This is a genomic window from Rhizobium sp. NPDC090279 (assembly GCF_044769665.1).
Classification (GTDB): Bacteria; Pseudomonadota; Alphaproteobacteria; order Rhizobiales; family Rhizobiaceae; genus Rhizobium.
In genome coordinates, this window is the sequence record NZ_JBIVYI010000007.1 from 341,796 (window position 1) to 439,634 (window position 97,839).

At 60.3% G+C, this 97,839-nt stretch carries 76 protein-coding genes, 1 pseudogene and 1 riboswitch (1 of these 78 cut by a window edge); of the genes and pseudogenes, 34 read left to right on the forward strand and 43 right to left on the reverse strand.

The genetic code is table 11. The annotated features are described in order from the left end of the window. From ACIQWP_RS19690 to ACIQWP_RS19705, 4 genes are all read left to right on the forward strand, one after another. On the forward strand, positions 1–38 hold the 3' end of the coding sequence (locus ACIQWP_RS19690; protein WP_402790767.1) for a GntR family transcriptional regulator. 736 nt of this gene lie to the left of the window's left edge; the window shows 38 of its 774 coding nt (coding positions 737–774); its start codon lies off the left edge, out of view; the stop codon is at positions 36–38. Further along, positions 35–1,066: an SIS domain-containing protein gene (locus ACIQWP_RS19695; protein WP_402790770.1), complete on the forward strand. Its 1,032-nt coding sequence runs from the start codon at positions 35–37 to the stop codon at positions 1,064–1,066. The genes ACIQWP_RS19690 and ACIQWP_RS19695 overlap by 4 nt, the downstream gene beginning before the upstream one ends. Next, positions 1,066–2,223 (forward strand): N-acetylglucosamine-6-phosphate deacetylase, encoded by a 1,158-nt coding sequence (gene nagA, locus ACIQWP_RS19700; protein ID WP_402790773.1) that lies wholly within the window; start codon positions 1,066–1,068, stop codon positions 2,221–2,223. The genes ACIQWP_RS19695 and nagA overlap by 1 nt, the downstream gene beginning before the upstream one ends. Before the next feature lie 124 nt (positions 2,224–2,347). Next, positions 2,348–3,076, forward strand: coding sequence for an SIS domain-containing protein (locus ACIQWP_RS19705; RefSeq protein ID WP_402790776.1), 729 nt, complete (start codon positions 2,348–2,350; stop codon positions 3,074–3,076). Between the two features lie 95 nt (positions 3,077–3,171). Here ACIQWP_RS19705 and ACIQWP_RS19710 read toward each other — a convergent pair whose 3' ends face one another. From ACIQWP_RS19710 to ACIQWP_RS19730, 5 genes are all read right to left on the reverse strand, one after another. Then, on the reverse strand, positions 3,172–6,351 hold the full coding sequence (locus ACIQWP_RS19710) for an efflux RND transporter permease subunit (RefSeq protein WP_402790779.1): 3,180 nt from the start codon (positions 6,349–6,351) through the stop codon (positions 3,172–3,174). Next, positions 6,348–7,529: an efflux RND transporter periplasmic adaptor subunit gene (locus ACIQWP_RS19715; protein WP_402790782.1), complete on the reverse strand. Its 1,182-nt coding sequence runs from the start codon at positions 7,527–7,529 to the stop codon at positions 6,348–6,350. The genes ACIQWP_RS19710 and ACIQWP_RS19715 overlap by 4 nt, the downstream gene beginning before the upstream one ends. 313 nt (positions 7,530–7,842) lie before the next feature. After that, positions 7,843–9,672 carry an ABC-F family ATP-binding cassette domain-containing protein gene (locus ACIQWP_RS19720; protein ID WP_402790784.1) on the reverse strand — a complete coding sequence of 610 codons (1,830 nt, stop codon included), beginning with the start codon at positions 9,670–9,672 and terminating at the stop codon, positions 7,843–7,845. A 2-nt stretch (positions 9,673–9,674) separates the two neighbouring features. Next, a complete protein-coding gene (locus tag ACIQWP_RS19725) occupies positions 9,675–10,328 on the reverse strand; it encodes a thiamine diphosphokinase (RefSeq protein WP_402790786.1) in 654 nt (217 codons plus the stop codon). 73 nt (positions 10,329–10,401) lie between these two features. Further along, a complete protein-coding gene (locus ACIQWP_RS19730; RefSeq protein ID WP_402790789.1) occupies positions 10,402–10,929 on the reverse strand; it encodes a MarR family winged helix-turn-helix transcriptional regulator in 528 nt (175 codons plus the stop codon). A gap of 167 nt (positions 10,930–11,096) precedes the next feature. On the opposite strand from ACIQWP_RS19730, the gene ACIQWP_RS19735 reads away from it, so the two are divergent. The 5 genes from ACIQWP_RS19735 to ACIQWP_RS19755 all read left to right on the forward strand — a co-directional run bounded on the left by ACIQWP_RS19735 (position 11,097) and on the right by ACIQWP_RS19755 (position 18,069). Then, entirely contained in the window at positions 11,097–12,632 is a 1,536-nt protein-coding gene (locus tag ACIQWP_RS19735) for an MDR family MFS transporter (RefSeq protein WP_402790792.1), read from the forward strand. Positions 12,633–12,703: 71 nt separating this feature from the next. After that, a riboswitch (TPP riboswitch) is annotated at positions 12,704–12,820 on the forward strand. A gap of 49 nt (positions 12,821–12,869) precedes the next feature. Further along, the gene (gene thiB, locus ACIQWP_RS19740; RefSeq protein WP_402790795.1) at positions 12,870–13,898 is read left to right on the forward strand and encodes a thiamine ABC transporter substrate binding subunit; all 1,029 of its coding nucleotides are present in this window, start codon (positions 12,870–12,872) and stop codon (positions 13,896–13,898) included. Positions 13,899–13,908: 10 nt separating this feature from the next. Beyond that, the gene (gene thiP / locus ACIQWP_RS19745) at positions 13,909–15,546 is read left to right on the forward strand and encodes a thiamine/thiamine pyrophosphate ABC transporter permease ThiP (protein WP_402790798.1); all 1,638 of its coding nucleotides are present in this window, start codon (positions 13,909–13,911) and stop codon (positions 15,544–15,546) included. Next, complete coding sequence (locus ACIQWP_RS19750) at positions 15,539–16,267, forward strand: ATP-binding cassette domain-containing protein (protein ID WP_402791035.1); 729 nt, start codon at positions 15,539–15,541, stop codon at positions 16,265–16,267. The genes thiP and ACIQWP_RS19750 overlap by 8 nt, the downstream gene beginning before the upstream one ends. Before the next feature lie 377 nt (positions 16,268–16,644). Further along, positions 16,645–18,069: a M48 family metalloprotease gene (locus ACIQWP_RS19755; RefSeq protein WP_402791038.1), complete on the forward strand. Its 1,425-nt coding sequence runs from the start codon at positions 16,645–16,647 to the stop codon at positions 18,067–18,069. Between the two features lie 37 nt (positions 18,070–18,106). Here ACIQWP_RS19755 and ACIQWP_RS19760 read toward each other — a convergent pair whose 3' ends face one another. The 5 genes from ACIQWP_RS19760 to ACIQWP_RS19780 all read right to left on the reverse strand — a co-directional run bounded on the left by ACIQWP_RS19760 (position 18,107) and on the right by ACIQWP_RS19780 (position 24,439). Beyond that, positions 18,107–18,970 (reverse strand): RNA polymerase factor sigma-32, encoded by an 864-nt coding sequence (locus ACIQWP_RS19760; protein ID WP_402790801.1) that lies wholly within the window; start codon positions 18,968–18,970, stop codon positions 18,107–18,109. Between the two features lie 407 nt (positions 18,971–19,377). Beyond that, positions 19,378–19,950 carry a CarD family transcriptional regulator gene (locus ACIQWP_RS19765; protein ID WP_402790804.1) on the reverse strand — a complete coding sequence of 191 codons (573 nt, stop codon included), beginning with the start codon at positions 19,948–19,950 and terminating at the stop codon, positions 19,378–19,380. Positions 19,951–20,348: 398 nt separating this feature from the next. Continuing rightward, a complete protein-coding gene (gene fdxA / locus ACIQWP_RS19770; protein ID WP_402790807.1) occupies positions 20,349–20,687 on the reverse strand; it encodes a ferredoxin FdxA in 339 nt (112 codons plus the stop codon). Between the two features lie 206 nt (positions 20,688–20,893). Next, complete coding sequence (locus ACIQWP_RS19775; protein ID WP_402790810.1) at positions 20,894–21,298, reverse strand: RNA-binding S4 domain-containing protein; 405 nt, start codon at positions 21,296–21,298, stop codon at positions 20,894–20,896. A 3-nt stretch (positions 21,299–21,301) separates the two neighbouring features. Beyond that, positions 21,302–24,439 (reverse strand): helicase-related protein, encoded by a 3,138-nt coding sequence (locus ACIQWP_RS19780; RefSeq protein ID WP_402790813.1) that lies wholly within the window; start codon positions 24,437–24,439, stop codon positions 21,302–21,304. 1,259 nt (positions 24,440–25,698) lie between these two features. Between ACIQWP_RS19780 and ACIQWP_RS19785 the strand changes: the two genes are divergently transcribed. The 3 genes from ACIQWP_RS19785 (at position 25,699) to ACIQWP_RS19795 (ending at position 26,478) form a co-directional block, all read left to right on the forward strand. Beyond that, complete coding sequence (locus ACIQWP_RS19785) at positions 25,699–25,854, forward strand: DUF3309 family protein (RefSeq protein ID WP_168812441.1); 156 nt, start codon at positions 25,699–25,701, stop codon at positions 25,852–25,854. Positions 25,855–25,899: 45 nt separating this feature from the next. Then, on the forward strand, positions 25,900–26,154 hold the full coding sequence (locus ACIQWP_RS19790) for a YMGG-like glycine zipper-containing protein (protein WP_402790818.1): 255 nt from the start codon (positions 25,900–25,902) through the stop codon (positions 26,152–26,154). Positions 26,155–26,304: 150 nt separating this feature from the next. Then, positions 26,305–26,478 (forward strand): hypothetical protein, encoded by a 174-nt coding sequence (locus tag ACIQWP_RS19795; protein ID WP_402790821.1) that lies wholly within the window; start codon positions 26,305–26,307, stop codon positions 26,476–26,478. Positions 26,479–26,623: 145 nt separating this feature from the next. Here the strand turns inward: ACIQWP_RS19795 and phbB are convergent, their stop codons facing one another. After that, on the reverse strand, positions 26,624–27,349 hold the full coding sequence (gene phbB / locus ACIQWP_RS19800) for an acetoacetyl-CoA reductase (protein WP_402790824.1): 726 nt from the start codon (positions 27,347–27,349) through the stop codon (positions 26,624–26,626). Between the two features lie 212 nt (positions 27,350–27,561). Next, the gene (locus ACIQWP_RS19805; RefSeq protein WP_402790827.1) at positions 27,562–28,743 is read right to left on the reverse strand and encodes an acetyl-CoA C-acetyltransferase; all 1,182 of its coding nucleotides are present in this window, start codon (positions 28,741–28,743) and stop codon (positions 27,562–27,564) included. A 249-nt stretch (positions 28,744–28,992) separates the two neighbouring features. On the opposite strand from ACIQWP_RS19805, the gene phaR reads away from it, so the two are divergent. Continuing rightward, positions 28,993–29,565 (forward strand): polyhydroxyalkanoate synthesis repressor PhaR, encoded by a 573-nt coding sequence (gene phaR / locus ACIQWP_RS19810; RefSeq protein ID WP_402790830.1) that lies wholly within the window; start codon positions 28,993–28,995, stop codon positions 29,563–29,565. 367 nt (positions 29,566–29,932) lie between these two features. On the opposite strand, the gene rpmF is transcribed toward phaR, so the two are convergent. The 4 genes from rpmF to mtgA all read right to left on the reverse strand — a co-directional run bounded on the left by rpmF (position 29,933) and on the right by mtgA (position 32,526). Beyond that, the gene (rpmF, locus tag ACIQWP_RS19815; protein ID WP_006724402.1) at positions 29,933–30,118 is read right to left on the reverse strand and encodes a 50S ribosomal protein L32; all 186 of its coding nucleotides are present in this window, start codon (positions 30,116–30,118) and stop codon (positions 29,933–29,935) included. A 179-nt stretch (positions 30,119–30,297) separates the two neighbouring features. Beyond that, entirely contained in the window at positions 30,298–30,945 is a 648-nt protein-coding gene (locus tag ACIQWP_RS19820; protein ID WP_402790851.1) for a glutathione S-transferase family protein, read from the reverse strand. 18 nt (positions 30,946–30,963) lie between these two features. Continuing rightward, complete coding sequence (locus ACIQWP_RS19825) at positions 30,964–31,686, reverse strand: DUF1868 domain-containing protein (RefSeq protein ID WP_402790854.1); 723 nt, start codon at positions 31,684–31,686, stop codon at positions 30,964–30,966. 93 nt (positions 31,687–31,779) lie between these two features. After that, positions 31,780–32,526, reverse strand: coding sequence for a monofunctional biosynthetic peptidoglycan transglycosylase (mtgA, locus tag ACIQWP_RS19830; protein ID WP_402790856.1), 747 nt, complete (start codon positions 32,524–32,526; stop codon positions 31,780–31,782). A 178-nt stretch (positions 32,527–32,704) separates the two neighbouring features. On the opposite strand from mtgA, the gene ACIQWP_RS19835 reads away from it, so the two are divergent. Then, positions 32,705–33,619 (forward strand): polyprenyl synthetase family protein, encoded by a 915-nt coding sequence (locus ACIQWP_RS19835; RefSeq protein WP_402790859.1) that lies wholly within the window; start codon positions 32,705–32,707, stop codon positions 33,617–33,619. A 281-nt stretch (positions 33,620–33,900) separates the two neighbouring features. Then, positions 33,901–34,542, forward strand: a complete 642-nt coding sequence (locus ACIQWP_RS19840; protein WP_402790862.1) for a LysE family translocator — start codon at positions 33,901–33,903, stop codon at positions 34,540–34,542. Between the two features lie 14 nt (positions 34,543–34,556). On the opposite strand, the gene ispG is transcribed toward ACIQWP_RS19840, so the two are convergent. Then, entirely contained in the window at positions 34,557–35,810 is a 1,254-nt protein-coding gene (gene ispG, locus ACIQWP_RS19845) for a flavodoxin-dependent (E)-4-hydroxy-3-methylbut-2-enyl-diphosphate synthase (RefSeq protein ID WP_402790865.1), read from the reverse strand. Positions 35,811–35,926: 116 nt separating this feature from the next. Continuing rightward, positions 35,927–37,126, reverse strand: coding sequence for an MFS transporter (locus ACIQWP_RS19850; protein WP_402790868.1), 1,200 nt, complete (start codon positions 37,124–37,126; stop codon positions 35,927–35,929). A 362-nt stretch (positions 37,127–37,488) separates the two neighbouring features. On the opposite strand from ACIQWP_RS19850, the gene ACIQWP_RS19855 reads away from it, so the two are divergent. From ACIQWP_RS19855 to ACIQWP_RS19890, 8 genes are all read left to right on the forward strand, one after another. Next, the gene (locus ACIQWP_RS19855) at positions 37,489–38,361 is read left to right on the forward strand and encodes a DMT family transporter (protein WP_402790871.1); all 873 of its coding nucleotides are present in this window, start codon (positions 37,489–37,491) and stop codon (positions 38,359–38,361) included. 46 nt (positions 38,362–38,407) lie between these two features. Further along, on the forward strand, positions 38,408–39,409 hold the full coding sequence (locus ACIQWP_RS19860; RefSeq protein WP_402790874.1) for a LysR substrate-binding domain-containing protein: 1,002 nt from the start codon (positions 38,408–38,410) through the stop codon (positions 39,407–39,409). Between the two features lie 188 nt (positions 39,410–39,597). Continuing rightward, the gene (dddP, locus tag ACIQWP_RS19865; protein WP_402790876.1) at positions 39,598–40,935 is read left to right on the forward strand and encodes a dimethylsulfonioproprionate lyase DddP; all 1,338 of its coding nucleotides are present in this window, start codon (positions 39,598–39,600) and stop codon (positions 40,933–40,935) included. 78 nt (positions 40,936–41,013) lie between these two features. Continuing rightward, entirely contained in the window at positions 41,014–42,012 is a 999-nt protein-coding gene (locus ACIQWP_RS19870; protein ID WP_402791041.1) for an ABC transporter substrate-binding protein, read from the forward strand. A gap of 375 nt (positions 42,013–42,387) precedes the next feature. Next, on the forward strand, positions 42,388–43,161 hold the full coding sequence (locus ACIQWP_RS19875) for an amino acid ABC transporter substrate-binding protein (protein ID WP_402790879.1): 774 nt from the start codon (positions 42,388–42,390) through the stop codon (positions 43,159–43,161). Positions 43,162–43,247: 86 nt separating this feature from the next. Further along, on the forward strand, positions 43,248–43,928 hold the full coding sequence (locus ACIQWP_RS19880) for an amino acid ABC transporter permease (RefSeq protein WP_402790882.1): 681 nt from the start codon (positions 43,248–43,250) through the stop codon (positions 43,926–43,928). Continuing rightward, a complete protein-coding gene (locus ACIQWP_RS19885) occupies positions 43,925–44,686 on the forward strand; it encodes an amino acid ABC transporter ATP-binding protein (protein ID WP_402790885.1) in 762 nt (253 codons plus the stop codon). The genes ACIQWP_RS19880 and ACIQWP_RS19885 overlap by 4 nt, the downstream gene beginning before the upstream one ends. A 250-nt stretch (positions 44,687–44,936) precedes the next feature. Next, positions 44,937–46,175: a multidrug effflux MFS transporter gene (locus tag ACIQWP_RS19890; protein ID WP_402790889.1), complete on the forward strand. Its 1,239-nt coding sequence runs from the start codon at positions 44,937–44,939 to the stop codon at positions 46,173–46,175. 4 nt (positions 46,176–46,179) lie between these two features. Here ACIQWP_RS19890 and ACIQWP_RS19895 read toward each other — a convergent pair whose 3' ends face one another. From ACIQWP_RS19895 to ACIQWP_RS19905, 3 genes are all read right to left on the reverse strand, one after another. Then, entirely contained in the window at positions 46,180–46,638 is a 459-nt protein-coding gene (locus ACIQWP_RS19895) for a GNAT family N-acetyltransferase (protein ID WP_402790892.1), read from the reverse strand. A gap of 130 nt (positions 46,639–46,768) precedes the next feature. Further along, positions 46,769–50,230, reverse strand: coding sequence for a pyruvate carboxylase (gene pyc, locus ACIQWP_RS19900; protein ID WP_402790895.1), 3,462 nt, complete (start codon positions 50,228–50,230; stop codon positions 46,769–46,771). Between the two features lie 115 nt (positions 50,231–50,345). Then, complete coding sequence (locus tag ACIQWP_RS19905; RefSeq protein ID WP_402790898.1) at positions 50,346–51,086, reverse strand: autoinducer binding domain-containing protein; 741 nt, start codon at positions 51,084–51,086, stop codon at positions 50,346–50,348. Between the two features lie 378 nt (positions 51,087–51,464). Here ACIQWP_RS19905 and ACIQWP_RS19910 point away from each other — a divergent pair, with 378 nt between their 5' ends. After that, on the forward strand, positions 51,465–53,234 hold the full coding sequence (locus ACIQWP_RS19910; protein ID WP_402790901.1) for a glucan ABC transporter ATP-binding protein/ permease: 1,770 nt from the start codon (positions 51,465–51,467) through the stop codon (positions 53,232–53,234). A gap of 328 nt (positions 53,235–53,562) precedes the next feature. On the opposite strand, the gene ACIQWP_RS19915 is transcribed toward ACIQWP_RS19910, so the two are convergent. From ACIQWP_RS19915 to ACIQWP_RS19980, 14 genes are all read right to left on the reverse strand, one after another. Continuing rightward, the gene (locus tag ACIQWP_RS19915; RefSeq protein WP_402790903.1) at positions 53,563–54,654 is read right to left on the reverse strand and encodes a porin; all 1,092 of its coding nucleotides are present in this window, start codon (positions 54,652–54,654) and stop codon (positions 53,563–53,565) included. A 345-nt stretch (positions 54,655–54,999) separates the two neighbouring features. After that, entirely contained in the window at positions 55,000–56,217 is a 1,218-nt protein-coding gene (locus tag ACIQWP_RS19920) for an OpgC family protein (RefSeq protein ID WP_402790905.1), read from the reverse strand. A 91-nt stretch (positions 56,218–56,308) separates the two neighbouring features. After that, entirely contained in the window at positions 56,309–64,819 is an 8,511-nt protein-coding gene (locus tag ACIQWP_RS19925; protein WP_402790908.1) for a GH36-type glycosyl hydrolase domain-containing protein, read from the reverse strand. 803 nt (positions 64,820–65,622) lie between these two features. Continuing rightward, the gene (locus ACIQWP_RS19930) at positions 65,623–65,781 is read right to left on the reverse strand and encodes a hypothetical protein (protein ID WP_402790911.1); all 159 of its coding nucleotides are present in this window, start codon (positions 65,779–65,781) and stop codon (positions 65,623–65,625) included. A 161-nt stretch (positions 65,782–65,942) separates the two neighbouring features. Continuing rightward, a complete protein-coding gene (locus ACIQWP_RS19935) occupies positions 65,943–66,131 on the reverse strand; it encodes a hypothetical protein (protein WP_402790914.1) in 189 nt (62 codons plus the stop codon). 162 nt (positions 66,132–66,293) lie between these two features. After that, positions 66,294–67,043: an ABC transporter ATP-binding protein gene (locus ACIQWP_RS19940; protein ID WP_402790916.1), complete on the reverse strand. Its 750-nt coding sequence runs from the start codon at positions 67,041–67,043 to the stop codon at positions 66,294–66,296. Next, complete coding sequence (locus ACIQWP_RS19945) at positions 67,040–67,873, reverse strand: ABC transporter ATP-binding protein (RefSeq protein WP_402790919.1); 834 nt, start codon at positions 67,871–67,873, stop codon at positions 67,040–67,042. Before ACIQWP_RS19945 ends, ACIQWP_RS19940 begins: the two co-directional genes overlap by 4 nt. After that, the gene (locus ACIQWP_RS19950) at positions 67,870–68,796 is read right to left on the reverse strand and encodes an ABC transporter permease (protein WP_402790922.1); all 927 of its coding nucleotides are present in this window, start codon (positions 68,794–68,796) and stop codon (positions 67,870–67,872) included. The genes ACIQWP_RS19945 and ACIQWP_RS19950 overlap by 4 nt, the downstream gene beginning before the upstream one ends. Next, positions 68,793–69,860, reverse strand: coding sequence for an ABC transporter permease (locus ACIQWP_RS19955; RefSeq protein ID WP_402790925.1), 1,068 nt, complete (start codon positions 69,858–69,860; stop codon positions 68,793–68,795). Before ACIQWP_RS19955 ends, ACIQWP_RS19950 begins: the two co-directional genes overlap by 4 nt. An 18-nt stretch (positions 69,861–69,878) precedes the next feature. Continuing rightward, the gene (locus tag ACIQWP_RS19960) at positions 69,879–71,522 is read right to left on the reverse strand and encodes an ABC transporter substrate-binding protein (RefSeq protein ID WP_402790928.1); all 1,644 of its coding nucleotides are present in this window, start codon (positions 71,520–71,522) and stop codon (positions 69,879–69,881) included. 46 nt (positions 71,523–71,568) lie between these two features. Then, complete coding sequence (locus ACIQWP_RS19965; protein WP_402790931.1) at positions 71,569–72,627, reverse strand: dipeptidase; 1,059 nt, start codon at positions 72,625–72,627, stop codon at positions 71,569–71,571. A gap of 178 nt (positions 72,628–72,805) precedes the next feature. Continuing rightward, a complete protein-coding gene (locus ACIQWP_RS19970) occupies positions 72,806–73,831 on the reverse strand; it encodes an ABC transporter permease (RefSeq protein WP_402790933.1) in 1,026 nt (341 codons plus the stop codon). Positions 73,832–73,863: 32 nt separating this feature from the next. Continuing rightward, positions 73,864–75,405: a sugar ABC transporter ATP-binding protein gene (locus ACIQWP_RS19975; protein ID WP_402790936.1), complete on the reverse strand. Its 1,542-nt coding sequence runs from the start codon at positions 75,403–75,405 to the stop codon at positions 73,864–73,866. 70 nt (positions 75,406–75,475) lie between these two features. Then, complete coding sequence (locus ACIQWP_RS19980; protein ID WP_402790939.1) at positions 75,476–76,402, reverse strand: sugar ABC transporter substrate-binding protein; 927 nt, start codon at positions 76,400–76,402, stop codon at positions 75,476–75,478. Positions 76,403–76,771: 369 nt separating this feature from the next. Here ACIQWP_RS19980 and ACIQWP_RS19985 point away from each other — a divergent pair, with 369 nt between their 5' ends. Beyond that, a complete protein-coding gene (locus ACIQWP_RS19985; protein WP_402790942.1) occupies positions 76,772–77,278 on the forward strand; it encodes a DUF1993 family protein in 507 nt (168 codons plus the stop codon). 71 nt (positions 77,279–77,349) lie between these two features. On the opposite strand, the gene ACIQWP_RS19990 is transcribed toward ACIQWP_RS19985, so the two are convergent. The 4 genes from ACIQWP_RS19990 to ACIQWP_RS20005 all read right to left on the reverse strand — a co-directional run bounded on the left by ACIQWP_RS19990 (position 77,350) and on the right by ACIQWP_RS20005 (position 81,048). After that, a complete protein-coding gene (locus ACIQWP_RS19990) occupies positions 77,350–78,918 on the reverse strand; it encodes an alkaline phosphatase family protein (protein WP_402790945.1) in 1,569 nt (522 codons plus the stop codon). Next, positions 78,896–79,879, reverse strand: coding sequence for a UDP-glucose 4-epimerase GalE (galE, locus tag ACIQWP_RS19995; protein ID WP_402790948.1), 984 nt, complete (start codon positions 79,877–79,879; stop codon positions 78,896–78,898). Before galE ends, ACIQWP_RS19990 begins: the two co-directional genes overlap by 23 nt. 427 nt (positions 79,880–80,306) lie before the next feature. After that, the gene (locus ACIQWP_RS20000) at positions 80,307–80,516 is read right to left on the reverse strand and encodes a hypothetical protein (RefSeq protein WP_402790951.1); all 210 of its coding nucleotides are present in this window, start codon (positions 80,514–80,516) and stop codon (positions 80,307–80,309) included. Further along, positions 80,506–81,048, reverse strand: a complete 543-nt coding sequence (locus ACIQWP_RS20005; RefSeq protein WP_402790954.1) for a helix-turn-helix domain-containing protein — start codon at positions 81,046–81,048, stop codon at positions 80,506–80,508. The genes ACIQWP_RS20000 and ACIQWP_RS20005 overlap by 11 nt, the downstream gene beginning before the upstream one ends. A 240-nt stretch (positions 81,049–81,288) precedes the next feature. On the opposite strand from ACIQWP_RS20005, the gene ACIQWP_RS20010 reads away from it, so the two are divergent. Continuing rightward, positions 81,289–81,543 (forward strand): transcriptional regulator, encoded by a 255-nt coding sequence (locus ACIQWP_RS20010; RefSeq protein WP_402790956.1) that lies wholly within the window; start codon positions 81,289–81,291, stop codon positions 81,541–81,543. 343 nt (positions 81,544–81,886) lie between these two features. On the opposite strand, the gene traA is transcribed toward ACIQWP_RS20010, so the two are convergent. After that, positions 81,887–86,485 carry a Ti-type conjugative transfer relaxase TraA gene (gene traA / locus ACIQWP_RS20015; RefSeq protein ID WP_402790958.1) on the reverse strand — a complete coding sequence of 1,533 codons (4,599 nt, stop codon included), beginning with the start codon at positions 86,483–86,485 and terminating at the stop codon, positions 81,887–81,889. A 190-nt stretch (positions 86,486–86,675) separates the two neighbouring features. On the opposite strand from traA, the gene ACIQWP_RS20020 reads away from it, so the two are divergent. Next, positions 86,676–87,176, forward strand: a complete 501-nt coding sequence (locus ACIQWP_RS20020; protein WP_402790961.1) for a TraC family protein — start codon at positions 86,676–86,678, stop codon at positions 87,174–87,176. 216 nt (positions 87,177–87,392) lie between these two features. Here ACIQWP_RS20020 and ACIQWP_RS20025 read toward each other — a convergent pair whose 3' ends face one another. Then, a complete protein-coding gene (locus tag ACIQWP_RS20025; RefSeq protein ID WP_402790964.1) occupies positions 87,393–87,581 on the reverse strand; it encodes a hypothetical protein in 189 nt (62 codons plus the stop codon). Positions 87,582–87,842: 261 nt separating this feature from the next. On the opposite strand from ACIQWP_RS20025, the gene ACIQWP_RS20030 reads away from it, so the two are divergent. Next, the gene (locus tag ACIQWP_RS20030) at positions 87,843–89,129 is read left to right on the forward strand and encodes a nucleotide sugar dehydrogenase (RefSeq protein WP_402790967.1); all 1,287 of its coding nucleotides are present in this window, start codon (positions 87,843–87,845) and stop codon (positions 89,127–89,129) included. A 15-nt stretch (positions 89,130–89,144) separates the two neighbouring features. On the opposite strand, the gene ACIQWP_RS20035 is transcribed toward ACIQWP_RS20030, so the two are convergent. Beyond that, on the reverse strand, positions 89,145–90,080 hold the full coding sequence (locus ACIQWP_RS20035) for a UDP-glucose 4-epimerase family protein (RefSeq protein WP_402790970.1): 936 nt from the start codon (positions 90,078–90,080) through the stop codon (positions 89,145–89,147). A 186-nt stretch (positions 90,081–90,266) separates the two neighbouring features. Here ACIQWP_RS20035 and ACIQWP_RS20040 point away from each other — a divergent pair, with 186 nt between their 5' ends. Then, entirely contained in the window at positions 90,267–90,842 is a 576-nt protein-coding gene (locus tag ACIQWP_RS20040) for a sugar transferase (protein ID WP_402790973.1), read from the forward strand. Positions 90,843–90,999: 157 nt separating this feature from the next. Next, entirely contained in the window at positions 91,000–92,361 is a 1,362-nt protein-coding gene (locus ACIQWP_RS20045) for an O-antigen ligase family protein (protein WP_402790975.1), read from the forward strand. A gap of 58 nt (positions 92,362–92,419) precedes the next feature. Here the strand turns inward: ACIQWP_RS20045 and ACIQWP_RS20050 are convergent. Then, positions 92,420–92,542: pseudogene (locus ACIQWP_RS20050) on the reverse strand (IS3 family transposase); the annotation flags it as partial. Between the two features lie 325 nt (positions 92,543–92,867). On the opposite strand from ACIQWP_RS20050, the gene ACIQWP_RS20055 reads away from it, so the two are divergent. The 4 genes from ACIQWP_RS20055 to ACIQWP_RS20070 all read left to right on the forward strand — a co-directional run bounded on the left by ACIQWP_RS20055 (position 92,868) and on the right by ACIQWP_RS20070 (position 97,501). Next, positions 92,868–93,857, forward strand: a complete 990-nt coding sequence (locus ACIQWP_RS20055; RefSeq protein WP_402790978.1) for a glycosyltransferase family 2 protein — start codon at positions 92,868–92,870, stop codon at positions 93,855–93,857. 181 nt (positions 93,858–94,038) lie between these two features. Then, the gene (locus tag ACIQWP_RS20060; RefSeq protein ID WP_402790981.1) at positions 94,039–94,662 is read left to right on the forward strand and encodes a class I SAM-dependent methyltransferase; all 624 of its coding nucleotides are present in this window, start codon (positions 94,039–94,041) and stop codon (positions 94,660–94,662) included. Next, positions 94,655–95,593 (forward strand): lysylphosphatidylglycerol synthase domain-containing protein, encoded by a 939-nt coding sequence (locus tag ACIQWP_RS20065; RefSeq protein ID WP_402790984.1) that lies wholly within the window; start codon positions 94,655–94,657, stop codon positions 95,591–95,593. Before ACIQWP_RS20060 ends, ACIQWP_RS20065 begins: the two co-directional genes overlap by 8 nt. A gap of 33 nt (positions 95,594–95,626) precedes the next feature. After that, positions 95,627–97,501, forward strand: coding sequence for a hypothetical protein (locus ACIQWP_RS20070; protein WP_402790987.1), 1,875 nt, complete (start codon positions 95,627–95,629; stop codon positions 97,499–97,501). The last annotated feature ends 338 nt before the right edge of the window (positions 97,502–97,839 follow it).

The following is a 97,839-nucleotide window of genomic DNA, read 5'->3' on the forward strand; positions in this document are numbered from 1 at the left end:
ATTTTGTTGCTGAATTGAGAATTGGAGATGACCTATGAGCGAGACCCAGTCCCTGATGCTGACGGAAGCCGGCCAATCGCCTGAGGTGGTTGCGACCCTGCTTGAAAAGGAAAAGCCCGCCTTCGCCGAGATCGCGAAGCTCTTCTCCTCGGGTCGTCCGTCGCTGATCACGACGGCGGCGCGCGGCTCGTCCGACCATGCCGCCACCTTCTTCAAATATCTGTTCGAGATCTCCTGCGGCATCCCGGTCGCCTCCGTCGGCCCGTCGATCGCCTCGGTCTATGGCGCACCGCTGCATCTGAAGGGCGGCATCCATTTTACCGTATCGCAATCCGGTGGCAGTCCCGACATCATCGCGCTGCAGGCCGCCGCCAAGAAGGGTGGCGCCACGACGATCGCCGTCGTCAACGTCACCGACAGCCCGCTTGCCAACGAAGCCGACATCGTGCTTGGCCTCAATGCCGGCAAGGAGCAGAGCGTCGCGGCAACCAAATCCTTCATCGCTTCTGTCGCCGCCCTTGCGGGAGTCACGGCTGCGGTTTCGCAGAACAAGGCGCTTGTCGACGGCCTCGCCAAGCTGCCGGAAGCACTCGCCGCCACCTCGGACATCGACGGCAAGGCTGCTGAGGACGTTCTCTTCAATGCCTCCTCGCTCTACACCGGCGGACGCGGCCCAGCTTTCGCCATCGCGCTGGAAGCGGCGCTGAAGGCCAAGGAAACCGCCGGCATTCATGCCGAAGCCTTTTCGCTCGCCGAGTTGATGCACGGCCCGATGCGCCTGGTGCAACCGGGTTTCCCGATCGTCGCCTTCTCGCCTGACGATGCCGCCTTCGCCAACAATGCCCAGGCGCTCGAACGCCTACAGAAGCTCGGTGCGACAGCGGTCTCCTTCTCGACCGCGCCGCTCGCCGGCATCAACCTGCGCATGCCCAGCACCGGCAACGGCCTGCTCGATCCGCTGGTGTCGCTGCTGTGCTACTATCGCCTCATCGAGTCGGTGACGCGCCGCAAGGGCTTCAATCCAGATAAGCCGGCTAACCTTCTCAAGGTAACGGAGACCATGTGATGGATTACAAGGTCTTTACCGGCGCCCGCATCTTCGATGGCGACCGGTTTCACGAGGACAGCGCGCTTATCATCGGCAACGGCCGCATCCATGCCATCACCAGCCTCAACGATGTGCCTGACAACGCCGAAACGATCCAGCTGAAGGGCGGCGTCCTGTCGCCGGGCTTCATTGATGCGCAGGTGAACGGCGGCGGCGGCCGCATGCTGAACGACGAGCCCTCGCCCGAATCCATTTATCTGATCGCCGCGGGACATAGGCCCTACGGCACCACCTCGCTGCTGCCGACGCTCATCACCGATGTCGCAGCCGCGAGCACGGCGGCCATCGAGGCCGCCATCGAAGCCGTCAAGGCCAATCGCGGCGTCGCCGGCCTGCATCTGGAAGGCCCGCATCTGGCGCCGGCCCGCAAGGGTGCGCATCTCGCCGAGCTGATGCGCCCGGTCGAGGATAGCGACGTCCGGACCTTCATTCGCGCGCGCGAGGCGATCGGCACGCTGCTGGTCACGATAGCGGCCGAGCAGGTAACGGAGCGGCAGGTGCAGGCGCTCGCCGAAGGCGGCGTCATCGTCAGCATCGGCCATAGCGATTGTACGGCGGAAGCCGCCGATGCCCGTTTCGATGCCGGCGCCCGCGGCGTCACCCATCTTTTCAACGCCATGAGCCAGATGGGCCATCGCATGCCGGGTCTTGTCGGCGCGGCCATCGATCATCCCGCCCCCTGGTGCGGCATCATCGCCGACGGCCACCATGTCGATCCGATCGCACTGCGGGTCGCACTGCGCGCCAAGCGTGGCGAGGGCCGCTTGTTCTTCGTGACCGACGCCATGTCGCTTGTCGGCACCGACCTTCCGAGCTTCACGCTGAACGGCCGCACGGTCTATCGTACCAAGGGCGGCTACTGCTCGAAGCTGACGCTGGACGATGGCACGCTTGCCGGCTCGGATGTCGATATGGCCTCCACGATCCGCTATGGCGTCAATATTCTGGAACTGCCGCTGGCCGAGGCGCTGCGCATGGCGACGTCCTATCCCGCCCGCTTCCTGCGGCTTGCCGATCGCGGCCACCTGACGCCCGGAACCCGCGCCGATCTCGTCCACATCAATGACGGTATCGAAGTCACCGAAACCTGGATCTCCGGCCAGCCTTCTGCCTAGGGCGCGCCCAGGAACTGGGCTTAGCGGTTCTCCGTCCGGAATTGCGTGGGAACAAACAGACAGAGCGATTTCGCGCTTCGAGGAAACGCGAAATACTCCGAGACATTCGAAGAGGAAGCGCGGCATGACCGCAGTCACGGACAGTTATTTCTCCGCCCTTATCGGCCGGCTGGAGACCCTGCGTGAAACACTGGCCGAGCCCATGTCGAAGGCTTCGGCGGCCATCTGTGCCGCCGCGCGCGCCGATCGCCGCGTCTATGTCTTCGGCACCGGCCATTCGCATATGCTGGCGGAAGAGGTGCATTATCGCGCCGGTGGTCTCGCCTTCACAATCCCCGTGCTCGTCGGCTCCGCCATGCTGCACGAGGGTGCCGTCATCAGCTCGGTCTATGAGCGCACCGAGGGCCTCATCCGCCCGGTCTTCGAACGCTATGGCATGCAGCCGGGCGATGTATTGATCATCGCCTCCAACTCCGGCGTCAATGCCGCGCCGATCGAGGCTGCCGACTATGGCCGCGAAATCGGCGCGATCGTCATCGCCATCACCTCGCTCGCCTATTCCACGGCCATTGCCAATGGACGCCGGAGGCTTGCCGATATCGCCGATATCGTGCTGGACAACGGCCTGCCGCCGGGCGACGCCCTTGTCGACCTGCCGGGTACCGAACTGAAGGTAGGCCCCGCATCGACGGCGATCGGCACCACAGTGCTGAACGCCATCTTCGCCGATGTCGCCGCCGAGCTCTGCAAGGATGGCGAGCCGCCGGTCTACCTCAGCGCCAACATGCCGGGCGCCAAGGAGATCAATCAGCGGCTGGTCAGGAAATACCGGCCGCGCAACCCGCATCTCTAAAGAGTACGTGGCGATTTTCCGTCGGAATTGCACAAAGGCAAAAAAATTAGAGCTGCTCAGCAATCTCATGGAAAGCTGAGCCGCGCTTACTGATGTTATTGCGCCGCCGCATCGGAGGTCGACGGCTCTTCCGCTACCGCCTCCGCCTGCTTGCGCCGGCGGCGCAGCACCACGTAGAAAACCGGCGTCAGAAACAGGCCGAACAGCGTCACGCCGAGCATGCCGGAGAACACCGCAGTGCCGAGCGACTGGCGCATTTCCGACCCAGGTCCGGTCGCGATCATCAGCGGCACGACGCCGAAGATGAAGGCGAAGGCCGTCATCAGGATCGGGCGCAGACGCAGATGGCTGGCCTCGATCGCCGCCTCGACGGCGCTCTTTCCTTCCAGCTGCGCCTGCCGCGCGAACTCGACGATCAGGATCGCGTTCTTGGCCGCAAGGCCGATCAGTACGATCAGGCCGATCTGCGTCAGGATGTTGTTGTCCATGCCTCTGAGATGCACCCCGATCAACGCAGCCAGCACCGCCAGCGGCACGATCAGGATGATGGCAAGTGGCAGCGTCCAGCTTTCATACTGGGCGGCAAGCGCCAGGAAGACGAAGATGACCGACAGGGCGAAGATATAGACCGCCGTATTGCCGGTATTCCGCTCCTGATAGGCGAGCTCCGTCCATTCGAAGGTCGTGCCCGCCGGAAGCAGGTTCTTTGCCAGCCCCTCCATGGTGTCGAGCGCGCTGCCGGTGGATACGCCCGGCCCCGGATTGCCCTGAAGCGGCACGGAGACATACATATTGTAGCGCTGCACCAGCGCCGGCCCGGTCGTATCCCTGATATCGACAAGCGTTCCGAGCGGCACCAGCGCGCCGGTCGCCGAACGAACCTTCAGCGCCAGAATATCCTCCCGGTCCATGCGATATTGCTGGTCGGCCTGCGCCCGCACCTGGTAGACGCGGCCGAAGGCGTTGAAGTCGTTGACGTAGGATGTGCCGAGGTTGATCGACAGCGTCTCGAAGATATTCGGGATCGGCACGTTCAGCGCGCGCGCCTTGTCGCGGTCGATCGCCAGGAAATATTGCGGGCTATTGGCCGAGAAGGTGGTGAAGACGCCGCTGACGCCCTTATTCTGCGCGGCGGCACCCATCATCTGATAGGCCAGTGGCAGGATACGGCGCATGTCGGGATTTTCCCGATCCATGATCTGCATCTTGAAGCCGCCGGAATTGCCGACGCCGCGGATCGATGGCGGCGGGATAGCGATGATGAAGGCCTCCTGGATTCCCTGAAGGCTGCCATAGAGCTGGCCGATGATCTTCATGGCGCTTTCGCCGCTCTTCAATCTCTCCTCGAAGGGCTTGAAGGGCGTGAAGATGACGCCGGAATTCGACGCATTCGTAAAGGTCGCGCCATTGAAGCCGGCGAAGGCGACTGCATTTTCCACGCCCGGCGTCTTGTTGATGATCGCCGTCGCCTTCTCGATGACGGCGTTGGTGCGCGCGAGCGACGCGCCATCGGGCAATTGCACGACGACGATGGCATAGCCCTGGTCCATTGTGGGAACGAAGCCCTGCGGCACGATCCTGCCCATGTACCATGTCGCGCCGAGCAGCCCGACGAAAACGAGAAGAGCGCAGCCGAGCGCGACCCAGGTCGTCACCATATGGCGGATGATCCAGGAATAGCCCCGGCTCATCGACTCGAAACCCCGGTTGAACCCGTCGCCGAGAGCGCGGCCGAAGCGCGAGAAAATATTGTTGGATTTCTTGTGGTCGTGCGGGCGCAGCACGATTGCTGCGATCGCCGGCGACAGCGTCAAAGAATTCAGGCAGGAAATCGCCGTCGCGATGGAGATGGTGACGGCGAACTGTCGGTAGAACTGTCCGGTTATGCCCGGAATGAAGGCGGTCGGCAAGAAGACTGCGATCAGCACCAGCGAAATCGCCAGGACGGCGGTGCCGACCTCGTTCATCGTCACATGCGACGCCTCCTTAGGCGTCATCCCCAGCGCCAGATTGCGCTCGACATTCTCGACCACGACGATTGCGTCGTCGACGACGATACCGATGGCGAGCACCAGGCCGAACAGCGTCAGCATGTTCAGCGAGAAGCCGAAGGCAAGCAGGAAGGCGAAGGTACCGATGAGCGACACCGGAATGGCGATGATCGGAATGATCGCCGTCCGCCAGGATTGCAGGAAGACCAGTACGACGATGGCGACGAGCACGGCTGCCTCGAAGATCGTCTTGTAGACCTCGTTGATCGATTCGGCGATGAAGTCCGTGGGATTGTAGACAATGCGATATTCGAGCCCTTGCGGGAAATCCTGTGCCAGGCTCTGCATCGTCTTCTGGATATCGGCCGCGGCATTGAGCGCATTGGTGCCGGGGCGGGCAAAGATGCCGAGTGCGACGGCCGGATTGCCGTTCAGGTAGCTGTTGGTGACATAATCCTGCGCGCCGAGCTCGATGCGGGCGACATCCTGCAGCTGCACGAGCCGGCCGCTATCCGTCGCCTTGACGATGACGTAGCGGAACTGCCGCGCATCGGAAAAGCGCCCTTGCGTCGTCACCGTGTATTGAAAGGCGTTGGTGCCCGAAACCGGCGGTCCGCCGATCGAACCGCCCGAAACCTGCACGTTCTGATCCCGCAATGCCTGGACGATGTCGCCGGCGGTCATGCCGTAGGCGGCGAGCTTTTCCGGATCGAGCCAGATACGCAGCGAATATTGCCGCTCGCCGAAGAGCTGCACATCGCCGACGCCGTCGAGACGGACAAGCAGGTCGCGGATGCGCGTGCGGGCATAGTTGGAGATATAGAGCTGGTCATAGCGATTGTTCGGCGACAGGAGATGCACGACCATCATCAGGTCGGGCGAGCTCTTGACCGTCGTGATGCCGATGCGCCGGACATCGTCTGGGAGACGCGGCTCGGCGATGGCGACGCGGTTCTGCACCAGCACCTGCGCCTTGTCGAGATCGGTGCCGAGCTTGAAGGTGATGGTCAGCGACATCGAGCCGTCGGCGCTGGAATAGGAGGACATGTAGAGCATGTCCTCGACGCCGTTGACCTCCTGCTCGATCGGCGTTGCCACCGTATCGGCGATCGTCTGGGAATCGGCGCCCGGATAGGACGTGCGCACCACGATTGTCGGGGGCGCGACCTCCGGATACTGCGCCACCGGAAGCTGGAAATAGGCAATGCCGCCGACGATCAGCAGCACGATGGAGAGAACCGACGCGAAAATCGGCCGGTCGACGAAAAAATGGGAAAACCTCATTGGTCCGTCCCCTGTGTATCAGCCTGCGCAGGCGGCTCGTCGTTCGTCGCTTCCTGCGGCAGTTCGATCAGCTGCGGCGCAACCTTGACGCCCGGCCGGACGCGGATCAGCCCGTTGACGATGATGGTCTCGTCACCGGTCATGCCGTCACGGATAACGCGATAGCCATAGAGCTTCGGGCCGAGACGAACGGACTTCGGCGTAATATTGCCGGCGGTATCGACGGTATAGACCACGCGCTGGTTCTGATCCGAGCCGATGGCTTCGTCAGGCACCAGGATCGCCTTGTAGCTGTTGGAGCCCTGAACCTGGACGCGCCCGAACAGGCCCGGCTGGAGAATGAGATTGGGATTCGGGAAACTGGCGCGGACGCGGATCGTGCCCGTCTGATTGTCGACGCGGTTTTCAGCGAAGTCCAGCTTGCCCTTGAAGGGCTTCTGCTTGGAATCGGCGATCGTCACGGTGACATCGAGACCGCCGCCGCCCTGCTGCAAGGCACTGCCGTTCTTGCGAGCCTGATCGGCATAGGAAAGCAGCCGCCGTTCATCGACATCGAAATAGAAATCGATCGGGTCGAGCGACACGATGGTCGTGAGGATGGTCTGATCGGCCTGCACGAGATTGCCGACCGAAATCAGACGCCGGTCGATCCGGCCGCTCAGCGGCGCGGTGATCTTGGTGAAATCCATATCGAGATTGGCGCGATCGACGGCTGCCTGCGCGCCGCGCACATTTGCCTGCGCGGACAGCAGGTCGCGGCGGCGGTCATCCAGCGTCGATGCTGACTGGCTGCCCGTTGTCGACAGGGATTCCGTGCGCTTGAATTGCGCGTCGGCGAGCGTCAGCGACGATTTCGCCACCTCGAGCGAGGCCGTTGATTCGTTCAGCGTGGTGATGAACGGCCGCTGGTCGATGACAAAAAGCAGGTCGCCCTGCTTGACCATGGTGCCATCCTTGAAATGCACCTCCTGCAGATAGCCGCCGACCCGCGAACGCACGGAGACTTCGTCGACCGCCTGGAAGCGCCCGATGAATTCGTCGCTATCGATGACGTCGCGAACGACGGGCTTCGCGACCGTCACGGGTGCAGCCGGCGACGCACCCTGCGCCAAGGCCTGAGCACCGGAAAAAACGGCAATAACACAGCTGAACAAAATGGAACGCGGCAGCACCGGCATGAAAGCCCCCTCGAAAAACCGCGAACGGCAAGGAGCGCCGCCGCGTTAAGCGATCACGAAATTTGTTTGCTACTTTCTGCGAAGAACCCGTCGCCATCAGGCGAAATCCAATCAGGTCTCTTCGGACTTCCCCAACCTGCGCCACGGGCCGCGATGGCCCGGGGGTATCAACCGGCACGTGGTCCGGCAACATGCGTTAATGTATAAACGGTTTATTGGATTCGACAACAGGGAATGAGGTGGCGGCGACACAGCGCAACCTTTTGTTTTTTCTCACATAGATGAACGCGCATAGGATGAGGAGATCCAAGCCCTAGCCTTCGAGCTCCTCGCGCAGCATTTCGAGCTCAAGCCATTCCTCTTCCATGCTGACAAGGCTTTCCCGCAGCTTTTCCGTCTCAGCCGCAAGACGGTTGAAGGTTGCGGCATCCTTGGAAAACAAGTTCGGATCGGCCATTTTCTGCTCGCGGGCGGCAATTTCGGCTTCTGCCTTGGCCATTTCCTTCGGCAGATTTTCGAGCGCGAACTTCTGCTTGTAGGAAAGCTTAGCCTTGCCCTTCGAAGCATCGGAAGTGGATGGCGCAGTCTCCGCCGCCTTCGGCTTTTCAGCTGCCTTCTCCACCCGCTTACGCTCCTCGATCGCGCCCTTGCGCTGAGCGAGCATGTCGGAATAACCGCCGGCATATTCGATCCAGCGTCCGTCAGGATCGTCCGGATTGGCCGGCGCGATCGTCGAAGTCACCGTACGATCAAGGAAGTCGCGATCGTGGCTGACGAGGATGACGGTGCCGGAAAAGCCGGAAACGATTTCCTGCAGCAGGTCGAGCGTCTCTATGTCGAGATCGTTTGTCGGTTCGTCGAGGATCAAAAGATTGGTCGGCCGCGACAGGATGCGCGCCAGCATCAGCCGGGCTCGCTCGCCGCCGGAGAGGCTTCTGATCGGCGTGCGCGCCTGTTCCGGCTGGAACAGGAATTCCTTCATGTAGCCGGTCACATGCCGCTGCTCGCCATTGACGAGCAGGTTCTCGCCGCGACCATCGGTCAGATAGTTGGCAAGCGTATCTTCCGGGTTCAGCTCCTCGCGCTTCTGGTCGAGCGTGGCGATTTCCAGATTGGTGCCGAGCTTCACCGTGCCGCTATCGGGCGCGAGCTGGCCGGTCAGCATCTTCAGAAGCGTCGTCTTGCCGGCACCGTTCGGGCCGACGAGACCGATGCAGTCACCGCGATGCACGCGGATCGAAAACGGCGCGACGATTACCCTGTCGCCATAGGTCTTGGTGATCTTGTCCGCCTCGATCACCAGCTTGCCGCTTTCCTGCGCATCGGACGCGGCCGCCTGCACGGTTCCCAGAGCGCCCTTGTGGCCACGATGGCGCGAACGCATGTCCTGCAATTCACCAAGGCGGCGCATATTGCGCTTACGCCGTGCCGTCACGCCGTAACGCAGCCAGTGTTCCTCGCGCTCGATCTGCTTGCCGAGCTTGTGCTGCTCCAGCTCTTCGGCCTCGAGCACCTGGTCGCGCCATGCTTCGAAATGGGCAAAGCCGCGATCGAGCCGGCGTGACGTGCCGCGATCGAGCCAGACCGTCGCCGTCGAAACCTTCTCCAGAAAGCGACGGTCGTGCGAGATCAGCACCAGCGCGCTGCGGCTCTTCTGCAGTTCGCCTTCCAGCCATTCGATGGTCGGCAGGTCGAGATGGTTCGTCGGCTCGTCGAGCAGCAGGATATCCGGCTCCGGAGCCAGAACACGGGCAAGAGCCGCGCGACGCGCCTCGCCGCCGGAAAGATTGTTCGGATCTTCCTCGCCGGTCAGGCCGAGATGCGAGAGCAGATACGTCACGCGATAGGGATCGTCACCCGGCCCAAGGCCGGCTTCGGCATAGGCGGCCACCGTCTTGTAACCGGCGAAATCCGGCGCCTGTTCGAGATAGCGCACTGTCGACGACGGATGGCGGAACACCTCGCCCGACTGTGCCTCGACAAGGCCGGCTGCAATCTTCAAAAGCGTCGACTTGCCCGAACCGTTGCGGCCGACAAGGCAGATCTTGTCGCCCGGCTCCACCTGCAGGCCGGCACCGGCGAGCAAGGGCGCACCGCCAAAGCTCAGGAAGATGTCGTCGAGTTTCAGAATGGGAGGGGCCAAGATCAGACTCCGGAAAGGTCATAAGGGCGGGCAAGGACGATCGCCCTGCCGCTGCCGAGCGAAAAGCGCACGTCGCCTTCCGCAACGTTGGAAATGGTGCGCGACGCGCCGAAGGGCAGATGGAAATCGCGCAGGGGATAGCGAGCATTGTCGATGAAAAGGCCGGTCAGATCGCTGAAACCCAGCACCGAAAACAGCGAGCCTGCCGGCAGCGCCATTTCCATCCGTCCGGGCAGAAGCGGAACCGCCTCCTCGTCGCCGGAGGTCAGCAACACATCGAAGCCCTCTTCGGCGAGCTGAACGCCGTAAAGCAGATGCTGGATCGCGTGATCCGACCGCTCGCCGCCCATGGCGCCCGCAAGAACCAGCCTGACAGCGCCGCGATCGATCGCCTCCGATACGGCAATCTCGCCGTCGGTCGCGGCCTTCGCCGCCGGATAAGGCTGCTTCGGCACATTGGGAAACGCAGCCTGCAAATCAGCAGGCGTGGAATCGAAATCGCCGACCCACAGCTCAGGCTCCACCCCGAGCGCAATTGCGTGGCGCATGCCGCCATCGGCCGCGATGAAACGGCTGCCGGAAACGGCGGCACGCAATCGGTCCGTCAGGCGAAGCTCGCCGCCGAGCAGAATGGTGAAGGTGGTGGACTGGCTCATGCGCCAAGCCCATAGCGCAAAGTCATATCCCTAGGGAAGAGCGCCGGCCGCAAGAACCACCCATGCGGGCCGCTCAGTCGGCGGTTTCCGTGAGGCGGGCCTGGATAACGCCTTCATAACCTGTGACATAACGATCGAACAGCAGTGAAAAACTCGCGATGTCCTCGGGCGACCAATCGGCAAAAATGCTGCCGATAACGGAGCGTTTTTGTGCCTGGATTTCCGACAGCAATCGCTGCCCGAGCGCAGTGAGCACCACGACGATGCGCCGCGCATCCGCCTGCGACGCCTTGCGACGCAAGACGCCGCGCGCGACCATATCGGCAACGATACGGCTCGCCCGCGACGGATCGATGCGCAATATCTCCGCAATCGTGCCGACCGTCACCTCGCCCGTCGCTTCCGCCCGTCGGACGACGTCGAGCACGTCGAGATGCGAAAGCTCGAGCCCCGGCGCGACGTTCTGAATGGCGAGCCTGCCGATCATGCGGCGGCCCGTCAGCAGCCGCATGCGCGTCATCGCCTGCCCGATGCGCAGCATGTTTTCGTCTTCGGTCAGGGCTGGGGCTTCAACTTCCCGTGTATTCATCGCTGATGTCATCTTTCCACCATATCAGAGGCAGAAAACAAATAAAACATGCAAACAGCATTCACCTGTCATTGACAATTATATGCTAATGGCACATATATCTCAAGTATGAAAACCAGGGCGTCCCGCGCATTCGATCGACCGCGCAGCGCCTCGGCCAAGCTCGGATTTCTAGCTCCATGGACATGCAGACAACGTTGCCGCCGCTCGTGGCGGATCATAAGCGGCGGCTTATTCTCTTCCTGTTTCTGATGACTGCCATGTTCATGGCAACGCTCGACAACCAGATCGTCTCGACGGCGCTTCCGACGATCGTCGGCGAGTTCGGACATCTGGAGCGCTTCGGCTGGATCGGCTCGGCCTATCTTCTCTCGCTTTCCGCCGTCATGCCTGTCTACGGCAAGCTCGGCGATCTCTTCGGCCGCAAATATGTGATGATGACGGCGATAGCGATCTTCACCGTCGGCTCCGCCGTCTGCGGTCTTGCCGTATCGATGAACACGCTGATCGCCGCCCGTGTACTGCAGGGCTTCGGCGGCGGCGGCATCATGGTCTCGATCTTCGCCGTCAACGCCGACCTCTTCGAGCCGCGCGAGCGCGCCCGCTACCAGAGCTATTCGAGCCTGGTTCTGATGGCGTCCGGCGCCATCGGCCCCGTTCTCGGCGGCACGATGAGCGATCTGTTCGGCTGGCGTTCGATTTTCCTGGTCAACGTGCCGATCGGCTTCATCGTGCTCGCTGGTCTCGCTTTCATGCTGCCCTACCGCAAGCCGGCCCGCCGGCCGAAGATCGATTATGCCGGCGCGCTCGTCCTTGCCTTGACGACCACAAGCATCGTGCTCGCCGCCGACGGCAGCGAACTCTTCGGATCGTTGCTGTCGCCGCAATGCCTCGGCATCATCGCCTTCGGGGTGATCTGCGCCATCGCCTGGGTCTTCATCGAGCGCCGCGCGCCCGAACCGATCGTGCCGATGTCGCTCTTCCGCAATTCGACATTCGGCCTGCTGCTGATCCTCTCGATCACCAGCGGCGCCGTTGCCATCGGCATGGTCAATTATTTCGCGCTCTTCCTGCAGACGACGACAGGCCTTTCCCCCTCGATGGCGGGGCTGCTGTTCATCCTTCTGACCGGAGGCCTCGTCTGCGGTTCGCTGTCCGCCGGCCGGCTGATCGCGGCAAGGGGACGCTACAAGCCCTTCGCCGTCGCCAGCGCCGCCTGCAGTACGATCGCCTTTGCATCCTTCGCCTTCGTCCACGCCGGCACGCCCATCGCGATCATCGGGGCTTTGATGCTGTTGCATGGTATCGGCATCGGTCTTGCGCAGCAGGTGCCCGTCATCGGCGTGCAGAACGCGGCTTCTTCCCGTGACGTCGGTGCGGCGACCGGCGCGGTCACGCTGTCGCGCATGGGCGGCGCCTCCATCGCCATCTCCATCTACGGCGCCATCATCGCCGCCAAGCTCGGTAGTGTCGGCGTCTCCATATCAGGTGTATCCGATATCGAGCAGCTGACACCGAAGATGATGGCCGCCTTGCCCGAAGCAACCCGCGAAGCCGTCGCCAACGCCTATGCAGGCGCCTTCAGCCCGCTGTTCATGACCGCCGCCGGCATCTGTCTCCTCGGCCTCCTGACATCGCTCATGCTGAAGAACGTGCAGCTTCCGGGCGCCGCGAAGAAATTCGACAGCGCAGCCGCTGCCCACGCCGCCGAGTAGCGCTCCGCCGCCTGCAATCGACAAGGGAATCATTTCCCTTGTCATCCCTTCGTCACAAGGCTAAATCTGCCGACGCTCTAACGGGGTGCCTTATGTCCTTGCGGACATCTGGCTGAGAGGCTTTCACCAGCCAACCCGCGGAACCTGATCCGGCTAACACCGGCGGAGGGATTAGACGCGTGACGAAATCATAGCGCCCTTTTCCCCTTCAAGACGAAACCAAGAGGAGGCGCTGTCATGCCAAACCGTTCGCTATTGTCATTCTTCGCCGGGCTGGCTCTTGCCGCCGGAACAAGCTTTTTCGCCGCACACCCCGCCCAGGCGGCCGACAAGACCCTGACCATCTACACCTATGAGAGCTTCACCGCCGATTGGGGTCCGGGCGCCAAGGTCAAGGCAGCCTTCGAAAAGACCTGCGGCTGCACGGTCAATTACGTCGCCGTCACCGATGGCGTGGCGCTCCTCTCCCGCCTCAAGCTCGAAGGCGCGGGTACCAAGGCGGATGTCGTGCTCGGCCTCGACACCAATCTTGTCGACGAAGCCAAGGATACCGGCCTTTTCGATGCAAGCGGGGTAGACACTTCGACCCTCAAGGTTCCCGGCGATTTCAAGGACGATGTCTTCGTGCCCTACGACTACGGCCATTTCGCCGTGATCTATGACAGCCAGACGATCAAGAACCCGCCGAAGAGCATGAAGGATCTCGTCGAGGGCGACCCCTCGCAGAAAATCGTCATCGAAGACCCGCGCACCTCGACGCCAGGTCTCGGCCTGCTGCTCTGGGTCAAGTCGATCTATGGCGACAAATCCGCCGATGCCTGGGCGAAGCTCAAGGGCCGTATCCTGACGGTCACCCCCGGCTGGTCGGAGGCCTACGACCTTTTCACCAAGGGCGAAGCGCCGATGGTGCTGTCCTATACGACGTCGCCCGCCTATCACATGATCGAGGACAAGACCGATCGCTATCAGGCGGCCGCCTTCTCGGAAGGGCACTATATCCAGATCGAGGTCGCCGGCCTGACCAAGGCTTCCCCGAACAAGGAGCTTGCGCGCGACTTCCTGAAGTTCATGATTTCCCCGGGCTTCCAGGACATCATCCCGACGGCCAACTGGATGATGCCGGTCTCGGCCACCTCGGAACCTCTGCCGGACGCCTTCGGCAAGCTCGTGGTACCGTCGAAGACCTTCCTGATGAGCCCCGATGTCGTCGACAAGAACCGCAAGGCCTGGATCGACGAATGGCTGACCGCCACCAGCGGCAACTGACGTCCTGACCATGCTTGCGGCATCCGAACGAAGGCGCGCCATTTCCGGCGGGGCACTCAGCCTCGCCGGCATCACGCTTTTCGTCGGGATCGCCGTCCTCGTTCTTCTGGCCGCCGGCATCGAATCCGGCGGCACCAATCCTCTGACCGATCCCTACCTGCTCCGCGTCCTGCGCTTCACGCTGCTGCAGGCGGTGCTCTCGACGCTGCTCTCCGTCATGCTCGCCATACCGGTTGCCCGTGCATTGGCGCGTCAGCCGCGCTTTCCCGGCCGGCTGTGGCTCATCCGGCTGATGGCGGTGCCGATGGGGCTGCCTGTACTGATCGGCGCGCTCGGCCTGCTCGGCATATGGGGACGGCAGGGGTTGCTCAACCAGGCTCTTGCCACGCTCGGCCTCTCACAACCCGTCAGCATCTACGGCCTCGCCGGCATCTTGCTTGCGCATGTCTTCTTCAACATGCCGCTCGCCTGCCGGCTGATGCTTGCCGGACTGGAGCGCGTACCTGCAGAATATTGGCTCGTGGCCGGCGGCCTCGGTATGCGGCCCGCCTCGGTCTTTCGCTTCATCGAATGGCCTGTCCTGCGCGGCCTCATTCCGGGCATTGCCGGCCTGATCTTCATGCTGTGCGCCACCAGCTTCACGCTGATCCTGATCCTCGGCGGCGGCCCGGCCGCAACGACGCTGGAAGTGGCGATCTATCAGGCGCTGCGCTTTGATTTCGATCCCGGCCGCGCCGTGATGCTGTCGCTGCTGCAGATCGTCATCACCCTCGTCATTCTCGGCGCCATGACGCTGTTTCGCGCGCCTGACGACCATGGGCTCACCAGCGGCCGTGCCCTGCGGCGCATCGATGGGCAAAGAACGACCGCACGATGGATCGACGCTGCTTTGCTGTCGGCCGCTACCCTCTTTCTCGGCCTGCCGCTCGCCTCGGTCGTCGTGACCGGCCTCGAGGCAAATCTCTTCAAACTCGCCGGTCAGCCGATCTTTCTGCAGGCGGCCGCCACGAGCCTGGCGATCGCGCTCGCCGCCGGACTTTTGTCCGTCCTGATATCCTTTGCGATCATTCGCGCCCGCTCGGTCATATCTGCAGACCGCCGGAAGCCGGCCGGCCTGCGCAGCCTCGCGATCGCGCTGAGCGCAAGCTCGTCGCTCATCCTGCTGGTGCCGCCGATCGTGCTGGCAACCGGCTGGTTTCTCGCGCTCAGGCCATTGGGCGACCCCAGCCGCTTTGCCGCAATCCTCATCGTTGTCATCAATGCTCTGATGGCCCTGCCCTTCGTCATTCGCGTCATCGAGCCAGCCTTCGCAATCCATCGTCGCCGCACGGAACGGCTGGCGGCAAGCCTCGGCCTTCACGGCCTCGCCCGCCTTCGCCTGATCGATTGGCCGGGCCTGCGCAAGCCATTCTTCACGGCGCTCTCCTTTGCCATGGCCCTGTCGCTCGGCGACCTCGGCGCCGTGGCGCTCTTCGGCTCCGACAGTCTGATGACCCTGCCTTGGCTGGTCTACAGCAAGCTCGGCAGCTACCGCACGAACGACGCCGATGGTTATGCCTTGATCCTCGGCCTGGTCTGCCTTCTCCTGACCATTGCCGGTACGGCGGGCCAGGGCATACGCGATGACGAAAGCAGGCGAAATGGATGATGGCAGGGACATGAAGGAACAAGGCATCGCCATGGAAGGCGTCGAGCTGCGCCTCGGCACGCATGACTTCCGCTTCGACTGCACCTTGTCGCAGGGCAAGATCATCGCCGTCGCCGGACCGTCAGGATCGGGAAAATCGACGTTTCTGAATTTGCTAGCCGGCTTCGAACAGCCCGATCGCGGCCGCATTCTGCTCGCCGGGCAAGACGTAACCGGCCTGCATCCCGCCGCGCGGCCGGTATCGCTCGTCTTCCAGGACAATAATCTCTTCGCCCATCTCGATCTCTTCACCAATGTCGGCCTCGGCATCAGCCCGTCATTGAGGCTCTCGGCGCAGGATCGGCAAAGGGTCTCTGAAGCCTTGGCCCATGTCGGACTGCCCGGCTTCGAGACGCGCAAGCCGGGCACGCTGTCCGGCGGCGAACGGCAGCGCGCCGCTTTCGCCAGGGCGCTGGTGCGCGACAAGCCGGTCCTGCTTCTGGATGAACCCTTTGCGGCACTCGATCCGGGCCTGCGCTCCGGCATGGTCGAACTTCTGAAAACCCTGCATCGCGAAACCGGCAATACGGTGCTGATCGTCTCGCATGATCCGGCGGAAGTGCGGCGTCTTGCCGACCATGCCGTCTTCATCGCCGGCGGCAGGATCGAGCTTTCGGCTCCTATCGAAGCCTTTCTGAAGGCGACTGACATTCCGGCCCTGACCACATTTTTGCAACATTGAATGCGACGCAGCATGCTACCGCCGACTTTGCCTTAATTTCGTCGTGTCGAACGGCTGAAACTCCCGGGAAATGCTTGCTAAAATACAACGCTGCCACATTTAAGCGGAGTCTCGCTATGCAACCGGTGCCAAAATCGGCTACAGCAAGGGGTGGAGACCGTCCGGGTGAATGCGGATTGATGGGGTGAGAGCAACCTTTATCGGCGCGCGACAATGATCGGCCCGGTAACGATCAACCGGATGCGGCGCCGAGCCGGCATGGCAGCGAAATGAGTGAGACACAGGTCCTGAAGCAGAGCGAACGAGTAGAACGAAGGATCAACGTGACCGTCGCAGCCCGTTTGCGCCGCCTGGCACCACTCTTTATCGCTACGGCGATGCTGAACAGCTGCCAGACGGTGATGGATCAATCCTATCAGCCGAGCGTCTCGCCCTCCGCCAATCCGCAGATCGTTTCCGAGGTACAGAAGAACGACCCGCGCGCGCAGATGGGTGCTCGCGAGCATCCGCGCATCCTCGCGAGCTACGGCGGCGAATACAAGGACGCCAAGACCGAGCGGCTAGTCGCCCGCATTGCCGGCGCGCTCACCAGCGTCTCGGAAAATCCGCAGCAGTCCTACCGCATCACCATTCTCAATTCGCCCTCGATCAACGCCTTCGCGCTGCCGGGCGGTTATCTCTATGTGACGCGCGGCCTGCTGGCGCTTGCCAACGACGCTTCTGAAGTCGCTGCCGTGCTGGCGCACGAAATGGCGCACGTCACCGCCAACCACGGCATCGAGCGGCAAAAGCGCGAAGAGGCCGAAGTCATCGCCAGCCGCGTCGTCGCCGAAGTCCTGTCGAGCGATCTCGCCGGCAAGCAGGCGCTCGCCCGCGGCAAGCTGCGCCTTGCCGCCTTCTCGCGACAGCAGGAGCTGCAGGCCGACGAGATCGGCATCCGCACGCTCGGCCAGGCCGGCTATGATCCTTACGCTGCCGCGCGCTTCCTGAACGCGATGGAAGACTACAGCCGCTTCATGTCGGCCAATTCCGACGTGGACCAGAGCCTGGACTTCCTTTCGAGCCACCCGAGCACGCCGCAGCGCATTGATCTTGCCAAGGCGCACGCGCGCGAATTCGGCGAGGAAGGCAAGGTCGGCGACACCGGCCGCGACTACTATCTGAACGGCATCGACGGCCTGCTCTATGGCGACAGCCCGGAGGAAGGCTATGTGCGCGGCCAGACCTTCCTGCATGGCGGCCTCGGCATCCGCTTCGACGTGCCGCCAGATTTCCGCATCGACAACAAGGTCGAAGCCGTCATGGCGACCGGTCCTGGCGATATCGCCATCCGCTTCGACGGCGTTGCCGACACCCAGAACCAGAATCTGACGAACTACATCTCCAGCGGCTGGGTAACGGGCCTCGACCCTTCCTCGATCAAGTCGATCACCGTCAACGGCATGCCGGCCGCGACCGCGCGCGCTTCCGCCGATCGCTGGGATTTCGATGTGACCGTGATCCGCGATCGCACGCAGATCTTCCGCTTCCTGACGGCAGTGCCGAAGGGGAATATCGCCCAGCTCAACCAGACGGCGGATGTGTTGCGTTCAAGCTTCCGGCATATGACGCCGGACGAGGCGGCCTCGCTGAAGCCGCTCCGGGTCCGCGTCGTCACCGTCAAGCCGGGCGACACGATCACGACGCTCGCCGCCCGCATGATGGGCACCGATCGCAAGCTGGATCTGTTCAAATTGATCAATGCCCTGCCCACCGGCGCGAGCATTGCACCAGGCGACAGGGTCAAGATTATCGCGGAATAGTCGCCAGGGCCTTCTCCCGGTCGGGAGAAGGCATTTCTCAGGCGTAGGTTGCCATGCGGGGGTCGGCATCGACAAGCGCATTGCGGAGCTTGTCCATGGCGCGGCTTTCGATCTGGCGCACGCGCTCCTTGGAAATGCCGAGATCGGCGCCGAGCTCCTCGAGCGTCGCGCCATCTTCGACAAGACGGCGCGCCTGGATGATCTTCATTTCGCGCTCGTTGAGATGCTTTAGCGCCGATGCCAGCCAGATGCGGCGGCGTTCGCCGTCGATCATGTCGGAAACCTGCTCGTCGGGAAGCGGCTCGTCGCTGATCAGAAAATCGATGCGCTCCGCACTTTCGGAATCACCCGCAATCGACGGCGCCTGCAGCGAGGTGTCGCTGCTGGAAAGACGCGCATCCATGGTCTGCACGTCGGCGAGGCTGACGCCGAGCGTCACGGCGATTTCCTCATGGATGGACTGCACGGTGACGCCGGAATTGCTGCGAGCAAGCTTGGCGCGCAAACGGCGCAGATTGAAGAACAGCGCCTTCTGGGCAGAGCTCGTGCCGCCGCGCACGATCGACCAATTGCGCAGAATGTAGTCTTGGATCGATGCGCGTATCCACCAGCTTGCGTAGGTAGAGAAGCGAACCTCACGTTCCGGTTCGAAGCGGGCAGCCGCTTCCAGCAGACCGACATAACCTTCCTGCACCAGATCGCTCATCGGCAGTCCGAAATTGCGAAATTTCCCCGCCATGGAAATGACGAGGCGCATATGGGCGGTTGCGATCTGATTGCGGGCGCCGCGATCGTCGTGGTCCTTCCAGCGAATGGCAAGATTATGCTCTTCATCGCGATCGAGATAGGGGGCAGCCATGGCGAGTTTGATCATGCGCCGATCTGCAGACATATTCGTCATATGCATCTCCTGGGTTCGGCCTCAAATCGTCTCTGTGCCGCGGTCGACGAAAAGGGCAGCAAGCATCGTTTCCGAACATCGCTGTTCGGATGGAAATCAATGAATGAAATTGCAAATTGGCGACCGATATCCGGCTCGCCGGATGATCGATGACTAGTCTAGTTCGATCTCATCGAACGGGTCTGACGATTGAAGCATCTTCAGATCGCCGGGGAGCTTCGAGTGAAAACGCATAGGCCGGTCCTCGTGAACGTCTATAAAACGGCCCGTCTGGAACCCCCTCTCCACAGGAGCGCACCCACACCGACCGCCAACACGAAGCCTAAACGCGGCAGAACGGAAAAGGTTCCAAAGAAAAAACCCGGCACGAAGGCCGGGTTTTTTGAAGCGGTTTTTGACGCCTTGCCTTATGCGGCTTCGTCCTGGGAATCGTCTTCTTCGATAGCCTTGCCGCGCTTCGGGCCCTTGTTCAGGTTGGCCTCGACGAGGCGAACGGCTTCGGTTTCCGACATCTTGTTGACGGCAGCAATTTCGCGCGCCATGCGGTCAAGAGCGGCCTCGTAAAGCTGGCGTTCGGAATAGGACTGCTCCGGCTGGTTCTCGGCGCGATAGAGGTCGCGAACGACTTCCGCGATCGAGATCAAATCGCCGGAATTGATCTTGGCATCGTATTCCTGCGCGCGGCGCGACCACATGGTACGCTTCACGCGTGCCTTGCCCTGCACGACCTTCAAAGCACGCTCGACGAAATCCGTCTCGGAAAGCTTGCGCATGCCAATGCTCATGGCCTTGGCCACCGGCACCTTCAGGCGCATCTTGTCTTTCTCGAAGTCGATTACGAACAGCTCAAGCTTCATGCCTGCGACTTCTTGTTCTTCGATCGCAGTGATCGTGCCAACACCGTGGGCCGGATAGACGATCGCTTCACCAGTCTTGAAGCCGTGGCGTGCTGCTGAAGGTTTTTTCTGCTGGGTCGTCATTCTTTTCAAAAACTCCCTGTTACGCGCCCCTTTAGGGTCGGGGGCCGGGTCAGTCAGGCCCGGATGAGACGGACGTACCGTCGGGTCACTTCATCCTGGTCCAGCCAGACTTATGCAAACAGAAACCCATCCATCGCGATCCGGGACCCGACAACACAAAACGTTGATATGTCAAGGAAACCGCGTACGGATTGGTGATTTGCTTTCGTGATGGTTTTGGGCATGCGAAATGCCGCAGTGGATCAGTATGAGGAACCTATCACAAAAAACTGAGGAAATCAATAATTTGCTGCACGCGCGCCAAAATGGCCACGTTGACCGACCAGCGGCCCAACGGCAGTGATTCGCCTTCTGCGATATCGACTACACCTTTATCGGCAGCCTGTCACGGCCTCCGATCAGTCGCCCGCACCGGGGCTGGTCGAGAAATATTTCTCGAATTTGCCCTGTTCGCCATCCATTTCCTTGGCTTCCGGCAGCGGATCGCGCTTGACCGTGATGTTCGGCCAGATGGCGGCATATTCCGCATTGACCTTCAGCCACTTGTCGAGACCCGGCTCCGTATCGGGCTTGATCGCCTCGGCAGGACATTCCGGTTCGCAGACGCCGCAATCGATGCATTCGTCGGGATGGATGACGAGGAAATTCTCGCCTTCGTAGAAGCAGTCGACCGGGCAGACTTCCACGCAGTCGGTATATTTGCAGCGAATGCAATTGTCGGTCACGACATATGTCATGAAGCACTCCAGGAATGTCTCTAGCTTCCGCGGATGCGCAACCTGGAACGTCGCACCTTTCCACGGAGCCGAACGGGTAGACGAATGCGTCACGCGCAAACGCACCGTCCGGCTGGTTACCGGCAGGTTGATCGTGAGGTATCGACTTTGTAAGCCAATTTCAAGGACAAACAATCTGGAAAACAGCTGATGACGGGCAGAGTTTTCTAATCGTCGTCGGAGGTGAGGCGATCGATCGCGCGCCGATCCCGCTTCGTGGGCCTGCCGCTCCCCGGCGCCCGCAATGCCTGCTCGAAAGGGGTGAGGCGTTTTGCCTCATCGGGCGGCGGCGTCAGATCCTCGTAAAGCAGCCTGGCTTCCTCGAAGGGGCCTCGCCGTTCGCCGGCCGCGCGCACGATCAGGACGACATCACGACGCTCGAGGGAAAGCTCCAGCCGGTCGCCCGCCTTGACGCCAAAGCTCGGCTGCGCGACCCGTTCGCCGTTCACCCGCACGCTGCCGTTCTGCACATAGTGCTGCGCCAGCGAACGGGATTTCACCATGCGGGCAAAGAACAGCCATTTGTCGATACGCTGGCGCGAACCGGAAAATGGCTGTTTCTCGTCCGTCATGGCTTATTTCTTCATCTGCTCCTTGAGGGCAGCGAGCTTGGCGAAAGGAGAATCGGGATCGATCGGCTTTTCCTTGCGCGGCGGCTTGGCTTCGAAGCGCAAAGGCTGCGACGCGCCGCGATTGTTGCGGTCGTTCCTGTCATTGCGTTCACCACGCTCCTGACGATCGCCTCGGTTGCCCTGATGCTGCGGACGACCGCCTTCGCGGTTGCCGCGCGGACCCTTGTCGCCGCCACGTGCCTCACGATTGTCACGTCCATCGCGACGGTCACGGCCCTCGCGATTGCCTTCGCCGGCCGCCTGCTCGCCACCGCTGCGGCGATTGCCCTGTTGACCGCGACCCTCGCCCTGCTGACCGCGACGATCGCCATGGCCACGGCCGCCTTGACGCTGCTGATGGTCGTTGCGACCACCCAGACGCCAGAGCAGAACCGGCTTCGGCTCCACCGGCTCGGCGGCAACGGCCTCGGATTCAGGAGCTTCGGCAACTTCAGCCGCCACTGCCACCGGTTCCGCCGCGGCATCCGCAGCCGGAGCCGCTTCTTGCGTCACGGTCTCCGTTTCCTTAGCCGGCTCGTCGCTCGCGGCATCGGCATCGTCGTGATCGGCCCTTTCGGCCGCCGCATCCACGGCCGGCGCTGCCGCAACCGCGGCCGCATCCTGCTGCGCGAGGAAGGTCGTAGCCTCTTCGGCCTTTACCGAATCGGCGCGGTAACCGAGACCCTTGAGGATTTCCTCCATGTCCTCGAGCGTTGCGCCGAGAATAGAGAGCATCGCGGTCGTCGTCGTGAAGCGGCGGCCGTCATAAGCGCCGTCGGGGCGCGAAGCCTGGCCGGGCTTCCACTGCAACAGCGGACGGATGAGATCCGCCAGACGCTCGAGAATGTCGATGCGCACCGCGCGCTTGCCGAGGAACCGGAAGCCCGCGAGCTTGTAGAACATACGCTCGTAGCTCGGATCGGTGACAACGGAGGTACGGCCGGCGGCCAGAACGGGGATCAGGTCGCCATAGCCCGGCTTGTCCAGGCCATCGTTCTTCAGTGCCCAGAGCAGCGTGATGAGCTCGGCCGGAGCCGGCTTCAGCAATGCGGGCACGAAGATATGGTAAGCGCCGAAGCGAACGCCGTAGCGGCGCATGGAGGCACGCCCATCCTGATCCAGCGACTTCACTTCTTCCGTGACGTCGCGACGGAACAGAACGCCGAGACTTTCCACCAGCTGGAAGGCCAGCCCCTTGGCGAGGCCCTGCAGATCCTCTGCGCGCTGGAGATCGTCGAGCGGCTTCAGAATCGTGCTGATATGGTGGTTCACGAAACGCTCGATACGAGCGGCCACGTGATCGCGCGCATTACCCGTCAACTGCTCGTCAGCAAGCAGGATGACGCGCGGCCGCATGACGTGATCGCTGCCCGACAGGCGCGCCACGGGATCACCGAGCCAGCGCACGAGACCATCGGCACTGATCGCAATGTCGCCGTTGCCGGCCGCATGCATGCGGGCGGCACGCGCCTCGAATTCCAGCGCCAGCGCCTTCTGCGAGGCCGTCTGAACAGCCTTTGCATCCGGTCCTTCGGTGCCTGCGATAGGCGTGAACCGGAATCCGGTCAACTGTCCCACATGATGTCCCTCAACGAAGACATCTCCATTCACACTGATTTCAGCTTCCAGCATCGCATTCTCTCTCAGGCGCTTCATGAGCACAGATGTCCTGCGATCAACAAAGCGTTTCGTCAACCTCTCATGTAACGCGTCGGACAATCGATCTTCGATTTCCCGCGTCTTTTCTTGCCAGTGTGTCGGATCGGCAAGCCAGCCGGGCCGATTCGACACATAGGTCCAAGTCCTTATCTGCGCGATTCGTGCCGAAAGCGTGTCGATCTCGCCATCTGTCCGATCGGCGCGATGCACCTGTTCGGCAAGGAAGTCCTCTTTCACCGTGCCATAGCGCACGAGATCGGAAAAGAGGGTGGCAATGAGATCGGCATGCTGGGCGGGTGTTATGCGCCGATAGTCCGGAAGCGCACAGGCTTCCCATAATTTTTCAACCCTGGCCGGGCTGCTGGCTAAATCGACAATCTCCAGATCGCGTGACAGATATTCCAACGCCTGCTGGTCTACCGCAGGCAGCGCCCGCGTCAAGCCCTGCACGCGAGGCGCGTCTTCCAAACTGGCGCGCAACGCCGCGATCGAGGCGAAATCCAGAACCTTGCTGCGCCATTGCAGCACCTTCACCATGTCGAACTCGTGTCCCTCGATCCGGCGCACCAGCTCATCGTCGAACGGGTCGACCTGCCCCGTCGCGCCGAAGGTTCCGTCCTTCAGATGGCGACCAGCACGACCGGCGACCTGGCCGAGCTCGGCCGGATTGAGGTTGCGGAACTGATAGCCGTCGAACTTGCGGTCCTGGGCAAAGGCGACATGATCGACGTCGAGGTTGAGACCCATGCCGATCGCATCGGTCGCAACCAGATATTCGACATCGCCGGCCTGGTAGAGCGCCACCTGTGCATTGCGGGTGCGCGGGCTGAGCGCCCCGAGCACGACGGCCGCACCACCGCGCTGGCGGCGGATGAGTTCCGCGATCGCATAAACCTCGTCGGCGGAAAAGGCGACGATCGCCGTGCGCTGCGGCAGGCGCGTGATCTTTTTCTGGCCAGCATAGAACAGGTGTGAAAGCCTCGGCCGCTCAAGAACGGTAATGCCAGGCAGAAGCTGCTCGAGAATCGGTCGCATCGTGCCGGCGCCGAGCAGCAGGGTCTCGTCGCGCCCACGCAGATGCAGGATACGGTCGGTGAAGATATGGCCACGCTCGAGATCGCCCGCCAGCTGCACCTCGTCGATGGCGACGAACGAGGCGCGCGTTTCGCGCGGCATGGCTTCGACGGTGCAAACGGAGAAGCGTGCATTGGGCGGCGATATCTTTTCCTCGCCGGTAATCAGCGCGACATGCTGGGCGCCGACCTTTTCGACCACGCGCGTATAGACCTCGCGCGCAAGCAGCCGCAGCGGCAGGCCGATCACGCCGCTGCCGTGCGCCACCATGCGCTCGATGGCATAATGGGTCTTGCCGGTATTGGTCGGTCCGAGCACCGCGGTCACGCCGCGTCCGCTCAGGATCATGGGCTGCGAAGTCTGAGTCATAGGTCCGTGCATGGGCGAGAAACCGCCGTCTTCCGATCAGCATGTTCCTCCTGGAGGAAACGAACAGATGACGACCATATGTGACAAAGACAAGACCCAAATGAAAAAACAGATGCGGCAACATTCGATTTCATATTTGATCACCTCAACCATAAGCTACATTTGCTTTGCATCCCAAGCGAGTCCCGACGATTCCGGAACAGCTTGAGAACGAATCGGAGACGAATCGCTGACTCCGCATCGTTCCTTATTTGTTCACTACTACATATGGATTTCGATGAAAAGAATCCCACCAAATACTGAATCCCGCTTGCACAGCTTTTCCACGGGAAAGGAGTCAAGCGGAGAATCTTCAGCCAGCGAAATTCTGCATATTTTTATGGTTAACAACCTGTAAATAATGAGATTTCCCGTAAATCCACCGCTCGCATTAACATCTAGGTCAAATCCGGAACGAATCGGCGACGAATCGGAGGTTCCAGGCGATTCCGTTTTTGTTCCCCACAACATCTAGCGTTTTCTTGGCAAGGACATACCGGACTCTGAATGGTTGAGACCTGGATTCGGGTCGAATCTGCGATTGCGATTAACCTTTTAGCGAGCGCCGCTATAGTGAATCGAGAAATACACGCATAAGCTGTAGACATTAACGCTTCGACCAAAGCCGGAACGTATCGGCGACGAATCGCGGATAGGAGCGGGTATCGTGTTTGTTCACGGCTACATGTTGTATTTCGCCGGGACAGCATCTCGACGTAGGAGCCGGCAGGTACGGCGAACCTGTAAGCGGATTCGCTCCAAGTTAACCAATCGGCCTATGAAAGCGCCAACCGCGCAATCTGCCGCCGGTCCCGTTTTGCACTTCCGGCACGCCGAAAATAACCTCGCCGTTAACCGAAGTCCAAACACAGAACGAATCACCGACGAATCGCAGACATCAGGCCTTTCTCGTTTCGTTCACTGCAACCCATTGTATTTTAATTATATTTTAACCATAGGGACAAGTCTCGTAACACTCCCGAAGCCGTCGCGTGACGTGATCGCATTAACGTTTTTCTTGGCATCGAGACCATTCAGTCTCCGCATTTTTATTTCTTAGCCGGAACAATTATCGGGCACGCAAGTTTCTATGAGCAGAATTGAGGAACTCCGCCCATTCACTGGAAACAGATTTGAGCTGGAGTCGCTCGAAGCATAACGCCGGATCGAACGACGATATCGGCGGAATGCTCAAGCGATGGACATGGAGGAGACATATCATGCTAGGTACGGTATTGCTTGTCATACTGATTCTGCTGCTGATCGGCGCATTTCCCAGCTGGGGTTACAGCCGGGGTTGGGGGTATGGCCCATCGGGTGGTCTCGGGCTTGTTCTCGTCATTGTCCTCATTCTGTTATTGATGGGGCGGATCTGATCCGCAGACATTGTTCAAACCTCGCAACATCAGGGAGCTAACACCATGAAGAAGATCATCGTCGCGATCGCCCTCGTCGGCGCATTGGCGTCGTGCACGTCAACGGAAAAAGGCACGGCCATCGGCGCCGGCACCGGCGCGCTGATCGGCGGCGTGGCCACGCACAGCTGGGGCGGTGCCGCAGTCGGCGCAGTCGCTGGCGGCCTAGTCGGCAACCTCATCGGGCGGTCTGAAGATCGCCGCGGCTACTGCATCTATCGCGACCGTTACGGCCGCCGCTATGAGGCTCGCTGCCGCTAAGACCGGCATGATCTGACCGATCGTCATTAGCGGCCGGTCAGAACCCGTTCTTGAAAAAAGTCCAGGGGACGATAGTTCCGCCAAGGGCAATCCCCTTCCCGCGCCATCGGCCGCGGGAAGGGAGCAGTGTTTCGAGAAAGGAACGGCATCATGGCCGCAATCATCGCAAGCATTGCAGCACTCGCGCTCATCGGCACCACCTTCTACGCGCTCTTAAGCGCGGCACGGGCGCGAGGCAAGGAGAAGCAGCAGGCCGCATTGGAAGCCGTCATCCTGGAATTCAAGCCCAGGCAGCGACAGCAGGCAAATTCAAACCGGGGCTGATTGCCGGGCTGGCCCGGTGATTCCGTCTATCCCATAAGCGAGATGGAGCGGTTCAGCCTCTCGCGAAAGCTCTGAACCGCTCCATCGCATTCCCTTCACGCAATTCCGGACGGAAAATCGCCATGCAATTTTCCCGGAATAGTCTTTAGACGAAGAATTGGCCGCCATTGGCCGTGATCGTCGATCCCGTGATGAAACCGGCATCGTCGCTGGCAAGGAAGACCGCGATGCGGGCGATTTCCTCAGGCTCGCCGAGGCGTCCCACGGGGATCTGCGGGATAATCCGCTCGTTCAGCACCTTTTCCGGCACGGCCAGCACCATTTCCGTGCCGATATAGCCTGGGCAAATGGCGTTGACCGTAATGTTCTTCGCCGCCCCTTCCTGTGCAAGCGCCTTGGTGAAGCCAAGATCGCCCGCCTTGGCGGCGGAATAGTTTGCCTGCCCCATCTGCCCCTTCTGACCGTTGATCGAGGAGATGTTGATGACGCGGCCGAAGCTGCGGTCGCGCATGCCCTGCCAGACATGATGCGTCATGTTGAACAGGCCGGTGAGGTTGGTGTTGATGACCTCGTGCCACTGCTGCGGCGTCATCTTGTGGAACATGGCATCGCGGGTGATGCCGGCATTGTTGACCAGGACTTCGACATGGCCGAGATCGTGCTCGATCTTGGCAATGCCCTTGCCGCACGCCTCGTAGTCGGTCACATCCCATTTGTGGACGGAGATGCCGGTCACATCGTGGAAAGCCCGGGCTTTTTCATCGTTGCCGGCATAGGTCGCCGCCACCTTATAGCCCGCATTGTGCAACGCCATTGAAATGGCCGCCCCAATGCCGCGCGTCCCTCCGGTTACCAATGCCACTCTGCTCATGTGCCACTCCCCTTTTTTGCTGCGAACACGGGACGCCCGAATGCCGGGTCGCCCGCTCCGCTTTCACCACTTCTTTCGGAAAATCCCGTTCGGGACGCCTTAGAGCATGATGCCGAAAAGTGTGAGCGGTTTTCGGAGGAAATCATGCTCTACTTCCTTGATTCTAGAGCGGATTCAGATTTTAGGTCGAACAGACCTAAAATCACCCGGTTCTAGAGCGCCTCGAAGCACATAGCGACCCCCATGCCGCCGCCGATACACAAGGTGGCAAGCCCCTTGCGGGCGCCCCGGCGCTTCATTTCGAACAGCAGCGTGTTGAGGACGCGGGCGCCGGAGGCACCGATGGGGTGGCCGATAGCGATCGCGCCGCCGTTGACATTGACGATCGACGTATCCCAGCCAAGATCCTTGTTGACGGCGCAAGCCTGGGCGGCGAAGGCCTCATTGGCCTCGACGAGATCGAGATCGTTGACGGACCAGCCGGCCTTTTCCAGCGCCTTGCGCGAAGCCGGAATCGGCCCGGTGCCCATGATCTGCGGATCGACGCCGGCCGTTGCCCAGGAAACGATGCGGGCAAGCGGCTGGATGCCGCGGCGTGAGGCTTCCGCCTCGCTCATCAGCACGGCGGCGGCGGCACCGTCATTGAGGCCGGACGCGTTGCCGGCAGTGACAGAGCCCTCCTTGTCGAAGGCCGGGCGCAGCTTCGTCATGGCGTCCATCGTCGCGCCGTGGCGAATATATTCGTCGGCGTCGACCGTGACGTCGCCCTTGCGCGTCTGGATGGTGAAGGGAACGATCTCGTCCTTGAAGCGACCGGCCTTCTGCGCGGCTTCCGCCTTGTTCTGCGAGGCAACGGCGAACTGATCCTGCTCCTCGCGCGAAAGCTGCCATTGACGCGCGATATTTTCGGCCGTGATGCCCATATGATAGCCGTGGAAGGCATCCATCAGGCCGTCCTTGATCATCGTGTCGATCATCTTCATGTCGCCCATCTTGGTGCCCGAGCGAAGATGCGCGGCATGCGGCGCCATCGACATGGATTCCTGGCCGCCGGCGACGATGATCTTCGCGTCGCCCGTCGCGATCTGCTGCAGGCCGAGCGCGACGGCGCGCAGGCCGGAGCCGCAAAGCTGGTTGACACCCCAGGCGGTCGCTTCCTGCGGAATACCGGCCTTCATCGCAGCCTGTCGGGCCGGGTTCTGGCCTTCGCCGGCCTGAAGCACCTGGCCGAGAATCACTTCATCGACTTCCTTGGCGTCGACGCCGGCGCGCTCCAGCGCACCCCTGATCGCGACAGCGCCGAGTTCATGCGCGGCAACGGTCGCAAAAGCGCCGTTGAACGAGCCGACCGCAGTGCGGGCAGCGCTGGCGACGACGATGGATGAACTGCTCATGGAAGCCTCCTCACAGAATGGACATGTATATGAGGCGAAACTGTCAAAGCTTTGCGTCCGAGTCAAACGCAAGAATTTTCGCCGCGCAGATTTCACGAAGCTGTCACCGCGTTCAAAAAAATCCGATCAAAGGAAAGGGCTTGCCGCATCGCACAAAGCGATTGTCACCAAGCTTCTTTTGCGTCTACACTCCGTGGTGGAGGAATTTCCATACAATCCATACAATCAGACGGGGCCAGGAGACTGATAATGGCAAAGAATGAGGGCCAGATCGTAATCAAGAAGTATGCCAATCGCCGCCTGTACAATACCGGCACCAGCACCTATGTGACGCTGGACGATCTGGCGGAGATGGTAAAGAAGGGCGAGGAATTCATCGTCCAGGACGCCAAGAGCGGTGAAGAGATTACGCATTCGGTCCTGACACAGATCATTTTCGAACAGGAATCAAAGACCGGCAACACGCTGCTGCCGATTCCCTTCCTGAGGCAGTTGATCGGCTATTACGGCGACCAGATGCAGATGGTCGTGCCGAGCTTTCTCGAGCACTCGATGCGCGCCTTCACCGAGCAGCAGACCCAGATGCGTGAGCAGATCAATCGCGCATTCGGCGAAACGCCGCTTGGCAAGAACCTGCAATTGCCCATGCAGATGGTCGAAGAACAGGTCCGCCGCAACACCGAAATGTTCCAGCAGGCCATGCAGATGTTCTCACCCTTCATGCAGCCGCCCGCCAAGGAAAGCCGAAAGGCCGAAGCGAAAGACATCGACGAGCTAAAGGAACAGCTCCGCGCCATGCAGAGCAAGCTGGATAGTTTGTGAGATAAGACGGGCCTGAAAAATCACCCGTGCGTTCGTGGAGAGTTTCCCCCCTCTGTCACTAACGTGACATCTCCCCCACAGGGGGGAGATCGGTAGCTTGCAGAACCCTCTCGCCTTAAATCATTGGCGCACCTGGTGAAGCTAGCCTATCAGTTCATTCCAGGATGGGGTGGCATATTCCCAACAATCTCCCCCTTGTGGGGGAGATGTCCCGAAAGGGACAGAGGGGGGTATCAGAGCCGCGCCATACCAAGAGACGGCGTTCCTTCCGCCCGTATAGCCTGCCTCAAGCACACACCCGATCAAAACAGAAAAAGGCCGGCGAACCGCCAGCCTTTTCATTCATGCCATCAAGGCAGCGCTGAAATTATGCGCTTTCCTTCGGCGTCAGAACCTGACGGCCGCGATACATGCCGGTCTTCAGGTCGATGTGGTGCGGGCGACGCAGTTCGCCAGAGTTCTTGTCTTCGACGTAGGTCGAAGCCTTCAGGGCGTCAGCAGAGCGGCGCATACCGCGCTTGGACGGGCTCGTTTTTCTCTTCGGTACAGCCATTCTCGTTACTCCATGTACGGACGAAACATATCCCCGGCCAGCAAGGCGGCCGAAACAGATATGCATCAATTTCGGAAATTGGGCCGGCTTATACATGGCTTACCGGGCTTTGACCAGTCCCTTCCAGCATTTTTTGCCCGCCTCGGCGGATTCCCGAATATTCGGCGCCGACTCGCCAGTCAGGCTTCGTCCTCCGGCACGATCCATGTTTCCTTCAATGCCGCCTCTTCCCATTTCTTCCAGGCGGGCAGCGCCTTCATCGCGGCCATATAGTCCCGTGTGTCGGCCGCAACCGCTATGTCGTATTTTTCCAGACGGCTGACGACGGGCGCAAACATGGCATCCGCGCCAGAAAACACGCCGAACAGGAAGGGGCCGCCGGAGAAGGCTCGCGCTTCGCGCCAGATCGTTTCGATACGGGCGACATCCTCCATCACCCCCTCGGGCAGATCGAGGGGGCTCACCGGGCGGCGCATGTTCATCGGGCAGGCATTGCGAAGCGCTCGGAAGCCCGAAAGCATCTCCATGCTGTAGGAGCGCGCCAGTGCGCGCGCCTGTCGATCCTTGGGCAGCAGTCCAGCCTCCGGGAAGAGCTCCGCCACATATTCGATGATGGCAAGCGATTCCCAGACCTTGAGGCCGCCGTGGACCAGCATCGGCACCTTGCCCGTCGGCGACACCTCGCGGATGCGCGGATTACCGCCGGGAAAATCGAAGGGGATCAGCACCTCTTCGAAAGGAATGCCGCAACCCTCCAGCGCGATCCACGGCCGGAGCGACCAGGAGGAATAGTTCTTGTTGCCGATATAGAGGGTAAGCTTGTCCATGATCGCATGTTTCCTTTGTTAGTCCCGCAATTGGAAGACGAGGAGCTCCTCGAAATGGTTCATGTCCGCGAACGAGCAGAAGGCCGGCGGCCGCAGCTCGAGAACAGGCACCTCCGTGCGAAGCGTGGCCGCCACCTCGTCCAGCATCGCCTGCCAGCGCGGAAGAGCCTCGTCGGCCAGTCGCTCGATGACATAGGTGAACGTGATGTGAAAAACATAAGTCTCGTGATCGGGATGGCGATAGCCCAGGAAATCCGCAAGGGCATTGCGCCAATCGCGCATAATCTTACGATCCTTTTCGGTGGCGCCGGCAACCACCAGACCGCTGGGTCGCGCCTTGATCACGGTCACCTCGAATGGATCGCGTCCGGAAAAGGCCTTCAGCCGTTCGCCCATGATCTCCGTCATCTGATCGATCGGCGTGTCGAGCGCGACGTCCGCGGGCCAATAGGGCTGGGCGCGGCGATATTCGATGATCCCCTGGAACAGGGTCATGTGCAGGCTGGAGATCGGTGTGAAGGCGAATTGCCCGGCCTCCGGCATGTCGAGATATCTCTGTCGCGCCGCGACGATCGCGCGCTGTGTCGGTGAGCCTTCCGACAGATGACAGACGACCGTGTTGCCGGGCTCGGGCTGGAAGATACCTGAGCGATCATAGCGCGTGCCGAGATGGCGTGGCGGCGCCGGATGCAGGCTTTTGGAGTATTGGAGCAATTCGGGCGAGAAGGCGTCGAAATCCATGGGTATCCGATCATCATTGGCAGATCACCCGCCCTTACGTCATGGCCAAGAATGCCAGATGACAACAAGCCGATCGAACGACAAGTTCTGATCTCAATCATAAAGGCATTTGATGTATGCGTCGGCATTCCTGGCACGCCGCTGGATCAGCGAGGCGAGCTGGCTAAGCCCCCGCCCCGGCTTGCTCGCCACCCGATCGATCGGGTTCGGAAGCGAGACCGCAAGAAGCGCCGCCTGACGGGCTGTGAGCTTGGAGGCAGGCACCTTGAAGTGATAGCGCGCCGCCGCCTCGATGCCGTAGATGCCCGGCCCCCATTCGGCGACATTGAGATAGATTTCCATCATCCGGCGTTTCGACCAGACAGCCGAGGCGGAAACCGCCAGCGGCAGCTCCAGCGTCTTGCGCACGAAGGAACGGCTGTTCCATAAAAACAGGTTCTTCACCGTCTGCATCGGGATCGTGCTGCCGCCACGGGTGGATTTGCCGCCCAGCGTCTCCTCGACGAGAACCAGCATCTCGCCCCAATCGACACCGCCGTGAAAACAGAACTGCCCGTCCTCCGAGACCATGACGGATTTCACCAGCACCGGCGCGATTTTATCCAGCGGGACCCAGCGACGGTCATATCCCTGAAGAGTGACGGCATCGCCGATCATCAGGGTGGAAACGGGGTGGATGAACGGCAGCAGATAGACGACGATGAAGAAATAGGGCAGCAGCAGGACGCCGATCACGATGAGGACGATGCGTTGCCAAAGCGGCCTGGCCCCGAAGCGCGCAAACAGGGAGGACCGTTGCGGCACGTCGGCTTCCTCCTCCTGATCAGTCGATATGTCCAATTGCCGAAGGTCCACGTTGGCTCCATCCCGGACGCCTCTGGATGCAGCCGGGAAACGCACTGATGTTGCACTCGTCATATCGTCTACATGGGGTGATGACCAGAGTGCGGTGCGAATCCCCAGCCGGCTGTCGACAATTGTCGTTGCCAGCAACCGCCTCTCATGCCAAACAGCGGCCATGGACAGCACCCATTCTTCATTCGAACAGCGCCTCAGGGACAATGCCGGCAAGGTCGAAGCTCTGCTGACCCGGCTTCTCGGCAACGCCAGCCTCGACGACGAGATCGTCCGTCCCGACCGGCTGCTGAGCGCGATGCGGCATGGCGTTCTGAACGGCGGCAAGCGGCTGCGTCCCTTCCTCGTCATGGAATCCTCGGCCCTTCTCGGCGGCAATGCGGAGGCGGCTCTCAGGATTGGCGCCGCGCTCGAATGCGTGCATTGCTATTCGCTTGTCCATGACGACCTGCCGGCCATGGACGACGACGATCTGCGCCGCGGCCAGCCGACGGTGCATATCGCCTTCGATTACGCAACGGCGATCCTGGCGGGCGACAGCCTGCTGACCTATGCCTTCGACATCATCGCTGCCCCGGAAACGGAGCTGCCCGCCGACCGGAAAATGGCGCTTGTGCTGTCGCTGTCGCGCGCGGCCGGCATCGGCGGCATGGCCGGCGGCCAGGCCCTCGATCTTGCCGCAGAGAAAGAGACGCCGGATGAAAACGGCATCACCACGCTGCAAGCGATGAAAACGGGCGCACTGATCCGCTTCGCCTGCGAGGCCGGCGCGATCATTTCGGGCGCCTCGGTCGAGGACCGCAAGCGCCTGCGGACCTTCGGCGAAAAGATCGGCCTCGCCTTCCAGCTTGCCGACGATCTGCTCGACCTGACGGCCGACGCCGCCACCATGGGCAAGGCAACCGGCAAGGATGCCGCGCGCGGCAAGGGGACGCTCGTTGGGCTGCACGGCCAGGAATGGGCCGAGGCGACGCTTTCAAAGCTGGTGAGCCAAGCCGCCGACCTGCTGTCCGACTACGGGGACAAGGCGGATATCCTCATGGAAACCGCTCGCTTCGTCGCGAACCGCAAGAGCTGATCCCGGCTGCGGCATCGCCGACCTGCCTGGCGGCGGGTAATTTATCTTCCGCCGAGCACAAGCTCCTGGATGCGGAAAAAACTGCCCGGCGGGATGGCGCCGTGCCTGCAACATCCGTTCAGCTGCTACAGCCACCCATTCAGCTGGGGAATGTCACCATCACAAGAATCCATTGCTTCGGCGGGTGATTTCCGCCGTATTTTATGACAGGTTGCCGATACGAGATCGGCCCGAAGACGCAGAATTGTTCGCGCCGGCCAATGCCCCCGGGAATGTCCTCCATGCATGAAACGCTTGCCTACCTGCCGCAGATCCTGCCGGCCTATATCGCCTATATCATCGCCGTCGTTAGCCCCGGCCCCGCTATCATGGCGATCATCGGCACATCGATGACCCATGGCCGCAAGGCCGGCATGACCCTCTCGCTCGGCATCTTCGGGGGATCGCTGACCTGGGCGATTGCCGCGGCGGCCGGCCTCGCCACGCTGTTGCAGACCTATGCGATGGCACTGGAGGTTCTGAAGATTTTCGGCGGGCTCTATCTGCTTTATCTCGCCTACAAGGCTTTTCGGGCTGTGCGGGCAAGTGGCGACGTCCTGACCGCCGCTACCGAAACAAAGGCTCCGACCTTCAAGTCACTGGTTCTGCGCGGCTACGGCATCCACGTCACCAATCCGAAGGCGATCTTCGCCTGGCTGGCCATCATCGCGCTCGGCATGCCGCAGGGCGCGCCCGCCTCCGTGGCGGCGCTGATCGTCACCGTCTGCTGCGCGACCGGTTTCCTGGCGTTCATGGGTTATGCGGTGCTGTTTTCGACACCGCATGCGCTGCGAATCTATCGCAACGCGCGCCGCTGGATCGAAGGCGCCATGGCCGGCTTCTATTGCTTCGCCGGCATCAAGCTGCTGACAAGCAATATGTAGCGTGACGGAGGCGGTTACTCCGCCGCGATGGTCTTCTGGCCGAAGCGCTTCTCGATATAGTCGGCAACAAGCGCTTCGAAGTCCGAAGCGATGTTCGGACCACGCAAGGTCATCGCCTTCTGGCCGTCGATGAAGACGGGGGCAGCCGGGCTCTCGCCAGTGCCGGGGAGCGAAATGCCGATATCGGCATGCTTGCTTTCGCCCGGGCCGTTGACGATGCAGCCCATGACGGCGACGTTCAGCGCTTCCACACCCGGATACTTCTCGCGCCAGACCGGCATGTTCTTGCGGATGTCGTTCTGGATATTCTGCGCCAGTTCCTGGAACACTGTCGACGTCGTGCGGCCGCAGCCGGGACAAGCCGCAACGACGGGGATGAACTGGCGGAAGCCCATGACCTGCAGCAGCTCCTGCGCCACCTGCACTTCGCGGGTGCGGTCACCGTTCGGCTCGGGCGTCAAGGAAACGCGGACCGTGTCGCCGATGCCGTGCTGCAGTACATAGCCCATAGCGGCGGACGAGGCGACGATGCCCTTGGAGCCCATGCCGGCCTCGGTCAGGCCCAGATGCAGCGCATGGTCGGAACGCTCCGACAGCATGGAATAGACGGCGATCAGATCCTGAACCTGGCTGACCTTGGCCGACAGGATGATGCGGTTTCGCGGCAGGCCGATTTCCTCGGCGAGATCAGCCGAGATCAGCGCCGACTGCACGATGGTCTCGCGCGTCACCTGCCGGGCCGACAGCGGCGAGCCCTCGGCGGCGTTCTTGTCCATCAGCGCGGTCAACAGGTCCTGATCGAGCGAACCCCAGTTGACGCCGATGCGCACCGGCTTGTCGTAGCGGATCGCCATCTCGATGATCTCGGCGAACTGCTTGTCCTTTTTGTCCTTGAAGCCGACATTGCCGGGATTGATGCGGTATTTCGCCAGCGCCTCGGCACAGGCCGGATGATCGGCCAAAAGCTTGTGGCCGATATAGTGGAAATCGCCGATCAGCGGCACGTCCATGCCGAGACGCAGCAGCCGCTCGCGGATTTTTGGCACGGCGGCGGCACTTTCGTCACGGTCGACGGTGATGCGCACGAGTTCGGAGCCGGCTTTGAAGAGGGCAGCCACCTGGGCGACGGTCGAATCGATATCGGCCGTATCGGTATTGGTCATGGATTGCACAACCACGGGCGCGCCACCGCCGACGATCACGCCGCCGACATCGACGGCAACGGAGGAGCGGCGCGGTTTGGGGTCGAAATCACTGGCGGACGACATGGAAAACTCTCGCAGGCCTTTGAAACGGTATCTTTCAGGTGGATCACGAAACGGTCGTTGTCAACCGCTCCCGGCATCTCTTTTGATCAAGCCGATACCGACCAAAAATGACGAAATTAATGCTTGGTATCGCCGATGCCGTCAGCGTAGCGCGCCAGCGACGAGAACGCCAGCACGACGAGCAGCAGCACGGGCAGCGCCATCAAGACAGGCGAGAAGCCGACATGCTCAGCCGCGAAACCGATGGCCGACGGCGCGACCAGCATGCCGGAATAGCCGAGCGTCGTGACGACGGAGATGCCGATGCCCGGCTGCAGGCCCGGAATGTTGCCGGCGGCGGAAAAGGCGATCGGCACCATGTTGGAAATGCCGATGCCACAGAGCGCAAAGCCGAGGATGGCGATCTCCGCATTCGGAGCCAGCGCCGCGGTCAACATGCCGACAATGGCAAAGACGGTGCAGACACGCAGCGTCCTGATGGCGCCGAGCCAATCGCGGACGAAATCGCCGGCGAAGCGCATCGTCGCCATGGTGGCCGAGAATGCGGCAAAGCCGAAGCCCGAGAGCGCCACCGACGCGCCCTTTTCCTGGCTGAGATAGAGCGCGCTCCAGTCGAGCACCGCACCCTCCGGCACCATGCAGAACAGCGCGACTACGCCGAGCAGCCAGGGCAGCGGGATCATCGGCAGCTTCGCCTTCGGCCTGGCCTCATCGTGATGCGGCTGGTCGCTGAGGACCATCGGCCAGGCAACCACCAGAAAAACAACGGCGATCGCGGTCGATGCCTCGGCATGGCCGAGAACGCCCCAGCGGGCGATCAACAGGCCGCCGATCGCCGAGCCCAGCAGGCCACCCAGGCTCCAGAAGGCATGACAGGAGGACATGATCGCCCGTCGCATGGATTTTTCGACCGAGACCGCATTGGCATTCATCGCCACGTCCATGGTGCCGACGAAGCCGCCGAAGAGGAAGAGGGCAACCGCAGCCGTCCAGACATTCGGCGCCAGAGTGAGCGCCAGAATCATCGGCAACAGCAGCACGGCGAGAATTTTGACGACGATGTGCGAGCCGCGAACCGCGATCTGTGCGCCGGCAAGCGGCATCATCACAAGCGAACCGACGCCGAAGACGAGGATCATCAGGCCCAGCTCGAATTTCGACAATTGCAGGCGCTCGGCGAACTCCGGAATTTTCGGCGCCCAGCAGCCGACCATGAAGCCGTTCAGCAGGAACATCAACGAAACGGCCGCGCGCGGTTTTGTGAAGAATCCGCTCCTACGCGCCTCAAGACCCTCGAATCCAGCCCTATCGTCCATGAAATTCCCCCCAAATCAGCGCCGCAGTCTATTTAAATCGATTGAAATCACAACGATCGAAAGCAGCCGCACCAGTCACATTTCGTCTCGCTCTGTTACTGCATAATTTCATCCTTAAAATCGGGATCGATTTAAGGATGAAATTATGCAGCAGCTTTAAAGTGCTACAGCGACCTTTGCGCGTCATATAGGACACACGGCGCTGCAGAACGGAGGCAAAGACGCCACAACCTCGAATAAATCATTCATATGTGCATGACATCGGCAAAATGTCCTATTGACGGCGAAAAAGTAGGCTCCTATCGGTTGAGGCCTGAAAGATTCTTCGGTCGGCCCGCTTCGGGCATCCTCTGGTGCATCCCGTGAAAAACCCCATCAGCTATGGCATCCTGCTTACGGTGTTTGCCTACATGCTGTTCACTGCCCATGATTCGGCGGTGAAGCTACTCGTTGCCTCCATCCCCGTCTGGCAGGTCCTGTTCATCCGAAGCTGCACCATCCTTGCCGGCTGCTTCGTCTTCGAAGGCCCCTCGCTGGTCCATAAGGTAGCGCGTTCGCCGATCATCAAGCCGATGATCGTGCGCAGCGTCATCATCCTGATCGCCTGGATTTCCTATTATTCGGCCGCCTCCTATCTGCAGCTCGCAGAGGTGACGACGCTTTATTATGCCGCACCGATCGTCGGCACCATTCTCGCGACCATCGTGCTGCGCGAAAAAGTCACCTTCGCCCGCTGGATGGCTGTCGGCGTCGGCTTCTGCGGCGTGCTGATCGCCTCCAATCCGGTGGGACTGTCGATCTCCTGGCCGGTCTACCTGGCGCTGCAGGCCGCCGTTCTCTGGGCAACCGGCATGGTGCTTTTGCGCAAGACGGCGCTGCACGAGAAGAGCCATATCCAGATGGCCGTCTCCAACATCATGTTCATCATCCTGACCGCCGGCATGGCAATCGCCCACTGGCACACGCCGACGCTCTTCCAGATCGTCCTGCTTGGCTTGACCGGCATCATCGCCGGCGCCGGCCAGCTGGCGCTGTTCGAAGGCATGCGGCAGGCACCCGTCTCGGTGCTGGCGCCGTTCGAATATACCTCGCTGGTCTGGGCCTTCCTGCTCGGCTACCTGATCTGGGGCGACATCCCCGGCGCCAATACATTTATAGGCGCCATTTTGATCCTCAGCGCCGGGTTCATCATCATTATCAGCGAGCGGATGAAGCGGCGGGCTGCGGCGGCTTGAAACCATATCTTGGTCGTTAGACAAACGTACCCTTGGCATCCTATGAATGATTAAAGGGAATGCGGACGGTTTAGCGAGATTTGGTATGACCTGGCGACTTCCATCGTTGAATGCAGCGCGATGTTTCGTCGCCGCGGGCGAGAGGCTCAGCTTCACAAAAGCCGCAGCCGAACTGCATGTGACGCAGAGTGCGGTCAGCCGTCAGGTTCAGTTGCTGGAGGACCAGCTTGGGTTTCAGCTGTTTCGCAGATTCACCCGTCGCCTGGAATTGACGGCCCAGGGCCAGATTCTGCTTCCTCATCTGAGAACGGCATTCCTAGAGATGGAGAAAGGAGTCCGCGAAGCCTCCGCTTATACCGAACGGTCGATCATCACGGTTGCCATGCCGCCGACCTTTTCCGTCCGCTGGGGAACCATGTGCATCATCGAGTTTCAAAAGCTGCATCCGAAAACGGAAATCAGGTTGCGGGTCGATAGCGAAGGCGTGGCGTTGGATAGCGGTCAGGTTGATGTTGCAATCGAATTCACCTACGCCAAACAACGACGACGCGGCGCCCAGTTGCTTTTCCGGGAAACCCTTGTCCCTGTCTGTTCGCCATCCTATGCCGTGACGCTAGCGGAACAGAATCCGGAAGAGTTGATTCGCAACGCTACATTGCTGCATGTCCAGCAATGGTCCGATCGCTATGGCGACTGGAAGAACTGGCTCGCCAAGGCGGGCTACCCGCATGTGCCGTACGAGCGCGGTCTCGTCTTTGAAACAGCCGATATGGTTCTCAACGCGGCCAAGCAGGGGGCCGGGATCGGCATCGGCGATCCGGCCTACATCCGCGGCGATATCGAGAGCGGCCTGTTGATCGCACCGTTTCCCATCACCGTCAGCTACGACCGCGGCTACTTCATAAAGACCAGGGAAGACGCCCATAAATCGGAAATCCAGGCCGCGTTCCTTGATTTCATGGTGCAAACATGCAGGTCGCTGCGCGACGTACAGCTTCCGGAGCACCATCGCGACATTTCAAGCCGTGCCGGCCTCTTGCCCCGCTAGGTGCTTTTCAGCAGACGGCCCTGGAGGATGAGCCTGCCGATGCTCACTCATGCATGCGTAATACTCATGCATAAACCGACAAATCATCGTTTGTCCAACCTCTGACCTTCCGCAATCATCACCTGGAAATGAGGCACGTCGCTCGGCGTATTTTTCCGGCGGCGCAGAACAGCCAGGGGATGCATGCCGTGGACGATTACTTCCGAAACAGACGCAAGATCGACCCTTCGCGGGGAGACCGGCTCGCCGATGGCACGCCGAACGACAATGACCGCATCGAGATCGGCCCCACGCGGCTTGCCTTTCGCGAATGGGAAGCAGCTGGCCTGACGATGCCCAATCTCCAGGCCATGCGTGAGTTCCGCTGGCGACGCCTGGTGGACGGACTTGTGTCGCGCGACATCGGCGGCCTGCTGATGTTCGATCCGCTCAACATCCGCTATGCCACCGACACGACGAACATGCAGCTCTGGAACAGCCACAACCCCTTCCGCGCCTGTCTTCTGTGTGCGGACGGGCACATGGTCATGTGGGAATACAAGCAGGCGCCGTTCCTCGTGACCTATAATCCGCTGGTCAAGGAATTGAGGCACGGCGCCTCGTTTTTCTACAACGTCTGCGGCGACGCGACAGAGGCGGATGCAGGCAGTTTTGCGGCGCAGGTCGATGAAGTGATGCGCGCCCATGCCGGAACCAATCGCCGGATCGCGGTCGACAAGATCATGGTGCACGGCCTTCGCTCCCTGGAACGCCTTGCCTTTGAAGTGCTGGAGGGCGAAGTCGTCACGGAGCGCGCCCGCGCCATCAAGGGCCCGGACGAAATCCTCGCCATCCGCTGCGCGCATCTCGCCTGCGAGAATGCCTTGGCCGAGATGGAAGCCTTCACGCGCGAAAATGTGCCGCTTGGAACGGTGAGCGAGGACGACATCTGGGCCGAGCTGCACAAGGGCAACATCCGGCGCGGCGGTGAGTGGATCGAAACGAGATTGCTGACCTCGGGCCCGCGGACAAATCCATGGTTTCAGGAGTGCGGACCGCGGATCGTCAACAACAACGAGATTGTCGCCTTCGATACCGATCTGGTCGGCTGTTATGGCATGTGCGTTGACATCTCGCGCACCTGGTGGGTCGGAGACGCCCGGCCGAAAAATAGCATGATTTCAGCCATGAACCATGCGGTGGATCATATTCGCGAGAATATGAGGATGCTGAAGCCGGGCGTCACCATCAAGGAACTCACGCATGGCGGCCACCAGCTTGCGCAGCAGTATTGGAAGCAGAAATACTCCTGCAAGATGCATGGCGTTGGGCTGTGCGATGAATGGCCGTTCGTGCCCTACCCGGATGCCTGGGTCGAAGGCGCTTTCGATATCGCGCTTGAACCGGGAATGACGATTTGCGTCGAGGCGCTGGTGAGCCCGGAGAATGGCGATTTCTCCATCAAGCTCGAGGATCAGGTCCTGATCACTGAAACCGGCTACGAGGACCTGACGCGCTATCCCTTCGATTCCCGTCTCCTGTTCTGACGCGCGTCGCGGATCGCCAGCAAGCCATTTTCCAAACCGAAATTGAAGCAGCAACCCAAAGACAGGAGGTCTTTAATGATGAAAAATCTGGTCGTTACCGCCATGTTTGCCATGGGCGTCTGGGCGCTTGCCGGATCCGCCCAGGCCGCGGAATGTGGCGATGTCTCCATTGCCGAAATGAACTGGGGATCGGCAGGCGTTGCCGCCCACGTGGACAAGATCATCCTGGAAAACGGCTACGGCTGCCACGTGTCGCTTGTCACCGGCGATACGATGCCTACCTTCACATCGATGAACGAGAAGGCCGAGCCGGATGTGGCTCCGGAACTTTGGATCAATGCGGTTCGTGCTCCGCTGGACGCAGCGGTCAAGGAAGGCCGCCTCATTGAACTCGCCCCGATCCTGAGCGACGGCGGCGTCGAAGGCTGGTGGATTCCCAAGTTCATCGCCGACGCCCATCCAGAGATAACCACCGTCCAGGAGGCGCTGAAGCATCCCGAACTGTTTCCCGCCCCCGAGAACCCTTCGCACGGCGGCATCATGAACTGCCCTTCGGGGTGGAATTGTGAAATCGTCACCAGCAATCTCTACAGGGCGCTCGGCGCGAAGGAAAAGGGCTTCGATCTGGTCGAAACCGGGTCCGCCGCCGGAATGGAAGGCTCGATCGCCAATGCGTTCGAAAAGAAGACCGGCTGGCTGGGATACTACTGGGCGCCGACCATGGTCCTTGGAAAATACGACATGGTGAAGCTCGACTTCGGCGTGCCGAACGACAAGGCCGAATGGGACCGATGCACCGCCGTCGCCGACTGCCCGCAACCCAAGGTCAACTCCTATCCGGTATCGGAAGTGATCACCACGGTCACCAAGCAGTTCGCGGACAGGGCCGGCGTCGCGCTAGACTATCTGAAGGCGCGCAGGTGGGACAATCATACCGTCGGCAAGGTGCTTGCCTGGATGGACGCCAACCAGGGAACCAACGAGGACGGCGCGAAATACTTCCTGCAGAACTACGGAGACATGTGGACCAAATGGGTCTCCCCCGAGGTAGCCTCAAAGATCAAGGCCTCGCTTTGATGTCTCCGGATGCCGAGCGGCGTGAAATTCGCAGCCGGTGCCGAATGACCGAAATGCCAATTTGAACACAAACTGAAGTCGGTCACCTAAGGCGGCCGACTTTTTTGCTATGCTGGTTAAGCTAATCCCGCCTCGCAACAACCACCAAAGAGACTAGTGCGGTCGCAGACTGATGCGTCAGCGGCTCAGAGGCACAGCTAGACACAATGAGCAAGACCCTCTTCTACTCCCGCGGGGAAACCACCACCCCTCCCCCTCTTGAGAAAAATATTCGCAATTGCCCATTTATCTCGCAGTTTTCTACGCTTCCGCGATGCAATTTTTCTGCGATGTATGCGACATTGAATGAAACCGCTCCAGAAACGGAAGAAAACGATGAACTGGTTGAAGACTGTTGCCGCCGCCGCCCTCGTGCAGGCCGCGTTTCTCCTGCCTGCCCATGCCGGCGACAACCTCAAGGCGATCCAGGCCGCCGGCGTGCTGAAGGTCGGCACGGAAGGCACCTATGCGCCCTTCACCTACCATGACGAGAGCGGCAAGCTCACCGGCTTCGATATCGAGATCGCCGAGGCCATCGCCGCCAAGCTCGGCATCAAGGCGCAGTTCCTCGAAGGCAAGTGGGACGGCCTGATCGCCGGTCTCGACGCCAACCGCTACGACACCGTCATCAACGAAGTCGGCATCACCGATGCCCGCAAGCAGAAATATGACTTCTCCGATCCCTACATCGCCTCCAAGGCCGTGCTGATCGTCAAGGACAGCAACACCGACATCAAGGATTTCCCCGATCTCAAGGGCAAGAAGGCAGCGCAGTCGCTGACCAGCAACTTCGGCAAGCTCGCTACGCAGTCTGGCGCCGAGCTCGTCGGCACCGACGGCTTCGACCAGTCGATCCAGCTCGTGCTGACCGGCCGCGCCGATGCGACCATCAACGACAGCCTCTCCTTCCTCGACTTCAAGAAGCACAAGCCAGATGCGCCTGTGAAGATCGTCGCCCAGCAGGCCAATGCCGATTACTCCGGCGCCATCATCCGCAAGGGCGAGCCGGAACTGCAGGCCGCCATCAACAAGGCGCTGGCCGATATCAAGGCAGACGGCACCTATGCCAAGATCTCCGCCAAGTACTTCGGACAGGACGTTTCGAAGTAAGGGGAATAGGCAGCGACATAAAACTGTGAAAAAGATGCGTCCGGGGTCATCTCCGGACGCATTCTATTATCGAAAGGCGCTTCTCCTTGGAGCACTGGTTGCAACTGATGTGGGATTCACTGGGCTCGCTGCTTTGGGCAGGGCTCGTCTTCACCATCCCCCTCACCCTCATCACCTTCGTTCTCGGCCTGCTGCTCGGCCTTATCACCGCCGTCGTCAGGCTGTTCGGCCCGCGGCCGCTGGTGGCCGTTGCGCGCTTCTATGTCTGGGTGATCCGCGGCACGCCGCTTCTGGTGCAGCTCTTCGTTATCTTCTACGGCCTGCCGAGCCTCGGCATCCTGCTCGACGCCTTTCCGGCCGCCGTCATCGGTTTTACGCTGAGCGTCGGCGCCTATACGTCCGAGATCATCCGCGCCGTCATCTCCTCCGTGCCCAAGGGCCAGTGGGAAGCCGCCTATTCCATCGGCATGAACTGGCGCCAGGCGATGAGCCGCACCATCCTTCCGCAGGCGGCCCGTGTTGCCGTGCCGCCGCTGTCGAACACCTTCATTTCGCTGGTCAAGGATACGTCGCTTGCCGCCGCCATCACCGTGCCGGAGCTGTTCCAGGCCGCGCAGCGCATCGTCGCGACCACCTATGAGCCGTTGATCCTCTATATCGAGGCCGCCATCATCTATCTCGTCCTCAGCACCTTCCTCTCGACGCTGCAGGGCTACCTCGAACGCCGTTTCGCCCGTTCCGGCGGCACGCTGGAGGCACAGGCATGATCGAGCTCCAGCATATCGAAAAACGCTTCGGCGACAATGTCATCCTCAAGGATATCAGCCTCGTCTTCCCGGAAGGCACGGTGACGGCGCTTGTCGGCCCCTCGGGCGGCGGCAAGAGCACGCTTCTGCGCTGCATCAACCTGCTTGAAATCCCGACTGCGGGCACCATCCGCATCGGCGACGAAACGGCCACCTTCCAGCCGGGCAAGAAGCGCGCCTGGCAGGAGATCCAGAAAATCCGCCGCCAGACCGGCATGGTCTTCCAGAATTTCCAGCTCTTTCCGCATCAGACCGCCATCGGCAACGTCATGGAAGGGCTTACGACCGTGCTGCGCTGGCCGGCCGACAAGGCACGCGCGCGCGCCGTCGAGCTTTTGACCAAGGTCGGCATGGCGCACAAAATGGATGCCTGGCCCTCGACGCTCTCGGGCGGCCAGCAGCAGCGCGTGGCGATTGCCCGCGCACTTGCCCCCTCGCCGCGCGTGCTCCTCTGCGACGAGCCGACCTCGGCGCTCGATCCGGAATTGGCGGCCGAAGTTGTCGATGTCCTCGGCAAGCTTGCCAATGAGGGCACGACCATGGTGATGGCGACGCACGACCTGCGTCTCGCCTCGAAGATCGCCAACAATGTGGTCTTCCTGGAGGCGGGCAACATCGTCGAGACCGGCTCCTCCCGCAGCATCTTCGGCGCGCCGGCGCAGGAGCGGACCAAGCAGTTCATCTCGACGCTGAACGCCGGCCATAGCTACGACATATGAGCGACAACACCCCTCGCGCGTGAAGAGGCGCATTGACGCCGCGCGGCTTTCCCCTTAGCTTTAGTGCCATGAACATGGCATTGGTCATCGTAGTGGTAGGAAGGCGCATGGGCAGGATGGTGTAACCATCCGGCGAAAGCTCCCATGCGCGGTAAGCAGGCTCCTGACGGGGCCTTTTTTATTGCCCGGAATCCGGGCGGCGCCTCGTCAGATCTTCCTCCGTTTCCCCACTCGCAAGATGGACAAGACCATGACGCGCAACGAGAGCCGCATCAAAAGTTCAGCCACGCAAACAATTGAAAATCCAGATCCCGAAAGGGCGCGGCCGCGACTGACGACCCTTATCCTGCTTTCGGCGCTTGCCGTGCTGCCCGTTAACATCATCCTGCCGTCGCTGCCGAAAATCGCTGCGGCATTCCACGCCGATTTCGCCCTCGTGAATCTCTCGGTTGCCGGCTTCTCGTTTGTGACAGCCTTTCTGGAGGCGATCGGCGGCGCACTATCGGATCGGTTCGGCCGCCGGCCGGTTGTCCTGGCATCTCTCTCCATCTTCATCGTCGCCTCCATCGGCTGCGTTCTGGCGCCCAATATCGGCATCTTCCTGCTGTTCCGCATGATGCAGGCGTGCATCGGACCCTGCTATTCCGTCGCCCTCGTCGTCATCAAGGAAACATCGGACGAGCGCGAAGCCGCCAGCAAATTCGGCTATCTCGCCATGGGATGGGCGCTTGCTCCCATGGTCGGCCCTCTGTTCGGTGGGACACTGGACGAGCTTTTCGGCTGGCAATCGATCTTCGTCGTCCTTGCCGTCCTCGGCATGGCTGCTTTCGTTCTTTCGACACGGGAATTGAAGGGATCGCGAGCGCCCTCATCGGGAATGAGCAGGAACTACCTCGCCTCCTACGGCCTGCTGCTGCGTTCGACAAGGTTTTGGGCCTACACTCTCTGCATGGCCTGCTCGATGGGCGTGCTCTACATCTTCCTCGGAGGTGCGCCGCTGACCGTGGGCGATACCTTTGGCGGGTCGAGCGCCATGCTCGGTTTCTACATGGGCCTGGTTCCCGCCGGCTTCATTCTCGGCAGCTATCTCGCCGGTCGCTACGCCTCGAAATTTCCGCTCGGCGCCGTGCTTGTCATTGCGCGGCTTCTGACCTGCATCGGCCTGGCGTTCGGCCTCGCTTTGTCGCTTACGGGCATGACGCAGATTTGGGCGCTCTTCGGCCCCTGCATCTTCATCGGCCTCGGCAACGGCCTGACCATGCCGGCTGCCAACAGCGGCGCAATGTCGGTCCGATCGGATATGGTTGGAACAGCCGCGGGGCTCGCTGCCGCCATGCGGATCGCGGGCGGCGCGCTGATAGGCTCTATTGCCGGGCTGTTTCTCGCGCGGTCAGCGACAATCCATACCCTCTTCACGCTGATGCTGATATCCGCCTTGCTCGCGCTGCTGGCGGCACTCTGGGCCGCCGTAGTTGAGAAACCAAGGTAGCAACCTACCCGATGCGTTTGCTCATATGGACGAGAAAACCATCCTTGAGCGGCTCTTCGCGATCAATCGCATAGCCGTTTCGGAGATAGAGCTGCACATTCTCGACAAAGCGCCTGTTCGTATAGAGCCGAATATCGGTCACGCCGAGCGATGCGGCGACCTGCTCGGCATGAGCAAGCAACGCCTTGCCGATACCCCGTCCCTGATGGCGGGGCAATACGGCGATATTCTCGATCAACAGATGATCGGCGTCCGGCACCATCTCGATCAAGGCCGCAAGCTCGCCCTCGGCCTCCAGCAAGTCGATGCGATGCTTGCGCACGGCCTCGGCATAGTCTGCCGTCATCGGCAAAGGTTCGCGGCCGATGAGGGGCACCCATTTGCTGTAGGCCTCGCGCGTCAAAGCGCGAATGGCACCGACATCGGCATCGGTGGCCGCGCGCAAGGAAATCGCTCCCGTCATTCCTCCGCCTCCATGGCCTCCCGAGATTCGACATGAAACGCTAGATACTTCCGCCGCGACCGCCGGAAAACTCCCACATCTTGACCGGCGGCCCATTCGGGCCGCCTTTGCATCTCAAGCAAGCGTGAAATTACGCGCCATAGACGATGAGCAGATCCTTGGCGTCGATCTGGTCGCCGGCACGGACCAGCACCTCGGAAATCGTGCCGTCCTTTTCGGCGTGCAGCGCCGTTTCCATCTTCATGGCCTCGATGGACACGAGGACGTCGCCGGCCTTGATCGCCTGGCCGGGCGAAACGAAGACGGTGGAGATGACACCCGGCATCGGCGCGCCGACATGGGCGGCATTGCCGGTTTCCACCTTGCGGCGGATCGCGCTGCCGGAAGCGCCGTGGGCACGATCCGGCACCTTGATGCGGCGCGGCTGACCGTTGAGCTCGAAGAACACGGTCACCATGCCCTTCTCATCGGTCGTCGTCATCGCCTGGTTGACGATCACAAGCGTCTTGCCCTTCTCGATTTCGGCAAACAGCTCGTCGCCTTCCTTCAGGCCATAGAAATAGGCCGGCGTCGGCAGCACGGAGACCGGACCATAGGTGTCGGCGGCCAGCGCGTAGTCTGTGAAGACCTTCGGATACATCAGGTAGGAAGCGAACTCGAAATCGTCGACCTTGCGCTCGATCTTGGTCTCGATCGCCTTGCGCTCGGCATCGAGATCGGCTTCGGCCAAGAGCGAGCCGGGGCGGACGGTGTAAGGCTTATCGCCCTTCAGCGCCTTCTTCTGCAGCGCCTCCGGCCATCCGGCGGGCGGCTGGCCGAGATCGCCCCTCAGCATCGAGACGACCGAGTCCGGGAAAGCAATATCCTTGGCCGGATTTTCGACATCGGCAACCGTCAGATCCTGGCTCACCATCATCAGCGCCATGTCGCCCACGACCTTGGAAGACGGCGTCACCTTGACGATATCGCCGAACATCTGGTTGGCGTCGGCATAGGCCTGGGCCACCAGGTGCCAGCAGGTTTCGAGGCCGAGCGAACGGGCCTGTTCCTTGAGGTTGGTGAACTGGCCGCCGGGCATTTCATGCAGATAGACTTCCGAAGCCGGACCCTTGAGATCGCTTTCGAAGGCGGCGTACTGGTGACGAACGGCCTCCCAATAGAAGGAGATACGGCGAATCCATTCCGGATCGAGGCCCGGATCGCGCTCCGACCCTTTGAGGGCTTCAACGATCGATCCGAGGCAAGGCTGGGACGTGTTGCCTGACAGCGCATCCATCGCCGCATCCACGGCATCGACGCCGGCATCGACCGCCGCGAGCACGGTAGCGGCTGAAATGCCCGACGTATCATGCGTATGGAAGTGGATCGGCAGTCCGGTCGCCTCGCGCAGCGCCTTGAACAGCACCTTGGCGGCCGCCGGCTTCAACAGGCCGGCCATGTCCTTCAGCGCGATGATATGGGCGCCGGCCTTTTCCAGCTCGACGGCGAGATCCGTGTAATATTTCAGATCGTATTTCGGGCGGGCGGAGCTGAGGATATCGCCCGTATAGCAGATCGCCGCCTCGCAGAGCTTGTTCTCCTCGATGACGGCATCCATCGACACGCGCATGTTCTCGACCCAGTTCAGGCAGTCGAAGACGCGGAACAGATCGACGCCGCCCTTGGCCGCCTGACGGACGAAATATTTCACGACATTGTCGGGATAATTGGTGTAGCCGACGCCATTGGCGCCGCGCAGCAGCATCTGCAGCAGCAGGTTCGGCGCACCCTCGCGGATCAGCGACAGGCGTTCCCACGGATCTTCCGTCAGGAAACGCATGGAGACGTCGAAGGTGGCGCCGCCCCAGCATTCCAGCGACAGGAGCTGCGGCAGGGCGCGCGCATAGGTGCCGGCGACGCCGGCGATGTCATAGGTGCGCATCCGCGTGGCAAGCAGCGATTGATGCCCGTCGCGCATGGTCGTATCGGTCATCAGCACGCGCTTTTCGTTGCGCATCCATTCGGCGAATTTCTGCGGACCGAGCCTGTCGAGCAGCTGCTTGGTACCATCGGGAACAGCGCTGTCGATGTAGGGCAGCACAGGATGGGCAACTTTCGGCGAGGGCGCCGGGCGGCCGCGTGTTTCGGGATGGCCGTTGACGGTGACGTCGGCGAGATAGGTCAGAAGCTTGGTGGCGCGGTCCTGGCGCTTGACCTGCTGGAACAGCTCCGGCGTCGTGTCGATGAAGCGCGTCGTATAGCTGTTGTCGCGGAATTTCTCGTGCGTGATGATCGCTTCGAGGAAGGTGAGGTTCGTCGCGACGCCACGGATGCGGAATTCGCGAAGCGCGCGGTGCATACGGGCGATCGCTTCCTGCGGGTTCGGCGCCCAGGCCGTCACCTTCACCAGCAGCGGGTCGTAGTAGCGAGTGATGATCGCGCCGGAATAGGAGGTGCCGCCGTCGAGGCGGATACCGAAACCCGACGCCGAGCGATAGGCGGTGATGCGGCCGTAATCCGGGATGAAATTGTGCTCTGGGTCCTCCGTCGTCACGCGGCATTGCAGCGCATGGCCGTTGAGGCGGATATCCGCCTGCTTCGGAACGCCCGATTCCGGCGTGCCGATGGCGAAACCATCGAGAATATGGATCTGCGCCTTGACGATATCGATGCCGGTAACGACTTCGGTCACCGTATGTTCGACCTGGATACGCGGATTGACTTCGATGAAGTAGAATTTGCCGGTGTCGGCATCCATCAGATATTCAACGGTGCCTGCGCCGACGTAATTCGTCGCCTTGGCGATCTTCAGCGAATGGGCCGCCAGCTCCTGACGTTGTGCATCGCTGAGATAGGGCGCCGGCGCCCGCTCGACGACCTTCTGGTTGCGGCGCTGGACCGAACAGTCGCGCTCGAACAGATGCACGACATTGCCATGGGTGTCGCCGAGGATCTGGCTTTCGACGTGACGGGCGCGCTCGACCAGCTTTTCGAGATAGACCTCGTCCTTGCCGAAGGCGGCCTTCGCCTCGCGCTTGGCTTCCGTCACTTCCTTGGCGAGATCGGCTTCGGAGCGGATGACGCGCATGCCACGGCCGCCGCCGCCCCAGGAGGCCTTGAGCATGACCGGATAACCGATCTCAGCCGCCATCTTGGCGACCTCGGCCATATCATCCGGCAGCGGCTCGGTTGCCGGCACGACGGGCACGCCGACCGAGACAGCGAGATTGCGCGCCGCAACCTTGTTGCCGAGCTGGCGCATGGTGTCGGCACGCGGGCCGATGAAAATGATGCCGGCGGCATCGCAGGCGTCGACGAATTCCGGGCTTTCCGACAGCAGGCCGTAGCCCGGATGGATGGCGTCGGCACCCGAAAGCTTGGCGACGCGGATGATCTCGTCGATCGACAGATAGCTTTCGATCGGCCCGAGATCGCGGGCAAGATGCGGGCCGCGGCCAACCTGGTAACTCTCATCCGCCTTGAAGCGGTGCAGCGCCAGTTTGTCTTCTTCGGCCCAGATGGCGACCGTTTTTATGCCAAGCTCGTTAGCGGCGCGGAAGACGCGGATAGCGATTTCGGAACGGTTGGCGACCAGGATCTTGGAAATGGACAATGCGCTCTCCTCAGGCATCGAAACGGGCAATGCTGCACCCGCGAAGAAAATTCTTAACTTCTTGTCACAAGAAGTGTCAATTTCCTCATGCTGCCAGAAAGCAAAATTGTTGCCGCTACGGAATAAGTCCATTTCTGAACGCGATTGCGACAATGTGTTGCCGATTTCGGGCTTTCAGCTTGTCCTGGATGCTGTTCATGTACCAATCGACCGTGTGATTGGAGATGGCCAGCAGCCGGCTGATCTCGATCGACGTCATGCCGTCGGCCAGATGGTTGAGCACCTCCATCTCGCGCTTGGTCAGCTTCAGCTCGGCCGCTCCCGCCCCCTCGAACGATTGCGCCTCGTCACGCAGCTCCAGAAGCCGCCAGAAAACCTTTCTGGCGACTGCGTCGAAAACGGAAATCTCCGTCGGAGAAAGATCGACCGCCGCACCGCCGATCGTCATGCTTCCAAGCAGACCGTTGCGTCCGTGAATAGGGAAGAGATAGCCGTCGATAAGCCCGTTGGCACGGGCATCGGCCATCATCTGCTCCATACGCCGCCGTAGCGGGTTCGTCTTCAGCGCCGCCACGGCATCGCTCCAGCGAAAGGGGCGCTGTGCCTGCGTGGCATAACGCGCGACAGGGTCGACGAGCATGTATCGCTTGCGGACATAGGTCAGCGGCCATTGATCGGGCCAGCGGCCCGCCAAGATGAAATTCGCAACGTCGACATTCGGTCGCGTCTGTTTCAGAACCCCATAGAACTCGAACTTATACGAACGCAGCACAAGCTCGAGCTCGGTCACGACATCCTTGGCAAGCTTGCACTCCTCGATGACCACAAGCAATTGTATTAGCGAATGGATATTCACATTTACCCCTCGGCTTTACAGCCTGAATTATTAACGGCCGAGCATTGCCAACCATGCCCGCCGGGCCCCACAGCGCGCTCAATCGCCGGCAACATACTCGGGCCGGCGCAAAATTGAACGCCCTTGGCGATTTTTTCACCATTCAACCCTGAATGGCCGCCTCTGCGTGACTAAATAGTAACTGATATCGCCGCGGCAGGATCGTCCTCAAAGTGTCACATTTCTGCGGCGACGGATAGCGCCCCGCTGCGCCAGCGCCCGTCCTGCGCGAAAAATTCCTTTGAAAAAACAGCTGCAGATTCCGTTAATCGCCGGTTCAGGTAGCGATCTGTAGTGTCCGAGCATTCCTAGTTTTGCTTGTGCAAGAGGGTGCCAGACGTGTCGCTGTTCAAAGTCTATGCAAGAGCCCTGAAGTATCTTGGCGCGTATCGCTACCGCGTCTGGATGGTCGTATTCGCGAATATCGCATTGGCGATGACGACGATCTACGAGCCGGTTCTGTTCGGCCGCATCTTCGATGCCATTGCCAAGAAAGAGGTCGTTACGCCGACCATGATGCTGTGGGCCGGTTTTGCCGTCTTCAGTGCTGTCGCCTTCATCGTGGTGTCCCGCGAGGCGGATCGTCTCGCGCACGGCCGCCGCGCATCCCTGCTCACCGAAGCATTCGGCCGCATCATCTCCATGCCGCTGTCCTGGCATAGCCAGCGCGGCACGGCGAGCGCGCTGAACACGCTGCTGCGCGCCTGCGAAGCCCTGTTCGGCCTGTGGCTGGAATTCATGCGCAATCACCTGACGACGGCCGTAGCGCTCGTCGTGATGATCCCGACCGCCATGGCCATGGACCTGCGTCTCTCGGCCGTGCTCATCCTGCTCGGCATCTTCTATTGGATCATCGGCCAGCTGGTCATGAACCGTACGAAGGATGGCCAGACCTCGGTCGAAAGCCACTACAACACCGTCTTTTCGCATGTCAGCGACTCGATCAGCAACGTTTCCGTGCTGCACAGCTACAACCGCATCGAAGCCGAAACCAAGGCGCTGAAGTCCTTCACTGAGCGGCTGCTGGCTGCCCAGTACCCGGTTCTCGACTGGTGGGCACTTGCCGGCGCGCTGAACCGCACCGCCTCGACCGTTGCCATGATGGCGATCCTGATGATCGGCACCGTGCTCGTCCAGGACGGCAGCCTCAGCCTTGGTGCGCTGATCACCTTCATCGCCTTTGCGAACGTGCTGATCGGCCGCCTGGAACAGTTGCGCAACTTCGCCAACCAGATTTTCGAAGCCCGCGCCAAGCTGGTGGACTTCTACACGCTGGAAGATTCGGTCCGTGAACGCGAAGAGCCGGCAGGCCTGGCCGAGATCAAGGACGTCAAGGGCGAAGTGGAATTCCGCAACGTTTCCTTCGGCTTTGCCAGCACCTCGCAGGGTCTGCACGACATCTCCTTCAAGGTGAAGGCTGGCCAGACCGTTGCCATCGTTGGCCCGACCGGTGCCGGCAAGACGACGCTCGTCAACCTGCTGCAGCGTGTCTTCGACCCGCAGTCCGGTCAGATCCTCGTCGACGGTAACGACATCACCAAGGTGACGCGCCGCTCGCTGCGCCGCTACATCGCCACCGTCTTCCAGGACGCCGGCCTGCTGAATCGCTCGATCAGCGACAACATCCGCCTCGGCCGCGAAGGTGCGACCCAGGAAGAGATGATCCGCGCTGCTCAGGCGGCTGCCGCCAACGACTTCATCGAAACCCGCGAAAGCGGCTACGAGACCCGCGTCGGCGAGCGTGGCAACAAGCTTTCCGGTGGCGAACGCCAGCGTATCGCGATCGCTCGCGCCATTCTGAAGGACGCGCCGATCCTCGTGCTCGACGAAGCCACAAGCGCGCTCGACGTCGAAACCGAGAACAGGGTCAAGGCGGCGATCGACAATCTTCGCCAGAACCGCACGACCTTCATCATCGCGCACCGCCTATCGACGGTCCGCGAAGCCGATATCGTGCTCTTCCTCGACAACGGCCGCGTGATCGAGAACGGCAGCTTCAGCGAGCTCAGCCAGAGCAACGGCCGCTTCGCCGCCCTGCTGCGCGCCAGCGGCATCCTGACGGACGAGGAAGTCCGCAAGGCACATACGACGGAACACGAAGCCGCCTGATCTTCGCAAGGGGCCCAAGATCGAAACCGGGAGAGCGACGCTCTCCCGGTTCTTTTATTGCCAAGGTTTGTCAGGCGAGCACGGTACCGCGTTCGATGTATGCCCCTACCTCAGCCCCTATACCCCTCACCCTAGCCCTCTCCCCGCAAGCGGGGAGAGGGCTAGGGTGAGGGGCTTTGCCTGCAAGAAACCCGACTCCGGAAAACACAGCCAACCCGAAACGAAGAAAGGCCCGGCGGGAAAACCGAGCCTTTCCGTCTTCTGATCGGAGGTCAATTCGACAGGGCGCTACCAGGAGTTAACATCGGCGCCCGACCGCAGTTGAGGATCAGAATTTGCGTTCGAAGCGGAGGACGCCGGCCCACTGGTCACGATTGGCAGCATCCCAGTTCGTGTAGGAGACTTCCGGCTCGACCAGCAGATCCTTGACCGGGCGCCAGGCAACGTTGGCGGTGGCGGCGAAGATCTTCGAGTCGGTATAGGCAACCTGGGCGTTTGCCTGCAGCTTCGGGGTCAGCTGATAGCTGGCGCCCGTCCAGAAGGCCCAGTCGCCCCAACCGCAATCGGCGCCATTGGTCGGGCAAGCGGAACGGTTGCTGTTGAGGTAGGAGCCGGCATACTTGTTCAGCTTGTCGCCGTTCGTGTTCCAGCCGCCCATCAGGAAGGCCTTGAAGGCGCCGAAGTCGGCGTCGATACGGGCCTTGATCGCACCTTCCTCAACGACGCTGTCGTAACCGCCGATGACGCGGAGCGTCCACGCACCCGTCTTGTAGCCGGCGCCGAGAACGACGTCCGGCGCATAGTGATTGCCCTTGCCGGTCTGCCAGGCGCCGCCATAGGACGACGTATCGCTAGAAGAATTGGAATCTTCGAGCGAGATGACGGCGGTGAAACCATTGCCGGCATCATATTTGTAGGTCAGCTGATTGAGTTCCTTCGGACCGTCATAGATGACGTCGTCGTTGATGACGTTGCCCGCATAACCCATGTAGTAGTTGTACTGCGAGTCCGCCTTACCGACGAGGAAGCCGCCAAGGCTGATATTGGCCCAGAGCAGCTTGGTGCTTGTGGTGTTGCCGTCGTTCCAATCCCAGCGGATGACCGTGTTGGTCTTCAGCGGGCCGTATTCGGTGTCCGTCGCCGTGTCGACGGCGAGTTCCGCACGCGTATGCCAGAGCGTACCGTTCTTGCTGCGAGCGTTGTAGGCATCGTACCACTCGCCTTCGGTACGAACGCGGCCACCAACCTTCAGGCAGGTTTCGGTGCCCGGAATGAAGAAGTAGCCAGGCCCATAGGCGTCACAAATGCGAACATATTGAAGTGGTTCCGGCTCGGCAGCCACAATAGCGTCAGCCGCCTGCGCTCCCGATGCGGCGGCCAAGGCGGCGGCCGAACCAAGAAGAAGCCTTCTGATATTCATAGATTACCCCAATTTAGTAGCGATCGGACATGAGTGGTCGCGCCGAGAAGTCGACGTCCTTACCCATTTCCGATTTTGACAATCCCCACGAAAGCGCGGCCATCCCCCATGGAAACGCCGGCAACGCGATGACGGCGCTCCCCGAGCGCCGTCACATCGACCATGTAGCAATTAAATTTTGCACAACAAGATTTTGGGCACTTTAATTTCTGCTGCGATGCAGCGTGATCATTTCGCGTTGCAGAAAAATCACGTCACACTTCCTTCGTGAAAGTGTCACAAATAAAAAAACCTGGAAAATTAAGATCTTGAACCGCGTGTCGGCACGCGGCTCGTTGCAAGCGCCTAGCGATGCTTTCCGAAATGAGCAAGCATTGTTGCGGTTGGCGCCGCCGGCGCCTTCGCCGCCGGCTGGCCGGCGAGCTGAAGGCGCTTGTGCTCGAGATGATAGGCATAGAGGAACTGCGCAGCGATGCCGATGACGACATAGATCGCCCCGACGACCGGGCTCTTGTTGGTCACATAGAGAAGGACCTGACCGGCCATGGCGAGGATCGTGCCGGCGACGAAGATGCTCAGCGAATGCCGCCCGAGGATCGTCAGCGGGTGGCTACCGGAACGGCGCAGCAGCGCCGAGATGGAAGGTATGCTGATGATCAGATAGGCGAGCGCCATGACATGCAGCAGCCGCGGCAACGACAGGAAAGTCTTGTCGAAGCCGGTGATGACGGTCGGCAGGCCGAGCGTGGCCAGATAATCGCCGAGTATCCAAAGCTTGTCGGTCACCCAGATGAAGGACAGGAGCACATAGGCGGCGGCGAGCGCGATCAGAACCGGATGGACAGGGATCTGGCCGCCGCGCTTGACATGCATGCTGGCGACGAAGCCGATGACGAACAGCAGCTGCCAGGATAGCGGATTGAGGAACCAGAAGCCGTCAAGCAGCGTCGTATGCGGCGCGATATAGTAGATGCCCGACACCAGCCAGACGCCGACCGAAATTAAGAGCAGGAGCAGGGGATTCTTCGCCTCCAGCAGCATGATCAGCGGCAACATCAGGAACAGGGCGCCGTACATCGGCAGGATATTGTTGTAGCCGATCTGATGCCCAAGCGTCAGCAGTGCAGGAATGCCCCGCGCCGGGTCCATCAAGAGGGCAAGAATATTCACTTCGCAGAGCAGGCCCTTCTGGTGGAAAATCCACGCGCCGGAGATGAAGAGCACCAACGTCACGAAGGTGGTGATCATATGCGCGGTATAGAGCGTGAAGGCGCGCCTGATCGCCTTCCATGCCATTTTCAGCCGATTGCCAGGCTGAAACTTCGTCCCATAGGCCAGCCCGACGGAAATGCCGGAGATCAGCACGAAAGCTTCCGCGCCATCGGAGAACCCAAAATTCTTCGAAGTGAGGTCTTCGAAAAGCTGCCCCGGCACATGGTTGATGAAGATCATGATCAGGGCCAAGGCCCTGAGGACATCCAGTCGGGTATCCCTCTGGCTCGCCGGCTTCGGCACACTGATTCGTTCTGCCGTCGTCGGGCCGATATTCGCCCTTGAGTTCATAAAACTCTCCTGTTCCGACAATCAAATGCAATCGGGGCCAAAGAGTTCCCCCTTTGGCCCCGATCGTCGAAGCGAAACAGCGTAGGAAACGCTACTGTCCGACCGGATAGCCCTCTTCGGGTTGGGCGACCGCCCTATCATTGATGGTGACCGAGTATGTCGCCGCATCGGGCGCTTTTGAGACGGAAATACGGTAATTTCCGCTCGGCAGTTCGAGATCTGCCGCAAAGCCGTCCCAGTTCGAAGGCAAGGCCGGTTTGACGAAAAGTCGTCCGTTTTTCACGCGGATACCGAGAATGCCTTCGACAGCGACGCGATACAGCCAGCCGGCGGAGCCCGTGTACCAGGTCCAGCCGCCTCGGCCCGTCAATTGTCCTTCACCGTAAATATCAGCAGCGACCACATAGGGCTCTACACGATAGGTATCGGCCTGATCACGATCGCGTGCATGGTTGACGGGGTTGAGCATATCGAAGCAACGCCAGGCGTCGTCGCCACGGCCCATCTCCGCCAACGCCATGACGACCCAGGTCGAAGCATGGGTATATTGGCCGCCGTTTTCACGCACGCCTGGCGGATACGACTTGATGTAGCCCGGATCGCGCGCCGATTTGGCGAAGGGCGGCGTGAACAGCCGGATGATGCGGTTTTCGTCGTCGACCAGCTTGTCGAGAACGGCGTTCATCGCCTTCTCGCCGCGTGCCCTGTCGCCTTCGCCGGAGAGAATGTTCCACGACTGCGCAATCGAATCGATCTGGCACTCGAAATTCTCGCTGGAGCCGAGCGGGCTGCCGTCGTCGAAATAGCCGCGGCGATAGTGACCACCGTCCCAGCCGGCCGTCTCCAGCGCCTTGCGCAGTTCCGGCAAATGGTCGGACCAGCGCTTGGCGCGCTCCTTGTCGCCGCGCGCTTCGGCATAGGGCAGGAAGGCAGTGAGCATGCCAGCCAGGAACCAGCCGAGCCAGACGCTTTCGCCGCGGCCCTGGATGCCGACGCGGTTCATGCCGTCGTTCCAGTCGCCGCCGAGGATCAGCGGCAGGCCGTTGCCGCCCTTGCGCTTGATCGCGAGGTCAAGGGCCAAGGCCGCATGTTCATAGACGCTGACTTTATCCTCCGACACCTTCGGCTGATAGAAGGCGTCATGCGTTCCCGGCATCAGCATTGCACCTTCGACGAAGGCAAGCTCCTCGTCGAGGATCGATTTGTCGCCGGTTACCGTGCAGTACTGATCGATGGCGTAGGCGAGCCAGACGACATCGTCCGAAATATGCGTGCGCACGCCGGCGCCGCTGCCCGGCAGCCACCAATGCTGCACGTCGCCCTCGCGGAACTGGCGCTGGGCGGCATTGAGGATCTGGTTGCGTGCAAGCTCCGGTCTATGCACCAGGAATGCCAGCGTATCCTGCAGCTGGTCGCGGAAGCCGAAGGCGCCCGACGACTGATAGAAGGCCGTACGCGACATGATGCGGCAGCCGAGGCTCTGATAGGGCAGCCAGGCGTTGATCATGTTGTTCATCGCCTTGTCCGGCGTCGAAATCTTCACATGGCCGGTGAAGCCGTTCCAGAATTCGCGGCCTTCGGAAAGCACGGCCTCGAAATCGGCCTTGCGGATCTCCGAAACCAGCGCACGGGCCTCTTCGACCGTCGCCGTATCGCCCATGTAGAAGCAGATTTCCTTCTGCTCGCCGGCCGCGATCGTCACATCGAAGGCAAGCGCGCCGCAAGGATCGCCATCCAGATCCGCCGAGTTGGAAAGTGCGGCAGCCGTAACGACGGCTTCCGGCATCTGGATCGTGCCATGGCGGCCGATGAACTCGCGGCGGCTTGCCGAGAAGCTCGAATGCGTCTCGCTCGCCGCCATAAAGGCGGTCCGCTTGAAGTAGTCGATGCTGTAGGGGTTGTTAGCAAACAGAGCGCCCGTTTCCTCATCCAGCGTCGACAGGATGAAGGGCCGGGTCTTGTTCTGATTGGTGCCGAGCACCCATTCCGCATAATTATAGATCCGCAACCGCCTGCTATTGCCGCCGTTGTTGCTGAGCCGCAGGCGGAAGAGCTTGACCGGACGCTCGCGATCGACGGTCTGCGTCAGCTCCAGCGCCACGCCATCTTCTTCGCTCGAGAACACGGAGTAGCCGAGACCGTGACGGGCCTCGAAACGGACCTTCGCATTGCGCGACAGGCCGGCATAGGGCGTCATGACCTTGTTGCTGTCGAGATCGGCGACATAGAGCGCCTCGCCCGGACGGTTGATGACCATGTCGTTGGTCCAGGGCGTCAGCTGGTAGTCGCGCGAATTGTGGCTCCAGGTGAAACCGCCGCCTTCGGCGGGCACATGGAAGCCGAAGCGCTCGTTGGAGATGACGTTGATCCACGGATGCGGCGTCGACTGGCCGCCCGGCAGGCGAACGACATATTCGCGGCCGTCCTTGGAGAAGCCGCCGTAGCCGTTCCAGAAATCGAGATCGTCCTGTGGTTCCAGAGCGTCGGCCGCAAAGACCGATTCCTGCAGCGCGGCCGGCACGGTAAGACGATTGGCCGGCGCCGGCCCATCGGACGGCGCCGAGGCAAAGAGCGTCGCCGCACGGGCGATCTGATCGACGAGCTTGCCGTTGCGCGCATGGAAGATTACCCGCGATGCGGCAAGGATCTCCTGATAGGTCTCGTTCTCGATCTGGTCCTTGCGAACCGAGAAGATGTTCTGGCGCAGGCCGTCGCCCTGATTGTGGCGCACATGCTCGACGAACTTGTCCAGCTCGCGCTGCATATCCTGCGCATGCTCGACGGCGCGCTCGTTGACGATCACGAGATCGGCGTTGATCCCGCGCGACCGCAGATACTCGGCCGCCATCAGCGCTTCTCTGGCGATTTCCAGGTCGACATCGTCATTGATGCGCAGCGTGAAGATCGGAAAATCGCCCGAGATCGTCACCGGCCAGAGTGCGGACTGCGAATGCAGGCCGGCCTGCACGGTGGCGCCGTCGGCGCGCAGGTGCATGTCCGGATAGACCAGATAGCGCGCAAGCTTCTGGAAGGCGGCGGCCTGCTGCGAGGTGACGCCGACATGGCGCATCTGCATCTGCGTGCGGGTCCAGGCCTGCGTAAGTTCGATACCGAAGGTGTCCGGGTTGCGGTAGCGCTCGACCGCCTTGTCGACCTCTTCGCGGTTCGGCGCGGCAAGCGTCCAGAAGATCACGCTGACCTTCTTGCCGGCGGGCACGCGCACGACGCGCCGCAACGACAGGCAGGCATCCATGGTGAAGCCATCGGTGCCGGAGAGCGTCGCACCCGGATCGAAGGCTGCAGCTTCCGCAAGGGTGCGGCCGCGGCCGAGGAATTTGCGGCGATCCGTTTCGAATTCGGTCGGACGTTCCGATCCGGCATTGTCGACGACCAGATGGGCGACCGTCATGTCCGGCTCGTTATAGTCGCGCTTGTTGCGCTCGGCGCGGATCACGTCGCCGCTGTTGCCGATCTCGGTGCGCACGAACATGCGCGTGAAGACCGGGTGACCGGAATCGACGTCGTCGCTGGCAAGTGCCGGCTCGAGATAGGAGGTCACTTCGATGAAGCGGTCTTCCGTACCCATGTTGAGCAGCGTCACGCGACGGCCTTCGGCATCGTGCTCGGTCGCGACAATACATTCGACCTCGCTGGTGAAATCGCCGACCGTCTTGCTGTACTCGGCCTTTTCATCGCTGAACGAGACCTTGGTCTTCTCTCCTTCGATGCTGCGCGGCTCGGCGGTCGCCGACCACCACTGGCCGGAGGCCATGTCGCGCAGGAAGATGAAGGTGCCCCAGCGGTCTTCGGTCGGATCGGCGCGCCAGCGCGACACGGTCAGGCCGTTCCAGCGCGAGTAGCCGGCACCGGTCGCCGTCAGCATGACCGAATAATGGCCGTTGGAGAGGAAGGCGAGCTCGCGATCCTGCGTGGCCGGATCGGCGATCTTGCGGATTTCCGGGCGCAGCATGTCTTCTTGGATATTGGCCGGCTGGTCGCTCTCGTGCTTGGCGGCCATGACCGGAATATCGCGCGGCGCCTTTTCCTGCAGCAGCAGTTCGGCCGCTTCGATCACCGGATCGGAATGGAAGAGTTCGCGCAGGCGGCCATTGAAGGCGACGTTGGCGATCGCGGCGATCGACATGCCGTGATGGTGGGCATAGTAGTTATAGACCACCGCGCACTTCTTGCCTTCGGGAACACGCGTCGGCGTGAAATCGACGGCATCATGGAAGCCGTAGATGCCGAGCGCGCCGACCTTGCGCAATTTCTGCAGGTTTTCCAGCGCCGCAGCCGGACGGTACTGGCTGGCGAGGATCGAGGCATAGGGCGCGATGACGGCATTCTGGCCGAGACCGCGCTTGAGGCCGAGCGAAGGCACGCCGAAATTGGTGTATTGGTAGTGCATATAGTGGTCGCGGGCATTGAAGGCCGCTTCCGAAATGCCCCAGGGGATATCGGAGCCGAGACGCTTGGCGTAGTTCATCTGCTCCTGCACGACCAGATTGTTTGTCTGGTTGAGGATACCACCCTGACGCTCCTGCATGACGAGCGGCGGCATCAGATATTCGAACATCGAGCCGGACCAGGAGACCAGCGCCCCGCGCGAGCCGACAGGCACGACCTGACGGCCGAGGCGATACCAGTGCTCGGTCGGCAGATCGCCCTTGGCGATGGCGAAAAGGCTGGTGAGGCGGGCTTCGGAGGCCAGCAGGTCGTAGCAGGCGGCATCGAGCTCGTTGGTTTCGACGCGGAAACCGATGGAAAGCAGGCGCCGTTCCGGACGATAGAGGAATTCGTATTCCATGCCGAAGGCGAGATTGCGCATCTGGTCGCGCAATTTCGCCAGACGCTGGCGCAGCGAATCCACATTGGCGAGATCGAAGATGCTGTCGGCAATATGGCCTTCGCAGACCTTGACCAGCGATTGCGACCAGGTGAGCACTTCGCCGCTCTGCGTCGACTTCACTTCGTGGTCGAGGTTTGCCGCGAGCTTCTGGATGTCCTGCGCCAGAACCGAAAGGTTGATGACACGGATGGAGGCGAATTCATGCTCGCGCTTGACGGCGGCAAGTGCGCTCTGGAAGCCGGCGATGCGCTCTTCCAGGCGGCGGCGCAGCGGCCGCACCGTCTTGCGGTCGTCGGGGAGTTCGGCAAGCATTTCGGCGAGAATGCCGGCAACGTCGCCGATACCGTCCAGATTGCCCTGCATGTGCGCCGACGGCGCTTCCGCCCAGATGCGGCAGGCAGACGAGACGGCAATCAGATGGCCGGCGAAGTTGCCGCTGTCGACAGCCGAGATATAGCGCGCGCCCATCGGCTTCAACGTGTCGGTGTGATACCAGTTACACAGGTGCCCGCGGAACTTTTCGAGCTTCGCCACGGTCGCCATGGTCTTTTCCATGCGATCGATGGTTTCCTCGAAGGACGTCCAGCCGAAATGACGCGCCGAGATGACCGACAGCAGGTAGACGCCGATATTGGTCGGCGACGTCCGCGAGGCGACGACGGCATTCGGGGTCTGCTGCACGTTGTCGGGCGGCAGATGGTTCTGCTGCTCGACGACGAAGGTTTCGAAATAGCGCCAGGTGCGCCGCGCGATCTTGCGCAGCTCGAACGAAACGCTTTCCGGCACTTCAAGGCGGTCTTCGGTCTCGGCCGACTGGCTGACATACCAGGCGATCGCCGGCGACAGGACCCAGAGCAGCGCAAAGGGAATGCCGACAAAGAAGGCGTTGTCGCCGGAGAGCGAGGCGAATGCCAAAGCCAGCAGCGCCAACACGGGCGCATGCCACATGACGCGATAGTGGCCGAGGATGGTCGTCTGCGCGGCGGCCTGGGCACTTGCCGCGGTTCGCCATTGCAGCATCAGCTTGCGGCTGACGAAGGCGCGGTAGAGCGAACGGCCGATGGCATCGGCCATGATGCAGGCGCCGTCGGCGATGAAGACGATGCGCAATGCGACCTGCGCATTGGCGGCGCGGATATCCGACCATACAGTGTAGAGATGGGCGCGAGCGACGATATCGCTGCTGCGCGGAATGATGCCGTTGATGAGCGACAGCGTCGGCGCGACGAACAGGCAGAAGATCAGCAGGATCTGCCAGATGAGCGCCGCCAGCGGCTCCATGAAGTACCAGCCGAGCACGGAAGCGAAGAACCAGGCGATCGGCGTCAGCGAACGACGCAGATTGTCCATCATCTTCCAGCGACCGAGGCCAGTGACGCCGCGCTTCGGATTGAAGAGGTAAGGAAGGAGCTGCCAGTCGCCGCGTGCCCAGCGATGCTGGCGCGAGACTTCCACTTCGTAGCGGATCGGGAAGTCTTCCACGAGCTCGCAGTCGGTGACGAGGGCGCAGCGCGCCATCGAGCCTTCGAGCAAATCGTGGCTGAGAACGGCATTTTCGTCGATCTTGCCCTTCAGCGACGCCTCGAAGGCATCGACATGATAGAGGCCCTTGCCGGTAAACGTGCCTTCCTCGACCAGATCCTGATAGACGTCGGAAACGGCGAAGACATAGGGGTCGAGACCGCGATTGACCGAGAAAACGCGCTGGAACACCGACGCATCCTTGCCCGTCGTCAACGACGGAGTGACGCGCGGCTGCAGCACGCCGTAGCCGCGCACGACGCGCTTGCTCTCGGCATCGAAGACCGGGCGGTTGATCGGGTGATGCAGCTTGCCGACGAGCTTCGTCACCGTATCGCGCACCAGGCGCGTGTCGGAATCGAGCGTCATGACATACTGCACGTCCTTCGGCACGATATTGGCGCCGGGCAGGAAGGTGGTGTCGCGGTCGCCGCGCAGGAGCAGGTTCAGCTCGTGCAGCTTGCCGCGCTTGCGCTCCCAGCCCATCCAGGCACCTTCGGCCGGATTGTAGAGACGGCGGCGATGCAGCAGATAGAAGCGCTGAATGCCATCTTCGTCGTAGCGCGCAGCCAGATTGGCCACTTCGCGGCGGGCATAGTCGAGGATTTCCAGATCGCGCTCGCTCTCTTCCTCCTGGCTGTCGGGCCAGTCGCTGAGCAGCGCGTAGTAGATTTCGCCACCCGGATTGGCGAGATAATGGACTTCGAGATTGCGCACGAGCTCGTCGACGCTATCGCGATTGCCGATCAGTGTCGGCACGACGACCAGCGTGCGTGCCTCTTCCGGAATGCCTTCCTTGAATTCGTAACCGACCAGACGCGCCGGCGTCAGATACATGGTGACGAAGAAATTGAAGAGGCCGGTGGCGCCTTCCGACGCCGGCAGCGAGAACATCAGCAGCAGCAGGATGGTCTCGGCCCAGCCCATGCCGGCATGCCGCATGAAATAGCCGACGACGACGAGCGCCACGACGGTGAGAAATAGCACGGGGGCTGCGATCGACAGCCAGTTGAGCTTGCGCCATTGGCGCACGAAGCTCACCGAAATAGGCGCGCGATAACCGATCGCCTTTTCCAGCTGCTGCGTCTGCTGACCCATGATGAAATCGCCGATATTCGGCTCACGCGGCTGGGCTTCGCCAGATGCCTTGGCGGCCTCGGTCATCGCCATGGCGACCTGGGCGATTTCCATTTCGGTCTTGTCGGAGCGGCGGGCGAGCTTTTCGATGCGGCGGCGATAGCTGTTGCGCGAGCCCGGATCGAGCTTGGCGTAATCGGTCTCGTCCCAGAGCAGCTTGTCGACGGCGCTGACCTCTTCGACCCAGACGGACCAGTCGGTATCGTCGATCAGGCGCAAGCTCTTGATGATGTTGCCCATCGTCACATTGCCCGACGACAGGCGATTGTGCTCGGCCATCATCACGCTTTCGGCGTCTGTGCCGGCCTCGGTGAGCCGCTTCTCGAGCCAGGTGACCGCGAGGCCCGACGTATGCGAGCCATCGCGCAGGCGATAGAGGAACTGCGTGGCGAAGGTGTTGTCCGAGGTAAGGGGCTCGAGCGTCTTCAGGAATTCCTCGACCTTGGCGTCGTCGTTCAGCCGGATCAGCTCGTCGACGGCGGCATTGGCCTTCTTGCGGGTGATGCGGCTCTGCTCGACGCGGCTCGAAATGCGGCGCAGGTTTTCGACGAGGATGTAGCGCACCAGCGAGGGGACCGCCCAAAGCTCGCCGATCTTCAGCATCTCCACCGACTGGAAGCCTTCGACGAGCGCCAAGAGGCCCTGATTGGATACCGTGCTATGCGTATGGGCGACATAGAGCCAGGCCAGCGCCATCGTGCGCGGCATCACCATGCCGTCGATGCTCAGCGTCTGCAGCTGATCGTAAAACTTCTTCGGAAAATCGCGGCGGACCTCCTGAATGGCCTCTTCGATGATGTAGTGATTGTCGAGCAGCCATTCCGCCGCTGGCGTGATCGATTCGCCGGCATCGACATCGGCATTGGCCGAGCGATAGACGCGCAGGATCTCTTTTTCGTTTTCCTTGTGCCGTGCGAAGAAATCGAAGGGCGCAAAGCCCGGCAGCTTGGTTTTCGCGCCGTTGCGGGCGAAGGTCGCGCCGCATTCCCTTATCTGTTCGTTGGAGAAATAGGCGGCGCGGATCGCATCATTGTGATCGATCTGCTTGGCTTCAGAATCGCGCGGCGTAACGGTGGAGAGATTTTGAGATGTCATGGATTCGGGTTCTGGGTCCAAACAGAGTGAGTGGCATTATCGCCTTTATCGTCTTTGCCCTGCCCGACACAAGAATTCACGCATTTGGACCCTTTTGCTTCGCTTCCCGGCGCGCGAAGGGGGTGAATTCGAAATGAAGGCTTAGAACAAACAAACAGAGGCGAAGATTTTCACGGGGCCGTTCTTAAGGATCGTGGCGCTTTGCCATTATCCCGGTTGGGTGTCCGTGAAACTGGATACGCGGCCAAATGGTTCCGGCAGCGATCCGCACACGTCAACGACAATCGATCAAGGTCATGAGGCATTCTCCTTGGGCTGATCCATCCAATTTCGGAAATTCAGCATGGTTCGGCATATTGAACCCTCAATATCCCGCAGAAGATGAACTTAAACTGAACCCCCTCAAAAGATTCGCAAATTCCTTCCGGGCGCGCGTCATTTTCGCAAGCCGCCCGGAGCCAAACGGCGCGCTGCTTGCTGATCGAGAACCCGCCAGGCCAGGACCCACTCCTTCATACCATTCCAAAGCGGCGATCAGCCTCCGCTCCTGGAAGAGGAGCAATGCAGAATAATATGAGGTCCCTCCAGGCCGCCGCATGACGACGCGCCAGTCGCTTTCGCAGGCGTCTTTATGTTGGGGTGAAGCTTACTGTTTTCACGCGGCATATTCTATCGGCCGGGCAAATTTTCTTTGCCCGGCGAAATGATGCCAGCGAAATGAAAGTGGAATTTATGTGATGGCGCCGAGATATCGGCCTAACAATCAGTGGCAGCATCGACTGCCACTTCCAAAGGCGTCGCCCTTAGACGACGATGCCGCAAACGATGGCCGCAACGAACAGGAATGCGGCTGAAAACAGGGCGACGTGGATCGCCATCTGAATCTTCTGCCGCGTCTTGGCGGCGCGCTTGGAACCATCGAACTGATTCACATGCGTATTCGACATACCCAAATTCGCCATGTTTGCCTCCGTTCGTTTTTTATATGTCTCGCGGGACAAGCCCGGGACAGACATTCATACATTTCCTATCAATTAGGTAGAGATGAATTTCCGTCCAGCATGCGGCCTGAGAAAAATTAAACCATTGGATTTCGAGGACCCGAAAGATTGGCGATGCGCAATCAGCAAAGAATGCGGCGGGCCCAAATCAAGCTGCGCTCGATGGCGCTGGTATCGGCCGTCTGCTCTTCGGCAGGTCCGGTCTGGCGGCGGCTGTTTTCGTCAGAAAGAGGGGCGGACCGTGCACCTTCCCGCTTCGCCGGAACCGGCGGATGAAGATAGCCCATGGTCATGCCACCCATGAAAAACATGCCTGCCTCCACTTAACGTCTGATCCTTTATCGGGATCACGAAAGTTAACTGCCATTAACGAGATCATGACAGAATTGCGGCAGGTGTCAATAGTCTATACGATTGGTCGTGTTTAGGCGGGCCATTCGTTAATCTGTTGAGGGCGCGAGCCGCCCGTCCGCTCAGGCACGGACGAAGCCCTTGCTGGCGACCATCAGATTGCGCGTGTAATCTTCCTTCACGTCGCCGGCCGCGAGCTCCTTCGCCGTCAGTCTCTCGACGACCGCTCCGTTGCGCATGACGGCCAGGCGCTCGCACATATGGGTGATGACGCCGAGATCGTGGCTCACCATGACGAAGGTCAGATTGCGGTCCTTGCGCACCTGCTCGAGCAGATTGAGCACTTCGGCCTGCACCGAGGCGTCGAGTGCCGAGGTCGGCTCGTCGAGCAGCAGGACGGACGGTTCGACGATCAGCGCACGGGCGATGGCGACACGCTGGCGCTGGCCACCGGAGAGCTGATGCGGATAGCGAAAACGAAAACCGTTCCCCAGGCCCACTTCATCGAGTGCCCTGGCAATTCGCGTCTCTGCGTCGCCGATACCGTGGATCGCAAGAGGCTCCAGCAACAGCCGGTCGATCGTCTGACGTGGGTGCAGGGAACCGTAGGGGTCCTGAAACACCATCTGCACCTGACGATAGAACGTCTTGCTGCGCTTCGCCCCCTTCAGCTGCTCGCCGCCGACGCGGATGGTACCATCGGTAACGGGTGCAAGGCCCGCGACGGCGCGCAGCAGCGTCGACTTGCCGGAGCCGGACTCGCCGACCAGACCGAAGGATTCGCCTCTGTTCACCTCTATGCCGACGGCATCGAGGGCATAATAGCCATCATAGACGACGCTGAGGCCATCGACTGCAAGTGCTACCGTCATGCCGCCCACTCCGGCTTGCGATCGAGCACCGGCAGCGGATGCCGGTTCTCGCCGATGACAGGCATGCAGTTCAGCAGGCCGCGCGTATAGGGATGCTGGGCGTTGTTCAATTCGGAAGCCTTGATCTCTTCCACCACCTTGCCCGCATACATGACGATCACACGATCGCAGAAGGACGAAACCAGCCGCAGGTCGTGCGAGACGAAAATCAGCCCCATGCCGCGCTCGGAAACGAGCTTGTCCATGATCTCAAGCACATCGAGCTGCACGGTGACGTCGAGCGCGGAGGTCGGTTCGTCGGCAATCAAAAGCTCCGGCCCGGCGATCAGCATCATGGCGATCATGACGCGCTGGCCCATGCCGCCCGAGACCTCGTGCGGATGCAGGTTGTAGACGCGGCCGGGATCGCGGATCTGCACGGCCTCCAGCATGGCGAGAGCACGGTCTCGCGCCTCCGCCCTGCTTACCTTTTCATGCGTGCGCAAGGTTTCGGTGATCTGCCGGCCGATGGTCATGACGGGATCGAGCGAGTATTTCGGGTCCTGCAGCACCATGGCGATGCGCTTGCCGCGCAGCGACCGGCGCTCTCTCGCCGAAATCGACAGCAGGTCCATGCCATTGAAATTCAGCGTATCGGCGCTGACGAGCGCGTGCGGTGCCGTCAGACCCATGATGGCGCGGCCGGTCTGCGATTTGCCGGAACCGCTCTCGCCGACGATGCCCAGCCGCTCGCGGCCGAGCGTGAACGACACGCCGCGCACCGCGTCGATGACGCCCGTGCGGGTCGGATAGCGAACCCTAAGGTTGTCCACGGTCAAAAGTGTCGTCATTGCCCGCTCTCCTTCGGATCGAGCGCATCGCGCAGGCCATCGCCGAGCAGGTTGAAGCCGAGGCTGACGACGAGGATCGCAATGCCGGGCATCGCCGCCACCCACCATTGATCGAGATAGTATTTGAAGCCCGTGGCGATCATCACGCCCCATTCTGGCAATGGCGGCTGCGCGCCAAGCCCCAGGAAGCCGAGACCGGCGGCCGTCAGGATCACGCCTGCCATGTCGAGCGTGACGCGCACGATCACCGAGGAGATGCAGAGCGGCATGACGTGGCGGAAGATGATGCGCAAGGGCGAGGCGCCCATGAGCTGCACCGCCGCGATAAAGTCCGAGCGCCGGACCGTCATCGTCTCGGCCCGCGCAAGGCGCGCATAGGGCGGCCAGGACGTGATGGCGATGGCGATGATGGCATTCTCGATGCCGGCTCCGAGTGCGCCGGCGAATGCAAGCGCCAGCACCAGCTTCGGAAAGGCGAGGAAGATATCCGTGACACGCATCAGGATCACGTCGACCCAGCCGCCCATATAGCCCGACATCATGCCGATGATCAGCCCGATCGGCGCTGAAATGATCGCGACGAGCACGACGATATAGAGCGTCCAGCGCGAGCCGTAGATCAGGCGCGACAGGATATCGCGGCCGAGATCGTCGGTGCCGAGAAGATAGCCCGGCGTGCCTGGTGGTTTCAGATAGGCATTCGTCAGATCGCCGATGACGGGCGAATGCGGGGCGATGACATCGGCGAGCGCCGCCACGAGCACGAGCGCGATGATGATGAGCAGCCCGATGACGGCGAGGCGATTGGCGGAGAATTGCCGCCATGTGACGTAGGCTCGCCCGAGTCTTGCCTGCCGGCGCGACTGCGGCCGGTCAGAGAGCAGCCAGTCCCTCAAGCTGGGTTGGGTGGTCTCGACAGTCATTTACGTCGGGTCCTTGGGTCGAGGGTCCGATACAGAAGATCGGAAATCAGATTGATGCCGATGAAAACCGTGCCGACGACGATGGTGCCGCCGAGGACGGCATTCATGTCGGCATTGCGCAGCGAGCTGGTGATGTAGAAGCCGATGCCCGGCCAGGAGAAGACGATCTCCGTCAGCACGGAACCCTCGAGCAGCCCGGCATAGGAGAGCGCGATCACCGTGATCAGCGGCACGGCGGCGCTGCGCAGGGCATGGCCCCAGATCACCCGCGTCTCCGAAAGCCCCTTGGCGCGGGCCGCGACGATATATTCCTGCCCCAGCTCGTTCAGCATGAAGCTGCGCGTCATGCGGCTGATATAGGCGAGCGAGAAATAACCGAGCAGCGACGCCGGCAGGATGATGTGGCGGAAAACGTCCCAGAAGACGTCCCATTGCCCCTGCAGCGCGCTATCGAGCAGGAAGAAGCCGGTAATCGGCGTGAACGTATATTCGTAGGCGATGTCGATGCGGCCTGGATAGGCGACCCAGTTCAGTTTCGCGTAGAAGATGACGAGCGAGACCATGGCCAGCCAGAAGACCGGCACGGAATAGCCGACCAGACCGATGACGCGGACGATCTGGTCGACGATGCTGTTGCGGCGGACGGCCGCAAGGACGCCGAAGGGAACCCCGAACAGCGCGCCGATGATCGTACCGACGGTCGCAAGCTCCATCGTCGCGGGAAAAACGCGCTTGATGTCGTCCATGACCGGATTGGTCGTCAGTACCGAGATGCCGAAATCGCCGCTGAGTGCGCTCAGCAGATAATAGTAGAACTGCAGATAGAGCGGCTGATCGAGATGCATCTCGCGCCGCAGACGCTCCAGCACCTGCTGGGGCGCGTGATCGCCAGCGATCGCGAGTGCTGGATCGATCGGTATGACGCGCCCGATGAAGAAGGTGACGGCGAGAAGGCCAAGATAGGTCGTGACCGCCACGACGAGGAATCGCAGCAGCCCCATGAAAAAGGGAGCGGCACGGCCCTTTTTGGGCCGCGCCTGCATTTTCCGTTCGACAGTGCTCAAAGGACCAATCCTGCCGGACTATCGCTTCGAGACCGGCCAGACGAAGTTGTTGTCGAAGCTGGGACCGAGCTTGAAATCCACAACGTCCTTGCGATAGCCGGCAACTTCCGTCTGCTGATAGAGGATGACGAAGGGGCTGGCTTCAAGGAACTTCTTCTGGATATCCTGATACATCGCCCCACGCTTGGTCGCGTCGCCCTCGAAGAGGGCAGCCTTGGCTTGCTTCTCCAGCTCGGGAGAGGTCCAGGTGTTGCGCCAGACGAGCGTCTTGTTGGTGCTGGTATCGGAATTGTCGTCGTTCGTCGTGAAGGTATCGGCGTTGGAATGGGGGTCCCAATAATCCGGGCCCCAGTTGCCGTAATAGATATCGTGACCGCGGGCGCGATACTTGGTCAGCTTCTGCTTGCCGTCGCCTGGGATGAGCTCCACCTTGATGCCGGCCTGGCCGAGCGTCTGCTGGATCGCGGTCGCAACGCCCGTATCGGGCTCGACGCTGCGCACGTCCATCGTGACGGAGAAGCCATCAGGCAGCCCTGCCTTGGCGAGCAGCTCCTTGGCCTTGGCGACATCGAGCTTGAACGGATTTTCATCCAGCGAGCCGAGCATGCCCTTCGGTTCGAAGGTCTGGTGTATCTCGCCGATGCCCTTGATCAGCGTCTTGCCGATGGCGTCGTAGTCGACCAGATACTTGAACGCCTGCTGCACTTCCGGCTTCGCCAGATTGGGATTCTTCTGGTTGAGGCTCATATAGTAGATCGTGCCCTTCGGCGCGTTTGTCGAAGCGAGCTGGGGGTTCTTCTCGATGGCCTCAAGGTCGGTCGGCGAAAGGTTGCGCGCGATGTCGATGTCGCCGTTCTCAAGCGCCAGGCGCTGTGCCGAGCTTTCCTTCATGAAGCGATAGATGACGCGGTTCAGCTTGGCTTTTTCGCCATAGTAATTGTCGTTGCGCTCCAGCACGACGGCTTCGTTGGCGCGCCATTCGCGCAGCTTGAACGGGCCGGAACCGGCAAAGCCGGTCTTCAGCCAGCTATTGCCGAAGTCGTTGTCATACTTGTAGTCGGCGGTCGGCGTCGCCGGCTTCACATGCTGCAGGACCAACTTCTTGTCGACCACTTCGGCGACGGTCGCCGTCAGGCAGTTCAAAACGAAGCTCGGCGCATAGGGCTTGTCGACGGTAAAGACGAACGTGTTCGGATCTGTCGCCTTGGCCTTTTCCGTCACGTTGTCGCCGTTGAGGCCGAACTGGGTGAGGATGAAGGCCGGGCTCTTGTCGAGCTTGACGACGCGCTCGAATGACCAGGCAACGTCTTCGGCGGTGATCGGATTGCCGGAGGCGAATTTCAGGCCGGGCTTCAGCTTGAACGTATAGGTGAGGTGATCGTCGGAGACGGACCAGCTCTCGGCAATATCGTTTTTGATCTTGGACGTGTCGTTGATGTCGAGGCGAACGAGCAAGCTGTACGTGTTGCCGGTGATTTCGGCTGCCGACAGCTCATAGGCTTCTGCCGGGTCCATGCTCAGAATATCGTCGAAGGCAAAGCCCTCGACCAGCGTGTCCCTGGGCGTCGCGGCATACGCGCTCGGCGCCGCCGTCAGCAGAAGCGAGAGAGCTGCGCCGGCGGACAATAGGCGAAAACTGCGGTTTATCTTGGTAAGCATCATTGTTTTCATTCCCCTTTTTAAACTCTACGCAATATCAGGACGCACTCTACCGGCTGCCTTCCTTCCAAGCGGACGCCAGGACGCGAAGCCAGTTCTCCCTGCACAGCTTTGCTAGATCTGCGTCAGCATAGCCAACGTTCCGAAGAGCGGCAATCAGGTTTTGATTGCCTGCCGCGTCGCTGATCTCAGCCGGAATCGTGGCGCCGTCGAAGTCCGATCCGAGACCGACGCAATCGATACCGACACGTCCCACAAGATAATCGACATGGCGCAGCATGGCCTCGATCGGCGTATTGGCGTCCGAACGCGCATCGTCACGCAGCATGGCCGTCGCATAATTGAGGCCGACGATGCCGCGGCTTTCCTTGATGGCGTCGAGCTGCTTGTCCGTGAGGTTGCGCGCGACCGGTGTCAGCGCATGCGCATTGGAGTGGCTGGCGACCAGCGGCTGATCCGAGATCTTGGCCACATCCCAGAACCCCTTCTCGGTGATGTGAGCGAGATCGACGAGGATGCCGAGCCGATTGCATTCGCGTACCAGCACGAAGCCCGCATCCGTGAGGCCCGGTCCGGTATCGGGAGAGCTCGGATAGGCGAAAGGCACGCCATGGGCGAAGACATTGTTGCGGCTCCATACGGGGCCGAGCGAGCGCAGGCCCGCGGCGTAAAAGGTTTCGAGTGCGACGAGGTCGGCGTCGATCGCTTCGCAGCCTTCCATATGCATGACGGCGGCGAAAATGCCCTTCTCCATGCAATCGCGGATATCAGCGGTGGAGCGGCAGAGCTTCCAGGCGCCGGCGCGGTCGAGCCGCAGCGCAATCGCCGCCATGTCCAGCGCGATATCGAGGGAAGGCGCGCGCTCCAGCGGAACGGCCAGCGGCGTGGCATAATGGCCGTTGCCGTCGGGCTCGGCAAAGACGAGATCCCCGGAGGGGATGTAGATGGCGCAGAGACCGCCGGCGAGGCCGCCCGCCCGGGCACGCGGTGCATCGATATGGCCGCTCGATGTCCCGTCCTTGAATTCGGCGATCGGATCGGCGCCGTCACGGGCGTGATGCCAGAGCCTCAAGAGAACGTCATTGTGACCATCGAATACGGATTGCATCGTCTATCCTGGATGAAGCGCTCAGGGGGGAGCGAATGGAAAGCGGCCAGAATAGAAAAGCTGACAGGATTCGCCATACCCAAATGAAAAAAATTTGCATTTGCATGGAATGGCATCGTCGAATGGAAAAGGCGGGGTAAAAACCCCGCCTCAGGACCGCTGACGATGTTCAGGCGTTTCAGCGCTTGGCCCGCTTCTTCTGGCGGTAGACGTCGATGGCGACGGCGGCGACGATGATGACGCCCTTGGCGATTTCCTGGTAATAGGCATCGACGTTGAGGAAGGTGAAGCCGGAAATCATCACGCCGAGGATGATCGTGCCGATGACCGTCCCGGCAATGCGCCCGACGCCGCCGGTGAGCGAAGTGCCGCCGATAACAGCGGCTGCGATGGCGTCCAGTTCATAAGTCACGCCCATGCCGGCCTGTGCCGTCTGGACGCGGGCGGCGGTGATGATGCCGGCAAGACCGGCCAGAAGCCCCGCGATTGCATAGACCTTGACCAGATGCGCCTCGACATTGATGCCCGACACGCGGGCCGCCTGCACATTGGCGCCGATCGCATAGGTGAACTTGCCGTAGCGCGTGTAGCGCAGCACGATATGAAAGGCGATCGCGATGATGAGGAAGACGACGACGGGCCAGATCCCCGAGCCGATGAAATTGAACTGGTCGGTGAGGCCGGAGATCGGCTGGCCCTTGGTGTAGAGCTTCGACAGGCCACGGGCCGAGACCATCATCCCGAGCGTCGCGATGAAAGGCGGGATCTTCGTCTTGGTAATCAGCTGGCCGTTGATATAACCGGCGGCGAGGCCGATCAACAGACCAATACCGATCGGAATGAAGAAGGGCATGTCGGTCAGCGCCGGATAGACGGCTCGCGCCCATGTCGACGACTGGGCGAAGCTCGCGGCCACCATCGCCGTCAGACCGACGACGGAGCCGGACGACAGGTCGATGCCGCCTGTTATGATGACCTGCGTCACGCCGACCGAGATGATGCCGATGACGGAAACCTGCAGGATCATGATCTTCAGGCGCTGCAGATTGAGCAGGAAGCTCTGGCCGACGAAGATCCAGCCGAGGATCTCGCAGAGGAGCGCGATGCCGATCAGCACCAGGAAGATGCCGAGTTCGGGCGGCACGCGCCGGCGTCTCGGACGCGTCAGCGGCTGCACTGCCGTCTCTGCAACTTTGCTAACCATGGTTCAATCCTCCCTTGCGATGGTTGGCGGCGTCACTGCGCGGCCAGCTCCATCACCTTCACTTGAGTTGCGTCCGCGCGATCCAGGAACCCGGTCACCCGTCCCTCATGCATCACCATGATCCGGTCGCTCATGCCGAGCACCTCGGGCATTTCCGACGAGATCATGATGACGGCGACACCGTTGCGCGCCATTTCGGTGACGAGACGATGGATTTCCGCCTTGGCGCCGACATCGATGCCGCGCGTCGGCTCGTCCAGGATCAGGATGCGGGGATTGGTGAGCATCCACCGGCCGATCAGCGCCTTCTGCTGATTGCCGCCGGAGAGATTTTCGATGCGTTCGTCGAGGTTGGGCGTCTTGACGCGCAATTTCCTCGCCATTTCCTCGCAGGCCTGTTCGATCGAGCCTTCCTGGACGAAGCCGCCGCGCACGAACTTGTCGTGCAGCACGGCCACCTGCATGTTTTCAAGCACGCTGAGGATGAGAAGACAGCCCGTGTCCTTGCGGTCTTCCGTCAGGAAAGCCATGCCGTGGCGGATCGCGGCCGCCGGCGAGGCGATCTCCGTCTTCTTGCCGAAAAGCTCGATCGTGCCGGAAGAGGGTGGCGTGACGCCGAAGATGGTCTCGGCGACATTGGACCGACCGGAACCGACCAGCCCGGCAACACCGAGAATTTCGCCGGCCCGTACCTCAAAGGAAACATTGGAGAAGACGCCATCCAGGCTGAGATCCTTGACCGAAAGGACGGTCTCGCCGATCGGCACCTCCTCCTTCGGAAACATCTGCGTGATCTCGCGGCCGACCATCATGCGGATGATGTCGTCGCGGGTAACGTCGGTCGACGCATGCGTGCCGATATACTTGCCGTCGCGGAACACCGAGAACTCGTCGGCGATCTCGAACAGCTCGTTCATCTTATGGGTGATGTAGACGATACCGATGCCCTCGGCGCGCAGCCCTCGGATGATCTCGAACAGATGCGTCACCTCGCGCTCGGTCAAAGCCGAAGTCGGCTCGTCCATGATCAGCACGTCGGAATTATAGGAGACCGCCTTGGCGATTTCGACCATCTGCCGGTTCGCGACGGAAAGCTCGCGCACCTGGATTTCGGGATCGATGGAAATGTTCAGGCGCTGAAAGAGTTCTTCGGTCTTGCGGCTCATCTCGGCGTGGTCGACGAAGCCGAAGCGGTTCTTCGGCTCGCGCCGTATCCAGATATTCTCCGAAACCGTCATGAAGGGCATCAGGTTCAGTTCCTGATGGATCATCGCGATACCGTTTTCCAGCGCGTCGAGAGGCGATTTCAGCCTGATTTCGACGCCCTTGAGGCGCACTTCGCCCTGATCGGGAATGTAGATGCCGGCAAGGATCTTCATCAGGGTCGACTTGCCCGCGCCGTTTTCGCCCATCAGCGCATGCACGGTGCCCCGCTTCAGATGAAAGGAAACATCGTCAAGCGCCAGCACGCCGGGAAATTCCTTGCGGATGCCTTCCGCGCTCAGCAGATAGGCGGCGTTGGGGACAGCGCCGCTGGCGCGCACCGCCGCCATGGTGGATGGGCTCACAACCATTTTTCCCTCCCGGGCAGATCGGATTTCAAAGGATGCGGGCAGAGCCCGCACCCGTCGATCACTCTCGTCATCAGTTCTTCTTGACGAAGTCCTTGACGTTGGCCGGCGTGACGAGCTGGAAGGGAATATAGACCTTCTTCTCGATCTTATCGCCCTTGGCGAGCTTGAGCGCTGCGTCGACTGCGCCCTTGCCCTGGCCGGCGGCATCCTGGAACACGGTGACCTTCAGGTCGCCGGCCTGCATGGCGGCAAGCGCATCCTGCGTCGCGTCAACACCGGCAACGACGATCTTGTCCAGCGACTTGCCGGAAGCCTTCAGTGCCTGGATGGCGCCGATCGCCATTTCGTCGTTGTTGGAGATGACGGCATCGAATTCGACACCGCTGGAGAGCCAGTTGCTCATCAGGTCGGCGCCCTGTGTACGCTGCCAGTTGGCGGTCTGTTCCTGAACGATCTGGATGCCCTTGCACTCGTCGGTCGCCACGACGTCATGGACGTCCTTGGTGCGCATGCGGGCAGCCTGGTTGGAGAGTTCGCCCATCATGATGACGGCCTTGCCCTTGCCACCCAGCAGCCGGCACACTTCCTTGGCTTCCAGCGTGCCGGATTCCTGCTCGTTGGAGGCGACGAAGGCCTGATTGTCCGGGAGGCTGTCGACGTTTGCCGGCTCGCGGTTGACGTAGACGAGCGGGATCTTGGCATCGGCGGCGAGCTTGGAAATGGCAGCCGTCGCGTCGGTATCGACCGGATTCACGATGATGGCATCGACCTTGCTGGCGATGAAGTTCTGGATCTGGCTCTGCTGCTTGGCAATATCGTTCTGGGCGTCCTCGACCTGCAGCGTCACGCCCTTGTCCTTGGCGTAGTCCTGCATGCCGTTGCGCAGAACGGTCAGAAAGTTATCGTCGAAGAGAGCCATCGAAACGCCGATGGTTTGGGCGTGGGCAGCGGTCGACAGCAAAAGGGCCATCGCAGAGCCAAGGATAAATTTCTTCATGTTTTCCTCCCAGATATGGTGCCCGGCCGCACCCCTCCTAAATACCGGAACCCCCAGTCTCGACCGCGGGGCCTTTATTCAATTCGACCGTCACTCCCATGACGGTTATTTTGAAAACGGAACAAACAAACCGTAAAATTCATTATGCGGAATATTCATTCCATTTTTCAATGCAAAGGTCAACACCAAATTCTGGCCACGCCCCGGAACCGGCAAAGACGAGTTTTCTCGTCTCTGCCGCTGCAAGAATCGACGGTCGAACCTACATACGGGCACCCGATGCGATGGAACGGTCATTCCATCGGCACTGGAACGGAATAGAATACAGACGACCAACCGGCCGCGCCGCGGCCAGCAACGGAGAACACCATGCCCTCGATGTACAGTTTCTCGGTCCCCATCTTTCAACGCGGCCTGCAAAACCTGTCGGCCTATCTCGACAAGATCGAAGCCCATGCCGCCGAGACCGGCACGGCGCCGGACGAGCTCGTTTCCGCCCGCCTGATCGATGACATGCTGCCGCTTTCCGGTCAGTATCAGCGCGCCTCCGATACGGCGAAGCTGACCATCGCCCGGCTGGCCGGCATCGATGCGCCGCGCTTCGATGACAACGAGACGACGGTCGCGGATCTACGCGACCGCCTGACGAAGACACAGGATTTCCTGGCGACGATCACACCGGCCGCGATGGAGGGCAGCGACACGCGGGAGGTGACTGTCTCGCCGGGCGGCAACAAGATCGTCTTCTTGGGCGAGGACTATCTGGCGAAATTCGCGCTGCCGAACTTCTTCTTCCACGTCACCACGGCGCACGACATCCTGCGCAGCCGCGGGCTGGCAGTCGGCAAGCTGACCTATCTCGGATCGTTCAGCTAAGGAGCAATATCAGGAAAAGTGCGCAGCGGTTTTCCGTCCGGAATTGCGTAAAAACAAATGACAGAAGTCACTCAGGGCCGGCGCGAAACCGGCCCTTTTTCCGTCAGCTCCGTATAGGCAAGCGTCTGGTCCAGATGCTCTGCCCGAAGCGAGAGAAGCTTTTCGGCATAGGCCAGCCTGGTCGCCATATAGGCACCGTCCTCGGCAACGTTCGAAAGCTCCGCCGGGTCCTTGGCGAGATCAAAGAGCAGCGGCGGAAGACCGGCGCAATGGACATATTTGAAGCGCTGGTCGCGTACGACGGCCAGATTGCAGGCATTGGAGCGCAAGCCGAAATGCCGTTCGGGAATGGCCTCGGCGATATCGCGGAAATCGAACTCCCAGAAGGCGGCATCGCGCCAGTTCGCCGGTTCGAAGCCGGAGAGGAACGGCAGCAGGCTTTCGCCGTCGACATGGTTTGCCGGCGCGACACCCAGCCGGTGGCACAGGCTCGGGAAAATATCCGCCGCGCTGGTGAAATGCTCCACCTGCCGGCCATACGTGGCAGGCTGGCGAGGATCGCGAACAACGAGCGGGACATGATAGCTGCCGTCGAAGAAGCCGCCCTTGCCGAGCATCCAGTGATCGCCCATCATCTCGGCATGATCCGACGTGAAGACGATGACCGTATCGTCCCAGGCGCCTGCATCCTTCAATGCCTGCCAGATTCGACCGAGCTGCACGTCGACTTCGGCAATCATGCCGTAGTAGATGGCGCGGATCGCCGAAAAATCCTCCGAGGTCCACTCGTTGATGGAGCCTTTGCCGCCATACATGAAGCCGCCCTTGCCGATCAGCGGCAGGCCGAAGGCGATCAGCGGATGCGATGCCATTTCCGTCTCGCGATCGGCAGCGCGCGCAAAGGCCGGGCCGTCGGCGGCCGAGAACATGCGGTTATAGGGTTCCGGCACCGAGAAAGGCGGATGCGGCCGCAGGAAGGAAACATGCGCGAACCAGGGCGCGTCCTGCTCTCCGAGCCAGCGGATGAATTCGCCCGCCAGAAAGGCCGTCTGCGTCTCGTCCTTGGAATAGGCGGGCGCATTGTTGGAGATCTCGCCGGGCTCGGCACCGACGGGAATATGGATGTCGCGGCTGACGGCACCGGCATGACCGCGCGAGCGCAGCCAGGAGAGCCACTGCTTCTCGTGTTCGGGCAGGAGCTGCCGCGGCGTAAAGCCCGGCAACACGCCCTCATAGGTCGTCAGATGCGGATCGTGCGGGTCTCTGCTGCGCGGATCGGGAGCCGTGTCCGTATAGCCGAACAGCGTCGGATCGTAACCGGCCCGCCGCGCCGCGAGCGCGACATTGTCGAAACGGGCATCGAGCGGCGAACCATTGCGGCAAACGCGGTGGTTCATCTGGTACAGGCCGGTATAGAGCGTCGCCCGCGCCGGCGAACAGGGTGCGGCACCGGCATAATGCCGGCGGAAGAGCACGCCTTCTCTTGCCAGCGCATCGACATTCGGCGTCTTCACACACTCGTGTCCGACGGCGGAGAGGCAGTCCCCCCGCCACTGGTCGGCCGAAATCAGCAGGACGTTCGGGCGCTTGCCCCCAACGCCGGCCGCGTAAGAGGGCTCAGTGCTGGTTGGATTTGGCATGCCAGTTCCATGCGGATTGAATGATCTCGGTCAGGTCGTATTGCGGCGACCAGCCAAGAATATCGCGCGCCTTGTCGTTGTTGGCGACAAGCGTCGTCGAATCGCCCTCGCGACGGCCGACATATTCGACCGGGAACGGCCGGTTGGAGACGGTCTCGATCGTGCCGAGCAGCTCCTTCACCGTCGTCCCTGTGCCGGTGCCGAGATTGAGCGCGACGGAATCGCCGCCACGCAGAAGATATTCCACGGCACGCACATGGGCGTCGGCGAGGTCGAGCACATGGATGTAATCGCGCACACAGGTACCGTCGCGCGTGTCGTAGTCGCTGCCGAAGACCTTGAAGCCCTGACGACGACCGAGGGCGGCATCGATGGCGAGCGGGATCGCATGGGTTTCCGGCGTATGCCACTCGCCGATGCGTCCCTCGAAATCGGCGCCGGCAGCGTTGAAATAGCGCAGCACCACGGAGCGCAGCCCCTTGTACTGGTCGTAATCGGCAAGCGCCTGCTCGACGATGTATTTCGTGCGGCCGTAGGGGTTGATCGGCACCTGCTGGTGGCTCTCGTCGAGCGGCACGCTCTGCGGCAGGCCATAGGTCGCGCAGGTCGACGAAAAGACGAAGGCTTTCACGCCCGCCGCCTGTGCCGCCGAAAGCAGCGTCAGCGTGCCAATGACATTGTTCTCATAGAAAGAGACGGGGTCCTTGACGGACTCGCCGACTTCAATCAGCGCGGCGAAATGCAGGATGGCGGCAGGCTTGTGCTTGGCGAGGACTTCATCGAGGCGCGCCCGGTCGCGAATATCGCCTTCCTCGGCCGGACCCCATTTGACGAATTCGCGATGACCATTGGAGAAATTGTCGTAGACGACGGGCTGAAAACCCTTGTTCGCCAGATCCAGACATGTGTGCGAACCGATATAGCCGGCGCCTCCGACCACAAGAACCGTTTCCCCTGCCATAGCCATCCCTTCTCAACGATGTACTGCCCAAGCACACAGGATCGTGCTTGATCCGAGGCGTAGAGTTAGAGATCTCTAGACGAGTTGCAAGGTTGGAAAATGACTTAGGGTGCAATGCAGCACCAAACTGTCATCCCTTTCAATCTCTCGCGAATGATAATTTTGGATGGTTCCTGGTCGGCGCTGATTGGTATCCTGCAAAAAATGTTGATGCATTTAATGTTGTCAGTTCCTTATCCAAAAACTGACCTAGGTCACACGTCGACGCTAATTCATACTGATCGCATATTCTGCGGGTTGAATGGTTCGAGTGATCTTGTCGTCGGTCATCTGCTTTCGTATTCGTTTTCGATCCAGAAGACCGTTGAACCAACGCCAGAAGCACGCCATGGGTAGCCCATCCTCGTTTGCCAAAAAAGCTCCGGGCCTAAGCCCAACCGACATGCTCTTGCTTTATCCGCTTGAGAAACAGATCCATCCAGAACCGGTACTCAGGCCCGCGATCGAACCAGGCCTCAAGCGTGCACCAGGCAACCGACGTGGTGCCGTCCTTGCCATGCCGGTCGATTGCTGCCTTGATTGCTTCGGCATCGCTCAGGGATTCCCAGCCGTCGACAATGGTATAGTCAGTGCTCATGCTCTTCTCCTTCGGTTTGATCGGTTGCTTCCGCATCCTCAGATGCCCCCTGCCCCGCCATATCGTCGTCATCGCCGGTCAGGACCTGGATCAGGGCAAAGGTTCGGGTTCTGAGTTTCGGTGGAAGCCGCAGGATCTCCTCGACGAAGCGGCGGCCTTCGCTTGTTGCCAGGTAAGCGATCCGCTCGTCGATCTCAGGCAAGCCACCATTCACTAGTTCTGATCCAACTTGGGGCAGGCCGTCATAGAAGCGGGAGATTGGAACGTTCAGGCAGTTGGCGATCTCGTAGAGCACCGAGGCGCTCATGCGGTTCTTGCCGCTCTCGTATTTCTGGATCTGCTGATAGCTCAGGTCCACCTTATGGCCGAGTTCGGTCTGCGACAGGTTGGAATGGATCCGGATGATCCGAAGCTGCTGGCCGACATGACGGTCGATTGGGTGGATCGAGGGGGTGTCTGGAATAACACCCATACCCCGGACGGATTGTCGTTGCGGATGTCCGGCCAATGCTTTCGTCACTCGATCATGCATCGATGGATTTCTCCGTATTACTCATTGCCGACCGGACAACCCATATCTTCGTTGCCGTTGGACTACCGAAGGCCGGCATTTGGGGGGGTGGCCGCAAAGTCGGAGAGCGGGCGTAGTTCCATAGACTGCCGTCGATGCACGTGCCGTTTGTTGCCACCGTGCCTCGCGAAAGATAAGTTATAGATCAATACCATAGTTAACTTTTGTTTTCAATATCCAACTTTCGAAAAAAGAAAGTTTATGCTCAAACCACCTCAATGCCGCGCTGCCAGAGCGCTGTTGAACTGGACTCAGAACGACCTCGCTAAGCAAACCGCTATAAGCGCGGTTTCGATACGTGCATTTGAGAAAGGTGGCGAGATGCGCGAAAGCAATCTTCGGCTCCTGAAGCTGACCTTCGAGGCCGCAGGGGTCATTTTTCAAAATGAAGGTGAAATGATTCAAGGTGGACTTGGTGTAAGACTACGCGCTGTCGCTGATGATGATCAGCACTAGACTCAGTTAATCTCATTGGCGGCAAAGGCGTGTCCACATACTTTCCTGCCGCTAGCATGTTGTTTAACAAATCTATTTTGACCTACACCGTCAAATCATCGCCTTGAGATCCCATCGGAGATTCGAACCGACAACCACGTCATTGCCCCTACCTGAACTCCCGCGTCTTCACCCTGATTTTACTGACTTACAGGCGGGAAATGATGATATTGCGCGAACAGTGGCCCTCCGGCAATCAAGATAACGCTGGCGACCGATGATGAAACTCATCGCCCGTTGACCTAGCTCGATCGCCAGATCCGAATATGAACCTGTCGTTTCCCTTTGACCTCTCCGAACATTCTCAGCGATTAACACCGCGGGCACGGCCGATCCGACGTTGGCGCTCGGCAATAATCTCTTCTGCCCTGTCGGTGGCGACGGCACGCTGGACCGTGCGCAATTGCCCAAGGATGGCTTTGAAGGCCGATTGCTGAGACTTTGAGACCATGTTGGCAACACCAGTCTCGTTGCGCGCAATAGCACCCGGCCCGAAGCGGGCATCAAGTGCCTTGCTGACAAGAGCAAATTCTTGCCGGACGTCCTGTGACAACGACCGAACGAGTTGTGCCAACTCACGCGGGTTCTTCTCCGTCTCGGACGTGATGCGCCGCAGCTCGGCCCGGGCAATTCTCGTCAACGGTGGAATAGGTATTGCCATCCGTTCCCGCTCGATCATGACCGCCGATTTTTCGGTCTCAAAAGCGCTCAAGTAATATCGACCAAGAAAGTGAATATCAGCACTAACTGCGTTAACCGCCTGCAGCGCTTTCCTGCGTTCGCGGCCACCAGCGAGCAGCCTATCCATCGTCCTGCCACTACCGCGCATAGGGCCATAGGCAGTTGGCTCTGTGGCAACGGCACGTGAAATACGCTCAGGGTCGATCTGCTTGCGCACCAGATCTTCGATCATCGCCACTGCGGCTGCTGGGTCGCGCCAGATCACGGCCCCAGTCGTAGCGAGTGCTGCTCTTACCTGTTTGTAATGCTCAGTCTCGATCACGCGCATCCGCGCCTCCTCATCGAGGCTTGCCTTGAATTTCGTGACCGCCGGCAACATCGCATGTGTGGTGTTGAGGTCATCGGAGGTGGCCGCGGCAACGATCCTGAAACTATCCCGTTGCTCAGCGAGCTGCTGCTCGGCGGCAAAGCGTTTGACAGCAGTAAATATTGCGATCAACTCGGTCCGCTTCCCCTTGTCAATCGCTTCCGGCATGCCCATCGCAATATCGCGCTCTGCGAATTGATCAGTCTTTTCCGTAAAGGCATCTCGTCCGAATCGGCGGCTCAAGGCTTCACTCACCGCCTTGATCTCCTGAACAACGAAACGATCCTCCGCGGTGATGCGAAATGCTGTGTGGTATGCCTCGTGCCCACCCTGCTGTCGGATTGCTTCCACCTCAGCGAGTCGCCCTCTTGCTCTGTTGGAAAGGCCTGGCACCGTGACCTCCATGAACAACCGACGCTTTCGTTCGCGACCGTCGAACTGATCCGCCTGCTTGCGAAACTCAGTTGCGTGCGCCCGTGCAAGAACTGCCAATTCGGATACCTTGGCCAAGGCGTCAGCCCTCGTAGCTTGATCATCGCGACCGTCGATCAGCGTGTTGCTGCCCCGCAACGCACCTAGGCTTTGCGGAGAGCGTGACAACCGGTCCGCCATGATGCCTGGATCCAGCGAGAGGTTCGATGATTGTTCGTTCAGACGGGAAAGCGCTCTATCTGGCTCACGATAGATTCGCTCAAGCAGCGGACGCAGCAGCGCTTCTCGTTCCTTCCATTGTGGAGACGCGAGTTGGGCGAGACGCGCATCTTCCGCAATCGATCGGATAAGGGATTTCACTGCGGGTAATAAATCGGAAGCATCCGCGACCGGAGCGGGCAACGCGTCTTTGTCGTGTGTTTCGTGAATAGCAGTATTTCGCCCCAAAGTTTCGATCGCGATTCCGAAGGGCACGTTCGACCGTTGCCGGAGCCGCGCTACATGATCACGTTGTATGGCGAGCCAATTGGATAGACGCTCAACCTGTGCCTCGACGGCGTGACCATACTCCGCGATAGTGTCGATGCCGCGCCGCCGTGCGAAGTCGAAAACCACGGATCGATAAGACGCCGCGTTTTCGAAATCGAGCGTTGTCGTCTTTTCGCCGGAGCGCGACAGGCGTTCGACTAGTTGCGCAAAGAGCGCCGGTCGATGATGTTCGGCGGCAAGCTGCTCGATCCGATCCTTGGCCTTATCAATTGAATATGCCGTCCAAATATTGCGTTCGATAACGCGATCCTCAAAGTGCCTCGCGCCCGTTTCCTCATCAACGACAGGCACTTTAACGGTGACTTTTTCAGTTCCATCCTTGCGCAGGGTCGCTGTATCGCCGACCCCCGCGCCGGCCTCCTCAAGCGCCTTGGGCAGATTGACGCCCCAAAGGCGATGCGTGGTTCCATCACTCGTTTTGACGTCAACGTAAGGGGAAGGACCGGCGTCGTGCCGCTTGCGAAACTTCGCAAGCCCAGTTTCAACAAGCTCGCCGGTGATGCCAGCGGCATGTTCGACGCGCACTGGCTTGCCCCATTCGAACCTTGGCTGAAAATCTTCCCTTGCCGCATAAAGATCGACACGCTCGCGATGACGCGTCATGGCAACATATGTCAGGTGTCGGTCCATCATGCCCGTTGCAAGGACGAAAGCGCGGTCGAAGGTCGATCCTTGCGTCTTGTGAATCGTTGCGGCGTAGCCATGATCAACATTGCGATAAGTGTCTTCGGCGAACATGACATCCCGACCACTGTCCAACCGAACGAAAAGAAATGGTTCCCCACCTCGATCCGCTGTCGATATCACCGTTCCAAACATGCCGTTCTTGACATGCTGGACAGCTAGGTGAGGGGCCTTGGGTTCGACGAACCGCGCATTTTCCAGGAAGATGATCCGGTCTCCCTCGGAGAACTCACGTCTGCCGCGCTCGGTGCGAAACGACCTACCCTCCCCAAGTGCATCCTGGTGTAACATAACCGCACGGATCGCGTCGTTGAGGCGTCTCACATCGCTATTGGTGTGGGCGAGAACCATCAACTCGTCGCCATGCAACTTACGACCCTCGACCTCCGCCTTGGCAACGGCATCAAGGCGAGCGTTGGCCCAGTCGGAGACGATGCGTTGAACCGCATCATTGCGCGTGTCGCTTTCGAGGAGATGGCCATGGTCGCTATAGACACTCAAGGCTTCCTCAACATTTCCACGGGCAAACAGACCAGACGCCTCTCGCGCCCATTCGTGTCTCTGGCGGCGAACGCCGACCAATTCGGCAAAGCCGATGCGCTCGACGATGGCACGGAAGGAAGCTCCCGCCTGGATCGGCTGAAGTTGCATCGCGTCGCCGACAAGAACGGCTTTCGCGCCAGCATCCTCGACGCGTTTGAGAAGACGCGCCATCTGTTCCGACGATACCATGCCAGCTTCGTCTAGTACCAACACGTCGCCCTTCTGCAACAGGTCATAATCGTTTTCCCAGGCTAGCACCCAGGCGGCAATCGTTCGCGAACGGATCCCGGAACTACCATTCAGTGCCACCGCCGCCTTGCCGGCGAGCGCTGCTCCGAAGACGCGCCTGCCTTCTCTTTCCCAGGCAATACGTGCCACACTCAGCAATGTCGATTTGCCAGCGCCCGCAATACCGACGACTGCGGCAATGCCGCTATCGGCCGTGATATGTCGAATCGCATCGACCTGCTCAGCGTCGAGGCGAATGACCTTGTTTGGCGCTGCCTCAACTTCAACTATCGCAGCGTCAACTTGGGATGACGATACCGCGAAACCACCGATGTTCGAGAGATTGAATGCCGACCGCGCCATGTGGAATTCGGTTCTGATCGTCGCGCGCGTCGTGAAGACTGCCGGCAGCTCGACCCCACCAGTTTCCGCACTCACCTGTTGCGGCCGCAGCATTACCAAATCATCCGATGCCATCAGTTTCGCGCGGATATTGGCAAAGACGATTGGATCATCAACATGGCGGTGCAGGGCGCGGGCGATCTCGGCCTCATCGAAAGTCGAGCGCTCGTTGCTGAGTTGCCTAAGCAATAGACCGGGGTCGGCAGCGAGGCGATCCGCAGCCTCGTAACGCTGCGCCAATGCTGCAGGGGCGAAGTAGACATCGGCACCTTTGCGTAGAAGCGCCGTGCGGATAGGACCGAGATGGCGCTGCCCCATTCCCCGCAACCCCTGCTCCTCGTAGGAGCGGCCGTCTATGCGGATATCGTGACCGGCAAGTGTTAGATGGTGCGTTACTGTTTGAGCCCAGGCAAGCCTCCACTCCTCCATCGTTGCCTTGTTGCCTGCCCACGGACGGTAAATGATTGCTCCTTTCGGCCTGTCGGGGGTTTTGAGGCGCAACGGCTCACCGCTGTCGTCGACGATAGCGACGTGCTTCAGCCCAAATCCTTCCGCTGTCAGTGGACGAAGCGTGGTCATAACGTGGACGTGCGGATTGCCCTTCTTGTCGTGATAGACCCAGTCGACCACCATTCCGCGCGACACCAGGTTTTCGCGAACGAAGTCGCGCACCAGGGCGATATTCTCCTTCCTGCTGAGCTCGTTTGGAAGCGCAAGGATGATCTCGCGGGCCAACTGTGCATTACACTGGGTCTCGAAACGATCGACGGCATTCCAAAGCGCTTCGCTGGCGCCGGCAACCGATCGTCCGTCGATTACAGTTCGCAACCATGCCGGCGTATCGTCAGGCAGAGCGAGTTCCTCATGGATGAGTTCGTCCGCCCCTGCGGAGTAGCAGAACTTAGTCCCCACCTGCTCATCCATCATCTTGGTACGATGGCGATAGGCAGCAGCCGAGACGATGCTCTGTCCCGCTCCGCGGCTGATCAATTTCGCTCTCAAAAACATAATAGCCAAATTTGACTCTATCCTTTCTGGCACGTCGATACCGCACAGACATCGGAATATCTGGCAAGAAGGCCTTGAAAGAGACCAATTTTCAAGGACGAGTTCCACTTTCCTATATTATTTCACCCGATTTGACTACCGTATTTAAATCAGTATAAAAGATGCCATCAGGCTCGGCCCTGACGAAGAAACGACAGACATGCGTGCAAGAACCACGGTTTCCGACATCGACACGCAGATCGAGCTGCTCAGGGAGAAACGCCAGAGCGTGGTCGCCGCGGCAAATGAACACTTCGCTAGCGCGGCATGGCGGGCCGGTCTCGCCGAACTGGACATTTCCGCCGCCGAGCTCAATGACGTCCTCGCCGAGATCACAGCGCGATTTCGCAATAGCGAAAAAGGACGACCGGCGAATCCGCTTAGGCGGCTAGATCAGCGGATTATGCTTCTCGAACGAAAGCGGCAGCGCGACATGGCGAACGATCGCAAGCGCGAAAGGCGCGAAAAGATCATCTTCGGCGGATTGATCTTCAAGGCTGGTTTGAGAAAAGCCGATCGCGCATTCCTGCTCGGCGCACTGATCGAGGCAAGCCGGATCCCGTCAGATACTGAGCGATATCGCCAGCTACATAAGATTGGCATGGAAGCGTTCCGAGCCGACGCACGCATGACCAATTCAGAAAGCAAGGATCTCGCATGACGGTAGAGTGATGATCGGGCCTAATGCTTCCGAGAACATTGTGTCAGCGGTCGTGATCGCAATGGGCGGGCGGCGACAACGATATTTTTGCCTCGAAATGTCGATTGGTTCATACCTGCCACGGCGGCCACATCGGTGCCAGCGGCTGCATCACCGGGTTTGCTATTTTGGAAGTGTTAAAGCCGGATCGGCTCGAAACGAAGCCGCGTGCAAATCTTACTCTCCGCGCTCGGCCTCGAGGGCGGCAATCTCGTCGGAGATTTCCGCGATACGTTGCCGGAGCTCCACTTCGGTACCGTCGTCCACCTCGCCTTCGCCGAAACAATAGCGCGCTATATGCAGCTCAAGCTTGGCTTCAAGCTCTTCGCGCTGGGTGCGTAGATGTTTGAGATAGCTGTTTCGCATTGCGAACCACGCTTTCCGAGAAAATAGGTCTCACCCTAATAAATAGGTTTGGAACCAGAAAGTTTCGATAGGCATCCTATGCATCTCCGCCAAAGCCGAGGCGCAGCATGCGACAAGACTGCACTTCCAGGCCATTGCAAAGCGTCTGACCGGTCATCACATTCATGCGACCCGCACCTGAAATGATCCTGAAGGCAAATATTAGGCGCTGACATCCGGTTCGGATTTGGGCTAATTCAGGGGGAGTGTTCGAGGTATGTTGTGTTGAACGAAAAAATTGCCGTCATTGGCCTCGGTTATGTGGGCCTGCCCGTCGCGATTGCGCTCGCCGAAAAATTCCATGATGTGGTCGGTTTCGACATCAAGGCCTCCCGCGTCGCCGCGCTGAAGGCAGGCGAGGACGATACCCGCGAAGTCTCGCCCGAGCGGCTGAAGGCCAGCGGCCTGCGCATCAGCAGCGACATTGAAGACCTGCAGGATCGCAATTTCTTCATCGTCGCCGTGCCGACGCCGATTGACCAGAATCGTCAGCCGGATCTCAGGCCGATGATCTCGGCCTCGCGCACGATCGGCAAGATTTTGCGTGAAGGTTCGGTCGTCGTCTACGAATCGACCGTTTATCCCGGCGTCACCGAAGAGGTCTGCGGCCCGGTGCTGACGGAGCTTTCCGGCCTGCGCCAGGGCAAGGACTTTCATGTCGGCTATTCGCCGGAGCGCATCAACCCCGGCGACAAGGAACACACGTTCGAACGCATCGTGAAGGTCGTCGCCGGCGACGATGCCGAAACGCTGGAGAGGATCGCCGCCGTCTATGGCGCGGTGGTCGAGGCCGGTATCCATCGCGCCCCCAGCATCAAGGTGGCCGAGGCCGCCAAGGTGATCGAAAACACCCAGCGCGACGTCAACATCGCGCTGATGAACGAGCTTTCGATCATTTTCGAGAAGATGGACATCCGCACGGCCGATGTCCTGAAGGCGGCGCGCACGAAATGGAATTTCCTGCCCTTCACCCCCGGACTGGTGGGCGGCCACTGCATCGGCGTCGATCCCTATTATCTCACAGCCAAGGCGGAAGAGCTCGGCTATCATCCGGAGGTCATCCTGTCGGGCCGCCGCATCAATGACGGCATGGGCGCCTTCATCGCCCAGAAGCTCATCAAGATGCTGGTCTCGGCGAAGAAGCCGATTAACGGCGCCCGGATCGGCATTTTCGGCCTGACCTTCAAGGAAAACGTGCCCGACCTGCGCAACAGCCGCGTGCCGGACATCATCCGGGAACTGCACCAATTCGGCCTGGAGCCGCTGGTGCACGACCCGATGGCGAGCCATTCGGAAGCCGAAGAGGAATATGGCATACGCCTGATGGAGCTGAAGGATTTCGGCAAGCTTGATGCCCTCGTGCTTGCCGTTCCCCACAAGTCATACCTGGCGGAAGGTGCGGCCACGATCCTCGATCTCTTGAGCGAAAACGGCGTGGTCGTCGATGTGAAGGCGGCGCTCGATCGGACCAATCCTCTACTGGAAGGGCACTCGGTCTGGAGCCTGTAAGGTTGATAGGCCAGTTCAGCGAGACTTCGCTCCGGCGCCGGCGACCGTTGCCGCCAGCCCCTCTTCGACCGAATGGGGCGGCGACCAGCCGGTGACCGCTCTCGTCTCGCCGATATCGACCTGCAGCGAACCAAGCAGCCGCTGCGCGGCGGCCCTGCGGCCGAGACAGGCTGCAAGCCCCTCCAGCAGCGCCGGCGGCACCGGCAGCATCCAGGCCTTGCGCCCCGCGGCCACGGAAAGTCTTTCGATCAACTGGCCGATGGAAAGATCCTCGCCATCGCTGATGAGGAACACGCGATTGCCGACGGCCGAATGGCAGACGCAAAGCAGCATGAAGTCGACGAGATTGCCGACGAAGACGAGAGACCTGCGGTTTCGAATCGCACCGAACGGCCAGGGAAACGGCCTGCTCGCCCATCTCATCAGACTTGCGAAATTTGCCTTCACGCCGGGACCATAGACGAGCGGCGGCCGGATGATGACGACTTCCATGGCGGTTTCCGCGCCGATGGCAAGCAAAGCCTCCTCCGCCTCCAGCTTCGAGAGGCCATAGGCATCTTCCGGATGCGGCGCATCCGAAGCCTTGAGCGGTTTTCCCGCCGCAGTCTCCTCGCCATTGACCTTGATCGAGCTCAGGAAGATGAAGCGCTTGACGCCGGCGTCGGCGGCCTGCCGCGCCAGATTGGCCGTTGCGTCGACATTGACGACGCGAAATGCGGCCAGCGGATCGGCGGCACTCTCGTTCATCACATGGACGCGGGCCGCGAGATGCATGACGGTATCAACGCCGGCAAGCGCCGCCGACCAATCCGTGGCGCCGTCGATCTGCCCGATGGCAACGAAGCCGGGCCGGGATGTGCGGCTCGCCGGTCGATAATCGATCTGCCGGCGGGAAAGCTCGGCACACAAGGCCTGCCCAACAAAACCCGTCGCGCCCGTCACCAGGATCATGCCTGCACCGCCTCCGCTCTTTCACGTCGCTACTACCGCAGAAATGCTTTGCACGGGATATCAGCCCGGAACAAGAGCGGGGAATCTTGCGGGGGGAAGGTTGTGCTTAAATTCGCGATATGAGATGCACAAGGCAATGACGACCTTCATCGCCCCGAACCGGCGACGATGCAACAGCAAGAGACGATGCTTTATACGATCGCCAAGCGCATTTTCGATTTTCTCGCCGCTCTTGCAGCGACCATCGTCTTTTTCATTCCGATCCTGATCGTCGCCATTGCCGTGCGCCTGACCTCGCCTGGCCCGATCCTCTATTGGTCGGATCGGGTCGGCCGGAAAAACCGGATCTTCCGCATGCCGAAATTCCGCAGTATGCGCACCGATACGCCCGCCGTCGCGACCCATCTCCTGAAAGATCCCAAGATCTATCTGACGCCGATCGGCTCCTTCCTGCGCAAATCTAGCCTCGATGAGCTGCCGCAGCTCTGGTGCATCCTGACGGGCGAGATGAGCATCGTCGGCCCGCGCCCGGCGCTCTTCAACCAGCACGACCTTGTCGCCCTGCGCACGGAGCGCGGCGTCGACGTGCTGCTGCCCGGCTTGACCGGCTGGGCGCAGGTCAACGGCCGCGACGAACTGCCGATCCCGGAGAAAGTGGCACTGGACGAGGATTACCTGCGCCGGCGCTCCTTTCTTTTCGACCTTAAGATCATCGTCCTGACGGCCCTGAAAGTCGTCCGGCGCGATGGAGTTGCCCATTAGCCAGCATCCGGCGAAATCGACAGCGCCGATATGCCGGTATGGGAAAAATGCCGCATTCCTGCCCCTTTGCGGCCATAGGGGCCGTCGTGAGGATCTGGAATGCCGGAAGTAAACCGACTGTGAATGAAGGCGGACGACGACATTGGACGACCAGCGCATGAACAAACCGCATGCTGATCTCGCAGCCGAACCGATCGGCGTCACAAAGGCTGGAAGCAGCATGGCGAAACCGGTCGCGATCATCGGCGGCCTGCTCTGGCTGCTCGTCGCCTCCCCGACCGTGGTCGAAAGCGATGCCTATCGCTACGCCACAGCGCTTCTCTCCCTGATCGCCCTCTATTATTATATCAAGGCGCCCATACGGCCGCGCACGGACTGGATCGGCTGGCTCTGTATGGGCTGGGCCGTCTACGTCATGGCCCGGTTCGGCATCACCTTCTGGCTGACGCCGCAGCACGATATCGGTGCCTCGGACTGGCTCTACGCCTTCCCGTTCTTCTTTCCGATCATGGGCGTCGCGTTTCTGCTCTACGAAGAGCTGATGGAGAAGATCGTCGCGGCCTATTTCGCCATGGTCCTCATCATGCTTGTGGCAACGCAGCATCTGCGCGAGGTCTTTGCCGGCGAAACCATCCGCCCGCTGATCATGAACAACCAGATCCACGGCGCCGTCGCCTGCGGCATGATCGTGATCTTCACGCTGTTCTGGCTGCTGCACTACCTGACGGACAAATCGAGCGACCGCCGGATCGCCCGCTTTGCCTATATCGTTTCGCCCTTCATCTTCGCGCTCTGTTTCATCGCCATCTACGGCGCCAAATCGAAAGGCGTCTGGCTGGCGCTCGGCATCACGCTGCCGCTGCTGGCGCTCATCACGCTGACCTATCTGCGCCTGAAGAGCGGCGCCATCATCATCATCGCCGTGGCCGCCCTATTGATTGCCGGCATATACGGCGTCAGGCACAACCTCGACAAGGCGGCCGGCCCGACCGTGGCGGCAGCCATTTCGATGGTGGAAAACATGGCCGACGGCCACGAGATGGGCGGCGTGGTCTCAAACGCCATCAGCTCGACCAACACGCCCGTATCGATGGACGAGCGCCTGCAGCTCTGGTCCAACAGCTGGGAGGTCTTCTCCTCCGCGCCGGTCTTCGGCTGGGGCAACAGATGGCTGGAGCGCTGGGCCGAGACCCGCTATTCGCATGTCGAGTACACATTGCTGCACAACGGCTATCTGGAGATCCTGGTACGCTACGGCCTGTTCGGCGCCGCCATCATGGCCTTCATGCTCGCCATCTTCATCCGCGCCGTCTGGCGCGCCCGCAAGGCAGGCATCATCCCGCGCGCCGCATGGCACGCCTACATCATGTGCCTGTTCTTCTTCTCGCTGACTCTGCTCAGCAACTCCAACAACCGCTTGGCCATCGGCGAAAGCCTAGCCTTCGCCTCCTCCGCCTTCGCCTGCTGGTGCCACATGCGACTGAAGGGCGAGCATTTGGCGATGTCGAAGGCCACGTAAACGAAGCCTTGCCAGGTGGCTAGTGGAGTAAGAAGCGCAGATGCGCTTCTCCTCCCCGAATCTTGGCAGCGATCGAGGAAACCGGTGCCCACCGCGAAGAATATTCGCCTTCGTGATCCAAAACCATCCGCACGGCACGGGCGCGGACTTCAGGTGAAAATTTGTTTGTTGTCTTGCTCATATCGACTCCACTTTCTGAGAAGTTGGAGCCTCCGGCAAATCCGGCGCGGTTCACAAAGAGGGGAAAGTCGACTGCCGGTATTTGAAATTGGCGCACCAATTTGGCAGCGAATGGTAGTCGCAAAACATGTTGAAGTTTGCCGGTGGTTTGCGACGGTATGCGCTCTTAACTTAAATCATAAAATATATAAAATACACCTGATGTTGATGACGCAATCTCATAGCAATAAATGAGTTGCTCTAGAACTAGAGCCAGACTAAACGCGCACCCGTGGGAGTTACCAAAGAGAGTTACATTGCGAAAACTCATTATCCAGATACCGTGCTTGAACGAAGAAGGAACTTTGCCGGTTACGCTCGCGGATCTCCCGCGTCACGTCGAGGGTTTCGACACGGTGGAGTGGCTCGTCATTGATGACGGCTCGACCGACGGGACGGTGCGGGTTGCAGCCGAAAACGGCGTCGATCACATAATCTCGTTGTCACACAATCAGGGCCTAGCTAAAGCCTTCATGACCGGAATCGAAACGGCGCTGAAACTCGGGGCCGACGTGATCATCAACACGGACGCGGACAATCAATATGACGCGTCTTGCATTCCCGACTTGGTCCGCCCCATATTGGAAAAGCGTGCACAGATCGTAGTGGGCGCCAGACCGATCAGCGAGATAGAACACTTCTCGTCCATCAAGAAAATACTGCAGAGGTTTGGTAGCTGGTCCGTGAAGCTGGCAAGCGATACGACCGTCACCGATGCTCCCAGCGGCTTTCGCGCTATCCATCGCGACGCGGCAGTGCAATTGAACGTCTTCAACCGATACACCTACACGCTGGAAACAATTATCCAGGCGGGGCGCAAGAATATTCCGATCACCTCCGTGCCGATCCGGGTAAATGGCGATCTGCGACCGTCAAGGCTCGTCAAGAGTGTAGCAAGCTACGTCCGTCGCTCGTTGATCACGATTGTTAGAATATTCATCGTCTACAGCCCACTACGTTTCTTCACCGCCTGCGCGGCGGTTGTCGCAATACCGGGAACGTTGATGATCTTGCGCTTCCTCTATAACTATATGGCCGGCCATGGTAGCGGCAACATCCAGTCGCTCGTCCTCTCGAGTGCGCTGCTTGCGCTCGCGGGTATTCTTGTCATGAGCGGAATTCTCGCCGAACTCATCGCCGTCAACCGGCAATTGCTAGAAGAGGTCCGGATTCGGCAGTTGCAGCAAGAACTGCGCAGCCTCTCGCAGACTGGCCTCGATGGCCAGCCAGCCGAGACGTCCGGCGAACCGAAAAAGAAAGCAAAGGGGCGTGGGTAATCAAATATCCGGATTGACGCCCGCCTATGACAATTCCACAAAGGGCACAAGGCCGGGGCTTCTGGCCCAAGTTGATAAAATACAAGTAATTCTCTCTGGCGCCATTCGGCTCTTTGTGGTGGAAATCGAAGACAGATACGGCCTCGGGCCTCTCACTGCGTCGTGAGCAGGAAGAAATAAAATGACGGAAACACCGCCAATATACGACAATGTCCCTGGCAACTATTATGACAAGTACAATACGCGGAATCCTATCGCCCGCTATTTGATGAATGGCTTCCTAGACAGTTTCGATGAGCTTACGGTAAAGACCGGAGCCCGAAAAGTGTACGAGGTCGGATGCGGCGAAGGTAATTTGTCGATGCGTCTTCACGACCGCGGCTGGGACGTCCGTGGAAGTGATCTCGAGATATCGAGTGTCGCGGAATCCAATCAGCAGTGCGCAACGCGCGGTATCGCGCCGAGATTTGAAGCCCGATCACTCTTCGATCTGACGCGGGAGGAAGCATCCGCTGAACTGGTGATCTGTTGTGAAGTGCTGGAGCATGTTCCCCAAACCGAGCGTGCGTTGGCCATTTTGAAATCGCTGGCAAATCCATATCTCCTCCTCAGCGTACCCAGGGAGCCCATCTGGCGCATACTCAATCTGGCCCGAGGTAAATACATCACGGATCTGGGCAATACGCCCGGTCATATCCAGCATTGGTCCTCCGCTAATTTTATTAATATGCTGGGAAAAACGATGAAAGTCGTTGAGGTCCGGACGCCCCTTCCCTGGACGATGGTTCTTTGCCGCTGTGATTGAGACGACGCCGGAAAGCCTGGCAGCGCAGGCAAACCGAATAAAGCCTGTCGTCCGAATCGTCGGTGTCATTGTTAGCTTAGCCGCATTTGCCTTCGTTGGTCGGGCTATCTACCGTTCGCTGGACAGCCTGCAACAGCAGCTTGCCTCCCCATTATTTCTGTTTGCCGTTGCTGGTTCCGTTTTCGCGTATGCGATGATCCTCCAACTTTGTGGACTGGCGTGGCACCGGCTATTGACTGCCATCGATGATCCCTCGTTCGGTATCGGACGTGCGCTTGCAATTTATGGAAAAACGCAAATCTACAAATACCTGCCTAGCAACGTACTTCACATGGTCGGGCGCTATCGTCTCGCCAGAAGCGAGGGAGCATCGAACAAGGCCCTTGCTTTTGCTCAAATAGCGGAATTGCTCACCATCCTCCTGGCAGCGGCAGGCATCTCGGCACTGTTGGCAAGAGCGGTTTTAGTCCATGCACTCGAGGAACGTGGCATCGATGATCCAACCTTGGTCAACGTATTGGTTGTAGGCGGTATCACCGTCCTGGCCGTTGGCGCGACTACGATTGTTCGCCAGAGAATGGCAGGAACCGGGCAAAAAGCACTTGTCGCAGCTGCCGTAGCCTTCGCCTTTTACGCACTGTTTTTCATTGGAAGCGGATTGCTGCTAGCCGCGCTCTGCAAAAGCCTTTCGACTGCTAGTGGGTTGTCCGAACTAATCGGCATCGGAGCTGCGGCATGGCTCGTCGGCTTCGTCGTTCCGGGTGCACCTGGAGGGCTTGGCGTCCGCGAGACTATTCTTATTGCCGGCCTCTCCGCAGCGGGCTTGCCTACGGCCGAAGCAACCGCGGTCGCACTCGGATATCGTTTCGTAACGACCGTTGGAGACGCTCTTGTTGCCACGGTCATCATGCTTCTTGAGTTCAAAAAATAAGCCAACGCATCCTTTGGAATTTTCGGAGCAGACATGTCGGAAGTCGATAACTGGACCGCTCGCCAAAAGGCCTTCGCAATCTTAGCGATTGGCCTAACGCTGTTTTTCCATGGCGCCGTCCCGTTCTTGATGACACCCACGCTGGGGCAGGCAGTCTGGACAACTGGTTTTGCTAAATCATTCGCCAACGGACCTTTGTATAGCATATATGCGCACGACTTCGGACTTCCGAAACCGGCTGCGATTGCGTTTGGCCTAGCCGGCGCTCTGCCCGAAAGCTGGTTAATCCGACTGGGGCTACGCCCTTCCGACGCTTATGCCGGAATGGTTGCCCTCTGGTTCATGGTGGCGTTCTGTTCAGCCTATCTCATTTCCCGAGCGTTTGAAGCAAGCCGTTCAGTTTCTATCCTTGGTGCTATGACGTGGATGAGCATGCCCACCATTTGGGCGCACTCTGGCTATTCCATGCTTTCGTTGGGAATCGCCCTGCTGCCCTTTTACTTCCTGGTATCGTTGAATTTATTTCAGCGCCTGCCAGTATCCGGCCCAAAATCGAGTGTTTTTCTGCATTTTGGAGCGTCCCTTGTCTCGGTATTCATGGACGGCTATACTTTTGTTATGTTCGCCGCAGGATCCAGCATTCTACTTTGTTACTTTTTATTGACTGACATATCAAATCGTCGATACCTTATCACAATTGCGCTGCCTGTTCAAATCTCCAGCCTATACTTGGCATACCTTGCGTACACGACATACGTTGGTAAAGGTCAGTTCGAGACGAGCCCCATAGATTTCTTTCGTGGATGGGGGCTCGATCTATCTTTCATCGCTGTACCAACAAAAGGCTTCCATTGGTTCTTGGATTTTCTAGGGGTAAGCGTACCTCGTACCGATGCAGTGTATTTCGGTGACGCCTCGGTTTGGAGAACAACATTCTCGCTTCCGGTAATTCTGGCTGGGCTATTTGCTTGGTGGCAAGTTAGGCGGAAGCGCAGCGTGGCAACAGGCTTTTTAGCTATGGCGATCGTTGGCTTCTTCATGGCACTTGGACCGACTCTAAAAATAAACGCAATTAAGCCCGAGCACATTCAGATAACTCAGCCCCGACAGCAGAGCGCAATGATGCCTGCCGAATATGGTCTTGGGCCGACGGGCAGCACATGGATCTCGGAAACCCTGCCAGGCTTTAAATCCATGCGAGCGTCTTATCGCTGGTCTGCCCTTGGGATATTGGCACTGTGGGCGTCTGTTATCGTCTGGGCGGGATCGTCTCGAAGAGGTAGCGTGGCGCCCGTTGCAACCTTGATGTTGATTACCTTCTTAAATATTCCAAATCTTCCTCAAAGATATCACTCCCTCACGGACAACAGAGCGCAATTTCTCCAGATTGATGAAGACTTAATTGATAAACTACGCGTTAGCGTTAAGCGAAATGAAGTAGTTGCTTTTGCACCTTGGGGAAACGATTTTATAGCAAACTACTTAGCCCCCGCTATTGGCTTCCGCACATTCAATATAGGCGGCGATAAAAACCTCACATCCGCGCAAGCGAACTGGCCACCGGCTATGTTAGCTCTGAATGGGGAGCTCGATAAAAGCAAGATTTCGCTTATTACCAAGATACTCTGGGATAGGAATGCCGACGTAGTGGTAATACCCTATTTCCACATGCTTTGGTCCCCTCATCTCTGGCCCTGCGTCGATCAAACAAGGGCCAAACTGACAGAAGTTTCCAGAGATGATTGGAGTGCTATCCCTGGATTTTACTGCCCGGATCAACGGAAAATTATGCTTCGGTCCGTCATTCGAGAGATAGAGAAATTGCCCGATGTCGAAGTAGCAGACAGTGATCTCTTTGCAACAGTCAGGCTGCGGCGGCAACTCGCAGCTGATATGGCCCGATATTGAGCGCGCGTCCGGTGAAGCAGCCTTTGAGAATCTGAGTCAACACCAGGTACAAATCTGCTGAGATTTGATATCGTGCGGGCGAGCGACGCCGGCAATCTTTGCAGCCGCGACGGCAGCATCCGACAGCTTCTCGTCGTCAGACCTGTACGCCGCCGCTCGACACCCGTCAAATCTCCACGTCCTTCCTGCTGACGCCTTTAATGAAGCCGAAAAACTCTAAAGCACGTCGCCGTAAATCGGATTGTAAGCGTCATCTTGACCCCACCTTCCGGATCACCTTGTGATTGACGATGTTGAGCCTGAATAGAGGGCTTGGACATATGTCGATTTCAGAGCTT

Excerpts from the sequence above, each read along its gene's own strand:
- ACIQWP_RS19820 (WP_402790851.1), bottom strand. The coding sequence starts at position 30,945 with ATGGACAAGCTTACCCTCTATATCGGCAACAAGAACTATTCCTCCTGG.
- ACIQWP_RS19780 (WP_402790813.1), bottom strand. The coding sequence starts at position 24,439 with ATGACTCAGACTTCGCAGCCCATGATCCTGAGCGGACGCGGCGTGACC.
- ACIQWP_RS19840 (WP_402790862.1), top strand. The coding sequence starts at position 33,901 with ATGCATGAAACGCTTGCCTACCTGCCGCAGATCCTGCCGGCCTATATC.
- ACIQWP_RS19950 (WP_402790922.1), bottom strand. The coding sequence starts at position 68,796 with ATGACTGTCGAGACCACCCAACCCAGCTTGAGGGACTGGCTGCTCTCT.
- ACIQWP_RS19870 (WP_402791041.1), top strand. The coding sequence starts at position 41,014 with ATGAAAAATCTGGTCGTTACCGCCATGTTTGCCATGGGCGTCTGGGCG.
- ACIQWP_RS19975 (WP_402790936.1), bottom strand. The coding sequence starts at position 75,405 with ATGGTTGTGAGCCCATCCACCATGGCGGCGGTGCGCGCCAGCGGCGCT.
- ACIQWP_RS19835 (WP_402790859.1), top strand. The coding sequence starts at position 32,705 with ATGGACAGCACCCATTCTTCATTCGAACAGCGCCTCAGGGACAATGCC.
- ACIQWP_RS19885 (WP_402790885.1), top strand. The coding sequence starts at position 43,925 with ATGATCGAGCTCCAGCATATCGAAAAACGCTTCGGCGACAATGTCATC.
- ACIQWP_RS19790 (WP_402790818.1), top strand. The coding sequence starts at position 25,900 with ATGAAGAAGATCATCGTCGCGATCGCCCTCGTCGGCGCATTGGCGTCG.
- ACIQWP_RS19725 (WP_402790786.1), bottom strand. The coding sequence starts at position 10,328 with ATGAGCCAGTCCACCACCTTCACCATTCTGCTCGGCGGCGAGCTTCGC.
- ACIQWP_RS19980 (WP_402790939.1), bottom strand. The coding sequence starts at position 76,402 with ATGAAGAAATTTATCCTTGGCTCTGCGATGGCCCTTTTGCTGTCGACC.
- thiP (WP_402790798.1), top strand. The coding sequence starts at position 13,909 with ATGCTTGCGGCATCCGAACGAAGGCGCGCCATTTCCGGCGGGGCACTC.
- ACIQWP_RS19875 (WP_402790879.1), top strand. The coding sequence starts at position 42,388 with ATGAACTGGTTGAAGACTGTTGCCGCCGCCGCCCTCGTGCAGGCCGCG.
- nagA (WP_402790773.1), top strand. The coding sequence starts at position 1,066 with ATGGATTACAAGGTCTTTACCGGCGCCCGCATCTTCGATGGCGACCGG.
- ACIQWP_RS19895 (WP_402790892.1), bottom strand. The coding sequence starts at position 46,638 with ATGACGGGAGCGATTTCCTTGCGCGCGGCCACCGATGCCGATGTCGGT.
- ACIQWP_RS19940 (WP_402790916.1), bottom strand. The coding sequence starts at position 67,043 with ATGACGGTAGCACTTGCAGTCGATGGCCTCAGCGTCGTCTATGATGGC.
- phbB (WP_402790824.1), bottom strand. The coding sequence starts at position 27,349 with ATGAGCAGAGTGGCATTGGTAACCGGAGGGACGCGCGGCATTGGGGCG.
- galE (WP_402790948.1), bottom strand. The coding sequence starts at position 79,879 with ATGGCAGGGGAAACGGTTCTTGTGGTCGGAGGCGCCGGCTATATCGGT.
- ACIQWP_RS19920 (WP_402790905.1), bottom strand. The coding sequence starts at position 56,217 with ATGAACTCAAGGGCGAATATCGGCCCGACGACGGCAGAACGAATCAGT.
- ACIQWP_RS19695 (WP_402790770.1), top strand. The coding sequence starts at position 35 with ATGAGCGAGACCCAGTCCCTGATGCTGACGGAAGCCGGCCAATCGCCT.
- ACIQWP_RS19775 (WP_402790810.1), bottom strand. The coding sequence starts at position 21,298 with ATGACGGACGAGAAACAGCCATTTTCCGGTTCGCGCCAGCGTATCGAC.
- ACIQWP_RS19860 (WP_402790874.1), top strand. The coding sequence starts at position 38,408 with ATGATTAAAGGGAATGCGGACGGTTTAGCGAGATTTGGTATGACCTGG.
- ACIQWP_RS19750 (WP_402791035.1), top strand. The coding sequence starts at position 15,539 with ATGGATGATGGCAGGGACATGAAGGAACAAGGCATCGCCATGGAAGGC.
- ACIQWP_RS20060 (WP_402790981.1), top strand. The coding sequence starts at position 94,039 with ATGACGGAAACACCGCCAATATACGACAATGTCCCTGGCAACTATTAT.
- ACIQWP_RS19785 (WP_168812441.1), top strand. The coding sequence starts at position 25,699 with ATGCTAGGTACGGTATTGCTTGTCATACTGATTCTGCTGCTGATCGGC.
- ACIQWP_RS19970 (WP_402790933.1), bottom strand. The coding sequence starts at position 73,831 with ATGGTTAGCAAAGTTGCAGAGACGGCAGTGCAGCCGCTGACGCGTCCG.
- ACIQWP_RS20035 (WP_402790970.1), bottom strand. The coding sequence starts at position 90,080 with ATGATCCTGGTGACGGGCGCGACGGGTTTTGTTGGGCAGGCCTTGTGT.
- ACIQWP_RS19965 (WP_402790931.1), bottom strand. The coding sequence starts at position 72,627 with ATGCAATCCGTATTCGATGGTCACAATGACGTTCTCTTGAGGCTCTGG.
- ACIQWP_RS19755 (WP_402791038.1), top strand. The coding sequence starts at position 16,645 with ATGCTGAACAGCTGCCAGACGGTGATGGATCAATCCTATCAGCCGAGC.
- ACIQWP_RS19760 (WP_402790801.1), bottom strand. The coding sequence starts at position 18,970 with ATGACGAATATGTCTGCAGATCGGCGCATGATCAAACTCGCCATGGCT.
- ACIQWP_RS19985 (WP_402790942.1), top strand. The coding sequence starts at position 76,772 with ATGCCCTCGATGTACAGTTTCTCGGTCCCCATCTTTCAACGCGGCCTG.
- ACIQWP_RS20005 (WP_402790954.1), bottom strand. The coding sequence starts at position 81,048 with ATGCATGATCGAGTGACGAAAGCATTGGCCGGACATCCGCAACGACAA.
- ACIQWP_RS20000 (WP_402790951.1), bottom strand. The coding sequence starts at position 80,516 with ATGAGCACTGACTATACCATTGTCGACGGCTGGGAATCCCTGAGCGAT.
- ACIQWP_RS19850 (WP_402790868.1), bottom strand. The coding sequence starts at position 37,126 with ATGGACGATAGGGCTGGATTCGAGGGTCTTGAGGCGCGTAGGAGCGGA.
- ACIQWP_RS20020 (WP_402790961.1), top strand. The coding sequence starts at position 86,676 with ATGCGTGCAAGAACCACGGTTTCCGACATCGACACGCAGATCGAGCTG.
- rpmF (WP_006724402.1), bottom strand. The coding sequence starts at position 30,118 with ATGGCTGTACCGAAGAGAAAAACGAGCCCGTCCAAGCGCGGTATGCGC.
- ACIQWP_RS19930 (WP_402790911.1), bottom strand. The coding sequence starts at position 65,781 with ATGGCGAATTTGGGTATGTCGAATACGCATGTGAATCAGTTCGATGGT.
- phaR (WP_402790830.1), top strand. The coding sequence starts at position 28,993 with ATGGCAAAGAATGAGGGCCAGATCGTAATCAAGAAGTATGCCAATCGC.
- ACIQWP_RS19805 (WP_402790827.1), bottom strand. The coding sequence starts at position 28,743 with ATGAGCAGTTCATCCATCGTCGTCGCCAGCGCTGCCCGCACTGCGGTC.
- ACIQWP_RS19915 (WP_402790903.1), bottom strand. The coding sequence starts at position 54,654 with ATGAATATCAGAAGGCTTCTTCTTGGTTCGGCCGCCGCCTTGGCCGCC.
- ACIQWP_RS19705 (WP_402790776.1), top strand. The coding sequence starts at position 2,348 with ATGACCGCAGTCACGGACAGTTATTTCTCCGCCCTTATCGGCCGGCTG.
- ACIQWP_RS19960 (WP_402790928.1), bottom strand. The coding sequence starts at position 71,522 with ATGATGCTTACCAAGATAAACCGCAGTTTTCGCCTATTGTCCGCCGGC.
- ACIQWP_RS19765 (WP_402790804.1), bottom strand. The coding sequence starts at position 19,950 with ATGACGACCCAGCAGAAAAAACCTTCAGCAGCACGCCACGGCTTCAAG.
- ACIQWP_RS19825 (WP_402790854.1), bottom strand. The coding sequence starts at position 31,686 with ATGGATTTCGACGCCTTCTCGCCCGAATTGCTCCAATACTCCAAAAGC.
- ACIQWP_RS20025 (WP_402790964.1), bottom strand. The coding sequence starts at position 87,581 with ATGCGAAACAGCTATCTCAAACATCTACGCACCCAGCGCGAAGAGCTT.
- ACIQWP_RS20040 (WP_402790973.1), top strand. The coding sequence starts at position 90,267 with ATGCTTTATACGATCGCCAAGCGCATTTTCGATTTTCTCGCCGCTCTT.
- ispG (WP_402790865.1), bottom strand. The coding sequence starts at position 35,810 with ATGTCGTCCGCCAGTGATTTCGACCCCAAACCGCGCCGCTCCTCCGTT.
- thiB (WP_402790795.1), top strand. The coding sequence starts at position 12,870 with ATGCCAAACCGTTCGCTATTGTCATTCTTCGCCGGGCTGGCTCTTGCC.
- ACIQWP_RS19730 (WP_402790789.1), bottom strand. The coding sequence starts at position 10,929 with ATGACATCAGCGATGAATACACGGGAAGTTGAAGCCCCAGCCCTGACC.
- ACIQWP_RS19945 (WP_402790919.1), bottom strand. The coding sequence starts at position 67,873 with ATGACGACACTTTTGACCGTGGACAACCTTAGGGTTCGCTATCCGACC.
- ACIQWP_RS19715 (WP_402790782.1), bottom strand. The coding sequence starts at position 7,529 with ATGCCGGTGCTGCCGCGTTCCATTTTGTTCAGCTGTGTTATTGCCGTT.
- ACIQWP_RS20070 (WP_402790987.1), top strand. The coding sequence starts at position 95,627 with ATGTCGGAAGTCGATAACTGGACCGCTCGCCAAAAGGCCTTCGCAATC.
- ACIQWP_RS19990 (WP_402790945.1), bottom strand. The coding sequence starts at position 78,918 with ATGCCAAATCCAACCAGCACTGAGCCCTCTTACGCGGCCGGCGTTGGG.
- ACIQWP_RS19710 (WP_402790779.1), bottom strand. The coding sequence starts at position 6,351 with ATGAGGTTTTCCCATTTTTTCGTCGACCGGCCGATTTTCGCGTCGGTT.
- ACIQWP_RS19735 (WP_402790792.1), top strand. The coding sequence starts at position 11,097 with ATGGACATGCAGACAACGTTGCCGCCGCTCGTGGCGGATCATAAGCGG.
- ACIQWP_RS19890 (WP_402790889.1), top strand. The coding sequence starts at position 44,937 with ATGACGCGCAACGAGAGCCGCATCAAAAGTTCAGCCACGCAAACAATT.
- ACIQWP_RS20045 (WP_402790975.1), top strand. The coding sequence starts at position 91,000 with ATGAACAAACCGCATGCTGATCTCGCAGCCGAACCGATCGGCGTCACA.
- ACIQWP_RS19935 (WP_402790914.1), bottom strand. The coding sequence starts at position 66,131 with ATGTTTTTCATGGGTGGCATGACCATGGGCTATCTTCATCCGCCGGTT.
- ACIQWP_RS19925 (WP_402790908.1), bottom strand. The coding sequence starts at position 64,819 with ATGACATCTCAAAATCTCTCCACCGTTACGCCGCGCGATTCTGAAGCC.
- fdxA (WP_402790807.1), bottom strand. The coding sequence starts at position 20,687 with ATGACATATGTCGTGACCGACAATTGCATTCGCTGCAAATATACCGAC.
- ACIQWP_RS20010 (WP_402790956.1), top strand. The coding sequence starts at position 81,289 with ATGCTCAAACCACCTCAATGCCGCGCTGCCAGAGCGCTGTTGAACTGG.
- ACIQWP_RS19795 (WP_402790821.1), top strand. The coding sequence starts at position 26,305 with ATGGCCGCAATCATCGCAAGCATTGCAGCACTCGCGCTCATCGGCACC.